121 protein-coding genes and 1 tRNA gene (2 of these 122 running past the window's edge) are annotated in these 111607 nt (G+C 44.6%); 55 read left to right on the top strand and 67 right to left on the bottom strand.

The genetic code is table 11. The features are described 5' to 3' along the window. Nucleotides 1-495, bottom strand: the 5' portion of a protein-coding gene (locus DYU05_RS08480; RefSeq protein ID WP_117382514.1) for a 1-aminocyclopropane-1-carboxylate deaminase/D-cysteine desulfhydrase. Its footprint begins 396 nt before the window's first position; the window shows 495 of its 891 coding nt (coding positions 1-495); the start codon lies at nucleotides 493-495; its stop codon lies off the left edge, out of view. A 147-nt stretch (nucleotides 496-642) separates the two neighbouring features. Between DYU05_RS08480 and DYU05_RS08475 the strand changes: the two genes are divergently transcribed. Both DYU05_RS08475 and DYU05_RS08470 read left to right on the top strand, forming a co-directional pair. Further along, complete coding sequence (locus DYU05_RS08475; RefSeq protein ID WP_117382513.1) at nucleotides 643-1680, top strand: RluA family pseudouridine synthase; 1038 nt, start codon at nucleotides 643-645, stop codon at nucleotides 1678-1680. A gap of 99 nt (nucleotides 1681-1779) precedes the next feature. Next, the gene (locus DYU05_RS08470; protein WP_117382512.1) at nucleotides 1780-2616 is read left to right on the top strand and encodes an aminotransferase class IV; all 837 of its coding nucleotides are present in this window, start codon (nucleotides 1780-1782) and stop codon (nucleotides 2614-2616) included. Nucleotides 2617-2619: 3 nt separating this feature from the next. On the opposite strand, the gene DYU05_RS08465 is transcribed toward DYU05_RS08470, so the two are convergent. From DYU05_RS08465 to DYU05_RS08445, 5 genes are all read right to left on the bottom strand, one after another. Further along, a complete protein-coding gene (locus DYU05_RS08465) occupies nucleotides 2620-2919 on the bottom strand; it encodes a type II toxin-antitoxin system RelE/ParE family toxin (protein WP_117382511.1) in 300 nt (99 codons plus the stop codon). After that, nucleotides 2903-3142 carry a hypothetical protein gene (locus DYU05_RS08460; RefSeq protein ID WP_117382510.1) on the bottom strand — a complete coding sequence of 80 codons (240 nt, stop codon included), beginning with the start codon at nucleotides 3140-3142 and terminating at the stop codon, nucleotides 2903-2905. Before DYU05_RS08460 ends, DYU05_RS08465 begins: the two co-directional genes overlap by 17 nt. A gap of 78 nt (nucleotides 3143-3220) precedes the next feature. After that, complete coding sequence (locus DYU05_RS08455) at nucleotides 3221-4012, bottom strand: DUF3050 domain-containing protein (protein ID WP_117382509.1); 792 nt, start codon at nucleotides 4010-4012, stop codon at nucleotides 3221-3223. Between the two features lie 90 nt (nucleotides 4013-4102). Further along, nucleotides 4103-5023: a methionyl-tRNA formyltransferase gene (gene fmt / locus DYU05_RS08450; protein ID WP_117382508.1), complete on the bottom strand. Its 921-nt coding sequence runs from the start codon at nucleotides 5021-5023 to the stop codon at nucleotides 4103-4105. Nucleotides 5024-5068: 45 nt separating this feature from the next. Next, nucleotides 5069-6316 (bottom strand): exo-beta-N-acetylmuramidase NamZ family protein, encoded by a 1248-nt coding sequence (locus tag DYU05_RS08445; protein WP_235853974.1) that lies wholly within the window; start codon nucleotides 6314-6316, stop codon nucleotides 5069-5071. 59 nt (nucleotides 6317-6375) lie between these two features. Here DYU05_RS08445 and DYU05_RS08440 point away from each other — a divergent pair, with 59 nt between their 5' ends. Further along, nucleotides 6376-7614 carry an ABC transporter permease gene (locus DYU05_RS08440; RefSeq protein WP_262511253.1) on the top strand — a complete coding sequence of 413 codons (1239 nt, stop codon included), beginning with the start codon at nucleotides 6376-6378 and terminating at the stop codon, nucleotides 7612-7614. 95 nt (nucleotides 7615-7709) lie between these two features. Here DYU05_RS08440 and DYU05_RS08435 read toward each other — a convergent pair whose 3' ends face one another. Then, nucleotides 7710-8801 carry a Gfo/Idh/MocA family protein gene (locus DYU05_RS08435; protein WP_117382507.1) on the bottom strand — a complete coding sequence of 364 codons (1092 nt, stop codon included), beginning with the start codon at nucleotides 8799-8801 and terminating at the stop codon, nucleotides 7710-7712. A gap of 147 nt (nucleotides 8802-8948) precedes the next feature. Between DYU05_RS08435 and DYU05_RS08430 the strand changes: the two genes are divergently transcribed. Continuing rightward, a complete protein-coding gene (locus DYU05_RS08430; protein WP_117382506.1) occupies nucleotides 8949-9524 on the top strand; it encodes a hypothetical protein in 576 nt (191 codons plus the stop codon). Nucleotides 9525-9589: 65 nt separating this feature from the next. On the opposite strand, the gene DYU05_RS08425 is transcribed toward DYU05_RS08430, so the two are convergent. Next, nucleotides 9590-10486, bottom strand: a complete 897-nt coding sequence (locus DYU05_RS08425) for an N-acetylmuramoyl-L-alanine amidase family protein (RefSeq protein WP_117382505.1) — start codon at nucleotides 10484-10486, stop codon at nucleotides 9590-9592. Between the two features lie 258 nt (nucleotides 10487-10744). Between DYU05_RS08425 and DYU05_RS08420 the strand changes: the two genes are divergently transcribed. From DYU05_RS08420 to DYU05_RS08410, 3 genes are all read left to right on the top strand, one after another. Then, nucleotides 10745-11938 carry an ROK family protein gene (locus DYU05_RS08420; RefSeq protein ID WP_117382504.1) on the top strand — a complete coding sequence of 398 codons (1194 nt, stop codon included), beginning with the start codon at nucleotides 10745-10747 and terminating at the stop codon, nucleotides 11936-11938. Between the two features lie 390 nt (nucleotides 11939-12328). Beyond that, nucleotides 12329-13060 carry an alpha/beta fold hydrolase gene (locus DYU05_RS08415; RefSeq protein WP_205771821.1) on the top strand — a complete coding sequence of 244 codons (732 nt, stop codon included), beginning with the start codon at nucleotides 12329-12331 and terminating at the stop codon, nucleotides 13058-13060. Between the two features lie 119 nt (nucleotides 13061-13179). Further along, entirely contained in the window at nucleotides 13180-13755 is a 576-nt protein-coding gene (locus DYU05_RS08410; RefSeq protein WP_117382502.1) for a YceI family protein, read from the top strand. 4 nt (nucleotides 13756-13759) lie between these two features. On the opposite strand, the gene DYU05_RS20905 is transcribed toward DYU05_RS08410, so the two are convergent. The 3 genes from DYU05_RS20905 to DYU05_RS08395 all read right to left on the bottom strand — a co-directional run bounded on the left by DYU05_RS20905 (nucleotide 13760) and on the right by DYU05_RS08395 (nucleotide 14919). Beyond that, the gene (locus DYU05_RS20905) at nucleotides 13760-14077 is read right to left on the bottom strand and encodes a hypothetical protein (RefSeq protein ID WP_133300200.1); all 318 of its coding nucleotides are present in this window, start codon (nucleotides 14075-14077) and stop codon (nucleotides 13760-13762) included. Next, nucleotides 14046-14504, bottom strand: a complete 459-nt coding sequence (locus tag DYU05_RS08400) for a DUF2147 domain-containing protein (RefSeq protein WP_165852026.1) — start codon at nucleotides 14502-14504, stop codon at nucleotides 14046-14048. Before DYU05_RS08400 ends, DYU05_RS20905 begins: the two co-directional genes overlap by 32 nt. A gap of 64 nt (nucleotides 14505-14568) precedes the next feature. Further along, entirely contained in the window at nucleotides 14569-14919 is a 351-nt protein-coding gene (locus DYU05_RS08395; protein WP_165852025.1) for a DUF2147 domain-containing protein, read from the bottom strand. A 277-nt stretch (nucleotides 14920-15196) separates the two neighbouring features. Here DYU05_RS08395 and DYU05_RS08390 point away from each other — a divergent pair, with 277 nt between their 5' ends. The 9 genes from DYU05_RS08390 to DYU05_RS08350 all read left to right on the top strand — a co-directional run bounded on the left by DYU05_RS08390 (nucleotide 15197) and on the right by DYU05_RS08350 (nucleotide 24022). After that, nucleotides 15197-17599 carry a glycoside hydrolase family 3 N-terminal domain-containing protein gene (locus DYU05_RS08390; RefSeq protein ID WP_117382995.1) on the top strand — a complete coding sequence of 801 codons (2403 nt, stop codon included), beginning with the start codon at nucleotides 15197-15199 and terminating at the stop codon, nucleotides 17597-17599. Between the two features lie 84 nt (nucleotides 17600-17683). Next, a complete protein-coding gene (locus DYU05_RS08385) occupies nucleotides 17684-18136 on the top strand; it encodes a DUF695 domain-containing protein (protein ID WP_117382498.1) in 453 nt (150 codons plus the stop codon). Between the two features lie 127 nt (nucleotides 18137-18263). Beyond that, entirely contained in the window at nucleotides 18264-19364 is a 1101-nt protein-coding gene (locus tag DYU05_RS08380; protein WP_117382497.1) for a PAS domain-containing sensor histidine kinase, read from the top strand. Between the two features lie 151 nt (nucleotides 19365-19515). Next, a complete protein-coding gene (locus DYU05_RS08375) occupies nucleotides 19516-19842 on the top strand; it encodes a hypothetical protein (RefSeq protein WP_133300199.1) in 327 nt (108 codons plus the stop codon). A 70-nt stretch (nucleotides 19843-19912) separates the two neighbouring features. Further along, nucleotides 19913-20611 carry a tRNA (5-methylaminomethyl-2-thiouridine)(34)-methyltransferase MnmD gene (gene mnmD, locus DYU05_RS08370; RefSeq protein WP_117382495.1) on the top strand — a complete coding sequence of 233 codons (699 nt, stop codon included), beginning with the start codon at nucleotides 19913-19915 and terminating at the stop codon, nucleotides 20609-20611. A 51-nt stretch (nucleotides 20612-20662) separates the two neighbouring features. Continuing rightward, on the top strand, nucleotides 20663-21466 hold the full coding sequence (mazG, locus tag DYU05_RS08365; RefSeq protein WP_117382494.1) for a nucleoside triphosphate pyrophosphohydrolase: 804 nt from the start codon (nucleotides 20663-20665) through the stop codon (nucleotides 21464-21466). 61 nt (nucleotides 21467-21527) lie between these two features. Then, complete coding sequence (locus tag DYU05_RS08360) at nucleotides 21528-21971, top strand: hypothetical protein (protein WP_117382493.1); 444 nt, start codon at nucleotides 21528-21530, stop codon at nucleotides 21969-21971. 109 nt (nucleotides 21972-22080) lie between these two features. Continuing rightward, nucleotides 22081-22635 carry an RNA polymerase sigma factor gene (locus DYU05_RS08355; RefSeq protein WP_117382492.1) on the top strand — a complete coding sequence of 185 codons (555 nt, stop codon included), beginning with the start codon at nucleotides 22081-22083 and terminating at the stop codon, nucleotides 22633-22635. Beyond that, complete coding sequence (locus DYU05_RS08350) at nucleotides 22628-24022, top strand: outer membrane beta-barrel protein (RefSeq protein WP_117382491.1); 1395 nt, start codon at nucleotides 22628-22630, stop codon at nucleotides 24020-24022. The genes DYU05_RS08355 and DYU05_RS08350 overlap by 8 nt, the downstream gene beginning before the upstream one ends. A 76-nt stretch (nucleotides 24023-24098) precedes the next feature. Here DYU05_RS08350 and DYU05_RS08345 read toward each other — a convergent pair whose 3' ends face one another. From DYU05_RS08345 to DYU05_RS21085, 4 genes are all read right to left on the bottom strand, one after another. Next, on the bottom strand, nucleotides 24099-24899 hold the full coding sequence (locus tag DYU05_RS08345) for an alpha/beta hydrolase (RefSeq protein WP_117382490.1): 801 nt from the start codon (nucleotides 24897-24899) through the stop codon (nucleotides 24099-24101). Nucleotides 24900-24973: 74 nt separating this feature from the next. Continuing rightward, nucleotides 24974-25633, bottom strand: coding sequence for an MBL fold metallo-hydrolase (locus tag DYU05_RS08340; RefSeq protein WP_117382489.1), 660 nt, complete (start codon nucleotides 25631-25633; stop codon nucleotides 24974-24976). 42 nt (nucleotides 25634-25675) lie between these two features. Further along, nucleotides 25676-26320: an HAD family hydrolase gene (locus DYU05_RS08335; RefSeq protein WP_117382488.1), complete on the bottom strand. Its 645-nt coding sequence runs from the start codon at nucleotides 26318-26320 to the stop codon at nucleotides 25676-25678. Between the two features lie 56 nt (nucleotides 26321-26376). After that, nucleotides 26377-26526, bottom strand: coding sequence for a hypothetical protein (locus DYU05_RS21085; protein WP_165852024.1), 150 nt, complete (start codon nucleotides 26524-26526; stop codon nucleotides 26377-26379). A 130-nt stretch (nucleotides 26527-26656) separates the two neighbouring features. On the opposite strand from DYU05_RS21085, the gene DYU05_RS08330 reads away from it, so the two are divergent. Both DYU05_RS08330 and DYU05_RS08325 read left to right on the top strand, forming a co-directional pair. After that, nucleotides 26657-27631 carry a ligand-gated ion channel gene (locus DYU05_RS08330; protein ID WP_117382487.1) on the top strand — a complete coding sequence of 325 codons (975 nt, stop codon included), beginning with the start codon at nucleotides 26657-26659 and terminating at the stop codon, nucleotides 27629-27631. A gap of 36 nt (nucleotides 27632-27667) precedes the next feature. Continuing rightward, complete coding sequence (locus tag DYU05_RS08325; RefSeq protein ID WP_117382486.1) at nucleotides 27668-28837, top strand: DUF3095 domain-containing protein; 1170 nt, start codon at nucleotides 27668-27670, stop codon at nucleotides 28835-28837. Nucleotides 28838-28840: 3 nt separating this feature from the next. On the opposite strand, the gene DYU05_RS08320 is transcribed toward DYU05_RS08325, so the two are convergent. Beyond that, nucleotides 28841-29368 carry a DUF892 family protein gene (locus DYU05_RS08320; RefSeq protein WP_117382485.1) on the bottom strand — a complete coding sequence of 176 codons (528 nt, stop codon included), beginning with the start codon at nucleotides 29366-29368 and terminating at the stop codon, nucleotides 28841-28843. Between the two features lie 263 nt (nucleotides 29369-29631). Here DYU05_RS08320 and DYU05_RS08315 point away from each other — a divergent pair, with 263 nt between their 5' ends. Both DYU05_RS08315 and DYU05_RS08310 read left to right on the top strand, forming a co-directional pair. Further along, nucleotides 29632-30675 (top strand): NAD(P)-dependent alcohol dehydrogenase, encoded by a 1044-nt coding sequence (locus tag DYU05_RS08315; protein WP_117382484.1) that lies wholly within the window; start codon nucleotides 29632-29634, stop codon nucleotides 30673-30675. A gap of 337 nt (nucleotides 30676-31012) precedes the next feature. Beyond that, nucleotides 31013-31573 (top strand): YdeI/OmpD-associated family protein, encoded by a 561-nt coding sequence (locus tag DYU05_RS08310; RefSeq protein WP_117382483.1) that lies wholly within the window; start codon nucleotides 31013-31015, stop codon nucleotides 31571-31573. A gap of 70 nt (nucleotides 31574-31643) precedes the next feature. Here DYU05_RS08310 and DYU05_RS08305 read toward each other — a convergent pair whose 3' ends face one another. The 7 genes from DYU05_RS08305 to DYU05_RS08275 form a co-directional block, all read right to left on the bottom strand. After that, on the bottom strand, nucleotides 31644-32003 hold the full coding sequence (locus DYU05_RS08305; protein WP_117382482.1) for a DUF1493 family protein: 360 nt from the start codon (nucleotides 32001-32003) through the stop codon (nucleotides 31644-31646). Nucleotides 32004-32075: 72 nt separating this feature from the next. Further along, nucleotides 32076-32591 (bottom strand): GNAT family N-acetyltransferase, encoded by a 516-nt coding sequence (locus DYU05_RS08300; RefSeq protein WP_117382481.1) that lies wholly within the window; start codon nucleotides 32589-32591, stop codon nucleotides 32076-32078. 30 nt (nucleotides 32592-32621) lie between these two features. Then, nucleotides 32622-32957, bottom strand: a complete 336-nt coding sequence (locus DYU05_RS08295; protein WP_117382480.1) for a cupin domain-containing protein — start codon at nucleotides 32955-32957, stop codon at nucleotides 32622-32624. A gap of 168 nt (nucleotides 32958-33125) precedes the next feature. Then, on the bottom strand, nucleotides 33126-33653 hold the full coding sequence (locus DYU05_RS08290; RefSeq protein ID WP_117382479.1) for an OmpA family protein: 528 nt from the start codon (nucleotides 33651-33653) through the stop codon (nucleotides 33126-33128). Nucleotides 33654-33756: 103 nt separating this feature from the next. Further along, on the bottom strand, nucleotides 33757-34128 hold the full coding sequence (locus DYU05_RS08285) for a response regulator transcription factor (RefSeq protein WP_117382478.1): 372 nt from the start codon (nucleotides 34126-34128) through the stop codon (nucleotides 33757-33759). Between the two features lie 167 nt (nucleotides 34129-34295). Then, a complete protein-coding gene (locus DYU05_RS08280) occupies nucleotides 34296-35381 on the bottom strand; it encodes an NAD(P)-dependent alcohol dehydrogenase (RefSeq protein ID WP_117382477.1) in 1086 nt (361 codons plus the stop codon). Nucleotides 35382-35569: 188 nt separating this feature from the next. Next, nucleotides 35570-35641 (bottom strand) — tRNA-Arg (locus DYU05_RS08275). Nucleotides 35642-35742: 101 nt separating this feature from the next. Between DYU05_RS08275 and DYU05_RS08270 the strand changes: the two genes are divergently transcribed. After that, nucleotides 35743-36597: an oxidoreductase gene (locus tag DYU05_RS08270; RefSeq protein ID WP_117382476.1), complete on the top strand. Its 855-nt coding sequence runs from the start codon at nucleotides 35743-35745 to the stop codon at nucleotides 36595-36597. A gap of 80 nt (nucleotides 36598-36677) precedes the next feature. On the opposite strand, the gene ychF is transcribed toward DYU05_RS08270, so the two are convergent. Further along, nucleotides 36678-37781, bottom strand: coding sequence for a redox-regulated ATPase YchF (ychF, locus tag DYU05_RS08265; protein WP_117382475.1), 1104 nt, complete (start codon nucleotides 37779-37781; stop codon nucleotides 36678-36680). Nucleotides 37782-37965: 184 nt separating this feature from the next. Here ychF and mgtE point away from each other — a divergent pair, with 184 nt between their 5' ends. Then, the gene (gene mgtE / locus DYU05_RS08260; protein ID WP_117382994.1) at nucleotides 37966-39336 is read left to right on the top strand and encodes a magnesium transporter; all 1371 of its coding nucleotides are present in this window, start codon (nucleotides 37966-37968) and stop codon (nucleotides 39334-39336) included. A 1-nt stretch (nucleotide 39337) separates the two neighbouring features. Here mgtE and DYU05_RS08255 read toward each other — a convergent pair whose 3' ends face one another. The 4 genes from DYU05_RS08255 to DYU05_RS08240 form a co-directional block, all read right to left on the bottom strand. Further along, nucleotides 39338-40387: a hypothetical protein gene (locus DYU05_RS08255; protein WP_117382474.1), complete on the bottom strand. Its 1050-nt coding sequence runs from the start codon at nucleotides 40385-40387 to the stop codon at nucleotides 39338-39340. Between the two features lie 187 nt (nucleotides 40388-40574). After that, nucleotides 40575-40901, bottom strand: a complete 327-nt coding sequence (locus tag DYU05_RS08250) for a DUF3276 family protein (RefSeq protein WP_117382473.1) — start codon at nucleotides 40899-40901, stop codon at nucleotides 40575-40577. Between the two features lie 138 nt (nucleotides 40902-41039). Then, entirely contained in the window at nucleotides 41040-41495 is a 456-nt protein-coding gene (locus DYU05_RS08245) for a cold-shock protein (RefSeq protein ID WP_117382472.1), read from the bottom strand. Between the two features lie 113 nt (nucleotides 41496-41608). Beyond that, complete coding sequence (locus DYU05_RS08240; RefSeq protein ID WP_117382471.1) at nucleotides 41609-43396, bottom strand: ABC transporter ATP-binding protein; 1788 nt, start codon at nucleotides 43394-43396, stop codon at nucleotides 41609-41611. 264 nt (nucleotides 43397-43660) lie between these two features. Between DYU05_RS08240 and DYU05_RS08235 the strand changes: the two genes are divergently transcribed. The 9 genes from DYU05_RS08235 to DYU05_RS08200 all read left to right on the top strand — a co-directional run bounded on the left by DYU05_RS08235 (nucleotide 43661) and on the right by DYU05_RS08200 (nucleotide 49854). Further along, complete coding sequence (locus DYU05_RS08235) at nucleotides 43661-44746, top strand: Glu/Leu/Phe/Val family dehydrogenase (protein WP_117382470.1); 1086 nt, start codon at nucleotides 43661-43663, stop codon at nucleotides 44744-44746. A gap of 39 nt (nucleotides 44747-44785) precedes the next feature. Beyond that, nucleotides 44786-45736, top strand: coding sequence for a transcription antitermination factor NusB (gene nusB / locus DYU05_RS08230; RefSeq protein ID WP_117382469.1), 951 nt, complete (start codon nucleotides 44786-44788; stop codon nucleotides 45734-45736). 15 nt (nucleotides 45737-45751) lie between these two features. Further along, nucleotides 45752-46201: a DUF1573 domain-containing protein gene (locus DYU05_RS08225; protein ID WP_117382468.1), complete on the top strand. Its 450-nt coding sequence runs from the start codon at nucleotides 45752-45754 to the stop codon at nucleotides 46199-46201. A gap of 14 nt (nucleotides 46202-46215) precedes the next feature. Beyond that, nucleotides 46216-46542, top strand: a complete 327-nt coding sequence (gene yajC / locus DYU05_RS08220) for a preprotein translocase subunit YajC (RefSeq protein ID WP_117382467.1) — start codon at nucleotides 46216-46218, stop codon at nucleotides 46540-46542. Between the two features lie 174 nt (nucleotides 46543-46716). Further along, the gene (locus DYU05_RS08215; protein ID WP_117382466.1) at nucleotides 46717-47664 is read left to right on the top strand and encodes a CdaR family protein; all 948 of its coding nucleotides are present in this window, start codon (nucleotides 46717-46719) and stop codon (nucleotides 47662-47664) included. Next, complete coding sequence (coaE, locus tag DYU05_RS08210) at nucleotides 47664-48269, top strand: dephospho-CoA kinase (RefSeq protein ID WP_117382465.1); 606 nt, start codon at nucleotides 47664-47666, stop codon at nucleotides 48267-48269. The genes DYU05_RS08215 and coaE overlap by 1 nt, the downstream gene beginning before the upstream one ends. Continuing rightward, a complete protein-coding gene (locus DYU05_RS08205; RefSeq protein ID WP_117382464.1) occupies nucleotides 48269-49207 on the top strand; it encodes an MBL fold metallo-hydrolase in 939 nt (312 codons plus the stop codon). Before coaE ends, DYU05_RS08205 begins: the two co-directional genes overlap by 1 nt. Then, on the top strand, nucleotides 49207-49368 hold the full coding sequence (locus DYU05_RS21080) for a DUF5522 domain-containing protein (protein ID WP_165852023.1): 162 nt from the start codon (nucleotides 49207-49209) through the stop codon (nucleotides 49366-49368). Before DYU05_RS08205 ends, DYU05_RS21080 begins: the two co-directional genes overlap by 1 nt. 36 nt (nucleotides 49369-49404) lie before the next feature. Beyond that, nucleotides 49405-49854: a MarR family winged helix-turn-helix transcriptional regulator gene (locus DYU05_RS08200; protein WP_117382463.1), complete on the top strand. Its 450-nt coding sequence runs from the start codon at nucleotides 49405-49407 to the stop codon at nucleotides 49852-49854. 417 nt (nucleotides 49855-50271) lie between these two features. On the opposite strand, the gene DYU05_RS08195 is transcribed toward DYU05_RS08200, so the two are convergent. Then, on the bottom strand, nucleotides 50272-50841 hold the full coding sequence (locus DYU05_RS08195; protein ID WP_117382462.1) for a phosphatase PAP2 family protein: 570 nt from the start codon (nucleotides 50839-50841) through the stop codon (nucleotides 50272-50274). A gap of 125 nt (nucleotides 50842-50966) precedes the next feature. Between DYU05_RS08195 and glmM the strand changes: the two genes are divergently transcribed. The 3 genes from glmM (at nucleotide 50967) to DYU05_RS08180 (ending at nucleotide 53897) form a co-directional block, all read left to right on the top strand. Then, nucleotides 50967-52352, top strand: coding sequence for a phosphoglucosamine mutase (gene glmM / locus DYU05_RS08190; protein ID WP_117382461.1), 1386 nt, complete (start codon nucleotides 50967-50969; stop codon nucleotides 52350-52352). A 61-nt stretch (nucleotides 52353-52413) separates the two neighbouring features. Continuing rightward, a complete protein-coding gene (locus tag DYU05_RS08185; RefSeq protein WP_117382460.1) occupies nucleotides 52414-53550 on the top strand; it encodes a cysteine desulfurase family protein in 1137 nt (378 codons plus the stop codon). A 56-nt stretch (nucleotides 53551-53606) separates the two neighbouring features. Beyond that, nucleotides 53607-53897, top strand: a complete 291-nt coding sequence (locus DYU05_RS08180) for a hypothetical protein (RefSeq protein ID WP_133300198.1) — start codon at nucleotides 53607-53609, stop codon at nucleotides 53895-53897. Between the two features lie 143 nt (nucleotides 53898-54040). Here the strand turns inward: DYU05_RS08180 and accD are convergent, their stop codons facing one another. Further along, nucleotides 54041-54916: an acetyl-CoA carboxylase, carboxyltransferase subunit beta gene (accD, locus tag DYU05_RS08175; protein ID WP_117382458.1), complete on the bottom strand. Its 876-nt coding sequence runs from the start codon at nucleotides 54914-54916 to the stop codon at nucleotides 54041-54043. Nucleotides 54917-55144: 228 nt separating this feature from the next. On the opposite strand from accD, the gene fbaA reads away from it, so the two are divergent. The 3 genes from fbaA to DYU05_RS08160 all read left to right on the top strand — a co-directional run bounded on the left by fbaA (nucleotide 55145) and on the right by DYU05_RS08160 (nucleotide 57241). Further along, nucleotides 55145-56224 (top strand): class II fructose-bisphosphate aldolase, encoded by a 1080-nt coding sequence (gene fbaA / locus DYU05_RS08170; RefSeq protein ID WP_117382457.1) that lies wholly within the window; start codon nucleotides 55145-55147, stop codon nucleotides 56222-56224. An 89-nt stretch (nucleotides 56225-56313) separates the two neighbouring features. Beyond that, nucleotides 56314-56814, top strand: a complete 501-nt coding sequence (locus DYU05_RS08165) for a low affinity iron permease family protein (protein ID WP_117382456.1) — start codon at nucleotides 56314-56316, stop codon at nucleotides 56812-56814. Further along, the gene (locus DYU05_RS08160; RefSeq protein WP_117382455.1) at nucleotides 56780-57241 is read left to right on the top strand and encodes a GNAT family N-acetyltransferase; all 462 of its coding nucleotides are present in this window, start codon (nucleotides 56780-56782) and stop codon (nucleotides 57239-57241) included. Before DYU05_RS08165 ends, DYU05_RS08160 begins: the two co-directional genes overlap by 35 nt. Here DYU05_RS08160 and DYU05_RS08155 read toward each other — a convergent pair. The 5 genes from DYU05_RS08155 to DYU05_RS08135 form a co-directional block, all read right to left on the bottom strand. Continuing rightward, a complete protein-coding gene (locus tag DYU05_RS08155; protein ID WP_117382454.1) occupies nucleotides 57238-58104 on the bottom strand; it encodes a hydroxymethylglutaryl-CoA lyase in 867 nt (288 codons plus the stop codon). The two genes, DYU05_RS08160 and DYU05_RS08155, sit on opposite strands and share 4 nt — an antisense overlap. After that, a complete protein-coding gene (locus DYU05_RS08150) occupies nucleotides 58104-59411 on the bottom strand; it encodes an NAD(P)/FAD-dependent oxidoreductase (protein WP_205771819.1) in 1308 nt (435 codons plus the stop codon). Before DYU05_RS08150 ends, DYU05_RS08155 begins: the two co-directional genes overlap by 1 nt. Before the next feature lie 101 nt (nucleotides 59412-59512). Next, nucleotides 59513-62470, bottom strand: coding sequence for a protein translocase subunit SecDF (gene secDF / locus DYU05_RS08145; protein WP_117382452.1), 2958 nt, complete (start codon nucleotides 62468-62470; stop codon nucleotides 59513-59515). A gap of 114 nt (nucleotides 62471-62584) precedes the next feature. Next, entirely contained in the window at nucleotides 62585-63067 is a 483-nt protein-coding gene (locus DYU05_RS08140; RefSeq protein ID WP_117382451.1) for a dihydrofolate reductase, read from the bottom strand. A gap of 10 nt (nucleotides 63068-63077) precedes the next feature. Beyond that, the gene (locus DYU05_RS08135) at nucleotides 63078-63899 is read right to left on the bottom strand and encodes a thymidylate synthase (RefSeq protein ID WP_117382450.1); all 822 of its coding nucleotides are present in this window, start codon (nucleotides 63897-63899) and stop codon (nucleotides 63078-63080) included. Nucleotides 63900-64044: 145 nt separating this feature from the next. Between DYU05_RS08135 and ispE the strand changes: the two genes are divergently transcribed. Continuing rightward, on the top strand, nucleotides 64045-64848 hold the full coding sequence (gene ispE / locus DYU05_RS08130; protein ID WP_117382449.1) for a 4-(cytidine 5'-diphospho)-2-C-methyl-D-erythritol kinase: 804 nt from the start codon (nucleotides 64045-64047) through the stop codon (nucleotides 64846-64848). Nucleotides 64849-64915: 67 nt separating this feature from the next. Here ispE and DYU05_RS20900 read toward each other — a convergent pair whose 3' ends face one another. The 4 genes from DYU05_RS20900 to tgt form a co-directional block, all read right to left on the bottom strand. Then, a complete protein-coding gene (locus tag DYU05_RS20900; protein WP_133300197.1) occupies nucleotides 64916-65194 on the bottom strand; it encodes a LapA family protein in 279 nt (92 codons plus the stop codon). Between the two features lie 861 nt (nucleotides 65195-66055). Beyond that, nucleotides 66056-66958 carry a DMT family transporter gene (locus DYU05_RS08125; protein WP_117382448.1) on the bottom strand — a complete coding sequence of 301 codons (903 nt, stop codon included), beginning with the start codon at nucleotides 66956-66958 and terminating at the stop codon, nucleotides 66056-66058. Next, the gene (locus tag DYU05_RS08120) at nucleotides 66958-68115 is read right to left on the bottom strand and encodes an LptF/LptG family permease (protein ID WP_235853973.1); all 1158 of its coding nucleotides are present in this window, start codon (nucleotides 68113-68115) and stop codon (nucleotides 66958-66960) included. The genes DYU05_RS08125 and DYU05_RS08120 overlap by 1 nt, the downstream gene beginning before the upstream one ends. Then, on the bottom strand, nucleotides 68073-69203 hold the full coding sequence (gene tgt / locus DYU05_RS08115) for a tRNA guanosine(34) transglycosylase Tgt (RefSeq protein ID WP_117382447.1): 1131 nt from the start codon (nucleotides 69201-69203) through the stop codon (nucleotides 68073-68075). The genes DYU05_RS08120 and tgt overlap by 43 nt, the downstream gene beginning before the upstream one ends. 179 nt (nucleotides 69204-69382) lie before the next feature. Here tgt and DYU05_RS08110 point away from each other — a divergent pair, with 179 nt between their 5' ends. The 3 genes from DYU05_RS08110 to rsmG are packed head-to-tail and all read left to right on the top strand — an operon-like array spanning nucleotide 69383 to nucleotide 71713. Next, nucleotides 69383-70501, top strand: a complete 1119-nt coding sequence (locus DYU05_RS08110; protein WP_117382446.1) for a glycosyltransferase — start codon at nucleotides 69383-69385, stop codon at nucleotides 70499-70501. Continuing rightward, on the top strand, nucleotides 70492-71097 hold the full coding sequence (locus DYU05_RS08105) for an RNA polymerase sigma factor (RefSeq protein WP_117382445.1): 606 nt from the start codon (nucleotides 70492-70494) through the stop codon (nucleotides 71095-71097). Before DYU05_RS08110 ends, DYU05_RS08105 begins: the two co-directional genes overlap by 10 nt. Further along, nucleotides 71087-71713: a 16S rRNA (guanine(527)-N(7))-methyltransferase RsmG gene (gene rsmG, locus DYU05_RS08100; RefSeq protein WP_205771818.1), complete on the top strand. Its 627-nt coding sequence runs from the start codon at nucleotides 71087-71089 to the stop codon at nucleotides 71711-71713. Before DYU05_RS08105 ends, rsmG begins: the two co-directional genes overlap by 11 nt. Before the next feature lie 8 nt (nucleotides 71714-71721). Here rsmG and DYU05_RS08095 read toward each other — a convergent pair whose 3' ends face one another. After that, nucleotides 71722-73665, bottom strand: a complete 1944-nt coding sequence (locus DYU05_RS08095) for a M56 family metallopeptidase (RefSeq protein WP_117382444.1) — start codon at nucleotides 73663-73665, stop codon at nucleotides 71722-71724. Then, on the bottom strand, nucleotides 73662-74039 hold the full coding sequence (locus DYU05_RS08090) for a BlaI/MecI/CopY family transcriptional regulator (protein ID WP_117382443.1): 378 nt from the start codon (nucleotides 74037-74039) through the stop codon (nucleotides 73662-73664). Before DYU05_RS08090 ends, DYU05_RS08095 begins: the two co-directional genes overlap by 4 nt. Before the next feature lie 153 nt (nucleotides 74040-74192). On the opposite strand from DYU05_RS08090, the gene dprA reads away from it, so the two are divergent. Further along, nucleotides 74193-75293, top strand: a complete 1101-nt coding sequence (gene dprA, locus DYU05_RS08085) for a DNA-processing protein DprA (protein WP_117382442.1) — start codon at nucleotides 74193-74195, stop codon at nucleotides 75291-75293. On the opposite strand, the gene DYU05_RS08080 is transcribed toward dprA, so the two are convergent. From DYU05_RS08080 to sppA, 6 genes are all read right to left on the bottom strand, one after another. Continuing rightward, on the bottom strand, nucleotides 75290-75766 hold the full coding sequence (locus tag DYU05_RS08080) for a SixA phosphatase family protein (protein WP_117382441.1): 477 nt from the start codon (nucleotides 75764-75766) through the stop codon (nucleotides 75290-75292). The genes dprA and DYU05_RS08080 overlap by 4 nt on opposite strands. A gap of 63 nt (nucleotides 75767-75829) precedes the next feature. Beyond that, the gene (locus tag DYU05_RS08075) at nucleotides 75830-76462 is read right to left on the bottom strand and encodes a porin family protein (RefSeq protein WP_117382440.1); all 633 of its coding nucleotides are present in this window, start codon (nucleotides 76460-76462) and stop codon (nucleotides 75830-75832) included. A 42-nt stretch (nucleotides 76463-76504) separates the two neighbouring features. Then, complete coding sequence (locus DYU05_RS08070) at nucleotides 76505-77560, bottom strand: glycosyltransferase family 9 protein (RefSeq protein ID WP_117382439.1); 1056 nt, start codon at nucleotides 77558-77560, stop codon at nucleotides 76505-76507. Next, nucleotides 77561-78058 (bottom strand): D-glycero-beta-D-manno-heptose 1-phosphate adenylyltransferase, encoded by a 498-nt coding sequence (gene rfaE2, locus DYU05_RS08065; protein WP_117382438.1) that lies wholly within the window; start codon nucleotides 78056-78058, stop codon nucleotides 77561-77563. A 101-nt stretch (nucleotides 78059-78159) separates the two neighbouring features. Continuing rightward, entirely contained in the window at nucleotides 78160-79851 is a 1692-nt protein-coding gene (locus DYU05_RS08060) for a DNA polymerase/3'-5' exonuclease PolX (protein ID WP_117382437.1), read from the bottom strand. A gap of 168 nt (nucleotides 79852-80019) precedes the next feature. Continuing rightward, a complete protein-coding gene (sppA, locus tag DYU05_RS08055; RefSeq protein ID WP_117382436.1) occupies nucleotides 80020-81810 on the bottom strand; it encodes a signal peptide peptidase SppA in 1791 nt (596 codons plus the stop codon). Between the two features lie 92 nt (nucleotides 81811-81902). On the opposite strand from sppA, the gene folK reads away from it, so the two are divergent. Both folK and DYU05_RS08045 read left to right on the top strand, forming a co-directional pair. Continuing rightward, complete coding sequence (folK, locus tag DYU05_RS08050) at nucleotides 81903-82382, top strand: 2-amino-4-hydroxy-6-hydroxymethyldihydropteridine diphosphokinase (protein WP_117382435.1); 480 nt, start codon at nucleotides 81903-81905, stop codon at nucleotides 82380-82382. Between the two features lie 22 nt (nucleotides 82383-82404). Next, entirely contained in the window at nucleotides 82405-82779 is a 375-nt protein-coding gene (locus tag DYU05_RS08045) for an Hpt domain-containing protein (protein ID WP_117382434.1), read from the top strand. A gap of 115 nt (nucleotides 82780-82894) precedes the next feature. On the opposite strand, the gene purS is transcribed toward DYU05_RS08045, so the two are convergent. The 3 genes from purS to rho form a co-directional block, all read right to left on the bottom strand. Then, on the bottom strand, nucleotides 82895-83176 hold the full coding sequence (purS, locus tag DYU05_RS08040; RefSeq protein WP_235853972.1) for a phosphoribosylformylglycinamidine synthase subunit PurS: 282 nt from the start codon (nucleotides 83174-83176) through the stop codon (nucleotides 82895-82897). Between the two features lie 13 nt (nucleotides 83177-83189). Then, nucleotides 83190-83930, bottom strand: a complete 741-nt coding sequence (pssA, locus tag DYU05_RS08035; RefSeq protein ID WP_117382432.1) for a CDP-diacylglycerol--serine O-phosphatidyltransferase — start codon at nucleotides 83928-83930, stop codon at nucleotides 83190-83192. Nucleotides 83931-84020: 90 nt separating this feature from the next. Next, nucleotides 84021-85673 (bottom strand): transcription termination factor Rho, encoded by a 1653-nt coding sequence (rho, locus tag DYU05_RS08030; RefSeq protein ID WP_117382431.1) that lies wholly within the window; start codon nucleotides 85671-85673, stop codon nucleotides 84021-84023. A 244-nt stretch (nucleotides 85674-85917) separates the two neighbouring features. On the opposite strand from rho, the gene pyrF reads away from it, so the two are divergent. Then, entirely contained in the window at nucleotides 85918-86751 is an 834-nt protein-coding gene (pyrF, locus tag DYU05_RS08025) for an orotidine-5'-phosphate decarboxylase (RefSeq protein ID WP_117382430.1), read from the top strand. 74 nt (nucleotides 86752-86825) lie between these two features. After that, nucleotides 86826-88802, top strand: coding sequence for an alpha/beta hydrolase family protein (locus DYU05_RS08020; protein ID WP_117382429.1), 1977 nt, complete (start codon nucleotides 86826-86828; stop codon nucleotides 88800-88802). A gap of 63 nt (nucleotides 88803-88865) precedes the next feature. Here the strand turns inward: DYU05_RS08020 and DYU05_RS08015 are convergent, their stop codons facing one another. After that, complete coding sequence (locus tag DYU05_RS08015) at nucleotides 88866-89426, bottom strand: pyridoxamine 5'-phosphate oxidase family protein (protein ID WP_117382428.1); 561 nt, start codon at nucleotides 89424-89426, stop codon at nucleotides 88866-88868. Nucleotides 89427-89545: 119 nt separating this feature from the next. Between DYU05_RS08015 and DYU05_RS08010 the strand changes: the two genes are divergently transcribed. Then, nucleotides 89546-90283 (top strand): hypothetical protein, encoded by a 738-nt coding sequence (locus tag DYU05_RS08010; protein WP_117382427.1) that lies wholly within the window; start codon nucleotides 89546-89548, stop codon nucleotides 90281-90283. Nucleotides 90284-90325: 42 nt separating this feature from the next. Here DYU05_RS08010 and DYU05_RS08005 read toward each other — a convergent pair whose 3' ends face one another. The 8 genes from DYU05_RS08005 to DYU05_RS07970 form a co-directional block, all read right to left on the bottom strand. Then, a complete protein-coding gene (locus DYU05_RS08005; protein WP_117382426.1) occupies nucleotides 90326-91690 on the bottom strand; it encodes an exonuclease domain-containing protein in 1365 nt (454 codons plus the stop codon). 155 nt (nucleotides 91691-91845) lie between these two features. Continuing rightward, nucleotides 91846-93687 (bottom strand): membrane protein insertase YidC, encoded by a 1842-nt coding sequence (yidC, locus tag DYU05_RS08000; protein ID WP_117382425.1) that lies wholly within the window; start codon nucleotides 93685-93687, stop codon nucleotides 91846-91848. A 25-nt stretch (nucleotides 93688-93712) separates the two neighbouring features. Next, entirely contained in the window at nucleotides 93713-95323 is a 1611-nt protein-coding gene (locus tag DYU05_RS07995) for a CTP synthase (RefSeq protein WP_117382424.1), read from the bottom strand. A gap of 176 nt (nucleotides 95324-95499) precedes the next feature. Beyond that, a complete protein-coding gene (locus DYU05_RS07990; RefSeq protein ID WP_117382423.1) occupies nucleotides 95500-96603 on the bottom strand; it encodes an acyltransferase family protein in 1104 nt (367 codons plus the stop codon). 42 nt (nucleotides 96604-96645) lie between these two features. Further along, on the bottom strand, nucleotides 96646-97962 hold the full coding sequence (locus tag DYU05_RS07985; protein ID WP_117382422.1) for a M23 family metallopeptidase: 1317 nt from the start codon (nucleotides 97960-97962) through the stop codon (nucleotides 96646-96648). A gap of 379 nt (nucleotides 97963-98341) precedes the next feature. Continuing rightward, complete coding sequence (locus tag DYU05_RS07980) at nucleotides 98342-98773, bottom strand: hypothetical protein (RefSeq protein ID WP_133300196.1); 432 nt, start codon at nucleotides 98771-98773, stop codon at nucleotides 98342-98344. Nucleotides 98774-98836: 63 nt separating this feature from the next. Beyond that, complete coding sequence (locus DYU05_RS07975) at nucleotides 98837-99724, bottom strand: dienelactone hydrolase family protein (RefSeq protein ID WP_117382420.1); 888 nt, start codon at nucleotides 99722-99724, stop codon at nucleotides 98837-98839. 262 nt (nucleotides 99725-99986) lie between these two features. After that, the gene (locus DYU05_RS07970) at nucleotides 99987-100583 is read right to left on the bottom strand and encodes a short chain dehydrogenase (RefSeq protein ID WP_117382991.1); all 597 of its coding nucleotides are present in this window, start codon (nucleotides 100581-100583) and stop codon (nucleotides 99987-99989) included. A 100-nt stretch (nucleotides 100584-100683) separates the two neighbouring features. On the opposite strand from DYU05_RS07970, the gene DYU05_RS07965 reads away from it, so the two are divergent. Next, on the top strand, nucleotides 100684-101031 hold the full coding sequence (locus DYU05_RS07965) for a winged helix-turn-helix transcriptional regulator (protein ID WP_117382990.1): 348 nt from the start codon (nucleotides 100684-100686) through the stop codon (nucleotides 101029-101031). Between the two features lie 234 nt (nucleotides 101032-101265). Here the strand turns inward: DYU05_RS07965 and DYU05_RS07960 are convergent, their stop codons facing one another. Continuing rightward, nucleotides 101266-101880 (bottom strand): deoxynucleoside kinase, encoded by a 615-nt coding sequence (locus DYU05_RS07960; protein ID WP_117382419.1) that lies wholly within the window; start codon nucleotides 101878-101880, stop codon nucleotides 101266-101268. Nucleotides 101881-101984: 104 nt separating this feature from the next. Further along, on the bottom strand, nucleotides 101985-102980 hold the full coding sequence (gene trpS / locus DYU05_RS07955) for a tryptophan--tRNA ligase (protein ID WP_117382418.1): 996 nt from the start codon (nucleotides 102978-102980) through the stop codon (nucleotides 101985-101987). A gap of 53 nt (nucleotides 102981-103033) precedes the next feature. On the opposite strand from trpS, the gene DYU05_RS07950 reads away from it, so the two are divergent. The 3 genes from DYU05_RS07950 (at nucleotide 103034) to DYU05_RS07940 (ending at nucleotide 104967) form a co-directional block, all read left to right on the top strand. Next, the gene (locus DYU05_RS07950) at nucleotides 103034-103774 is read left to right on the top strand and encodes a lysophospholipid acyltransferase family protein (protein WP_317127851.1); all 741 of its coding nucleotides are present in this window, start codon (nucleotides 103034-103036) and stop codon (nucleotides 103772-103774) included. After that, complete coding sequence (gene gatC / locus DYU05_RS07945; protein ID WP_117382416.1) at nucleotides 103749-104036, top strand: Asp-tRNA(Asn)/Glu-tRNA(Gln) amidotransferase subunit GatC; 288 nt, start codon at nucleotides 103749-103751, stop codon at nucleotides 104034-104036. Before DYU05_RS07950 ends, gatC begins: the two co-directional genes overlap by 26 nt. A 166-nt stretch (nucleotides 104037-104202) precedes the next feature. Continuing rightward, nucleotides 104203-104967 carry an ABC transporter ATP-binding protein gene (locus DYU05_RS07940; RefSeq protein WP_117382415.1) on the top strand — a complete coding sequence of 255 codons (765 nt, stop codon included), beginning with the start codon at nucleotides 104203-104205 and terminating at the stop codon, nucleotides 104965-104967. A 98-nt stretch (nucleotides 104968-105065) separates the two neighbouring features. Here DYU05_RS07940 and DYU05_RS07935 read toward each other — a convergent pair whose 3' ends face one another. The 4 genes from DYU05_RS07935 to DYU05_RS07920 form a co-directional block, all read right to left on the bottom strand. Then, nucleotides 105066-105683, bottom strand: coding sequence for a hypothetical protein (locus DYU05_RS07935; protein ID WP_117382414.1), 618 nt, complete (start codon nucleotides 105681-105683; stop codon nucleotides 105066-105068). A gap of 157 nt (nucleotides 105684-105840) precedes the next feature. Beyond that, nucleotides 105841-106827 carry a cyanophycinase gene (locus DYU05_RS07930; RefSeq protein ID WP_165852022.1) on the bottom strand — a complete coding sequence of 329 codons (987 nt, stop codon included), beginning with the start codon at nucleotides 106825-106827 and terminating at the stop codon, nucleotides 105841-105843. Between the two features lie 53 nt (nucleotides 106828-106880). Further along, nucleotides 106881-107309: a hypothetical protein gene (locus DYU05_RS07925; protein WP_133300195.1), complete on the bottom strand. Its 429-nt coding sequence runs from the start codon at nucleotides 107307-107309 to the stop codon at nucleotides 106881-106883. Nucleotides 107310-107314: 5 nt separating this feature from the next. Then, nucleotides 107315-108313, bottom strand: a complete 999-nt coding sequence (locus tag DYU05_RS07920) for a chitinase (protein ID WP_117382411.1) — start codon at nucleotides 108311-108313, stop codon at nucleotides 107315-107317. A gap of 138 nt (nucleotides 108314-108451) precedes the next feature. Here DYU05_RS07920 and DYU05_RS07915 point away from each other — a divergent pair, with 138 nt between their 5' ends. The 4 genes from DYU05_RS07915 to DYU05_RS07900 all read left to right on the top strand — a co-directional run bounded on the left by DYU05_RS07915 (nucleotide 108452) and on the right by DYU05_RS07900 (nucleotide 109875). Next, the gene (locus tag DYU05_RS07915; protein ID WP_117382410.1) at nucleotides 108452-109000 is read left to right on the top strand and encodes a cob(I)yrinic acid a,c-diamide adenosyltransferase; all 549 of its coding nucleotides are present in this window, start codon (nucleotides 108452-108454) and stop codon (nucleotides 108998-109000) included. An 84-nt stretch (nucleotides 109001-109084) separates the two neighbouring features. Beyond that, the gene (locus tag DYU05_RS07910) at nucleotides 109085-109306 is read left to right on the top strand and encodes a DUF2795 domain-containing protein (RefSeq protein ID WP_002996718.1); all 222 of its coding nucleotides are present in this window, start codon (nucleotides 109085-109087) and stop codon (nucleotides 109304-109306) included. A gap of 130 nt (nucleotides 109307-109436) precedes the next feature. Then, entirely contained in the window at nucleotides 109437-109583 is a 147-nt protein-coding gene (locus DYU05_RS07905; protein ID WP_117382409.1) for a lmo0937 family membrane protein, read from the top strand. A gap of 145 nt (nucleotides 109584-109728) precedes the next feature. Next, the gene (locus DYU05_RS07900) at nucleotides 109729-109875 is read left to right on the top strand and encodes a lmo0937 family membrane protein (protein WP_117382408.1); all 147 of its coding nucleotides are present in this window, start codon (nucleotides 109729-109731) and stop codon (nucleotides 109873-109875) included. A gap of 34 nt (nucleotides 109876-109909) precedes the next feature. Here the strand turns inward: DYU05_RS07900 and DYU05_RS07895 are convergent, their stop codons facing one another. Together DYU05_RS07895 and queA are read right to left on the bottom strand one after the other, a co-directional pair. Further along, nucleotides 109910-110605, bottom strand: coding sequence for a 2-C-methyl-D-erythritol 4-phosphate cytidylyltransferase (locus tag DYU05_RS07895; RefSeq protein WP_117382989.1), 696 nt, complete (start codon nucleotides 110603-110605; stop codon nucleotides 109910-109912). 385 nt (nucleotides 110606-110990) lie between these two features. Next, nucleotides 110991-111607: the 3' portion of a tRNA preQ1(34) S-adenosylmethionine ribosyltransferase-isomerase QueA gene (queA, locus tag DYU05_RS07890; protein ID WP_117382407.1), read on the bottom strand. Its footprint extends 433 nt past the window's final position; 617 of the gene's 1050 nt are visible here — the last part of the coding sequence; its start codon lies off the right edge, out of view; the stop codon is at nucleotides 110991-110993.

The raw sequence follows: 111607 nt of genomic DNA, 5'->3' as shown, positions 1-111607 counted from the left end.
TATGTCTGTATAATTGTCGGTAAGTTCGGCCACTAACTCGCTGCATCCTTTAGCAGCAAGAGCGGATGCACCACCTTCATCAATAAAGAATGCTTCAGCATTATCTCCAAAATACTTGCTGAACAGGGCTTGTTTGTCGCCGTAGCTGTCCCTGTCGGTAAAAATGAGCTGCATGCCGTGCAAGCGGCACATAAACAAGGTGTCGTTCTGCACGTCTTCACCGCGTACAATGCCGGTGCATTTAAAGCCGAACTTTGCGGCAGCTGCCGCGGTGGCGAGCAAGTGGTTGGAGAATGCCCCGCCAAACGTTACCAGGTGCGTTTTACCTTCGATACGTGCCTGTTGCAGTACATATTTAAGCTTGCGCCATTTGTTACCCGATATAACAGGGTGGATCATGTCGTCGCGCTTAATGAACACCCGGACGCCTTTATCCTCAAATAAGCTATCGCTGAGTTCTTGTACCGGGCTGTAAATATCTAAGCGGATATCCATAAGGACGAAAGTAGGACTTGTGTTTTACATACCCACGATTGATTTCCCAACAGAACGATAAAGTCGGTTGGATTTTGTTCTTTAACAAAGATTAGGGGAGGTAATTAGGGGTTTTTAGGTTAATGTGCTTTTACTTACTTTTGCCGGATGAGCGAAGACGAACTTCTTATTGAAAGCGACGAACAGGACCTGTACGAACACCTGCGCGTAGTAGTTGATAAGGGGCAATCGTTGCTGCGTATAGACAAGTTTTTGATGCACCGCGTTGAAAATGCCTCGCGTAACCGCATACAGAACGCCATAGATGCCGGTAACGTGCTGGTAAATGGCAAAGAAATTAAAGCAAGCTACCGTGTAAAGCCGCAGGATGTAATATCCGTTGTGCTGCCGCACCCACCCCGCGATACAGAAGTTTACCCTGAAGATATTCCGCTTAACATTGTTTACGAGGACGATGATGTGCTTATTGTGAACAAAGCGGCAGGTATGGTGGTCCACCCCGGTTATAATAACTATACCGGTACACTGGTGAACGCGCTGGTGTTCCATTTTCAGCAATTGCCTACTATGCCCGGTAACGATGGCCGGCCCGGGCTGGTACACCGGATAGATAAAGATACATCGGGCCTCTTGCTCATCAGCAAGAACGAGCGCAGCATGAGCTACCTTGCCCGCCAGTTTTATGAGCACACCATCGACCGGAAATATATTGCTTTGGTATGGGGCGACCTGGAAGAGGACGGTACCGTTACTGGCTACATAGGCCGCAGCTACAACGACCGCAGGGTGATGTCGATATATGATGATCCTGAAAAAGGAAAGTGGGCTGTAACGCACTACAAAGTGCTGGAGCGAATGGGTTATGTTACCTTAATAGAATGTAAGCTGGAAACAGGCCGCACCCACCAGATACGTGCCCATATGAAACATATTGGTCACCCGTTGTTCAGCGATGCTACCTATGGTGGCGACAAAATATTGAAGGGAACTGTGTTTAACAAGTACCGCCAGTTTGTAGATAATTGTTTCGCAATGATGCCGCGGCAGGCCCTGCACGCGCAGTCGCTGGGTTTTAAGCACCCAACAAAAAAAACACCTATATTATTTGAGGCAGCCCTACCTGATGATTTTGAATCCGTACTGGCCAAGTGGCGAAAGTATACCGACACAGAAAAGTCAACTTAGCCAGGCTTTACAGAACAAATACAGCAAACCATCGTTTAAGCCAAATACAACATCGTTCAATTAAACAATTCAATTACCTGTCTTCACGTTCAAGTTTAAATGCCACCTGTTTACATAAATTTTAATGGTGAGATACACCCGGCAGATACCCAGCTGCTTACCATAACTAACCGTGGTTTTAAGTATGGAGACGGCTTGTTTGAGAGCATGCGCCTGATGAAAGGCAAACTGCAATTTGCCGAACTGCACGCCGAGCGGCTGCAACGCGGTATGAAAGCGCTGAAAATAGACGGCTACTCGCAGGCAGACAGCTGGTTTTTAAAGGATAAAGTAGAAGAGCTTGCGCGCCGCAATAAAATAAAGCACGGCCGCATACGCCTTACCGTTTACCGGGATGCAGAAGGTTTGTATACACCCACGCAGAACAAAATGGGCTACTGCCTGGAAATGACCGGGATTGATGAGCCACGCTATTTTTTAAACGAGCGCGGGCTGATAATGGACATCTACAGCGAACTGCTTAAACCTCTTAACTTTTTATCCAACATAAAAAGCAGCAATTCGCTGCTATATGTAATGGCTGCTATGTTTAAACAGCAAAACAGGCTCGATGAGGTATTTTTGCTGAATGCATCAGGCTTTTTATGTGAAGCAGGTGCGTCCAACATATTTGTTTGGTATCAAAACCACCTGTACACCCCGGCATTAAGCGAAGGATGTGTAGAGGGAGTAATGCGGCAGGTGGTGATAAACCTGGCCAAAGAGAACAACATCCCCGTTACCGAAGCACAGATAAGCCCGGAGATATTAAACGAAGCCGACGAGGTGTTCCTGACCAACGCCACCAAAGGTATACAATGGGTTATGGGCTACGGTGTAAAACGCTACTTTAACCGTGTTAGCAAAGGGCTGATGGACGAGTTGAATAAACTTTGAGAATTAGAACTTCGTTTCTGGATTTTGCCTGGTATCGAACAGGCGCAGAACAATTATTCTCTTAGGGGTAATTCGATAAAATATTTTCAATCTGCCATGCACTACCAAACCTCTTATGTTTTTATCGTGCAGTTCTAAAGAACCTATTTCAGGGAAGACCTCAATAATATCGGCGAATCTTAGTACCAGGGATTTAAAGTTCTGTGCTGCACTAGCTCCGAAGTCACGTTTGATATAAGAAAGAATATCTGAAAAGTCCTGATCTGCCGTTTTGGTAAAGAAGACCTTAAGACCAGTTGGCATATTTAGCCTTAATTTGATCAAGGGGAATTAAGTTCTGATCGTCGTTGCTCTCGTCGTAAGCTTCCAAAATTCCCTGCTGTTGTTCTGAAGTTAGGGAAGCCCATAAACCACCTTCAGACTGTTGAGCACGACTCATCGCATTGTAGAACTGCTCAATCAGTAGTGGATCATTAATTTGATCTATAAGGGCGTGAAATTCCAATTTGAGCTCTTTGATTTTCATAGTAATAAAGTTACGATTTTAATCAAATAGAGCAATTACAAAACCATCCCAAACTTAGAACGTAATCTCAATATATCGTTAAGCAACGAGTTCAGCATCAATTTCCGCCTGTATGCCGTTCCACAAAGCTAGCCTTGCCTGTAGTGCATGTTTTACTGCCAGAGTTGCCTCTTGCCATTTTTGCTCGTCGTTGCCGCAAAGTTCAGCAGTCATTTCGTAGGCAAGGTGTGAATGGTGGTCGCCATCCACTTCAATGTGGCGCTCCAGGTAGTATAGCAAAATATCAACCTTGCCGGGTAGTTGGTTGTTCAGGCCTTTAACCATTTCTATAAACATTCCGGGGATTAAATCTTCACGGCCGAAAGTAAACACCGCGGCTTCTACGTGGCTCTGGCCGGTATTAATCACTTGAAAAGTATGGGTCATGAACTCTGCGGCAACCGGCGGTACTTCTGCATTGTTAATTGCTTCAAATACATCCGCATTCCTGCTTAACTGTTCAAAAAGCGAGGTTATACCACGGGTATTGCAATCAGCCTGCTCCATAGCCTTTAAATAAAGCTCAAAATGGCTGCTTCGTATTCCATTAGCATCTATGTCGCTTTCTTCACCGGTAACAATCTCATTGATGAGGTAACGGGTATTCGCATTGCCAACCGGCATCCATGGCACTGCGGTGCAGGTAAGTTTTTGCTGCAGCGATTTAAGCAGAGACATAAAATCCCAAACTGCAAAAACATGGTGCTGCATAAATAACTGCAGGCGCGGAAGGTTAATAATGCTGCTATAAAGCGGGTGTGCTAAAAGCTGCGCGCGTAATGGGGTGATCTCCTGTTGTAACTGTAGTATGTAAGGATTTGTAGCTGCCATAAGATGTGAATAACGGCGGCAAACTTAAAGCAAAAAAGCCGAGGCATTAATTCACTAAATGTCATTTCTTACGCAAAAATGTAATACTGTTTACGTGAGCTTTACGCCCCTCAAAAAGTCTTCCACACCCATGCGTTTTTTACCTTCCAGCTGGATATCTGTAACGCTTATGAAGCCATCCTGCGCGGCAAATTTCAAGTAGGTTTTATTATCGGTAACGTAGTTGCCGGGCTGCAGGTTATGCGTTTCGAGGTTGAAAGTGGCGTAGTATACCTTAAGTATTTTATCGTTTAACACCGTGTAAGCGGTAGGCGAGGGGCTTAACCCTCGGATAAGATTGTACACCTTTTCGGCCGGATTATCAAAGTTGATCAGGCAATCCTCTTTGAATATTTTGGGGGCATGTTTTAGTTCGATGCCATCGGCAAGCTGCGATTGCGGATGTTCGCTGTAGCGGCTGCTTTCAATTGCCTTAACGGTTTTTACCAGTAGTCCTGCGCCTTTGTTCATCAGGCGGTCGTGCAGGTCGCCTGCCGTTTCGGTGCCTGTTAGGGTCACTTTCTCGGTGAACAGGATGTCACCGGTGTCGATATCATGTTTAAGGAAGAACGTAGTTACACCGCTTTCTTTTTCGCCGTTGATGATGGCCCAGTTTATAGGGGCTGCACCGCGGTATTGCGGCAGCAGCGAAGCATGCAGGTTTATGGTGCCTTTTGACGGCATGTTCCACACCACCTCCGGCAGCATGCGAAACGCAACCACCACCTGCAGGTCGGCTTGCAGTGCCTCCAGTTCTGCCAGGAACTCAGGGTTCTTCAACTTCTCGGGTTGCAGCACTTTTAAGCCGTTCTCCTCAGCATACTGTTTAACGGCGCTCTGGTTCACTTTCTGGCCGCGGCCGGCTGGTTTGTCAGGCGCAGTTACTACTGCCACTACATCGCATCCTCCGGTAATTAAGGCATCAAGCGATGCCACTGCGAACTGGGGGGTACCCATAAAAATTATTCTCATCTGTATATTAGATAAAGCGTATTCAAAAAAACGGAACCGATGGCGCTATTTGTAAAGCAGGTACTTGGCACGCGTAGCCTTAAACTGCGATAAACCGGGTTCCCAGCTCTGGCGGATCTCCGCCTCAGTTTTACCTGCAATGATCTGTTCCTTCAGTTTTTTACTGCCGGCCAGCCTTTCGATGTAAGGAATAAAAAAGTGTTCCTTATCCGGGTAATCCTTGTAAAACTTTATCAGCCATGCTAAATTAAGCCTTCCGGTTTTCCTCAGGGTATCGGTATTGTAATCTTTTAAGCTAATGCCGTAGCAAACCTGATCTTTAAGCGGAGGATTGTCGCTTACACCCGGTATGCTCACCGGTTTAAACGAATAGCTGTATTTGCCTTTAAGCAGCGGGCTACCCACTACCTGAAACGGATCCGGAGTGCCGCGGCCAAGGCTAAGGTTGGTTCCCTCGAAAAAGCAAATATGCGGGTAAAGCAATATGGATTGTGCCGAATTCAAGTTTGGCGACGGGTTCACCGGAAGCACATACGGCGTGGCATGGGTATAGTTGGCTACTTTAAATAGCTTAAGCTTGCATTTTATAGCGCCTTTAAGCCAGCCCTCGCCGTTTATCATTTGGGCATATTCGGCTATGGTCATGCCGTGTACAACGGGTATGGGGTGCATTCCCACAAAAGAGCGGAAAGCAGTGTCAAGAATAGGCCCGTCTACAAAGTAGCCATTGGGGTTTGGCCTGTCCAGCACTACCAGTTCTATATTGTTCTCGGCACACGCTTCCATTACGTAATGAAGGGTAGATATGTAGGTGTAAAATCGGGTGCCTACGTCCTGCACGTCAAATACCATCAGGTTTATGCCTTTCAGGTCTGCAGGTGTGGGTTTAAAGTGCTTTCCGTAAAGGGATATCACCGGGAGCTTGGTGACAGGGTCGATACTATTGTCAATTGTAGCGCCGTTTGCAGCGTTTCCTCTTACGCCATGCTCAGGCCCGTAGATTTTTCTCACCGTAATGCCGAGCCTTAGCAGGCTGTCTACTACAGGTACTTTCCGCGAACCAATCACTGATGTCTGGTTGATCAGCATGCCAACATTCTTACCTTTTAGGTAGTTCAGGTACATAGATACCTGGTCAGCGGCAGGTATGGGCGCAGCAGCGGCTGTTTCTGCTTTAGCAGCAGTGTCAGCCATTGCCATCATGCCGGTTTCTGCGGCTTGAGGTGGGTTGGGGCAGCGGAAAGCCAGCGAGCAAACCAGGGCAGCCGGTAACAACAACTTTATATTCATCATAATTCAATCAGCTAAAAGACAAATTTAAAGGCAGTATGTTTAACCTTAAAAACGCATATTTGCGAAGGTACCAAAAAACATCTGCATTGAGTTTCGCGCGGTTCATATCAAGTCGTATCACCTTAAAGTCTAAGCGTACGTTCTCCAAGCTTATTGTGCGTATTGCCATTATTGGCATTATGCTGGGGTTGGGTGTTATGATACTTTCCATAGCTGTTATCCGCGGTTTTAAGCAGGAAATACGCGAAAAAGTGCGTGGCTTTGCAGGCGATATCCAGATCATCAAATCGGACCTTAATAACTCCTACGAAAACTCCTCGTTCATCCCTCCGCCGGACATGCTGAGCAGGCTAAAAGGAAACACACACATCAGGGGCATTAACGCTTTTGCTACAAAGCCGGGCATCATCAAAGCTAATGATGAGATAGAAGGTGTGGTAATGAAAGGCGTAGACAGCACCTACGACTGGGCCTATATACGCAAGGTGCTTGTAGCCGGTAAAGTGATAGATTTTAAAGACGCTACCGAGCAGATCATGATATCGCAGAAGATGGCCGACCGCCTTAAGCTGAAGGTTGGCGATGCCTTGCTGATGTACTTTGTGCAGGACCCGCCACGCAAGCGTAAATTCAAGATATCAGGTATATTTAGCATTGGGGTAGATGAGGTGGACAAAACCTTTGTAATAGGTAAACTTGACTTGGTGCGCCGGTTGAATGACTGGACAAAAGGCGAAGTTGGTGGGTATGAAGTGCGAACTGATGATTTCGACAAGATAACTGTAACGGCTGACTGGATAGACGTAAAGCTGCCTATCATACTTAAGTCGCACACATTAATAGAGAATTATCCCACCATCTTCGAATGGCTCGGCCTGCTGGATGTTAATACGGTGGTGATGTTGGTGCTGATGACGGCCGTTGCGGTGATAAATATGATATCAGCATTACTAATTATGATACTGGAGCGCACCGGAATGATAGGCATGTTTAAGGCTATGGGCGCCCGAAACTGGACCATCCAGAAGATATTCCTGTACAACGCGGCTTACCTGATAGGCTTTGGATTGCTGCTGGGCAACACACTTGGTGTGGGCCTCGGATTGTTTCAGCAGGCTACCCATTTCTTTAAGCTGGATCCGGGAAGTTACTACATGAGTTTTGTGCCTATTAAGTTCGTGTGGACAGACGTAATACTGCTTAATATAGGCACACTGTTCGTCTGCTTGTTAGTGCTTATTATCCCAAGTATGCTGGTTACTAAAATATCGCCTGTTAAGGCAATAAGATTTAAGTAGAGGTTTACCTTTTAAACTTCGGTTACGAGGTCACGTTACGCTTCATTAACACACCCCTACCCCCTCTCAAGAGGGGAAACCCACCACCTTATCTTTTAAACATTCTCCCATTTGCCGCTGTCTAAGCTGCGGTAAATGGCATCAACAACCTTCATGTCTTTCAAGCCTTCTTCACCGGGCACGCGGCTTTGTTTTTTAAGCCGTACACATGTTGCAAAATCATCCATTTGGGCCGCCTGCTGGTTTATATTGAGGATGTTCATGGGTTTATCGTTCACCTTACCATCCAGCCCGCCGTAGCCGTATGCCGGCTCCAGCTCAAATGTTCCGTGTTCTGCTTTGGCATGCAGGTAACCCCAGTCATTATTGTAGCTGCTTTTGCCGGTTGATTTTGCCCCGCCCGGGAATTTCAGCTCCCAGTAAATGGTCTCATCAACCTCTTTAAAAAAGTCCGGCCTTGTTTTCTCCTGTGTGGCTTTTACCGCTATGGGTTCTTCGCCAAGGGTATAACGGGCGCCTTGTATGGCATAAATGCCCATGTCCATTAAACCACCACCGCCTGCCAGTGCTTTTTTCAGCCTCCAGGCGTTTGGGTCGCCGCGATAAGTAAAGCCATTGCCATTGTCAATCTCCGTTACCTTTCCAAGCACCTTTTTTTGGCCGAGGCGCATCACCTCCAGGGTGTGCGGCTCAAAGTGCAGCCTGTAACCTATAGAAAGTAGACGGTTTGCTTTTTTACAGGCCGCTATCATCTCGCGGCACTCTGCAGCGTTAAGCGCCATCGGTTTTTCGCAGATAACGTGTTTACCTGCCTGCGCGGCACGTATGGTAAACTCCTTGTGCATGCTTACCGGCAACACTATGTATACAATATCTATATCGGGGTTTTTGGCTATCTCGTCAAAGTTCTGGTAGTTGTAAATATTCTTTTGAGGGATGTTGTACTTTTTGCCCCATGCTTCCGCTTTGGACGGCGTGCCGGTTACCAGTCCTGCCAGGTAGCAGTTCTTGGTTTGCTGCAGCGCAGGAGCAAGTTGCCCTCCTGCGTAACCGCCGAGGCCTACAAGGGCTATGCCCATCCGTTTATCGACAGCCAGTGCCGTTAACACAGGCGAAAGCATTACGGCGCCTGCACCAAGCGCGCTTTTTTGGATGAACCCACGACGGGTGATGTTATTGCTTTTCATATTGAGGTCTTGTAAACGGTTTACCTCAAAGTTAAATGAAAGCGACTATGAAAGAAAGGTTTAAATGAAAATAGGAACGGTTTTACGACGTGAAGTGAATTGCACACATGTTTATATTAATCATCTAAACTTTTAGCTTTACGAGTAATGACAGATATAAATCAAAAATTAGAAATCGCTTACGATTTGATGGTTGACAATCACGATGCATTTAAGGAAGAGTTGAAAACCTTGATTGCTACACCTTCAAGTATAAACGATACAAATCGCTTTGCATCTTTATTAGTTAGTTTAAAGGGGCAAGATTTTATAGAGCCGCTTCTTCAAACAATTAGTTTATCTAAAAAGGGCGATGTTTGGCTTAGTGATTTCCTATTTGCTGTTGTAGAATTAGTAGACGAAAGCCCCGAAGACCTGGAATTTATTACTCCCGAAAATCTGGTAGAAAAGTTGGGTGACTGGATATCAGGCAGCCCTGGAGAATTGGCGTGGAAAGCGGCGGGTTTGTTGAAGTTCCATCAATCCGACGCAGCTGAAAAGATACAATTGAAAAAGTTGGAAGAACACGACGACTTTTTCCTGACCTATGTAGAATGTCTATTAGGGCTCATCTGGTATAACAAAGAAAAGCACATGGACCTGGTAAAAAAAATTGCAAATGACGAGTCCAGAGATCCTGAGCTTAGACAATTTGCAGCTGATATTGAAAGGAAGTACTGTTAAGAACTGCCAGCGGCTCTGTGTTGTGCTGGTGCGGACAGATACCCGGATGTTCAGCTTGAAATCGATTACGACCCTATACTCGCCTTATACTTCTTTATCGCCCTGATAATGGATTGTACTATCTCGTTTTGCCCGGCGGCAGAATTTAGGTATTCTTCGTCATCGGGGTTGTTAATGTAGCCGGTTTCAATCAGCAGGCCGGGCATACCGCTTTGCTGTAGCACCAGTACACCTTGCTCAATTACGCCACCACTGGCGCGGCCGTCAGTCTCTTTAAACTCCGTGTTCAGCAGGTCGCCAAAACGTACGCTTTGTTTGCGGTAGCGTTGCTGGAATGCGGCCAGCACAATTGCATTCACGGCAGCATCTTCGCCGTAGCCATTATATTTTTTCTGGTAATCTTTTTCCTGGTAGATAGACGCGTTCTCGCGTATGGCCTCTAGTTGTTCCTGCTTGCGGTGAAAACCGTAAAGCAGCAGCAGCACGCCCCTGCGGGTGCCCACGCGCTGCGGCGAAGAATTGCAATGTATAGATATAAACAGGTTGGCTTTAGCTTCGTTAGCAATGTTAGCCCGGCGGTGCAGTTCTATAAACTGATCGGTGCTGCGGGTCATTACCACGTTTACGCCGGGCAACTGGTCGTTTATAGCATCGCGCAGCTTTTTGCTAATGCTTAAGGCAACGGTTTTTTCGTTGGAGTAAGCGCCATGCGCACCCGGGTCTTTACCACCGTGGCCGGCATCAATAACAATGGTTTTGAACCTGAACGAACTTGCGGAATCATCGGGCCTGCCGGCAGAAGCACTTTGCGCATGTGCGCCCTTGTGCGACAGGACAGCAATAAACAGAACAGCGCAGGCGAACAATGCAGCTTTTAACAGTTGCTTAAAAAACATGGCGCAAAGATATACGATTGTTTTAAAGGTGTATACCGGCGTTTGTACAGATTTATATATAAGCATTAACGTTTAAAATACTAAGTAACCAATAAAGCACTTACGCGCCCTTTTGTTTGATAAGACTGACAACGCCCCAACGGGTTTAAGCAGTATACCCCCCGGATCCTTAAAAGTGTTTTATAAGCGTAGATACCGATTACTGACGAATATTGCCGATTTGTACGTTTAGCCCGGCACGTTGTTGCACTTTAATGCTTTATTTATAATTTTAACCAATTAAATTGCCTCCAACTTTAATAACAGGGCGCGTAGAATATTTTAATGGAACTAAAAAGTAGTGGTGTTAAGGGTAGCTGGCTAAAAAATATGATCGTTAAACGGTTGTATTTTGATAAAGCTATGTCTTGCGCGGGTTTGAGCCAGCTTTTTGATAAAAGCATCCCTTCAATAACCAAAGCAATAAACGAGCTGATAAAAGAAGGCTTTGTTGTTGAGGAAGGTTACGCGCCTTCCAGCGGCGGGCGCAGGCCGCTGATGTATGCCATTAATGCAAAAGCGATGTACATCCTGTCCATCGCTATGGATCAGCTTTCATCGCGCCTGCAACTTATCGATCTGCAGAATAACCCCGTGGCGGATCTGCTTACGGTTGACATAAAGCTGCACAACAACAAACAGGCACTGCCTACGCTGGTAAACAGCATAAACGATTATATAGAAGCCAGCGGTATCCCCAAGAACCAGATAGCCGGCACCGGCATAGGTATGCCCGGGTTTATAAATGCCATTGAGGGCATAAACTACACCTACCTTGATGCAGGCGGCAAAAGCCTTAGCGCTTACCTTACCGAGGCAACCGGCATAAGCACTTATATTGATAACGACAGCAGTTTGATAGCCCTTGCTGAGCAAAAGTTTGGTATTGCCAAGGCGCAGCAGGAAGTAATGGTGATAAACCTGGGCTGGGGTATAGGCTTGGGGATGATCATAGACGGTAAGATCTTCCGCGGTTATAACGGTTTTGCGGGTGAGCTGAGCCACATACCCCTGTCTGACGACGGTGCTTTGTGTACCTGCGGAAAACGCGGCTGCCTGGAAGCCGAAGCATCCATGCTGGTAGTGGCCGAGCAGGCCGAAGATGGTATTAGAAAAGGCCGGGTAACCAGCCTTAAAACTACCAAGGGCAACTTTAAACAGATGGGCGATGCATTAATGGATGCCGCCAATCATGGGGACCAGTTTGCACTGGAGCTATTGTCTGACGCGGGATACAAAATAGGGAAGGCCCTGGCTATCCTCATCCACATTATGAACCCGGCCAACATTGTATTAAGCGGCCGGGGCGCTAAAGTGGGCAAAATACTGCTTGCACCCATACAACAGGCTTTGCATAAATATTGTATCCCCAGGCTGGCATCCGGTACCGAACTGCTGATATCATCCCTTGGCTTTGATGCCGAACTGATAGGCGCTGCCGTGCTGGTGATGGAGAACTTTGATAAAGAACGGGTTTAGAATTACAAAACCGTACTAACTACCGCATTTTTCTTTTTAGGTTCAGGTAACCAGCCCAGATGTGTATGCTTAAAGCTGTCTGAACAAAATACTTGTCATTAGCATTTGAGTAGGGCAGGCATTATGAATATTTAACTTTATGGCAGATTTATAAGCCACTAGTTTAAGTACATGGTGTTACACGTGACGACAAAAATCGCAGTACTTACGAAATAATACCTTCTTTTTGGCTGTAACGCATATTTGTTTGCGCTTATGGCTTATTGTGTTACATTAGGGCCTGTCTTTTAAGTTAAAGTGTTAACCAGCAATTCAATGCCCCTCAAAAAATTTCTCTCCCTTCTGCTTATCTCTCAGCTACTGCTCGTGCTTGGCTGTAAACAAAAAATTATGTACGGTAAAAATAGTAATGCAGGCAAGTACTACAACATAAATGGTATAAAGCTTTACGTTGAAGAGTACGGCACCGGTAAACCTTTGCTGATGATACACGGCAACGGCGGCGACATGAGTGCTTTTACCGATAACGTGCCCTACTTTGCAAAAAAATACCGGGTGATACTGGTAGATAGCCGCGCGCACGGGAAATCTGCAGATGCAAGCGACTCTTTAACGTTTGAACAAATGGCAGATGATTTTGCGGCCCTGCTGGATACGATGCACATACCAAAAGCACACGTACTGGGTTGGAGCGACGGCGGGATTAATGCCTTGCTAATGGCGATAAGGCACCCGGAAAAGGTGATCAGCCTGGCAGCTACAGGCGCCAACATTACACCTGATTCTACCGCGTTTGCCGGCGACCTGTGGAAGGAAAGCCAGCAACAATACAACGAGAACAAGAACACCGTTTGGAAAACGCCGGCTGAAAGAAATTCCTGGAAGATATTCTTACTGGACTGGAACCAGCCCAACATTAAACTGGAACAACTACAGCAGATAAAATGCCCGGCCCTTATAATTGCCGGCGACCACGACGTTATTGCGGATGCACATACCAGGCTGGTACAAAAGAACATTCCCGGGTCGGAGCTTTGGATAGTGAAGAACTCGAGCCATAGCACGCTGATAGAACACGCCGCCGAGTTTAACAAAAAGGTAGATCAGTTTTTCTCCAGATAGTGCTTTGTCATAGCTCATTCAAAAAAGATGTTGCAACATCTTTTTTATTTTGAATTGCGGCAACCGTATTTATCTTTGAGGCGTAAACAAAATACCAACATTAAATAGAACAAAAAGAAATGAAAAAACCTCTTATCCTTTTAGCCGCTGGTTTGCTGATGCAGACTGCTGTATTTGCCCAAAGCACCTGGAAAGTTGACAAAGCACACTCACGCGTAACCTTTACTATTACCCACTTAGCGGTATCTGACGTTGACGGATCATTCAAAGATTTTGATGCTACTATAGTAGCTGCAAAGCCGGATTTCAGCGATGCTAAAGTTAGCTTTACTGCTAACACTGCAACCGTAAACACCGACAACGAACGTCGTGACGGTCACCTGAAAAGCGCTGAGTTTTTTGACGTAGAGAAATTCCCTGCATTAACTTTCACCAGCACTTCAATTGCGCCTGCAGGTACAAACAAATACAAGTTGAAAGGTAACCTTACTTTACATGGCGTTACCAAGCCGGTAACTTTGGACATGGCTTACCGTGGTACTATCACCAACCCAATGACCAAAGCTCCTGACGCTGGTTTTAAAGTAACCGGTACTATCAAACGTAGCGACTTTGGTTTCGGCAGCAAATACGGCGCACCAATGCTGAGCGACGAGGTTGAACTTACTGCAAACGGCGAGTTCCTGAAACAATAATTTTTTAAGTGATATATTCAAAAGGCTGTTGTCCCATCCGGGCGGCAGCCTTTTTTGTTGAAGCGTTTTTGATCATCAAAATTTCCGGTCGATTGCAAAAATCTGCTGATTTTGCAGCTGACGGTCTTATGTTTTTAAATGACGTACTAACGCTATTAAAAAAGTGTGGTTTTTGCAGATTTTTGCTCATGAAAATCACCTCATTTTGGGTGCTTAAGGCAAAAGCGGGTACAAGATGCAAAAATAAATTGAGCAAAGTGCTGACACTGTTTTGCCAGTAGCAGGTCGGTTTACATCCTGTTAAACCGGATGCTTTTGCCAATAAACTTAAAGTGCCAGTACCCTTTTACGTTAAGTGACCCGTCCTTATTAATTTTTGCGCAAGAGTTATAATGCTTCCCGCTGGAGGCATCATAAATAATTCCGTTCTCCCAAGAGTCAGTATCAGCGCTGTACTCCAGGTTCTCCAGTACGTTCATCCCCAATACTTTACGGGTACGTAGGGCAGGGTTTGGGTTGTATTTGTCTGTAAAGGTATGCATGGCTTGCTCGCCTTCACCATTGTCAAACCATATTATCTTGGCCTTAAAGGCTTCGTCTTCTTTAAATATCTGTACAACAAGGTTTTTGTCCTGGCTTTGCCACTTGCCGCATATTTGGTCTGCGGCGGCTACATTGTTTGTATGGTAAACAGTACCACTGTAAAACACAAATGCTAAAAAGCTGCATAAAAGTTTATTTGCCATCATAACGTCATGTTTTTCAACCATGTTGCAATAGCAGTGCCAGTAAACTGCAGCAGTGAGTATGCGTTTACATCCGTCTAAATACCATTGTTTTACCTATAAGCTTTACATGCCAGTAACCCTTTACCTTAAGTAAGCCGTTTGTATCTAAATGTGCTGCTGCGTTCCAGTACTTACCGCTTTGCACCTCGTAGATGGTGCCGTTCTCCCACGAGTTATTACCGTTGTAAGTAAGTCCTTCCAACACGTTCAATCCTAATACTTTGCGCTCACGAAGTGCAGGGTTGGGATTTTTTTTATCGGTGATGGTTTCCATCGGTTTGTCCCTGGTAACGCCTCCCGTGAAGTAGATGATCTTGGCTTTGTAAGTGCCCTGTACGCGGTACACTTCCACTGCCAGGTTCTTTTCTGCAGACATCCATTTACCGCAAATAGCATCAGCTTTGTCAATTGATTGACAATCAGATTTAAACGAACAAAATACAAAGAGCAAAAGAATGGAGAGGTGGCGCATATGGATGTTTTTCAGCTTTTGTTAAGCTTACACAATAACGCAAATATGAGTGATTGTTTGCTAAGCTTGTCAATTTAAAGCAATGGAGCGAAAACGTTATAGTGATTTCTCTGCCCTGGAATTGTATGGCAGCTTTTGGTTTATCATATATTTGAAAAACGTAACCAATACATTATCCTTTATGAAAAGATCTGCCTGGCTGGGCCTGCCGCTACTTGCGCTTTCGTTTTCCGCATCTGCACAGCAAAAATCAAACATATACCACAAAGGCTGGGTAGACTTTAACAAAAATGGACGCATGGACATTTTTGAAGACCCGTCACAGAATATAGAAAAGCGCGTTACTGACCTGCTTAGCCAAATGACAGTTGACGAAAAGACTTGCCAAATGGCCACCCTGTATGGTTACAAAAGGGTGTTGAAAGATGAAATGCCAGTAGATCGCTGGAAAACAGAGATTTGGAAAGATGGTATAGCTAACATTGATGAGGAGCTTAATAATTTAACGTCGCATACGGATGATGCACCAACGCAATATTCTTATCCGTTCAGCAAACATGCTTCTGCTATAAATACCGTACAAAAGTGGTTTGTTGAGGAAACGCGCATGGGCATTCCTGTCGACTTTACCAATGAAGGGATACATGGCCTTAACCACGATAGGGCAACCCCGCTGCCTGCACCCATTGGTATAGGGTCCACATGGGATAAACGGCTTGTACGTCAGGCCGGTAGAACAGTTGGGCGAGAGGCAAGGGCACTGGGTTATACGAACGTTTATGCGCCAATACTTGATCCTGCACGTGATCAGCGGTGGGGGCGCGTAGTAGAATGTTACGGCGAAAACCCTTTCCTGATTGCTGAAATGGGTAAACAGATGACGCTGGGCATACAGGAGGAAGGCGCCGCATCAACTTTAAAGCACTTTGCGGTTTACAGCGTACCAAAAGGTGGGAGGGACGGCGCCGCACGTACCGATCCGCATGTGGCACCACGTGAAATGCACCAGCTGTACCTTTATCCTTTCCGCAGGGTAATACAGGAGGCACATCCAATGGGGGTAATGAGCAGCTATAACGACTGGGATGGTGTTCCAATCACCGGCAGCTACTACTTTCTTACCGAGTTGCTGAGGCAGCAGTTCGGCTTTCAGGGTTATGTAGTGTCTGACAGTGAGGCTGTTGAATACCTGTTCTCTAAACATAAAGTTGCAGGCGATTACAAGGAAGCCGTAAGGCAAGCTGTAGAAGCAGGGCTAAACGTGCGCACTAACTTCACAATGCCGCAAACCTTTATACTGCCCTTGCGGGAGCTGATAAAAGAGAATAAAATGTCCATGAAGGTTATAGACAGCCGCGTTGCGGATGTACTTAGGGTGAAGTTCAGGCTTGGCTTATTCGACAATCCCTACGTAAAGGATCCTAAAGCGGCAGACAAGCTGGTGCACACTGCCGCGGACGCGGAGATGAGCCTAAAGATGAATCGCGAAAGCATGGTATTGCTGAAAAATGAAGGTAACCTTTTACCACTTGACAAAAGCAAGCTGAAGAATATACTGGTTACAGGCCCGCTCGCTGCGGAAAGTAACTATACCATAAGCCGTTACGGTCCATCACACAATCCAATAGTTTCAGTTTTAGATGGCATCCGCAACTATGTTGGTAAGGACACGAAGGTGAACTACGTTAAAGGCTGCAATATAGTTGACGCTACCTGGCCTGAAAGCGAGATAATAGAAACGCCACTTACCGCCGCTGAACAGGCGGGGATCGATTCTGCCGTGGCACAAGCAAAGCAATCAGATGTGGTTATAGCCGTTGTGGGTGAAGATGTAGACAGGGTAGGCGAGAGCCTTTCCCGCACGAGCCTTAACTTACCGGGCCGCCAGCTTAAATTGATCCAGGCATTGCAGGCTACAGGTAAACCTGTGGTAATGGTGATGATAAATGGGCAGCCGTTGACCGTAAACTGGGAAAACAAGTATGTGCCGGCCATATTGGAGGCATGGTTCCCAAGCGTACAGAGCGGGCGTGTAGTAGCAGAAACCCTGTTTGGTGATAACAACCCCGGCGGTAAACTCAGCATAACATTCCCAAAAAGCACCGGGCAGATTGAGTTTAACTTTCCAACAAAACCCAATGCCCAAGCTGGGCAGGGTGGCGCTAACGCGTGGGGTAAAACAAGTGTAAATGGTGCGTTATATCCTTTTGGCTATGGTTTAAGTTACACAAAGTTCGAATACAGCAACCTGACGGTATCGCCGGAAAAAGGTGCTACACAAGGCGATGTTACGGTAACGGTAGATGTAACCAATACCGGGCAGCGCAAAGGCGATGATGTGGTGCAGCTTTACCTTAAAGATAACATTAGCAGCGTTACCACTTACGAGTACGACTTGCGTGGCTTTGAACGCGTTACGCTAAACCCGGGTGAAAAAAGAACCGTTACGTTTACTCTGCACCCGGACGATCTCGCTTTGCTGGATAAGAACATGAACTGGACGGTTGAACCCGGAACTTTTACAGCGATGATTGGTGCTTCATCTGCGGATATAAAGCTGAAAAAAGAATTTATAGTAGAGTAACAACTTAGAGGTGTAGCTTAACTAAGTTAACAATTAAAACAATTTTAAGTCTTAAAGCTTGTATTTCTTTAACCCCGAAGAAATATGGCAGAGCAACTTACACTGGATGATACTTGGGCAGGCGCATCCGGAACGAACGACGAAGGTGTAGCTGTTATCATCCGCTATCGCCCGTCCCTGCGAAACTTTGTTGACACCGGCCGCTACAACATCCGCATGGATATGGTTTGGACCTATGACGAGGAAGAGAGCGCTTATCTGCCCTCTCCAGGCGAAATGCAGGTGATGGAAGATGTAGAGAACGCGTTGATCGATGCATTGGAGACGGACAGGCAAGCCGTCCTTGCTTTCATCTTTACCGGTGCCGGAGAAAGGGTGTGGTCATGGTATAGTACAGGTATAAAAGAAACGGGGGAAAGGCTTAACCTGGCACTTGCAAACTTTGAAGTACTACCACTACAAATTACACAAACGGAGGACCCGGAGTGGGACGAATACTTTTCTTTTGTTGAGGAATTTGAAGATGCAGAAGATTAATCAATATTAAATATTTGTTAATTAAATCAGCGTAATTCGAAAAAATATTCTTCTTTTGTTTAATCAGAACAATTGGTTTATTCATCAAAAACAACGTACATCGTAGCCATAAACGACCATCAGTCTTATGAGAATTGAGTTAGAAGACAGGCAGGCAATGCTTGCCGCAATTATCGACTCTTCACACGACGCGATCATCAGCAAAACGCTTGCGGGTATTATCACCAGTTGGAATGGATCAGCCAAAAGGATGTTCGGCTATGATGAGTCGGAGGTTATCGGTAAGCATATTTCTATTCTTATCCCTACAGACAGGCTGAACGAAGAAAATATTATTATTTCTAATATCGCTTCAGGAAAAAAGGTAGATCACTTTGAAACCATTCGCCTGAGAAAGGACGGGTCTGAGATCAACATCTCCTTAACAATATCACCCATCAGAGATGCTACAGGGAAAATCATTGGTGCATCCAAAATCGCGCGTGATATTACAGAACAGCTGGAAATTCGAGAGAAGCTAAGGCAGTATAATGAGGAGCTGGAGAAAATAAACTCCTATAAGGATGAATTTATTGGTATGGCAAGCCACGAGCTTAAAACGCCGCTTACCAGCCTTACAGGGTACCTGCAGTTGCTGCTGCGTAATGTTCAGAATGATAAAGACAAGGTATTTGCCAGTAAAGCAGTTGCGCAGATAAGCAGGCTCACTACACTCGTCTCAGATCTGCTGGATATATCAAAAATCCAATCCGGGCAACTACCACTCAATTATGAGCTGTTTGACCTCGACGATATGATTGCCGAAACTATTGGCGATGTACAGCAAACTACATCACACGAGATTTTTTTTGAGAGGAGCGGTACACCTAAATTGCTAAATGGCGACCGCCAACGGCTCGAACAAGTGTTGATCAACTTTCTAACCAATGCTATAAAGTACTCTCCCGAAGCTAAAAAGGCTATAGTTACCAGCAGTACTCAGGGCGATGTTATCAGATTTTCGGTGAAAGATTTTGGCATCGGAATATCAAAGGATCAGCACGACCGTATTTTTTCGCGGTATTATCGTGTTCAGGATACAGGTCCGGGGTTCTCTGGGCTTGGTATAGGCTTATACATTACAGCAGGTATAGTTAGCAGGCACAATGGCAAAATAGGCTTGGAAAGCGAGCCTGGTAAGGGTTCAGAGTTTTGGGTGGAATTGCCCATTGCATCACCAGCGGCTTAGTTTATTCAGCAAATTTATTGTTCGTTACTGCTTATCACCTCTGCAATTGCAAGGTGATAAGCCGCCTTTAAGTAATATTTAAAAAATAAAATTTTTTGCAACCTATTGTTTACCGGTATCGTAATAAACGTACATATTACGTATACTCGACATGGAAGCAATGTTTTCTTCATCTATAGTAACTCCATTACTTTTCCTGGTAGTTGGTTCTGTTATCATGTACTTTATATTACAGTATGACAAACAGCAGCGTAACAAAATGAAGAAGATCCTTACGCAAACGCAGGATGTACAGCCGCTGTTTATGGCTAAAGCCATTAACAATAAAATCAAAAAGATTAAGCCGGAACTTAATGCTGCAGATCGCACCGACATTGCGAAACAACTGGATGAACTGGTAGAAAACTATGACCGTGGCCGTATTTCACTTCCCGACTACTGCCATAAACTAAACGACCTGCTTTCGATGGTAGCCTAATTGCCGCTTAAGTCTATTTTCTTCTGGATTATAAGTGTAAATTCGGTGCTTTTACACCCGGTATTCACTTATGATCACTCCTCAAAACCAGGAACATTTACAGATAGTTAGTACTGAAGATGGCTCTAAAACCATTTTTAACTCCCTAGTTGGCGAAAATTACCACTCGCGACACGGTGCTTTTCAGGAAAGTCAGCATGTTTTCTTAAGATCGGGTCTGGAGTATTTTCTAAATAAGGGCGAAAAGGTACCCGCAGCAGTAAGTGTACTGGAAGTAGGATTTGGTACAGGGCTCAACTTTCTGCTTAGTGCCGACTTTTGCGCAAATGAAGCAATTGCGCTGAGCTATACTGGTATAGAAGCCTACCCACTTTCTTTGGAAATGATTGCCGATACAGGTTACAATGCCTACGTCTCCACCCAGTTGTGGAATGAATTTTTAGATAAATATCAACAGTCACTTGTCGGGAAAACACCCATAAGCGATACATGTAACCTGGAGGTGGTTTGCACAGAACTTAATGCCTTTAATTCGGCAAACACCTACGATGTCATATACTTTGACGCATTTGCAGCAGCTAACCAACCCGAGATGTGGACTGATGAGGCCATTACCCACACGTTAAAATTTCTTAAGCCTGGCGGCGTATTTGTAACGTACGCTATAACAGGCAACCTTAAGCGCTGTATCAAAGCGCTTGGGCTCAAGGTGGAAAAGGCACCCGGCGCTCCAGGTAAACGTGAGATGCTTAGGGCAACATACCTTTAGCAGTATAAAGCTTTACTACGCAAACTACTGGTAGTTTGATACCTTTGTATTATGGCTATAACACCACCGGTAACCGCTTTAACACCTTCAGCAGCTTTTGAGCGACTGCTTACCATCATGAACGACCTGCGGGAGAATTGCCCGTGGGATAAAAAGCAAACGATGGAAAGCCTGCGACACCTTACCATCGAAGAAACGTATGAACTTTCTGACGCGATATTAGGTGGCGATATGCAGGAGATAAAAAAGGAACTGGGTGATGTTATGCTGCATCTGGTATTCTACTCGCGCATAGCTTCTGAAACTAAGGATTTTGACGTAGCTGATGTGCTGAACAGTATTTGCGACAAGCTGATAAACCGTCACCCTCATATCTACAGCGATACGGAGGTGAACGATGAACAGGATGTAAAACGCAACTGGGAGCAGATAAAGCTTAAAGAAGGAAATAAATCTGTACTGGGTGGCGTGCCGGCATCGTTGCCGGCGCTGGTAAAAGCATCCCGTATACAGGAAAAAGCCCGTGGGGTAGGTTTCGACTGGGACAACAAGCAACAGGTTTGGGATAAGGTAGAAGAGGAATTACAGGAGTTTAAAGATGAGTTTGATAAAGCGGATGAGACGCAGATTGACCGGGAAAAAGCCGAAAGTGAATTTGGTGACCTGATGTTCTCGTTGATCAACTACGCACGTTTCATCAACATAAATCCGGAAGACGCTTTGGAGAAAACCAATAGAAAATTTATCAAGCGTTTCCAGTACCTGGAAGCGAAAGCCAAAGAGCATGGCAAAGACCTTCATGAAATGAGCCTGACGGAAATGGATGTATTCTGGAACGAGGCTAAAAAAGTGTAAAAATATATTTTCGGTTGTAGCGTTTACAAAATTGCACACGTAATAACTATAACCATAGCGCATGAAAAAAAATTTTACCTACTTGTTGCCGGTTCTAATACTGGCTGTTGTATTTAGTTCAGGGTGTTTTAAAAACGCCGAATCTAATCCAACCCCTGCACCCTCAGGTACGTTTACGGGTCAGTTCCGCTTATTGCACCGTAAGCCGGGTACAACCGTTATAGATACTGTTAAAGCTAATATTCAGTTGGTACTTGAAACCGGAGTTGGTTATAAAGTTCTTGGTGATACACTTACTATTCACGCAGGCAGCAAAGGCCACTATGCTATAAATTCAAACACTATTGGCTTTCAGGATGATACCTTTCCTACTACAGGTAAACCGACCAAAACACATTTAAGCGGATACTATCAATATTATTATGACGGTACAAGCGTGTTGCAGATGGTAGCTAACAGCGCTGATACCCTTAGCTTGCAATACGATCTTAAAAAGACACCATAATTGATTAGGAGTAAGCTAGTACTATAGCTTGCTCCTAATTTTACTTCACTGTAGCGTTTGCCTTCCGTCATACGTAATGTATACAACAACTTAGCGCACTTAACACTTAATGCACTTACTCCACCGCTTTACTGAGGAAGAGATTGTCAGTAAATGCAAAACCGGCAGCCTTAAGTATCAGGAATTGCTTTATAAGCAATTCTATGGTTATGCCATGGGTATAAGTGCACGTTACAGCCTTAACCAGGATGATGCGCTTGAAGTTGTTAATGATGCATTTATAAAGGTGTTCAATAATATAAATACATACAGTTCTGATAAACCCTTTAGGGCCTGGTTGCGTACCATAGTAGTAAATACCGCGATAGACCGCAGGCGTAAAGAATTGAAGCACCAGCAAAATACGGATATAGATGACGCTATAGGCGTAGGGCATGCGGCAAACGCTATTGAGAACTTAAATGCGCAGGATATTTTAAAGCTGATGAAGCAATTGCCTCAGATACAGCTAACCATATTTAACATGTACGAAATTGATGGCTACAACCATGATGAGATAAGCAAAATACTAAATCTGCCTGCAAGCTCGTCACGGGTTTATTTAAGCCGTGCTAAAGAGAAGTTGAGGCAATTGATTACAACAGAGACACACAGCCATGGATGATCAGTTTGATAAAAAGCTAGCAAGCCGCATCAGGGAGGTGTTTGATAATTACGAACACCCCGAAGCCGATATGGCATGGGCAGAGCTGCGCAAAAAGTTCCCTGCTAAGCAGGAGGAACGTAAAGTTGCGTGGCTGTGGTGGAGCAGCGCTGCGGCCATACTGCTGATTATGCTGGGTATTGGTATTTGGGCTATAAACAAACCACATAAGGAGGATACAATAGCCATTAAACCAGCTAAGCAGGTGCCTGTTCAACTTCCTGTTGATAGTGCCACTACTATTATTAAAAAACCGTCAAGTAGTTTGGATATTAAAGGCGATGCAGATATAGCGTCAGTGACCAAAACCGGCAAAAACCACACAAATATTGATCCTTTTGGAACAGTAAAAACTTCAAGGTTGTCGTCTCCGCAAAAAGCTACAAATTTTTATCCAGTTGCTCCTGCTAAAGATGGAACTATTAACTCAGCGGCAAAAAGCAACGAGGTTGTAGCGAGTACAATACCGCTGGCAAACAACCAGGACGCGGTTGCAAAATCAAACGATATAACATCGGCAACAACGCCTGCCAGAACAGATGAACAGCAGCCTAATACGGCTGTAGCCAATCCTTCGGCGAGTGTTATAGCACAGCAGCCGGCAGCAGCTAAAACAATAAACGATCTGTTTAAAGAGGATGTGAATCTGAAAAAGCAGGCAACAGAAAAGAAGGAAGCTAAGCGTGTAAACTTCAGCGTTTATGCAGCAACTTACTTTAATTATGCAGACGGCAGTGCCAACCAGGTAAACGCGGGCGCGGGCGTTACCTCAGACATTCGCCTGAGCCGGAACTTTAAATTATCTACCGGTGTAATGCTTGCGCAGAACAGCTTGCAGTACGACAATGCGCCACCACCGGCGCCAACAAACAGGGCAGCCAGCTTTGCTGCTGCTGTTGATGCAAACGTAAAAAAAGAAAGCCTGTTTGCGGCATCCAGCACATCACCGGAGTTTGACAGGTTTAATGCAACCTTAGTTGGGCTTGATATACCATTGAACATTAAGTTCGAATTCAACCCGGCAAAAAGCAACGCCTATGTTTCTGCAGGGCTAAGCTCAGGTACATTTATTGACGAGCGCTATACTGCACGTTACACCTACCGCACAAATGGTATAGCAGGAGCGGGTATAACCAGTCAGGATCAAACCAGTACGCAAAGCTTTGGCAGTTTCTATTTTGCTAAGACAGTAAACTTTGCGCTTGGCTTTGGTACGCCGGTTGGCAAGAACAGGCTGGTGATAGAGCCGTTTTTGAAATATCCGATTGGCGGGATGGGTTCGCAGGATATCCGTTTTGGTTCGGGCGGGGTAAACCTCAAGTTCAACTTTAAGTCTTCCAAAAAATAGTCGCTTATACTTTACAGCTCTTATACAAAAAAGCCCCGTGGTATTAACACGGGGCTTACTTATGTTTAGGAGCTTGTTAATGCCCGCTAAGTTCATGTGTGTGGTACTGCACATGTTCGTGGTGCTCTATCCAGCTGGCTATGTAGCCAGCAACCTCTTCCCAGCCGTGCTCGCCGCATATCCAGTGCCCGCGGTTACTAAACTCTTTGTACTCGCTAATGCTCTCTGTGTGCGTATAAGCTTCAGCGTTGCGTTTGCAAAGTGCGGCAGGTATTATCTGGTCCATCTCTGCGCCAATAAACAGCAAGGGAACGTGTGGCTGATCAACGTCAATTTTACCTGCCTCGCCCATGCAATCGCGCAGTACGTTGCGGCTGTCGTGCGTGGCGGTACGGGTAAACGCACGCTTAGCATCTTCATCGCTCATGGTGTTGCAAAACGATGAATGAAAGCTCTCAACATCAGTGTAAAACGGTTCGTTGCCTTTAAAAGGATTTGTAATTAAAGCGCTGTTCTTAATAAAGCCCCAGTCAAATGCCAGCATGGCATTTGGCGCTACCGAACAAATGGGCACAGCAACATCTACCAGCCCTTTTGCAGCAAGCAATTGGGCAATAAGGCCGCCTACTGAGTGGCCTATAACTATTGGTGGTTCTGGTTGTGCAGTTACTACGCGTTCCATTTCATCTGCTATCGTTTGCAGATGCAGATCGCCCAAACCAGTAGGTGGGTTATCACGTAATTGTGAGGGTTCGCCCTCGTGCAGGGGCCATGCCGGAGCAAGGCAGTTGTAGCCTTTGGCAGAAAAAAATGCTATCCATTTATCCCAGCTCCTGGGATTTTGGAACATGCCGTGTATAAATATTATGGTTTTCATTGGTATAGTAGTTTATACCCTTTAAGGCATAAAAAGCATACCAAAGTCGTTACGAAGCATAATTACAATGCCATTTATAGCTCGATGCTCTCGCCGGGTTCTGTAACTTCTATAAAGTTGATATCCGATTTTGCAAAATGGTTCTTGTAATTAGCAAACCTGGATTTCACAAAGAAATGTTTGGCAAAGCCATCATGCACAGGCAGTATTTGTTTTGGTTTTACTTTGTCGCCAAAGGCTGCAATGCGCAGTTCGTTTGCGAATGGCGCCATTGTAACTAATATTAGCAGGTCAAGGTTATTGTAAGTGGTTAATTTATCTTCCATCGAGTCTGCAGGGTGCAGTATGCGGCCGTCAATCAGCAATCCTGTCATTTGGGGTATGGGGCTATCCAGCAAAGGCTCATGCACTACCGGTATGGCTTCTATCTTAAAAGGGCCGATGTCATATACACCTTCCTCCATCAGCTCAAATGCTAACCCTTCTTTTTTAAGCGCTACACCAACCTCGCTATTGGTGTAAACGGGCGCGCCGGAAAGCGCTACTATCTTTTTAAGATTAGGCAGATCAAGATGGTCTGCATGGATATGGGTTATTATAACTGCGTCAACGTCGCCAAAAGTTTCCGTTGTTACCTGTCCCTCGGCAAACGTGAAGCTACCGGGATCGCACAGGAGCTTAAATCCTTCTTTCTCGAAAACCAGGCAGGAGTGGAGGTATTTATAAATTTTCATAACGGCAGTGTTTACCACATAACCTGCCTTACTTGTAAATGTTTAAAGTATCTGCTGCAGGTCTGCAAAGTTATTTATAGTTGCCACTTGTCCGCTTTCTACTTCACCAAAGCCGTAAGACGCAAATATAAAAGGAACACCAGCTTTGGTTGCCGACTCATAGTCGCCCATGGTGTCACCCACGTAAACAGGTGCCTGCAGGTTATTGTCGTTAACAATGTCGCGGATGTTATCAGCTTTAGGGTTGCCCTTTGTGCCATAGCACTGGTGCCCTAAAAAGGACTGGTGCATGTTGTGCAGGTTCAAAAACAACTCAATGTAGCCGCTTTGGCAATTGCTGACAATATATAACTTGTAGGTTTTGCCCAGGTATTCCAGCGTCTCGGCCAGTTGCGGGTACAGCGTGCCGCCTTTCTCGTTTAGGATATGCAACTCGCTAATTGAACACAGCTTTTGCACTTCTGCACGTTGCACAGTATCCAAATAGGGGAATAGCTTTTCAAATATCTTATCGTAAGTCATCCCGGTGATAGACCGTACGCGTTCTCTGGTCATCACCTCGTGGCTCATGTAAGGTGCCTGGTTAAGGGCTGCCTGCCATGCCTGTGTTATAGTTTCGGTACTGTCCCAAAGGGTACCGTCAAGATCAAATATTATGCTGTCGTATTTATTTTTTAAGCTGTCCATTCCTGCGTTTCTTGGCCGCAAAAATAGCAGTTTATTGTTAGCAGATGCGTTAAAGATTATAAAGGCAAGCTGCCCAATCCAAAATATAACGTAGCTGCAGGCACGGCTAGTAGTAAAAATATGTGTGCTAGCTGGGTAGTGTTGGCATCGCCTTTAACAAATACACGGTACAGATCGGTTTTTAGTTTTGCTATGATAGTTGTCATGGTTGAACAATTTTAGTATTGTGATGTTTATACCTGTTCGACCAAGTTAACTGCCGAAAGGTTTAATGCTGGGAATAGATTTCAAAGCCCGTACTTACCAACCCTATGTTTATATTAGTGGAAAAAACAGATGCGTAGATTGTTAAGCCCCTACTTTATTGCTGCTGTGCTGCTATTAACGGTTATCACTTCTTTTGCTGCTCCAGCACAAAAGCAGGTACCCGATACAGTTAAGACAGGCGTTTACATCACCAGCATACACGACATCAACTTTAAAGATAAAGAGTACACCGTAAACCTGTGGCTCTGGCTTAAATACAAGAACAAGAAGTTTGACTTTGTTCATAACCTGGAAGTCCCTCAGGCAAAATCAGTAACTACATCCTTTTCCACTGTAGACTCGAGCGATAACCGCATGTTTATCATGATGAAGCTGCAATGCGTCATGAAAGATTCGTGGGTTACCGAAAATTTTCCATTCGATCATCAGCGCTTAAGGTTCTCTATTGAAAACTCGCAGTTCGATTCGAAGTCGCTTGTATTTGTCGCTGATACCAGCGGCAAGCAATTTGATCCGAAATTTACGCTCAGAGGGTGGAACGTGGACAGTATAAAGCAGTCTACCGGCATAAAAGCTTACGAAACAGCTTTTGGTGATGAAAGCCTTGCAAAACCGCATACCGAATATGGTACTTACCGGCTGCGAATGGTGATATCGCGCGATGCAATGGGCTTGTTTTGGAAGATGTTCCTGGGTATGTATGTGGCGTTTTTAATTGCTTACATGTGCTTTTACATCCATACAGATAGTATAGACTCGCGTTTTGGCCTGAGTGTTGGCGCATTGTTCGCGGTGGTAGGTAATAAATATATCATTGATGCCACCTTGCCGGAGTCTACCTCGTTTACGCTGGTAGATACGCTGCATGGCATCACCCTGCTGTTCATCCTGATGGTCATTATCAGTACGGCATACTCGTTAAGGTTGGTTAAGGAAGATAAGCTGAAGGATGCTAGGCGTTTTGATCTGCTTTGTGCCCAGGTATTGCTTGCATCGTACTTTTTACTTAACTTTTGGTTTATTTACGACGCCGTGAGGGCATAAGCCGCAGTAATCATTCACAAAATAGATTGATATATAATGTTAGATGATACCAGCCAGTTTTACACCCAGTTGCCGATGCACTCCCGGTCGTTGGGGGATCTGTTGGTATCTACCGGCTTGTTTCAGGACATACCTGCCGACTGGCACATTATCATTACGGATATAAAGGATTCTACAAGAGCGGTGTTTGAGGGTCGGCACCAGGATGTTAACCTGATAGCTACGGGTAGTATAGTATCAGTTTTAAACCTCGCATTTGCAATGGAGGTTACCGTGCCGTTCTTTTTTGGCGGCGATGGTGCAACCTTTATTGTACCGCCCGTGCTGATAGATAAAGCAATGCAGGCGCTCACGATTTTCAAGACCAATACCCGCGATAATTTTGGGCTGGAGCTGCGTACCGGCACTGTAGCTGTTAAAGACGTATACGAACACGATCACCATATTAAAATAGCCAAGTTTAGCGCTACTGATGTTTTTACTATCCCCATTATACTAGGTAATGGCCTTAATTACGCCGAACGGCTGGTAAAAGGAGACGACTACATGTTTGCTGATACCGACGGCGGAAGCGAGGAGCTTGACCTTACCGGCATGCAATGCAGGTGGGATAAAATTGCGCCGCCGCAAAACCGCGACGAGGTGATAAGCCTGCTGGTAGTAGCCAGGGACGGAGAGTCCCAGTCGGATGTTTTTAAAGAAGTAATGGATGCTATTGATACTATATATGGCTCCCCGCAGAAACGGCAGCCTATCTCTGTAGATCAGTTGAAATTTAATACCACCTTTAACAAGCTGGGTACCGAAATGCGTGTACGGATAGGCCGTATAAAATGGCTCGAGTTTTTACGTACCTGGTTGCTAAGCCTGTACGGTTACATTTACTTTGGCACCAGTAGCGGCAAGCGCTATCTTGAAAGCCTGGTGCAAATGGCCGACACGCTGGTTATTGATGGTAAGATAAACACAGTAATGTCTGGCAAGGCGAAGCAACGCGCCGAACTTGAAAAAGTGCTGGACAAGCTGGAAGCACAAGGTAAATTGGTGTACGGCATGTTCATAAGCCAGGCATCAGTAATGTCCTGCTACGTACGCGACCTTAAAGATGACCACATCCACTTTGTTGACGGTGCCGAAGGTGGGTATACGCAGGCCGCTAAAATGCTTAAAGCCAAGCTAAAAGCCTTGCCACCAATTAACCTTTAGCGGTCATCCTGTTATATACTTAGACATGATAAGCAGCAGCAATAGCCTGTCGGAGTTTGCCTCGTCATAATTCTCTTTAAGCAACTGGTTGATCTCTTTACTACGAAATCTTACAGCCGCCATTTGCAATACTTTAAAAGAGGCTGTTTCCAGGCTCTCGATGTTTTGCATATGAAAGATGATGGCCAGGTCACGCAGTTCGGCGCAGTCAAAGTTGTCCTGAACGGCTGCAAATGCATTGTCTATAAGGCCTTCCCATCCGCCGTGACTGCCGTCACCATGGCTGGTTTCTAATAAGGAGTAAATTACATCCATTCTCCGGATCTGTTTACTGATCTCGTCCTTTATCTCCAGGATAGAATTGCGCAGATCGGTAAAGTGAGCAAGGTTGGCAAGCTGCGGTAAGTTGTTTAAAACATGCTTTTTAGCAGCGTAGATGTGGTCGAGGTGGGTAATGAAGAACGATCTTAATTGTTTCGGCTCTAATTTGGATAACGGCAATGCCATTGGTTCCAACTCTTCTTTTCTCATGATTGTAACTTTAAAAAAACAGGGTATGCTACACGGGCAACCCGGACAGGCAATATATGCTGCCTTTATAGATCGGAACGGCTAATATGTGGTGCAATAGCACCGGTGCAGAGAAAGTATAACCTTACTAATGCCAATGGCTGCAAATTGTTTGTTTTATATCATTTCTGCCTATATAAGCCAGTATTGTATTAAACTGTTGAACATGATTTTATATTTGCGTAGGTTAGCCTTAACTCAGAAACTAACAACACATACTTACCATGATCGAAACAAAAGCTTACGCCGCGCAGGACGAAAAAACTCCGTTGGCACCCTGGACCTTCGAGCGCCGCGAGGTTGGCCCTCATGACGTCCAGTTTGATATTTTATATTGTGGCGTATGCCATTCAGATCTTCACCAGATTAGGAACGATTGGTTCCCGGGTATATTCCCAATGGTGCCCGGCCACGAGATTGTCGGCCGTGTAGTAAAGGTGGGCGACCACGTAAAGAACTTTAAGGTGGGTGACCTTGCCGCTACCGGTTGCATGGTAGATTCGTGCCAGATATGCGAAAACTGCAAGAACGACCTTGAGCAGTACTGCCTGGAAGGCAGCACGCAAACTTACAACAGTATGGAGCGCGATGGATCTATGCCTACTTACGGCGGCTATTCCAACACCATTGTAGTGCGCGAAGAGTTTGTGCTGCACCTTAAAGAAGGTGTAGACCTGGCTGCTGTTGCGCCGCTGCTTTGCGCGGGTATTACTACGTATTCGCCGCTAAGGCACTGGAAGGTTGGTAAAGGCCACAAATTAGCGGTGTTAGGTTTAGGTGGCCTGGGCCACATGGGCGTTAAATTTGGGGTTGCCTTTGGTGCTGAAGTTACTGTACTAAGCACATCTCCATCTAAAGAAGAGGATGCAAAAAAACTTGGCGCACACCACTTTGTGGTTACCAAAGATCCGGAGCAAATAAAAGCCGCCATGGGCACGTTTGACTTTATACTGGATACCGTGTCAGCACCGCACGACTTTAACATGTACCTGTCATTACTGCGTACCGATGGTACCATGATATGTGTAGGCGTACCGCCAGAACCTGCACAGGTAGCCGCGTTCAGCTTGTTAGCAGGACGTAAGAGCCTTGCCGGATCCGGCATCGGCGGCATAAAAGAAACCCAGGAAATGCTTGATTTCTGCGCCGAGAACAATATTGTATCTGATATTGAAATGATAGACATTAAGGACATTGAAGATGCATACAAGCGTATGGAAAAAGGCGATGTACGCTACCGTTTTGTTATTGATATGGCCACGTTGTAGTAGCTTCTATTAATAAATTTTCATGTGAAAACCCGGGCATTGCCCGGGTTTTCTTGTTTCATCGTGCCAACTCACCCCGACGTGCTTCTCCGTCGACCCTCTCTCCGCTGCGCGCAAAGAGGGTAGCAGAAAAGTTAGTTTACTCCCCTCTTTGCGAAGCAGAGAGGGGCTGGGGGTGAGTCGACTTACCATGCGCAAGGAAGGTGAAAACAACGCGCATCATTGCGACCGGTAGCGTGGCAATCTCGACATGCTTATAACGGACCTTTCTAGAGGTTGCCTCATGTCCTCGCAATAACGTAATGTGAGGAAACGACCAAACTTGTATCTTCACCTTATGGAACCTACTTTTTTTGAAACGCAGGAACAGTTTAGGGCATGGCTGGAGCAAAACCACCTGAAAGAGACAGAACTGCTGGTGGGTTTTTACAAAACCGGCAGCGGCAGACCAAGCATGACCTGGCCGCAGTCTGTAGACCAGGCGCTATGTTTTGGATGGATAGATGGTGTAAGGAAGTCGCGCAATGCAGAGAGCTACACCATAAGGTTCACACCACGTAAAGCTACAAGCATCTGGAGCGCGGTAAACATTAAGAAGGTAGAAGAACTTACCGCTAAAGGTTTAATGCAGCCCGCCGGGCTGGCTGCTTACGAAAAGCGGGAGGAAAAACGTTCTATGGTGTATGCCTACGAAAGCGGATCCAAAGAGTTTTCGAAGGCTTATGAAGAGCAATTTAAAGCAGAGGTTGCAGCCTGGGATTTCTTCCAGTCGCAGGCACCATGGTATAAAAAGGTAGCTGTTCACCGCGTGATGAGTGCCAAGCAGGAAAAAACACAGCAAAGCAGATTGAAAATCCTTATAGAGGCGAGCAAAGCAGGGAAGAGATGGGAGCAATAGGAGGAAGCCTTAAGTCCGAAGTCTTTAGTCCTGAGAACTTTTAGATGCCTTATTTCTAATCACGAAAAACTTAAATCAGTTTGCCCGTCGACAGCGCATTTTGCAGGGTAGCAATACGCAGTTTGGGCTTGTACCAGCGTTCGGCAAGTCTCTTTACCCAACGGCGCTTGTAGCCAAACACCATTTTCAGCATATTCACCTTTGCCGAGCCCGTAGGATATCCGTATTTGTACCAGGTGAATTTTGATGCGTCTACTTTAAAATGCTGGGCAAACTCATCAATAAACAGATCTATCTCAATGTCGTAAATGTCAAGGTCGAGGTCAATACTGGTGCAGGTGGACAGGCTGGCCGGGTCTATATTTTTCACCTTGTACTTTGTGCAGTACTCAATTATAAAATCTTTTAACCGGGGATGTACTTGCTCCATAATGTGCCTCTACATTTAAATAAGACGCACTTTTTTTCCGGAGGTTGCATGCAGCGCTGCAGTTTTCCAGTTTTATTTCAATTTTTTTTCCAGTTTGTACATGTTCAGCGGCTGCTTTAGTATGCCAAACCGTTCTTCGATTATTAAGGGGATAACCTCGCCGGTTTTACTATAACCGCGCCGCTCGTAGTAGTTCAGCAGTTCGGTGCGGGTGGTAATAACCGTCATTACTATAGTTGTTATATCCCAGTTAAAGGCATAGTCTTCCGCTGCTAGTAGCAGTTGTTTGCCTAGGCCACGAGCCTGAAGTTCGGGCTTCACGCTCAGCATTCCCAAATACATGCTGCCGTCACCGCGGTTTTGCAGGTATACACAGCCTGTAATGTTGCCGCTTTCATCTGTATTCTTTAGAATAACGGCAGATGGATCGTTTAGCTGCTCAACCAGGCTGTCGTGGTCTATACGCTGTCCGTCTATCAAGCCCGCTTCGGTGGTCCAGCCTTTATGAGAGCTTTCGCCACGGTAGCTGCTGTTAACTAATGTATGCAGCGCGCTGACGTCGGCTAGGGTCGCTTTAGTAATGCTCATAGGGCAAATGTAAAAAATCTGTCTAACTGCCTAAAGCGACTTGAAATCTTCCCGTACCGGGCTAAAAACATCTATCAGGCGACAGTCGGTTATAGCAAGGCCACTGTGCGGAACGTTTGGCGGTATAACAGCAAACATACCCTTGTCAAGCAGTTGTGGAACACCGTTTACGGTAAGCTGAAAGGTACCTTCCAGCACAAAAGCGCTTTGCTCGTGGATATGCTGGTGTGTGGGTACATCATAACCGGCTTTTACCTCAATAAAGTTGATGGTGTTGTTTTGCGTGTGGATGATCTTTGACATGTAACCCGGCGCGATCTCTTTTACCGGTATGTCGTCGAATTTGAAAAATATAGAAGTGTCCATTACGTTTTCAGCTGCAAGTGCCGGCAAAGCGGTACCTGTGGTTTAAACTGCAATATACGCCAGATCACTAATAGGCTGCGCCTCTTGTTCTAAAAAAACAAAGGCTGCATTGATAAGATGCAGCCTTTGTTTCGTTCCGCCGGTTGATGGCGGATATGGTACTAATGATTATTGCTTTTTTATTTCCACCCTGCGGTTTAATACGCGGCCTGCTTCACTGGTGTTGGCTGCTATCGGCTTGCTTTCACCCCAGCCTTTTACGGTAAGGTTGTCGCCGCTTATTCCACTATTAGTAAGGTATAATTTTACTGACGTAGCACGCTCTATAGAAAGCTGCATGTTGTGCTCATCGGTACCTTCCGCAGATGAATTGCCGTTAAGCACAAAGTTAGCAGTAGGGTCTTTCTTCATCTCTGTAACGGCTTTGTCCAAAATAGGGTAGGCCTCTGTTTTGAGTATGCCTGAGTTAAATTCGAACTGAATATTAGCAAAGTTATAGTTTGGAGGTGCAGGTGCCGGAGGAGGTGCAGGCGTTTCAACAGGTACGGGTTTTGGCGCCGGTGCGGGTGCCGGTACTGGTTTGGCCACCGGTGCAGGTTGTGCTGCAACAACAGGCTTTTTAGATTTGCAGGCAGGCAGCACAATTACTGCTGATAAAATTGCCGCTGCCAAAATAGATGTTCTGAATTGTTTCATTTGGTAAGGGTTTGCTGTAAAAGTATTAAAACGGCGGTATTTACGGCATATTATAAATTAATTTGCCTGCGGTAACCGTCCGAATCCTTAGTATCAGCGAAATTTATGCGGACTGCCTTTTGGTAAAGGCCCTTACTTTGTTTGTAAAATCTTCCAGGCTAAACGGTTTGGCCAGGGCATCATCTGCACCACATTCTACTTTAATCTGCTCCAAGTCAGAAGATCCGGAAACCAGCATTACCGCTATGTGGCTGAGTTCCGGCTGCGATTTTATGTAGCGGCACATAGCGTCTCCGCGTTCTTTGCCAAGGTTCAGGTCAAGTGTCACTAAAGATACGTCATGCAGAGGAAGGCTATTGCGTGCCCAATCTGTACTGTTCAGGCTAATTACTTTATAACCTTCGTCTTCTAAAAGCATGCACATCATCTCGCCTATTACCGGCTCATCCTCAATCACTAATACTTTATTGCCCATGATGTTTAGTAAGCAATTAAGAAGCCAAGAATAAATAACGGAAACTTATTTTTGCAAAAATCTTTGCACACCATAAAAGTTTGTCAACACATTCTTTTTCGAAATAGATTAACCAATAAATACCACGGATAAAAGCATGATTTCCTTTACCCGTGGCAAAAATGTTATTAACTTATTTCTTCTTCTTTTAAGGATTGCATATCAATAACATAACGGTAATGCACTTCTTTGTCCTTCATCTTATCATATGCATCGTTAATGTCTTGTATGCGTATCATTTCTGTATCGGGCGCTATTCCGTGTTCTGCGCAAAAATCAAGTACCTCCTGCGTTTCTGCAATGCTGCCGATTAACGAGCCGGCTACTGATCGCCTGTGAAAAGCTACTTCCATATTGTTAAGCGCTTTTGCATATGGCGCAAGTAAGCCCACGGTTACCAGTACTCCATCTTTCTTAAGTAAGTTAACATAGGCGTTCACCTCAAATTCATCAGGAATGGTTATCAGGATAAAGTCGAGGCTTAGTTCTTTTTTAGCAATGGCTTCTTTATCTGTAGAAACAAGTACGTCGCTTGCGCCAAAACGTATGGCATCTGATCTTTTCTCTTCATCGCGGGTAATAGCTGTCACCTCTGCACCCATGGCCTTTGCTAATTTAATTGCCATGTGACCCAAGCCTCCAACTCCTGCTACACCAACTTTGCTGCCTGCCTTAATGCCCCAGTGCTTTAGTGGCGAATAAGTAGTAACTCCAGCGCACAAGATGGGAGCTGCTGACTTTATATCAAGAGCATCAGGAATGCTCAGCACAAAAGACTCTTTAACAACAATCTTGTCTGAATAGCCGCCGAATGTATTAAAACCGCTTCCATCTGGTTTCATATAGCCATTGTAGGTTGCGGTCCAGCTTACCGGGCCTTCACAGTAGTTTTCTTCTCCGTCGGTGCATGGGTTACAATGTCCGCATGAGTCAATCATACAGCCTACACCTACAACATCGCCTACTTTATATTTGCTTACCGCGCTGCCTACCTGTACTACTTTACCTACAACCTCATGCCCGGGCACACACGGGTAAATGGTATTACCCCAGTCGTTCTTCACTTGGTGTAAATCCGAATGGCATACACCGCAGTATAACACATCTATTAACACCTCATCTTCTTTAGGCGGGGTACGTTCAAAAGCCATCGGCTTTAAACTGCTTAAAATAGAGCCTGTAGCTCCGTAGCCTTTAGCTTTTAAGTTTTCCATCTTTTGTCTTTATAGTTTATCGTAAGTAATTTAATTACTGGTTAACAGTTGTGAGCCTAGCAAGTTTTAAGCATTTCCGCTTTTGCAGAAATAAGTAACTACCGTAAGCTATTTTGCAGAGGAACTGACCAGATGGGATTTAAAGGTCAACAAAAAAGCCCTTCCTGAATAGGAAGGGCTTAGTGGTGTGCTCCCGACGAGATTCGAACTCATATCGATGGTACCGGAAACCATAATTCTATCCATTGAACTACGGGAGCAATTGCATGCAAATATATAATTTTACGTTCTATTCCTGTCAAATTTCTGACAAACCTGAACGCCTGCCGGCTGTTGATTAAACACAACAATAAAAGAGATCATGGATAATAATAACGCCCCCGTTTGGTTCGTCACTGGCTGTTCTACCGGTTTTGGCCGGGAGTTGGTAAAATTACTGCTGCAACAAAACTATAATGTGGTGATCACCGCCCGCGACACTGAGAAAATAAAAGACCTTGCCAATGGTTATAATACCTCTGCTTTAGTGCTCCCGCTGGATGTTACAAATAAGCAACAGATAGCTGATGCCGTGGAGAAAGCAACCACTACCTTCGGTAAAATAGATGTGCTGGTAAATAACGCCGGCTATGGCTACTTTACCAGTATTGAAGAAGGCGAGGAAGAAAAAATACGCGCCCAATTTGAGACCAACTTCTTTGGTTTGGTGAGTATGACACAAGCCGTGCTACCGGGTATGCGTAAACAGCGTAAAGGACACATAGTGAACTTTTCATCTATTGGCGGTTTGCGCGCGTTTGCTGCTACAGCATACTATCACGCCACCAAGTTTGCTGTAGAAGCCTTATCAGAATCGCTTTCGCAGGAGGTGGCGCCGCTTGGTATAAAGGTATTGTTGGTTGAACCGGGACCTTTCCGTACCGATTGGGCCGGAAGATCTACCGCCCGCACCGAAACGCAGCTTGACGATTACAAAGACACGGTTGGAAAACGCATGAGCGCCAGTTTAGAAGGCAGCGGCAAACAAGTGGGCGACCCTGTACGAGGTTCGCAGGCCATAATAGATGCCGTAAATTCAGAAAAGCCGCAGCTTAGATTACTGCTTGGCGAGATGGCTTACAATATGGCCAATGAGAAACTTACCATGCTGAAAGAAAATTTTGAGGCTTGGAAAGACCTGAGCATCGGGGCAGACTTCCCCGAGAACGAACGATAATAAAAAGAAGCGGGCTGTTTAAACTTAAACAGCCCGCTTTGTTTATAAATCTTATTCTTCCTTCATGGGGGGCTAGGGGGTTAAACGTTGAACCTGAAGTGCATAATGTCGCCGTCCTCAACCACGTAGGTTTTACCTTCTACAGCCATTTTGCCGTTTTCTTTAATAACGCTTTCTACACCGTTAAACTTCACAAAGTCATCATACTTGATCACCTCTGCGCGGATAAAGCCTTTCTCAAAATCGGTGTGGATAACGCCTGCAGCTTGTGGCGCCGTAAAGCCTTGTGTGATGGTCCACGCGCGCACTTCCTGCACACCTGCGGTGAAGTAGGTAGCCAGGTTAAGCAGGCGGTAGGCAGCTTTTATCAGCTGGTTCACACCAGATTCGCTCAGGCCAAGGTCTGCTAAGAACATCTGGCGGTCATCGTAAGATTCCATTTCGGCAATCTCAGCTTCTATTTGGGCAGAAATAATCAACACCTCGGCATTCTCTTCCTTAACAGCTTCGCGTACTTTCTCAACGTAAGCGTTACCTGTACTTACCGAAGCTTCGTCCACGTTACAAACGTACATTACCGGCTTTGCGGTAAGCAGCCATATATCGCTAATGTATTCTTTATCTTCCTCTGCCACCGGCGCAGTACGTGCAGATTTACCGGCAAGCAGGTGCTCGCGGTAAACCGTAAGTACTTCAAAAGCTTTCTTAGCATCTTTGTCGCCGCCGGTTTTGGCCATTTTCTCAATCTTGGAGATCTTTTTCTCTATTGAGTCAAGGTCTTTTAACTGCAGTTCGGTGTCAATGATCTCTTTATCACGAATAGGGTCTACAGAACCGTCAACGTGTATAACGTTATCATTATCAAAGCAGCGCAGCACATGTATAATGGCGTTTGTAGCACGTATGTTAGCCAGGAACTGGTTACCCAGGCCCTCGCCTTTGCTGGCCCCTTTTACAAGGCCTGCAATGTCCACTATCTCTATAGTGTTTGGCACAATGCTTTTAGGATTTACAATCTCGGTAAGCTTGGTAAGGCGCTCATCCGGTACGGTGATCACCCCCACATTTGGCTCGATAGTACAGAACGGGAAGTTGGCCGCCTGTGCTTTTGCATTTGATAAACAGTTAAAAAGTGTAGACTTGCCCACATTTGGCAGCCCTACTATACCACATTGTAAACCCATTTTTATGTTTTTGACTCAAGAAACAAGAATAAAGAACCAAGACAGTATTTTATCTTTTGACTCTTAATTCCTGACTCTTTTTGAGCGGCAAAGATAACATAAAAAAAGCCTTGTAATTTGAAAAAATAAACGACTTTTGCCTGCACAAAAACAAGGTTACACCCATGTAAACAAGAGGGCTTTTATGGACGAAATGGTTGAACAAATAGAATTGTTACTGGAGCAGGAGGATACTACGCAACTGCAGGAGTATTTAAACAACCTTAATATTTCGGACGTAGAAGAACTTATTGGCGAGATACCTGAACATGGCCCTACCATTATTGCCACCCTTTCGCTAAACCGGGCAGTAAACGTTTTCAGAATACTCGATTTCCCTACGCAGGAGCGTATTATAAAAAAACTTACCGGCCAAAAAGTAGGGGAGATACTCAATGCCTTGCCACCTGACGACCGTACATCTTTTTTTGCGGAACTGCATGGCGATGCCGTAAAGAACCTTATCCTGCACCTGTCACCAGAAGACCGTAAGGAAGCTTTAGGTCTTTTGGGCTACAAGGAGGACAGTGTCGGCCGTTTGATGACACCGGACTACATAGCCGTTAAGAAGACCTGGGATGTTACAAGGGTGCTGTCGCACATTCGTCGCTACGGTAAGAACTCGGAAACGATTGACGTTATTTATGTGATAGATGACAACGGTGTGCTGCTGGACGATATACGTATTCGGGAGATATTACTGGTAAAACCGGAAACAAAGGTAAGCGACCTTATGGATGGTCGGCTGATCTCCCTAAGCGCTGCCGACCCGCAGGAAGAAGCGATTAACGTGTTCAGGATGAATAACCGCACGGCATTGCCGGTTATTGATAGCGAAGGCATCCTGCTGGGCATAGTTACAGTGGACGACATCCTGTGGATAGCCAACGAAGAATATACTGAAGACATACAAAAGATAGGTGGTACCGAAGCATTGGACGAGCCCTACCTGGATATTAACCTTTTCACGCTCGTAAAGAAGCGCGTAGGCTGGCTTATCATCCTTTTCTTTAGCGAAATGCTTACCGCTACCGCCATGAGTTACTTTGGTGATGAAATAGAAAAAGTAGTAGTGCTTGCGTTTTTTGTTCCGCTTATTATTAGCAGTGGCGGCAACAGCGGCTCCCAGGCATCAACACTTATTATTCAAGCTATGGCTCTGGGCGAGGTTACCCTTGCAGACTGGTGGCGCGTAATGCGCCGTGAGATACTCTCCGGTCTGATGCTGGGTGTTACGCTCGGTATAATAGGCTTTCTGCGGATAGCCGCCTGGAGCATGTTCAGCGATATCTATGGTCCGCATTGGCTATTGGTAGGATTTACAGTCGGTTTCTCGCTTGTAGGCGTCGTGCTTTGGGGCTCGCTGGCAGGGTCTATGCTTCCTTTACTGCTCAAAAAACTCGGTGCCGACCCTGCAACATCTTCCGCGCCTTTTGTAGCTACGTTGGTAGATGTTACAGGGCTGATTATTTACTTCACTGTTGCCGTTGTGTTCATGAAAGGCGTGCTCCTGTAACTTACAGGTTAAAAGCATCGGAAATATCTGTATGGGTATATTTGTGCAGGTTAATAGTTGGGAACACCCGCCTCACGCGCAACGTGCCGGAGTTAAAAAAGTCCGCACTTTCCCGCCATTCAGGCTGCCTTGCCGCACCGTTCGCTTCCGGATCGCCCATGGCTAAAACCGCGTTAGCACGGTGGATTAGTTCGCCTGCAACCTCTACTATTATGGCATCGTTCTTAGGCATACGGTCAACCTGCTGCAAAAATCCGCTACAACTCATCAAAAACTGGTGCGAGTACAATCCTAACAGGCAGCGCGCCATGGGTGTAGCAGGGATTATATCCCATGGCAAGTGCTGGTTAAAGGTTTCTACCTTGCGCCTAAAACCAGGGTACACCTGGTTGGTGTCGTGTATCAGCATGGCATAATCAAATTGCCAGCGCAGCGGCGCCTCGTACAATGCAGTAAGTTCCCAGGCATTGTGCTTGCTAAAGGCATGGTCTACGCCGTTTATTGTTTTATCCTCATCTGTAGTAGCACCGTTCACCACTACCTTAATACGTGCAGGTTCAATGCCTTCGGCTAGGAGTTCTTCTAATAGCTTCGGCACGGTATGCTCGTAAAAAGGAAGACAGGACGCTATAACATATATAATCTCGCTGTTACTTTCAGTAGGTTCATTTGGTACCAGGCAAAGTTTATGCGGTGATTCCGGATCACCGCAATAATAACCTACGGGTATATCGCAGAAGGATTGCTGCCAAACAGAACTCGGAATAAACTTATTGCCGGCACCCACAAAAGCAAAGGCTTTGTCGGCGGGTACAGTGCCATAATCGTACGGCTGCCAGTAACCTTCGTTAGGGTGGCTGTGGCCGGTAATGCGGCCATCCGGCTGCAAGGTCATGTTGGCTATAGGCGTTACAATAAAACCTTCACGTGTTTCACTGTAGCGGCAAAATAAGTGTTGCGTACCTATCAGCTTTTGCATGTCAATGCCGGCATCAGGGTATTTACTAAATTGTACAAGGTCTTTTCCGTTCGGGGTATCAGTATGTATCATCAGCAGGGCCGGTAGTTTGTGGTTTTAAGAAAGACAGAGTAATTTATGCTGCGGCTAAAAAGAATAACCTATAAAAGCTAAAAAGGTGAATTTGTTTGCGTACTAACGGCAAAATACCTTAAACAAAAATACCCGCCTTTGCAGCCGGGTATTCATGTTGTAATATTAAGGTCTAAATTAGGGTTACCTATATTTCGAATGAGAAGTCTTCGTCAGCTTTACTTACTTCAGATGCTTCGCTAAACTCGTAACGTTTCTCTACCACTTCCTGGTGGTCTTTTATATAATCAACAGTGTGTTTCAGGCCTTCTGCAAACTTTTCAAAATCTTCTTTATACAAGAATATCTTGTGCTTTATAAATACACCGTCCTCTAAACGTTTTTTGCTTTCGGTAATGGTCACATAGTAGTCGTTCGAGCGGGTTGCCTTCACGTCAAAAAAATAAGTTCTCTTCCCGGCTCTAACCTTCTTGGAGTAAACTTCCTCACGTTCTCTGTTGTCAAATTCTCCCATAAATATGTGCTGTAATTAGTTTTGGTTGGGATAAATATAAATAAAAATTTAAACTGCAACTATTTATTGTAACAATATTGAATCGTTGCAACTAAAAACACATGTTATTTATGGGACAGACAGGCTTATGAAAAGCAGCTATTTAACTGTCTTTTTTACTTTTACTGCAGTGGGGCCTTTTTGGCCCTGTTCTATTTCAAAGGTTACCTTGTCATTTTCACGAATTTGTTCTGTTAAAGCGTTAACATGAACAAAAATGCTTTCCTGCGTTTGCAAATCTCTGATAAAACCAAATCCTTTGGAGTCGTTAAAGAATGCAACCGTTCCATTACGAACAATTTCTTCTTCAACATGCTCCTGCTTAGGCACAGCTATCTGTATATCATCTGCAGATACTTTCTTGCGTAAAGAAAGATCTTGCGGTACAGACGTAAGGTTGCCGTTCGCGTCAACATAAGCCATCATGTCCTCTAAACCCTTACCTTTTGCAGCGTTGGTTTTGCGGTCTTCAGCTTTTTCTTTTTTCTCCTGCTGTTTTTTTAACTTTTTCTTTTCTCGTTCTTTTTTATTGAATGTTTCGGAAGATGTACCCATATATGCGTTTATTGTTATTGAATTATTACCAGTTCGTGTAAATTTAAGAAATAAAATCCCCTAAATGAAAAGATGTTGCTTGACAAATTAATTTGAGGCGAGTATTAGTTGCTTTATGCCTTCTCTTCTTCCTCCAGTAACTGCTTTTCATACAGCTCAAAGTAAGCAGTTTTCAGCTCCATCAACTCGGTGTGGGTGCCCTGTTCAATTATCTCGCCATTGTCTATTACCAAAATCTTGTCGGCATTTTTAATGGTCGATATTCGGTGCGATATAATAATGCTGGTTTTGCCCTGCATTATACGGCCCAGGTTGCTCAGGATCTCCTCCTCGGTGCGTGTGTCCACAGCTGATAGGCAATCATCAAATATCAGTACCTGCGGCTGCTTTGCAATAGCCCGCGCAATACTTACCCTTTGTTTTTGCCCGCCTGATAGGGTAACGCCGCGTTCTCCTATCAGCGTTTCAAACCCCTGTTCCAGCTCTATAATATTGTTGTAAACCGCGGCATCTTTAGCAGCTTGCTCTACCCGCGGCATATCCAGCACATCGGCACTAAAGGCAATGTTGTGCGATATTTTATCAGAAAACAAGAATACCTCCTGTGGTACAAAACCAATTTGAGAGCGATAGCTCTCCAGGTTAATACCTTTAAGTGGCTGTCCGTCTATCAATATGCTGCCTTCGGTAGTATCGTACATGCGCATAATAAGGTTGGCAACTGTGGACTTTCCTGACCCTGTGCGACCAATTATTGCTACCATCTCGCCAGGGTTGGCTATAAATGATACCTGTTTAAGGGCTTTTATGCCGGTGTCCGGATATACAAAGGAAACGTTCTTAAACTCGATGCTGCCTTGCAAACGAAGCGGAGCAGTGTTTGGCGATTGTATCTCCGGCTCCTCGTGTAAAAACTCGTTTATGCGTTTTTGCGATGCCGCAGCGCGTTGCACAAGCGAGGTTACCCAACCTAAAGATATAACCGGGAAGGCTAGCATGTTGAGGTAAACAATAAATTCGGCAATGTTGCCGGCGGTGATATTGCCTTTCATTACTTCAACACCCCCAACATACATGGTAAGTACGCCACTGAGGCCTATTAATAATACCATGGAAGGGAAGAACATGGCCTGCACCTTTACCATAGCCATGCTTTGTGTTTTATATTCCTCGCTTTCGTCCGCAAATTTGCTGCGTACAAAGGCCTCGCGTACGTATGATTTTATTACCCTTATACCTGAAAAGTTCTCCTGCACAAAGCTGGATAATGCGGAGAGTCGCTTTTGTATCTGTTCACTGCGGTATTCTATAACGGTATTCACATAAAAAATGATCACCGCCAGGATAGGCAGCGGCAATATGGAAAATACAGCCAGCCTTAAGTTTACGGTTACCATGGCGTATATGACTAATACGAAAAGCACCACTGTGTTGATGCTGTACATAATGCCGGGCCCCAGGTACATGCGCACACGGCTTACATCTTCGGTAACGCGGTTCATGAGGTCACCGGTATTGTGGCGGCGGTAGAAAGCAAGCGAAAGCTTTTGATAATGTTCGTAGATCTCGTTCTTCATATCATACTCGATATGGCGCGACATCAGGATAATAGTTTGCCGCATAAAAAAGAGGAACAAGCCCCTTAGCAATGCCAATATCAGTACCAGCAGACCAAACATCAATAAGCTGGAGCCAAATATATCATAGATCATGCTCTGCCTGTCAAACCCGGCAAACAGGTGATAGGTACTGATGTTTTCGGTCACCAGGTCAAATGCGACCCTTACCACTTGTGCAGGCAGTACAGCAAAAATGTTGGAGATGATAACGAACAATATGCCCGGTACCAGCCGCCAGCGGTATTTGTAAAAGAATTTATTTAGGTACGCTAGTTCTTTCATGAATTATCCAGGTCCGGGTTACCGGATAGCTGAGCATCCGGCAAGACAAAGATCAAAAGTATAAAAAGTTAATAGGGGATGGATGCATAATGTTTTAAAGCAGTGATAAAGCCTTGCTATTTTACAATTGCGTCGCATTTAAGTTGCTTGCATAGGGCTAATCTGCGAGGGCCTTTAAGGCGGATGTACACTTTACACTTGCCACTTCAAAAAAAACACTACTTTTGCAGTCGCAATAACGTTTTATCACTACCGTCCCAGATAATGCCTGTTCCACACAACGCCGATAGTATTTTCAACCAGTTAGAATCTCTGGGGCATAAAAAAGTTGTGTTTTGCAGCGACCCGGACACCGGCCTTAGGGCAATCATCGCTATTCATGATACCACACTTGGCCCGGCGCTTGGCGGTACCCGTATGTGGGCCTATAAAACCGAGAAAGAAGCCTTGCAGGATGTTCTTCGGTTAAGCAAAAGCATGACGTATAAGTCGGCTATAGCAGGCTTAAACCTTGGTGGCGGCAAAGCCGTGATCATAGGCGATTCCCGTAAGGACAAAACAGAGGCATTGTTGCGCAAGTTTGGCCGTTTTATCAAGAACCTTAACGGAGAGTTTATTACTGCTGAGGACGTGGGTACCAACCCGCGCGATATGGAGTACATCCGTATGGAAACACAGCATGTAACCGGTGTGCCCGAGACCATGGGCGGCAGCGGTGACCCTGCACCCATTGCTGCAATGGGCGTTTTTATGGGAATGAAAGCTTGTTTAAAGGAGCTTTACGGTAACGATCATATTACCGGCCGCTCTGTTATTGTGCAGGGTATAGGCCACGTAGGTGAGCACCTGGTAAAGCTGCTGCGCGATGAAAACGCTAAGGTGTACGTAAGCGACATAAACGATGAGCGTAGGCGCCAGGTGTCAAAAAAGTATGGTGCCGAAGCAGTTTCTAACAACACCATATTTGATATTAACGCCGACATTTACGCCCCTTGCGCTCTGGGATCAACAATAAACACGCAGACCATAGGCAAGCTGCAATGCGCCATTATAGCCGGCTCGGCAAATAACCAACTGCAGGATGAAACCCTGCACGGCCAGATGCTGCTGGATAAAGGTATCCTCTTTGCGCCGGATTATGTGATTAACGCGGGAGGCATTATTAATTGCTATTCTGAACTGATGGGGTACAATAAAAAGCGCACCCTGCAGTTAACAGAAAATATTTACGAGGCAACCCGTAATGTTTTAAAACTTTCTAAAGCAGAAAGCATTTCTACCATAACGGCTGCTAACAAAATTGCCGAAAAACGTATTGCCGATATTAAAAAAGTAAAGTCAACCTATTAAATTATCATTTGGGCACAGGCCCCTAATCGTTCTTATAAAATGCTAAACAGAAGGCACCTCCGGGTAAAAGTTCTACAGTCCTTGTACGCGTACCACCAGTCCGACTCGCGCGACATTAAACACCACGAAAAGCAGCTCCTGAGCAGCATAGACCAGGTTTTTGAAATGTACATATGGATGCTTACCCTTATCAGCAATGTGGTGAATTACGCCAGTATAGATGCTGAAGAAAGGGCCAACAAGCATCTGCCTACCAAAGAAGACCTTAACGCCAACACCAAGATCCTTACTAACCGTTTTATAGTATCTCTTAGTCAGAATCAAGAGTACCTGGCTGCCGTAAAAAAATACAAAGTAGATTTTTCTTTTGATCCGGAGCTGGATAAATCCCTGTTCATTACCCTGAAGAATTCTCCTGAATATGCTGAATACCTTGCTAAAACTGACGACACCATCAGCACGGATAAAGATATTATAAAATTCATCTTCAAAAAAGTTATCCTGAAATCATCACTTGCGGAACAGGTTTTCGAAGATAAATTCATCTACTGGCCGGTGGACAGGGAAGTACTGCAGGCGTTGATCGCCAAAACATTCAAGAACTTTGCTTCGGAAAACCCGGCAGAGAACCAACTGGCCGAAATCAGCGGCAATTGGGCAGACGACCGTGAATTTGTGTTAAACCTGTACGCACAAACCATCCGTTACGACAGTCAGTACCAGCAACTTATTGCCGAAAAGACCCAGAACTGGGAACCTGACCGTATTGCCATGATGGATACATTATTAATGAAGATGGCAATTGTAGAATTTATTAATTTTACATCGATACCGGTGAAGGTTACTATCAACGAGTACCTGGAGATATCAAAAGAATTCAGCACGCCTAAGAGCAACTCGTTCATTAACGGTATACTGGACAAAATACTTGCCGAACTTAAAGCCGAAAATAAGGTGAAGAAGATTGGCAGGGGATTGATTGAAGAATAAAATATAACCTATAAAATGAGAAAGCTATTATTATGTACAGTTGTTGCAGGCTTGTTCATATCAGCCTGTAACTCCAATGGTCAGAGTACTACAGCGGTAACCGCCGATGCAGGTACACCTACAGTTGCAGGCACTACCAGCGCTACCAACGCGCCGGTAATGAAGTTTGAAAAAGAGACGCACGACTTTGGCAAAATAAAAGCTGGTGATAAGGTGACGTATGAGTTTAAGTTTACGAACACCGGTAAAACCCCTCTCATTATTAAAGATGCAGTAGCCACATGCGGCTGCACCAAGCCCGAGTGGCCAACCGCGCCGATACAGCCCGGTGCCGAAGGCGCTGTGAAAGTTACCTTTAGCAGCGTTGGTAAAATGGGCTTGCAGGACAAGCAAATAACCGTTACCGCCAATACCAACCCTGCCCAAAACATGGTGCACCTTATTGGCGAAGTAACCGCACATTAATTTAAAACTATAAAATGACAGCAACTATCTTATTACAGGCCGGCGGCGGCTTTGGCTCCCAGCAATTAATCATGTTCGGGTTAATTGCAGTGGTGTTCTACTTTTTTATGATACGGCCGCAGATGAAAAAGCAAAAAGACCAGAAGAAATACGTAGAAGAGCTTAAAAAAGGCGATAAGGTAGTAACCACTTCGGGCATGCACGGCAGGTTATATGAAATTGGCGACACTACTTTCCTGATAGAGGTTGAGAACGGCGCCAGGTTACGTTTCAATAAATCTGCTATCTCTTTAGAAGAATCTAAAGCCCTTAACACCCCACAGGCAGTTACTAAAGCTTAATACAGAGCTTGAAGCTAAAGCTATATTAGCAAACATAACACGGAAAAGCTTAAGGTCAACTGGTGAATTATTACCCTGGCCTTAAGCTTTTTGTTTTCTGGTGAAGCATGACGCTAGAAAATTGTAATTTTACTCCCACTTTAAGCTTTCCGCTTTCTGCTTTAAGCATCCAAAATGGCAATCATCAAACTATCGGCAATAGAACGCAGGCGCTTACAGGCCTTCGTTACGTGCCTGGTTTTTGCCGTACTGGCCTGGCTGTTTACAGCGTTATCTAACCCTTACAAGTTTACGGTAAAGCAGCCGCTCACGTTCAGGAACTCGCCGCAAAAACGGGCTTTTCACCCTTTGCAGCCCGATACGGTGAACGCTATAGTACAGGGTACCGGCTGGCAAATGCTGTTCTCTAAATGGACCGACACGCGCAAGGAGGTTAATGTAGACCTGCAATCGCTGGACACTAAAAACTTTATTGTACTAAGCAGCCAGCTTAAGCAAATCAACGCTAAGAAAGACCCTGACCGGGAAATGGTTGGCTTTAGTCCGGATACCTTGTTCTTCGACTTTTCTAACCGATCTGTAAAACGGGTACCTGTGCAGGCGGTTACATCCTTGCAGTTCGAGCGGCAGTTTGCACAATCGGGCGTGATGACCATTAAACCGGCTTACGTAAAAATAAGCGGTCCCGCGGAGGTGCTTGCCCGGATAAACTTTTGGAAGACGGATTCACTAAAGTTGACCGACCTTAACGAAAGCGTTAACAGGCGTATATCATTAAAGCGCTCTAACGAGGGTAACCTGGATGTAGAGCCTAAAGCCGTTTCTATTAACATACCCGTGGATGAGTTTACCGAAAAGACGATAGAGGTGCCCGTTAAGCTCATCAACAACCGCAATTTTTATGACGTAAAGGTTTTTCCGCAGAAGATAAAGATAATTTTTACCACATCATTGCGCGACTATCCGGACATGAACGAAGATGACTTTGAAGCCGTTGCCGACCTCGACCTTTGGTCGCGTCAGGGTTACACTACGCTTCCGGTTAAGATAACCAACATGCCGTCATACAGTAAAATAGTGAAGATGGTGCCGCAGAATGTTGATTTCATTGTTAAAAAGTAATGTTTAAAGTAGGTATCACTGGCAACATAGGCAGCGGTAAAACAACCGTGTGCAAAGTATTTGAAGTATTAGGTATACCGGTATTTTATGCTGATGATGCGGCTAAAAACGTGATGGTGACAGACGAGATCCTCATCAACGGCATTAAGGAAACCTTTGGTGATCAGTCTTATTTTGCTGACGGCACGCTTAACCGCAAGCATATAGCAGGCATTGTTTTTAACGATGAAGCGGAGCTGGTAAAGCTGAACAAGTTGGTGCATCCGGCCACCTTCAGGGCTTTTGATGTTTGGTTGACACAGTTTGAAGGTAACCAAAAGGTGCCTTATATACTCAAAGAAGCTGCATTGCTGTTTGAGAGTGACTCTTATAAAATGTGCGATCGGTCGGTGGTAGTAACTGCACCCCTGCAAACCCGTGTGAAGCGTGTAATGGCACGCGACAACATCACCCAACAAGATGTTGAAAGCCGCAATGCGAAGCAGCTGACAGAAGAACAAAAGCTGCAGCTGGCGAACGATAACATTATAAACGACGATACGCAACTGGTAATCCCGCAGGTACTCAGGCTGCATGAATTATATCTATCCCTTTCTCAAGCTTAATGATCTTAGAAGACTTTTTACAGTTTGACGGCAATGGTTTGTATTGCCGGTACGGCGACTTTTATTTAGACCCGCTGCAACCCGTCGCCAACGCCGTGATTTCGCATGCCCATGCCGACCATGCCGTTAGCGGCAATACCAACGTGTATGCCACTGCGGCTACCATTGCTTTTATGCAGCTGCGTTATGGTAAAAATGCCGGCAAGCAATTAATTACACAGCCTTACAGTAAAGTGTTCGACGTGCGCGGTGTGGAGGTGAGTTTCATCCCGGCAGGGCATATCCCCGGCTCGGCCCAGGTTTTAATGGAATACCAGGGCACTCGTTACCTGTACACCGGCGACTACAAATTGCAGCCAGACAATACGTGCGAGCCAATGGAGTTTGTACAGGCTGATGTCCTGATCACCGAAACTACTTTTGCCGACCAGAACACCACACATCCTGATCCGGTAGAAGAAATAAAAAAGCTGAACGATATTAAGGTGAATGTCTTGCTTGGCGCATATGGGCTGGGAAAGAGCCAGCGCCTTATCAGGATGATAAATGACTATGCGCCGCAAAAGAAAGTGCTGGTGCACCATAAGGTTATGCCTATAAACAATGTTTACAAGTCACTTGGTTATAATTTGGGCGCTCACCAGTTGTATAACCGTAAGCTGATGAAAACGCAGGAAGAGTGGGTGTACATTGTGCCGCCCTTTACCTTCGACAGCTACATACGTGCTACAGGCGTAAAGCGCCTGTTTGCCTCCGGTTGGAAAAACCTGCAGGTAAATACGCAGGATACGCTCTTTATATCAGACCATGTGGACTGGAACGATATTATTACCACCATTAATAACGTTCAGCCGAAGCAGATCTGGACGCTGCATGGCGACGGGCGGCAGCTAAAAGAACACTTTGTCGACAGTATATTTGTGAAAATATTGAATTGATGCTGCAGGAAAATATAGATTATTACATCAACGCCGACGGCAACTACGTATTCACTAAAGAATACCATTTAAAGCGTGGCTATTGCTGTAAAAACAAATGCCTGCATTGCCCGTGGAACTATGGGCGGGAACAAAAGAGTAAGCAAACAAAAGATAAATAGATATATTTGCATACCAATCAACACGTTGCCAATTAAATGGGGATAGAGGAAGATATAAAAAGTACCAATTTTGAAGATAGCTACCATAAAATGGTCATCAACCTGTCGTATACCTACGGCTGGATGAACAACTTTACCCGTAGCCACTTCGAAAAGCACAACCTTACACAGCAGCAGTTTAACATCCTGCGCATTTTACGTGGCCAATACCCCAAACCGGCCACTGTAAACCTGCTAAAGGAACGCATGATAGACAAGATGTCTGATGCATCGCGTATTGTAGACCGCCTGGTACAAAAGGGCTTGGTATCGCGCTGTACCAACACCAAGGATCGTCGCGCTGTAGATATCCGCATCAGCGACGAAGGGCTGAAGATCCTTTCTGTGATGGATGGCGAATTTAAAGCGAAAGACATCTTTAAAGCTAATCTTACCGAAGAAGAAGCCGAACAATTAAGTAATTTGCTGGATAAATTAAGGGGATAGAGCCTGCTCTTTCGCTCCTTGTTCTTCCGCTGCGTCATTGCGAGGAACGAAGCAATCTCTTGATAAAACGGGTCGCCGTAAGCATGTCGGGAGATTGCCGCGCTATCGCTCGCAATGACGAAACTCAAACCCTCTTTGCGCGCAGCGGAGAGAGGGTCGACACGCGTTACCGATGTCGGGGTGAGTTGTTATTAGTGCTTATAAGGAATGATTATGCTATATGATTATCAGCGGATGTTCATTTCTTAGAATGAACTAACGCGAGCACCTAGATTAGCAAAACAACTATTAACTACGCGTCATTGCGAGGAACGAAGCAATCTCTCGATAGAAAGGTCGTCGCAATGACGAAACATCCAACCCTCTTTGCGCGCAGCGGAGAGAGGGTCGGCGGCGAAGCACGTCGGGGTGAGTAAACTACGCTACAAAACCAGGTGTCAGCTTCCTGAAACCAAGCACAAACAACCATCCCACCAAAGCTCCATACAGGGCACCGGCAGTTACATCAACCGGGAAGTGCACGCCTACATAAACCTGCGCGAAACAAATAATTGCGGCCCATATAATTGCAGCTATACCAACCCATTTCCATCTGCGGTAGAATATAAGGCACAGGAAAGTGGCCATGGCAAAATGGTCGGTAGCATGTGTAGAGGGAAAGCTGTAGCCTAGTCCGCAGGGTACGCGGCTTATCACCGTTTTGGATGTTACCTCATCACGGCAGGGGCGCAGCCGCATTACCTGCTTTTTAACAAGACTGGCGCTGGTAAAATCGGCAAAGCCCACGGCAAGGCAAAGCATCGCCACTAAAATAAGCCCTTGTTTTTTGTAGCGGCAAATGCTGAAGACGATAATGAACAGGTACAGCGGAATCCAAAATCTTGGGTTGCGCATCCACGGCATTATCCAGTCAAAAAACGGGTTAGTAAGCGTGTGATTAACAAAGTAGAATAAATGCCTGTCGAGGTTTAAAATGAAATCGGGCATTGTTTTTTGATGAATGCTGAGGTTTACGGCTCAAATATAGTTAATATCTCAAACCTTAAAAGTACTTCAATTTTACAGTGCCGTCTTTTAAAATTGTTATTTTTGCGGCCTAAACAAAGGAAGTTTTGACGCTGATTAAATCAATTTCGGGAATACGCGGCACCATTGGCGGCGCGGTAGGTGAAGGTTTAACGCCTTTGGATATTGTTAAGTTCACATCGGCATTTGGCAGTTGGGCCGTAAAAAACTCCGGTAAAAAAAAGATCGTGATCGGTCGTGATGCACGTCTTTCAGGCGAAATGGTGAACAACCTGGTGATAGGAACTTTGCAGGGTTTGGGTATTGATGTAATTGATCTGGGCCTTTCCACCACTCCAACCGTGGAGGTTGCCGTTCCGGATGAGGATGCTGCCGGCGGTATCATCCTTACCGCAAGCCACAACCCAAAACAGTGGAACGCCCTTAAGCTGCTTAACCACACCGGCGAGTTCATAAGCGACGCTGATGGTAAAGAAGTATTGGAGATTGCCGAAACAAGCGATTTTAAGTATGCCGACGTAAATGATTTAGGCAAACTTGTGAAGGACGACAGCTACCTTCAAAAACATATTGATAAGATACTGGCTTTGCCATTGGTAGATAAGGAAGCTATTGCAGCTGCCAATTTCAGCATTGTTATAGATTGCGTAAACTCAACCGGCGGACTTTTCGTGCCGGCGTTGTTAAAAGCACTTGGTGTACAAACCGTTTATGAGCTGTTTTGCGAGCCCGACGGTAACTTTCCGCATAACCCCGAGCCACTGCCCGAGAACCTTGTAGCCCTTTCGCAGGAAGTGGTGAAGAAAAGAGCGCACTTGGGCATTGCTGTGGACCCTGATGTAGACCGCCTGGCTTTCGTGAACGAAGATGGCAGCATGTTTGGCGAAGAATACACGCTGGTTGCTGTTGCCGATTATGTTTTGAAGAATATTAAAGGTAACACGGTTTCTAACCTTTCATCAACACGTGCTTTGCGCGATGTAACTGAAAAGGCTGGCGGCGAATACCACGCTGCAGCAGTAGGAGAGGTGAACGTCGTTAATAAAATGAAAGAAGTTAACGCTGTAATCGGCGGTGAAGGCAATGGCGGCGTGATATTGCCTGAATTGCATTACGGGCGCGATGCGCTTGCCGGTATAGCCTTGTTCCTTACCCACCTGGCCAAGTTTGGTAAGCCGGTATCAATTCTCAGGAGCACGTACCCGGGCTACTTCATCTCAAAAAATAAAATTACGCTTACGCCAGAGATGGACATAGACGCGTTGCTGCTAAAGGTTGAAGAGAAATACAGCAAGCAGCCCCATACAACCATTGATGGCCTTAAGATAGAATTTGACAAGGAATGGGTACATTTGCGCCGTTCTAACACGGAGCCTATCATCCGTATCTACTCCGAAGCAAATTCAGAAACGGTTGCAGATAACCTGGCCCAAAAGATCATTGGAGATATAAAGGAAATACTTAATTTATAATTTGAAGCGTGGCTACGGCAATTAACAGCCGCTCATTGCTTACTATTTACTACTAACTACCATGCGCGTATACTTTGATAATGCCGCCACAACGGCCCTCGATCCTGAAGTTTTAAAGGAAATGTACAAAGTGATGGAAACCCAGTTTGGTAATCCGTCATCAATACATGCTCATGGCCGCGAGGTGCGTACCGTTATCGAGCGTTCGCGCAAAACAATAGCTAACCTGCTGCATACATCACCTGCAGAAATCTTTTTTACCAGCGGTGGCACCGAAGCAGATAACACAGCTATACGCTGCGGTATTGTAGATCATAAGCTCACTCATGCTATCACCACCAGGCTGGAGCACCATGCTGTGCTGCATACCTTGCAGGCGATGGAAAAGGCAGGCGTTATAAAGCTGAGCTTTGCAGATATAGACAACAAAGGCAATGTAGATTATGATCATCTTGAAACATTGCTGAAAAATAATGAACGGAGCTTTGTTTCGCTGATGCACGCGAACAACGAGTTAGGTACGATAACTGACCTTGACCGCGTAGGTGACATTTGCGAGGCTTATAACGCCATATTTCATAGTGATACGGTACAAACTGTCGGGCACTATCGGCATGACCTCACAAAGCTTAAATTGCACTTTATGGTATGTGCTGCCCACAAGCTGCATGGTCCTAAAGGCGTTGGCTTTTTGCATGTGAACCACAAAGTGAAGATAAACCCCATGATCTATGGCGGATCTCAGGAGCGTAACATGCGTGGCGGTACCGAAAATGTTTACGGCATAGCGGGATTAGCAAAAGCGCTTGAGCTGGCTTATGCCGAAATGGATGCGCACCAGGCCTATATACAGGATTTAAAAAGCTACATGATGGCCAAACTGCAGCAGGAAGTACCCGGTGTAACCTTCAACGGGGAAACGGATCCGTCTAAAAGCTTGTATACAGTACTGAACACTTCGTTCCCTGAAATGGAGATGGCCGATATGCTATTGTTCAACCTGGACATTGCCGGTATTTCGGCATCAGGTGGTAGCGCGTGCAGTTCCGGTACAGACATTGGTTCACATGTGCTCACAGCTATAGGTGCTAACCCTAACCGTCCGTCAGTGCGTTTCTCGTTCTCTAAATACAACACTAAGGACGAGGTTGATTATACGGTAGCCAAGCTAAAGGATATCTGCTTGGTGAGCGCTTAGTTTCTCGTTGGCATTGTTTTTGGGTGATGTTAAGCAACAATTTAAAACTAAACATCATGGAAAACTACGAAAACAGCCCGGAATACAATCCAAACTATAACCCCAACGAAACACCTGAAGAACGCCAGTCGGAAAATGAAGGTACAGGCTACGGGCAGCAGACCGAACAAGAGCAGCAGCAGGGAGGCAACGATGCTTCTTACAGCGAGCAAAATGATGTAACACCACCGGATGCTCACGAGTTTCCGAGTGAAGGTGTAGCTACCAAAACAGATTTTGTTAGCCGTCCGCATGGTCGTACTACCGGCCGTATGGTAGGCCACGAGCCCGGCACCGAAGGCATATAATTTCGCGAAAACACTTAACTAAAGAAGAGGGTATCTGCCAAAATGGAGATACCCTCTTCTTTTTATCGTACAAAATCCTTTTTATGCCTGTGACTTAGAAAAAGTGTGGTTTTTGCAGGTTTTGGATCACCTGCAAAAACAGCTTATCCAACCGGAGGTGCCGGAGCTGGTGCCGGTACGGCCAGCATTTTCAGGAACGATGCCAGCTTTTCTTTCATTTCCCTGCGGTCTACTATAAAGTCCAGGAAGCCGTGCTCCTGTACAAACTCTGCAGTCTGGAATCCTTTAGGCAGGTCTTTCTTAATTGTTTCTTTAATAACCCTTGGTCCCGCAAAGCCAATTAATGCGCCCGGTTCAGCTATATTAATATCGCCCAACATGGCATAAGATGCTGTAACACCGCCTGTTGTAGGGTCAGTTAGTAATGATATGTAAGGTACCTTAGCCTGTGCAAGTAATGCCAGCTTAGCCGATGTTTTAGCCATTTGCATCAACGAGAAAGCAGCCTCCATCATCCTGGCACCACCTGATTTGGAGATCATCAGGAAGGGTATCTTATTGGCAATGCTGTAATCAATTGATCTGGCGATCTTTTCACCCACTACTGAACCCATCGATCCACCTATAAAGTTAAAATCCATACAGGCTATAACAAGGTCCTGGCCGTTCATTTTACCTGTAGCAGAGCGTATTGCATCTTTTAACCCGGTTTTACGTTTAGTCTCGGTAAGGCGGTCAGTATACTTCTTAGTGTCGGTAAACTCAAGCGGGTCGCCTGATACCAGGTCGCCAAACAGTTCGGTAAACTGGTTGTCGTCAAATAATATCGAAAAATATTCTTTAGAGCCTATACGGATATGAAAGCCGCAGTAGTGGCAAACGTACTGGTTTTCAACCTGCTCTGAGTAATGTAAGGGTTTTTTACAGTTGGGGCACTTATTCCAGATGCCATCGGGGGCCTCTTTCTTTTCCTCTGTAGTGGTAATGATGCCTTTTATTTCGCGCTTAAACCAAGCCATATCTTATCTGTTCTTTCAGGTATGCAAAGAAACAAAAAAAGCTTGGAAAAGTTGGTTGAGGCATCAAGAAGTTAAACGGCGATTAAGTGCATTAGCACATTTGCCCGCTAAGTCTATAGGTTGTATCTGTGTTTCAGCATAATCTCTACAAGTTTTATCAACTTTTTCAACCTAAATGCCTTAAATCTCATATGGAAGTGATAAATTCGGGGCCAAACAAAAAAGTTAATGGATCTGAAAAATTATAAAGGTGTACTGCACGGCGATCAGGTGCAGGCCCTGTTCGAAGCCGCTAAAGAGCATCAGTTTGCCTTGCCGGCTGTTAACGTTATCGGCACCAATTCAATTAATGCCGTAATGGAAACCGCTAAGGCTGTTAATTCGCCTGTTATTATCCAGTTATCACATGGCGGCGCGCAGTTTTATGCGGGCAAATCACTTGATAACTCAGCACTTCAGGCATGTATCTTAGGCGCTGTTTCGGCTGCTAAACACGTACACCTATTGGCAGAACACTACGGTGTTGCCGTTATTTTACATACAGACCATGCCGCTAAAAAGCTGCTTCCGTGGATAGACGGGCTGCTTGAGCACGGCGAAAAGTTCTATGCCGAAACAGGCAAACCGCTGTTCTCATCACACATGCTGGATCTATCTGAAGAGCCTATCGAAGAAAACATCGAAATATCTGCTAAGTACCTGGAGCGGATGTCAAAAATGAACATGACCGTCGAAATTGAACTTGGTGTAACCGGTGGTGAAGAAGACGGTGTTGACAACAGTGACGTAGACAGCTCTCGCTTATATACTCAGCCTGAAGAGGTTGCATACGCTTACGAGGAACTTTCTAAGGTTTCTCCGCGCTTTACCATTGCTGCTGCTTTTGGTAACGTACATGGCGTTTACAAACCAGGCAATGTTAAATTACAGCCGGTTATTTTGCACAATTCACAGGAATTCCTTAAAAATAAACACAGCCTTTCTGCCGCCAAGCCAATTAACTTTGTATTCCATGGTGGTTCTGGCTCAAGCCAGGAAGAAATAAGAGAAGCTATCTCTTACGGTGCCATCAAAATGAACATTGATACAGATATGCAATGGGCTTTCTGGGAAGGTATTAAAGATTACTACCAGGCTAAAGAAGGTTATTTACAGTCGCAGATTGGCAGCCCTGATGGTGATGACTCTCCAAACAAGAAATATTACGATCCGCGTGTATGGTTGCGTAAGGGCGAGGAAACGTTTGTTAAACGTTTAACAAGCGCTTTTGCCGACCTGAACTGCCTGGATGTAAACAGCAAGCTGTAACCACAATATAGCTCTAAAGAATAAAACCGCCTTTGTTTAAGAACATTGGCGGTTTTTTTTCGTTAAAGTTTTAAATTTATTTGAAGATCATGGCTCGTAAGAAGAGTAATCTATTTGAGAAATTTGCAAACTGGGCAACTGTTGCAACCGGTAGTTCCAGCGCTTTTATAATGGCGGCGTTAGTAATAATTGTTTGGATAATTACCGGGCCGTTATTTAAGTATTCTGACACCTGGCAGCTGGTAATTAACACAGGTACAACAATTGTTACCTTCCTGATGGTGTTTCTGATTCAAAAGTCGCAGAATAAAGACTCGAAGGCGGTGCACCTTAAACTTAACGAACTACTGGCATCTCACCAGGGGGCTAGTAATCGTATGGTGAATATAGAAGACCTTACTGAGCAGGAGCTGGATCAACTGAATAAATTTTACATCAAATTATCTAATTTAGCCGAGCAGGAAGATGATATTACCTGTACGCATTCTATAGATGCTGCAGAGGAAAATCACAACATTAAACAAACCGGTTACCAATCAAAAGCTCATTATCAGAATGCCCTCAAAAGTAGAAGTAAGAAAAGTAAATGATCCGGCCGAGCTGGAAAAAGTGTTTGCCATCAGGCGGGAAGTGTTTGTAGGTGAACAGAATTGTCCGCCCGAATTAGAATGGGAGTTTGAAGATGAATCCACGCACTTTTTAGCTACGGTGGATGATGAGCCAGCAGGCGCATCCCGCTGGAGAAAAACAGATAAAGGATATAAATTGGAACGCTTTGCTGTCCTGAAAAAGTTTAGGGGCGCAGGGGTAGGACAGGCGCTTGTCCGCACGGTATTGGACGACCTTCCTGCAGATGCCGACTATGTTTACCTGCATGCACAGGTAGATGCCGCTACATTGTACGCGCGCTTCGGCTTCGAGAAGGTAGGCGAGATGTTTGAAGAAGCCGGCATACAGCACTATAAAATGATCAAGCCGTCATCTGTTCGCGAGAAACTTAAAGAGGAACTGCATTAATCTTTCACAAACACCTTTTCCGAAAACTCCATAGCTTCGGCAAGTTTATCCAAATCAAGCCCCAGGTCAATGTTTTGGTGCAGCAGGTAAGCTATAAGGTTCTCTGTTGCAATGTTTCCTGTAAGCTCGTCTTTAGCCATGGGGCAACCCCCGTAACCTTTTAAAGCCGCGTCAAACCTGGTACATCCGCTTTCGTAGGCAGCAGCTACTTTTTCCTGCCAGGTGTCCGGGGTAGAGTGAAGGTGCAACCCAAAGCCAGTTATATCTGACAGTTCTGTTAGCTTAGGATAAATTGCAGTTATTTGCTCTGGTGTAGCAATGCCTACAGTATCTGAAAGAGCAATGTGTCCGATTCCTTCTTCAATCATTTTTTGCGCCCAGTATTGTACAATACCGGTGTTCCATTCATCGCCATAAGGGTTACCAAACCCCATAGAAAGGTAGATAAGCAACTCTTTATTATTAGTTCTGCAAAGCTCGTTTATCCGCTTTACCGTATCAAAAGCATCTGTTATAGATGTATTCGCGTTGCGCTGCTGAAAGCTCTCAGAGATCGAGAACGGATAGCCCAGGTAAGTAATAGCCTCATGCTTTGACGCATCCTCCGCGCCACGGTCATTGGCAACAATGGCCAGTAGCTTAGATTTGGTATTACCAAGATCGAGTTTAGCGAGTACATCTGCTGTATCCCGCATTTGAGGGATAGCTTTTGGTGATACAAAGCTGCCGAAATCAATAGTGTCAAAACCAACCTGCAGCAACAGGTTAATGTACTCGATTTTTACCTCGGTTGGTACAAAATGAGAAAGCCCCTGCATTGCATCGCGGGGGCATTCTGTAATCCTTATCGTTTCCTGTATCATTAATCTGCCTGGGCTACCTGTGTGTCTTTGTTAACGAGTTGTTCTGGTTCAAACTTGCGTATAATAAGCCTGCTGCCGCCATTATAACTCATATAACTGGCTACCCAGTTTATGAATACAATTATCTTGTTACGGCCACCCATAAGCGATATTAAATGCACAAACATCCATATCAGCCATGCAAAAAATCCCTGGAACTTAATTTTACCCAAATCTGCAATAGCTTTGTTACGGCCAATGGTAGCTAATGAACCTTTATCATTGTACTTAAATGGCTCGGTAGGTTCACCTTTAATTAATCTATTAATGTTCTTACCGGTAAGTTCGCCCATTTGTATCGCAACCTGTGCCACACCCGGGTGTCCCTTAGGTGTTTCCGGTGTAATCATAGCGGCAACGTCGCCTATGGCAAATATGTTTTCTGATCCCGCAACGCGGCAAATGTTATCTATACGTATGCGGTTACCGCGCTCTATTGATGCTTTGTCTACACCTTCAGGTACCACACCCATTACACCCGCAGACCAGATAACGTTGCGCGTGGGTATACTTCTACCATCCTCAAACTTAATTTCATGTCCATCGTAGCTTTGTACTTTAACGTTCAGCAGTACATCTACACCCATTTTGGTAAGGTAGCCTTCAGCAGCTTTGGAACCCTCGTCTGAAAATGGCCCCAGTACTTTCGGAAGGAAGTCTACCAGGTAAACCTTCATCTCTTCTTTAGCCAATTCCGGGTAGTCCTTATTTAGTACGTGATTGCGTAACTCCGCTAACGATCCTGCGAGCTCTACACCGGTCGGTCCTGCACCCACCAGTACGAATGTCAGGTACGGTGCTCGTTCTTCCTTGGAGGGCTTTAAAATAGCCTCCTCTAGGTTTTGCAGCACCATGTACCTTAAGTTTAACGCCTCAGGTATAGATTTCATCGGCATTGAATATTTTTCAATATCCTTGTTGCCGAAAAAGTTGGTGGTAGATCCGGTAGCTATCACTAGATAGTCGTAAGGAATAGGGCCTATATCGGTATGTACCACATTGGCAGCAGAATCAATACTGGTCACTTCTGCAATACGAAATCTAAGGTTTTTTTGACCTTCGAAATTTTTCCTGAGTGAAAAAGCGATAGATTCTGCCTCAAGGCTGCCCGTTGCCACCTGATACAACAAAGGCTGAAATGTATGATAGTTGTGCTTATCAAGCAATATGACCTCTACGGGTTTGTCTGCCAGCTGTTTCACTACTTCTATACCGCCGAAACCACCGCCTATAACTACTACTGTAGGGAATTTTGATAGATCGCTCATAATATTCTTAACAGTTTTATAATATTTTAAACTGCACTCTATTCTGAAAACAAAAAAGGCTCCAAATGTTCTTTGGAGCCTTCATTTAATTAAATTAATTTTTACTTAAGGTCTTTTTTCCCAAAGTCAATGATAACTGGTGTTGCTACACAAATAGAAGAGTAGGTTCCGAAAATAACACCGATTAACAATGCGAACGAGAAACCGCGGATAACGTCGCCACCGAAGGCAAACAGTACAACCAATATCATCACCACAGTTAAAGCAGTAATAATTGTACGGCTCAATGTATTATTGATAGCGTGGTTGATCACCTCTTTAGGGTCATCAGTTTTTGCATGATGCAGGTCAAGGAACTCACGGATACGGTCAAATACTACTACAGTATCGTTAATAGAGTAACCAATTACCGTTAGCAACGCTGCTATAAAGGCCTGATCGATATCCAGTGAGAAAGGAAGTACATCCTTAAACAAAGAGAAGAACGACAGTACCAATAAAGAGTCATGTGCAGTAGCAATCATTGCACCCAAGCTGAACTGCCATTTGCGGAACCTGATCAAAATGTAAGCAGATATCACAATAATAGCGATAATGATGGTCCACTTTGCAGATGATTTCACCTCGTTGGCTATAGTTGCCTCTACCTTTTGGTGGCTTAATATATTGGCTGCCGTAATGGCAGTAGCAGGTTTGCTGTTTAAAGAGCTTATCAAAGCAGCTTGTACCTTTTCGTCAGCACCCGGCGTATTGTCAGTAATCAGGTAGTTGGTGTTAATGCTTATTTTGTCCTGTCCATAAGTTTTAACTTCGGTACCGCGACCCAACGTTGCATCGATAGCGTCATGAACCTGTTCTGTATTTACTTTGTTCGGGAACTTAACAATGTAAGTACGGCCACCACCAAAGTCTACACCATAGTTAAAGCCTTGGGTAAACATGGAGATCAAGCCCGCGATAATGAATATACCGGAGAAAGCATAAAACTTAAAGCGGTTTTTCACAAAGCCGTAGTTAGCATTTTTAAAGGTGTGTGAACTCCATGGGTTTGAAAACTTGATATCCCAGCCTTTTTCAAGCATGAATTCAAATATTAACCTGGAGATTAGTAGTGAACAGAACAAGGTGGTTATGATACCGATCATCAACGTGGTTGCGAAACCCTGGATTGGGCCTGAACCGAAGATGAACAGGATTAAACCCGTAAGGAAAGTACTAATGTTGGCATCAAGAATTGACGGAAGCGCGTGTTTAAAACCATCGGCAATTGCAATGCGAATAGATTTGCCTAAACCAAGCTCTTCGCGAACTCGCTCGTAAACCAAAACGTTCGCATCAACCGCCACACCCAATATCAGGATGATACCTGCTATACCAGGCAGTGTTAATACTGCACGTATACTTACCAGTACACCCATCAGGAAGAATACGTTAACCAATACCGCAACTACCGCGACGGTACCTGCACGGTTGTAGTAAGCGATCATGAAGATCAGGATCACCACTAAACCTAATACGCATGATAATAAACCAGCATTGATAGCTTCCTGACCCAGTGACGGACCTACAACTTCTTCGCCGATGATGCGCGCAGGAGCAGGCAAGCGGCCGGCCTTTAGCACGTTGGCTAAGTCTTTAGTATCTTCAACCTTAAAGTTACCTGAAATAGATGATACACCGCCCGATATCTCGTTCTGTACAGTAGGGGCAGAGTAAACATTGTCGTCAAGTACAATGGCTATAGCTCTTTTATTTGCACCTGCAGAAGCTTCTGCAGTGATGTTCTTCCATTTTTGAGCGCCCTGAGAGTTCATATTCATGATAACCTCATAGCCGCCTTTAGTTGGGTCAACGTCGCTACGTGCGTCGTTGATAACATCTCCTGTTAATACCGGGCCATTTTGCGCGCCGGCAAGTTTTATAGCGTACAGCTCAAATACCTTCGAATTTTCTACCGGTTTTACACTCCAAAGAAACTTCAAGTTTTGAGGAATGATGGCTTTCACTTCGGCACTGCGCAGGTAGCCGTTAACTTTAGCAGTGTCTTTTTGAGCAACACGGCCAACCATTGGGCCCGGGTAAGGCTGTCCCTGTCCATTTGCGTCCTGGCCATACATTGGAGCCATTACAGAGAACAAAGGGTTTTGAGCAGCTAATTGAGCTTTATTGTTTAAAGAAGATGAATCTTTAGACGTGTTGTTCTTTAGCTTAGCCAGCAAAGAGTTTGCAGAGTCTTTTGCTGATTTAGGTGCTGCTTCAGCAGTTTTTGCTTTAGTAGTATCAGCAGATTTGCTTTTTGCAGCCAGAACACTGTTAATGTTGTTCAGCAGGCCGAAAATTTCGGTATTGTCGTAAGTTTGATAGAACTCAAGTTTTGCAGAACCCGACAATAGCTTACGAACACGATCCGGTTCTTTAACACCAGGAAGTTCGATAAGGATGCGGTTAGTGCTTTTCTGTAGCTGTATGTTTGGCTGGGTAACACCAAACTGGTCGATACGGGTATGCAATACAGTATATGACTGCTGAACTGCTACAGTGGCCTGATCTTTCAGGTAAGTTTCAACCTCGCTGTTAGAAGCATTATACTTCAGGTGGTCTTGGTTGTTGCTGTTAGCGAAAATAGAAGCTAGTTTGCCATTTGGAGATATCTTCTCGTAAGCATCAACAAAAAGGGTGATGTAGTCTTTCTGAGTAGTTACCGCATTCTTCTCTGCTTCAACAAGCGCTTGCTTAAATGCAGGATCCTGGTTGTTGTTTGCCAATGACTGTACCAATTCGCGCAGAGAGATCTGCATGGTAACGTTCATGCCGCCTTTAAGGTCGAGACCAAGGGCTAACTCCCTGTCAAGGCAGTACTGGTAGGTGTGGCCAAGTAGTGGATACACCGGTTGAGTAGACATGGAATCAAGATAGGCTTTTTCCTTCTCAGTATTGCCCTTCGCGTATTCTTTTGCATTGTTCTCAACTTTATTGGCCACCCACGTGAACGACAGTTGGTACAAGCACACCACTGCCAGCAGAATGGCGAAAAATTTAATAACCCCTTTACCTTGCATTTCGAATTAGTATGTAAATAATTAGTTTATAAGCTTTCTGAAATAAGACGGCAAATCTAATAAAATTTCACAAGCATGAAATTTTTAATTGAAACAATATAATGGCTGTTTTTGTTACCGGCGATCCAGCTGGATAAAGGAGTAAGGGTGCGGATTTTTCTCGTCAGCACTAAAGTTTTCTCTGCTGGTCTCGGTCCATTGAGTATAGTCAATTTCTGGGAAAAAGGTGTCAGCCTCAAACGCCTGGTGAACAATGGTAAGATAGATCCGGTCTGTTTTATCCATTGCCTGGCGGTATATCTCTGCACCACCTCCTATGAACACTTCATCTTCCCCTTTGCACAGGGCGATGCCTTCATCTATAGATTTTACCACCTCGCATCCCGGGATTTCGATGTCCTGTCGGGTTACAATGATGTTGCGCCGCTTCGGGAGCGGTTTGCCAACAGACTCGTAAGTTTTACGGCCCATGATAATACTACGACCTGATGTTACTTCTTTGAAGTGTTTGAGGTCATTTGGCATGTGCCATAACAACTGGTTGTTTTTGCCAATAGCATGGTTCTCGGCAATAGCCACAACAATAGAGATGATCATGTTTGTTCAGTTAAACAGCAACGGCTGCTTTGATGTGCGGATGCGGGTCGTAGTTTTCCAGGGTGAAATCTTCAAACTTAAAACTGAAAATATCCTTAACCTCCGGGTTTATCTTCATCGTAGGTAACGGCCTGGGGTCGCGGCTTAATTGCAGTTGTGCTTGCTCCAGGTGGTTGTTGTAAATATGCGCGTCGCCAAAGGTGTGTATAAAGTCGCCGCATTCCAGATCACATACCTGAGCCATCATCATGGTAAGCAGTGCATACGAAGCAATGTTAAACGGCACACCCAGGAAAATGTCCGCGCTACGCTGGTAAAGTTGGCACGATAACTTACCGCGCGTTTCGCCTTTGGATTCATCTGCCGGTGCTACATAAAACTGGAACAAGCTATGGCAGGGCGGGAGCGCCATTTGGTTCACGTCGGCCACATTCCATGCCGACACCATAATCCTACGCGAGTCGGGATTGTTCTTCAGGGTATTTACCACCTGGGTTATCTGGTCTATGTGGCCGCCATCAGGTTTTGGCCAGGAGCGCCATTGGTAGCCATACACGGGCCCTAGGTTGCCGTCAGCATCAGCCCACTCGTCCCAAATGCGCACGCCGTTATCTTTAAGATATTTAATGTTGGTGTCTCCGCTTAAAAACCATATCAGTTCATGGATGATGGATTTCAAGTGGAGCTTTTTGGTGGTCACCATCGGAAAGCCTTCTTTCAGGTCGAAACGCATCTGGTATCCAAAAACGCTTAAGGTGCCCGTTCCGGTGCGATCGTGCTTTTGCGCACCGTTCTCCATCACATGCCGCATCAGGTCGAGGTATTGTTTCATGTTCTACTTGTAAAGTTTTGAAGAGGCATATGCCGGTTGTTGTTAAGATCTGCTTTTAGCCGGCTAGTCAGTTACAAAGAAAAATAATCTAATTTTGGTATCCTACCGATGTGCAAAAATACATGCAGGTGTTAATTGATTTCTGATGATTGTATTTCCGAACGCTAAGATAAACATAGGACTAAATATTACGGAACGCCGCCCGGATGGCTACCACAACCTGGAGACTATTTTTTACCCCATCAAAATAAACGATGTGCTGGAGGTTATAGAAAGTGATGCATTAAGCTTTCAATCCAGCGGGCTGGAGATACCCGGGAGTGAGGATGATAATCTTTGTCTGAGAGGCTATCAATTGCTCAAGAGAGATTTTAAACTGCCACCCGTTGCTATACACCTGCACAAAAATATTCCGATAGGGGCGGGGCTTGGCGGAGGGTCTTCTGACGCTGCCTTTTTCATCAAGCTGATGAACGAAAAATTTCGATTGGGTTTAACAGCCGATCAGATGATGGACTATGCCAGAGTGCTCGGAGCAGACTGTGCTTTTTTCATCAACAACCAACCGGTATTTGCTTTCGAGAAAGGCGACGAGTTCGAGAGCATAAAACTAGACCTCTCGGGCTACAAAATAGTGCTGGTGATGCCAGATGCTCATGTATCCACCGCAGAGGCCTACAGGGGTGTTAAACCAACGTTTGTTAAAGAGACTTTGTACGATCTTATACAAATGCCTGTAGCGCAGTGGAAACGCCATATTCGTAACGACTTTGAGGCGCATATCTTCAACAACCACCCGGTTATCCGTGGCGTAAAAGCATCGCTGTACGAGCGTGGCGCATTATACGCCAGTATGAGCGGCTCTGGAGCATCGGTATTTGGCATATTTGAAACCCTGCCAGATTTAAGTACTCTGGAAGAAACTTGCCGGGTATTTTACAACGTGTAGTTAAAGCTTCTGTAAAGAGCTTGGTATCTTTATTGCAATTTCTCCGGATTGAAACTCAGAAATTGTTTTAATTGATGTAGTCGCGATCTTCGTCACTTAGTGTACGGGGATCTTCTGGGTGTGGGGTGTCCTTGTCATAACCTATGTGGTTGTACTTCTTCCTTCCCGGACGGCCGACAAGGTAGCCGAGCACGAACCCCACTGCAAGTACAACCAGCATCATGGAAACCTTGGAAATGTAAAGCGTAGAGAATAGAACCGTGAATCTGACGGGGTCAAGATTTTGCATGAAAATGATCGTTAGTAAAATTGCGATGACAAGTATGATGATGGTCTTAATGCGCATGGTTTGTTCCTCTGATTATTGCTGTCTCTAAGATGCACTTTTAAAACATCAATGTAAAGCCGCGGTTTTCCATCAGTCTACTTTATTAAAGATGCAGCTTTCTTTTTCCTGTCTTTCCCAATCGTTATCGGCTGCTTGCAATGTCAGAATTTTCTTGGTCTTGAATTTTAAGGCTTGATAGATTTTTTATTGGCTTTAAAGACGACTTTTCTATGAAGACGTAATGTTCCTTCGTTAGACGTCTCATTAATTCTCCTGGCAACATCAATCGGATTTCAGCTCTCCCGATTCTTCTGCGTGTATACATCTGCCGGTACTTATCAAATTAATTGCATTCTGGTAAAACGAGTTCGGTACACTTTGGTCGAAGCAATTACTTACTCCATGCAAATTTATTTTTACGTTATATAATTAATCTTAAATAACTGATTTGTAAATCACTATCTGGTAAAATTTTTGTTAAACGAGGTTAATGCTAAATATTTTAGTATTCCATGAAATAACTTAAATTGTTTTCGTTGAAATTTAAGTTTATTTAAAGTTTATAAAATGTTGATTTTCAAATCTATAAACGATATAAATAAACGCAAAATTTGACTTTACTTTATTATTTAAGCATCTAAATTTGAAGATAATAGTAAATGATTCATTACGACGGCGACAGTTGTGTCAGTACACTTAGAAAATCCTTGATATTGCGCCTGTTCGCTCGAAGTTTGCGAATGGTAAGATTATAGTGGCCGAAAATGAAAGTGTCTTATAGGGCTTTAAAATGGCTTATAGCCTATAACTGAAATGCGTCCCCTACCCCAGAGAAGGTAGATGAAAACATCAAATTTTAAAGACTAATTTAAACAGATCTTACCTAACCCGGCGTTTAGCAACCTGCTTTTGGGCGAATGGAAAAAGGAAGATAGTGGAAAGAATGATGAGCGCACCTGACCAAAAACCAAGCGTCATTTTATTCATATCGCCAAATAAAATAAAGGCCATAATAATGCCATAAACTGGTTCGAGGTTGGTGATAAGCGCCACACGAAATGCAGAAAGTTCCCGCATTACAGACACGCCTGCAACGTAAGCTAGAGATGTACAAACGGTGCCAAGCAGCACCAGGTAGCCGATGTCAGCTGCTTTAGGGATGATAAATCCGGCTGTTCCAAGAGTGATGAAAAGGTATATTGTGATCCAAACGAAAGCCCCGGAAAGCTCGTAAAAAGCAATAACGGGTGCCTCGTAGTGTTTAACAAATCGCGAGTTAATGATGGCGAAAAGTGCTGCAAGTACTGCGCTGGTAAGCCCTGCTATGATGCCCTTAGTGTAATGAGATTCAAATTTGAAAATAAGTACAATGCCGGTAATTATTAAGACGCCGGCGATGATCTCCATTTTTGAGATCGGTTTTTTATTGATCAGCGGCTCAAAAATTGCCGTGAAAAGTGTGATAGATGAGAGGCAAACCAGCGTTACCGGAACGGTAGAAAGCTTGATAGATGCGAAGAAAAGTATCCAATGACCACCTACTAAAGCGCCGGTCAGCCACATTTTTCCTGCATTTTTCACACTTATTTTGATCGGCTTTTTTGCCAAAATGAAGTAGAAAAACAGCGAAAAAGCGGCAATCGCAACCCTGTACCAAACCAAATTTACTGCCGATATGGTAATAAGCTGGCCAAGAATCCCGGTAAATCCCCATACAAAAACGGTAAAATGAAGGATGACGAGGTTCTTATTTAAGGCTGCCGGGGCGGTTTGCTGGGGCATTATTTAGGTGCTTTTACGAGTAATATCCAGCCTAAAATCCCGAAAACTATGTTGGGGATAAGCACTGCAATAAGCGGTTCGAAGCCGCCTTTTACGGCAAAGACAAGGGCAAATCTGTTTACAACAATGTACACGAAACAGATAAAAATGCCAATGCCGAGCGGCAGTCCAACGCCTCCACGGACCTTCCGGGAGGATATAGCGACGCCGATAACGGCGAGTACAAAGGAGGATAATGGCTCAACAAAACGGCGGTATTTTTCAAATTGCATGTCTATTAAAGCACCTGTTCCGCGTATCTTTTCTTTGTCGATAAGCTTGTTCAGTTCGCTTAATGGCATGCCGCCATACACGTTGCTATTAACGTTATCATGCACCTCAAAGTCTATCGGGCGCATGTCTAAAACGGTGTCAATAAGCGGTCCGTTACTGATGAATTTTTCCTTTAAACCGTCAATATAACGGATGGAAGGCGTGTTGATTTTCCACCTTGTTTTCACAGAATCGAAGGTAATACTGGGCGCTGTTAAACGCATTTTCATCTCGTCCCCGTCAAATTTTTCCAGCATAAACTGGTATCCGGTGTGCACCTGAGGGTCGTAAGATTGCAGAAAAACAAAGGTGTTTTTGTCTAACTGGATGTGAACTTCGGCCTTGGTAGGGTCATCTCCGTTGAAGAAATAAGCACTTTCAAAGTCTACTTTCAGCTTATTTGTATACGGAATTACAAAGATATTGGCCAATATGGACACCACAAATATGACCGTTGCGGAGAAAAAATAAGGTCTTAAGAAGCGGTAGAAGCTGGCTTTACTAGTGAGTATCGGCACAATTTCTGTCTGATTGGCCATCTTTGCAGTAAAGAATATAACTGATAGAAAGTTAATCAGCGGCGACAACATCATTAGGTAAAAAGGGATAAACCCGGCGTAATACTTAAAAATGATCTCGTTTAAAGGCGCATTTTTACTCAGAAAGTTGTCCAGGTGTTCAGATATATCAAAAACAACTGATATGGCCAGAAAGATGCCCAGCGTAAACACAAACGTGCCCAGGTACTTATTAATAATGTACCAGTCAATCGTTTTTAAGTATCTGCTTAAGAGTTTCTTCATTACAAGCGTTGCGCCAGGCGGGTAACCATGGTGTTTTTCCATTGGTAAAACTCCCCGGCTATAATTTTATTGCGCGCTTCTTTCACTAACCACAAGTAAAAGTGGAGGTTATGAAGGGTGGCTATTTGCGCACCAAGCATTTCGCCGCTATGTATAAGGTGCCGCAAATAAGCCTTGGTGTATACCTTATCGGCAAACAGATCGCTTTCAGCGTCAATAGGAGAGAAGTCGTTTTTCCACTTCTCGTTCTTAATATTAATGATTCCGTTGCTGGTAAAAAGCATGCCGTTACGGGCATTACGGGTAGGCATCACGCAATCGAACATGTCTATCCCCAGCGCAATATTCTCCAGGATGTTTACGGGAGTTCCTACGCCCATCAGGTAACGCGGTTTATCCTGGGGTAATATATCGCATACAACCTCCGTCATGGCGTACATTTCTTCAGCTGGTTCGCCTACAGAAAGGCCGCCGATGGCGTTGCCTTCTCGCCCGAAAGAAGCAATGACCTCCGCTGATTTTACCCGCAGATCTTTGTATACCGACCCCTGTACAATCGGGAAAAGTGTCTGGTTGTACCCGTACTTCGGCTCAGTCGCGTCAAACCTGTCGCAGCAGCGTTTAAGCCAGCGGTGGGTCATCTCAATAGAGCGTTTCGCGTAGTTATAATCGCATGGGTAAGGGGTACATTCATCAAAGGCCATAATAATATCTGCGCCAATAATGCGCTGGATATCCATTACGTTTTCGGGTGTGAACAGGTGTTTTGAGCCATCCACATGTGAGCGAAATGTAACTCCTTCTTCCTTGATTTTACGCACCTCGGTAAGCGAATACACCTGGTACCCGCCACTGTCGGTAAGTATCGGGCCTTCCCAACCATTAAATTTATGAAGCCCACCCGAGCTTTCCAGCGTGTTCAGGCCAGGGCGCAAGTATAAATGATAGGTATTTCCGAGTATGATCTGTGCTTCTATATCCTCTTTCAGCTCACGCTGGTGCACGGCCTTTACGGTACCGGCAGTGCCAACGGGCATGAAAATAGGGGTTTGTATAACGCCGTGATCTGTAACAAGCTCGCCCGCGCGGGCTTTAGATAACGGGTCTTGTGCGTGTAAAGTAAATTCCATTATAAGTGTACAAAATTACGAATTTTTGATGCCATTATTATAAGGTTTAAAGAGTGTTATCATAAAAGGGACGTACAGGTTACCCATTATAAGATGCCTTCAGTGCCTTAAAACCTTCCAACTTTACCGCGTACATCTCGTGCTTTTTTCACAAATTTGCACCTTATTATAAAGGGGTTTTGGAAGCTTATATTCAAGAGGCACTGTTCGTTCTGTTTCAGCTATGTTTTATTGTTCAGCTGTATTACCTTGTTGGTAACCACAGCCGCCTAGCCGGCTACACCCCTTTACAGGAGCTTCCTAAAGTCGACATCCCAATATCGGTAGTGATCAGCGCCCGTAACGAGTCGCGCAACCTTACCGAAAACCTGCCTTATATTCTCCAGCAGAATTATCCTGATTTTGAAGTTGTGGTAGTGAACGACCGGTCTACCGATGGGTCAGATGAGGTACTGCAAGACATACAAAGAGAGTTTCCGCACCTTAAAATAGTAACCATTACCGAGCACGAACGCTATAAAACCGGTAAGAAGTTTGCCCTAACTTTAGGTATAAAGGCAGCCAAAAACGAGCACCTCTTATTTACTGATGCGGATTGTAAGCCGGCCACCCTGCATTGGATCACCCGTATGGCCGCCAACTTTACCACCCAGGCGCAAATAGTACTAGGCTACTCGCCCTATTACCGTACCCGAAGTTTTTTAAATGCCTTCGTACGTTTTGAGACATTAAAAACGGCTATCAACTATTTGTCCATGGCGCTCGGCGGCGATCCGTACATGGGGATAGGCAGAAACCTTGGTTATACTAAAACCCTGTTTTTCGCTTCCAAAGGCTTTGCTGCGCATATGCACCTTATGTCTGGCGATGATGATTTGTTTGTGAATCAAAATGCCACAGCCAATAATACCATTATAGAAATACACCCCGATACTTTTACTTACACGCCGGCTAAAGAGACTTTTGGGGAATGGTTTACCCAAAAAAAGCGGCACATGGGGGTGGGTAAGGAGTACAGGAACCGCCACCGCCGTATGTTAAGCTTTGATGCTGTTACCGGATTCCTGTTTTACACCTTATTTGTGCTGTGCATTGTATTTAGTTTTGAACCATTGCTTGCTTTAGGTATGCTGGCTTTCAGAATGGTATTACAATTGCTGTTATACAATAAGGTATTTAAGAAGCTTGGCGCGCCCGACATGCTATGGTCACTGCCGTTTTTTGACCTGATATACTATATTTACCTTAACGTATTTGGACTGATAGGGACTTTTATAAAACCTGGCCGATGGAAGTAAACCAAAATTTTACCGAGAACGCAAAGAATGATTTTCACCTGGTGGTGAAGGCAAGGGCGGGCAGCCAGAAAGCGTATGCCGACCTGATGCACCGCTATAAGGATTCTATCTACTTTATGGTTTTGAAAATGGTAAACAACAAAGAGGACGCAATGGACCTTACTGTTGAAACTTTTGCTAAAGCATTTGAAAAGCTGGACAAATACCAACCGGAATTTGCCTTTAGCACCTGGTTGTTTAGGGTTGCTACCAATAACTGTATAGATTTCATCAGGAAGAAAAAGCTTAATACGCAATCTATACACGGGATGATTGATGAGGAGGGCGAAGAAAAACCACTGCAAATTAAGGCAGATACACTTAACCCGGAAGAATCGTCCATTAAAAAGCAGCAAACCGAAGAGCTAAAACTGCTTATAGAAAGTTTACCACCGCGCTACCGAAACCTGATAACCCTGCGCTACTTTGATGAACTGTCTTACGAAGAAATAGCCCAGCAATTAGATTTGCCCCTTGGTACGGTAAAGGCGCAGCTGTTTAGGGCGCGGTATTTACTTGGTAACATCATCAACAGATATAATAAGGATGACATCTGACCTGATCCTGAAGTACTTTCCGGATATTACACCAGCTCAGCAAGAACAATTTGCACGTTTGCAGGAACTTTATACGTTTTGGAACAACCAGATAAATGTAATATCCCGCAAAGATATTGACCTGCTATACGAGCGCCACATACTTCACTCATTAGGGATAGCCAAAGTTATGAGCTTTTTGCCGGGCGAAACCGTACTGGATGTTGGCACCGGCGGAGGATTCCCTGGCATTCCGCTTGCTATTTTATTCCCGAAAACGCAGTTTCACCTGGTAGACTCTATAGGTAAAAAGATAAAAGTGGTTAACGAAGTTGCAGCAGCGTTGAGCCTTACTAATGTTAAAGCTACCCATCAGCGAGCCGAAGAGATAAAGCAAAGATTTGATTTTGTAGTATCGCGGGCGGTTACCCAATTAAAAGATTTTTACCCGTGGGTGAAGGGGAAATTCAACAAAGAAAGCAAGAATACGCTACCCAATGGGATATTGTATTTAAAAGGGGGGGACCTGAAGCAAGAAATTGCCGAGTCGGGTTTAGCCGTTCAGCAATTCTACCTCAGCCAATATTTTGCCGAGGAGTTTTTTGAGACCAAGCAGGTCATCTATGTAAAAGGGTAGTATTTATATTAGTTGTTTTGCGGTGGTACAATTCTAACAGTATCAATTTTTGTCTTAACAACTGGCCTGATATTAATTGATTTTACCTGAGCAACGCGGGGTTCCTTTAGCTGCAGCTTTATCGTATTGTTAGTTTTTGCAGGCTCATCCTTTACCAGTTGTACCGAATCTACATCAATAGAAATAGCCGGTACTAACTTTAACATCGTAATTTCCTTTGCAGGCTTTACTTTGTGCGCTTTTGCAGGAACAGGTGGCGGAGGTGGCGGGATACTACCTGGTTTATCCGGAACTACAATTGGGGGAGGTATACGGATAAGCTTAGGAGCTGTCTTACCTACCTTTTTTGGTGCTTTAGCAGGTGGCGCTGGTGGTGGCGGAAGGGGAACCATTTTCCTGTATTGTTCATCAGTCATTCCCATTATTTGAGCTTGCCCGGCAAAATCAGGCGAGTTTAGAGTTTTGCTGTCAACGGAGGAGACAAAATTGCCACCCAGGATATCAAATATCACTTCCATTTTATAGGTGCCAGGTTTGGCGGTTATTTTACCCGGGAATTTAGGAAGTGCGTTAACGAGTAGATTGTCAAACTGGCCACCTGCTTTCTTGAGCAATTGTACGTTGCTGATCTTACCGGCAGATGTAACATTAAAACTAACCAATGCATTGCCTCTTTCTTCATTTACCAATGCCGTTTTTGGATACTTTATCGCACGGGATAAAAACACATGAACATCAGCAAACCCGTCTTTAACCTCAATTGGGGGAGGGGGAATGGGTCGTTTGTATTTGGGTGTATCGGTATTAATACCCTCTTTAATTACCATTGGCACCTGCATTTTTGTTTTGCTGTCCACATCTATCACCTCAACAGTAAGGCCGCGCATTTTTTTTATATACGCAATATCTTTTTGAGTAACACTTTTTGCTAAGAACATCTTTTTTACACCGCCTTCCGTAAACGAAAGATTGTCAGAGTAGGCCGTTAAGTTGTTCTTTTTGTCGGTGATTTTAAAGTACTTCACCAGCTCAGGCTTTTCTTTAGCCACGTTTTTTGGTGCCAGATCTATAAACGCGTAATCTTTACTGAACACGAGTGTAGATGTGCACAGCATACCCGCGCAAAGCGGTACTGCCAGCAGGTACTTTAGCCTAGCTAAGTTGCCTGATCGTTTTTGGTTTAACATGATTATCCTCTTTTTTAATAGGTTATAATTGAAGAATGAGTGCGCTATGGGAGCGCCCTGCACCCCGTAAGCATTATTCACCAGGAAGGATGAATAGCTTATGGCATCCTGTTCGTAGGCGGCGGTTTGCTCGTCGGCAATGTACTCATGCACCGTACGCAGGCTGCGCTGCACCAGGTAAATGAGTGGGTTAAACCAGTTGATCACTTTTAAAAGCTCAATAAAAATGATATCAGCCGAATGCTTTTGTTTAATGTGCACCAGCTCATGGGCTATAATGGTTTCGGCTCTGGGCAAATCGTCGCCAATGAACAGGTAGTTGAAAAAAGAAAAGGCGGTGTTTGATCCCTTTAGTCGTACCATGGTGTACTTATCAGCATACCTGGACTTGTTACCTCGTGTTAAAGCGGATAGCTTGTACAGCCGATATAGGAGTATACACAGCGCTATAACAACGCCGATTATATAGATACCTAATAGCGTTGTCTCTATTGAAAACGTTACTTCCGGTGTTTTCGGAACACTTGCGTGTGGCATTACTTTAGGTGCAGGAATGTAAACCAGCGGCGATAATTGTATCTGCTCTACAGGTTTTTTAAGCATGCTTAGCTGTGTAAGTGGCAACGTGAAAGCCAGCACACAGCTAAAAAGCAGGTAAATACGCCCAAGCATATAATGTGTCTCGTTGTTCAGGAACAAGCAGTAGCACAAATAAAATACCCCCAGGTAAATATTTGCTTCAATAAGGTAGTGCAGCCAGCTCATTGTTTTTTGTTTTTCAGGTTATTGAGTAGTTCTGTTAGTTCGTCAAGTTCTTTTACGCCGAGATTCTTCTCATCAGCAATAAAGGATACGAGGCTTTTGTAGGAGTCGCTGAAGTAGTTTTTCATCAGCTTATCAAAAGTGAATTTCTTGTATTCGTCTTCGCTTATCACGGGGAAGTACACATGTGAGTTGCCGTAGGCTTTATGGTCCACAAAGCCTTTGCCTTCCAGTACCCTTACTACTGTGGAAACAGTGTTATAAGCAGGTTTTGGATCGGGTAATTGTTCCAGAATATCCTTTACAATACCTTCCTGTAATTGCCACAATATCTGCATTATCTGTTCTTCAGCCTTGGTGAGTTCCTTTATCTTCATAGTAAACTATTTTTGTAGTTAGGCTAAGGTAAAACTATTTTAATAGTTTGCAAACTATTTTTGTAGTTAAGTTGAAATATTTTTTTGCAAGTATTTAGAGCTGATTTTGCTAATTATTTTAGGATTTTACTATTTTAGTGCACCAAAACAGCCATGTCGTTACATCACCAAATAGCTTTAACATTCCTTGATAACATAGGTCCAGTACTCGCACGATCAATGGTGCGGCAGTTTGGCAGTGCCGAGCAGGTGTTCAGGCTTTCTAAAAACGCACTTACAAAAACGCCGGGCGTAGGTCAAAAGCGACTGGAGCAAACCGATTTTGATCAGGCGCTGCGCCGGGCAGAACAGGAGATGTATTTCATAGAGAAGAATAATATAGACGTGTTGTTTTTTAATGATGTACGCTATCCTAAACGGCTAAAGAATTGTAATGACGCGCCTTTACTCTTATACAGCAAAGGAAACGCGAACTTCAATATGCAAAGGGTGGTGAGCATAGTGGGTACCCGGAACGCTACAGACTATGGCCGCAGTTTGTGCCGTCAATTGGTAGAAGAGCTAAAGGAGTATAATGTGCTGGTGGTAAGTGGCCTGGCTCATGGGATAGATGTGGCTGCACATAAGGAATGCGTGAAGATGAATGTACCTACCGTAGGTGTTTTTGCCCATGGTTTAGACCGGTTATACCCGAGCCAGAACCGCCCGACTGCTGAAAAGATGCTGGAGAACGGAGGTTTGCTTACCGAATATCCATCGGGTACACGGCCTGACCGGGAGAAGTTCCCGGCAAGAAATCGTGTTGTGGCCGGTATGGCTGACGCGACAATAGTTGTGGAAGCGGGCCTAAAAGGCGGTGCATTAATCACTGCTGAAATTGCAAATAGCTACGACCGCGATGTGTTTGCTTTTCCGGGCAGGTTAGGGGATGAGTATTCCGAGGGATGCAATTTCCTGATCAGGCACAACAAAGCATCGTTGCTAACCTGTATGGCCGACCTTGCTTACAGCATGGGATGGGAAAAGAACAGCGATGCGAAACCATCAACAGATCAGTTAATACTACCTATTGATCTGTCTGCCGATGAGTTTGCGGTATATACCATCATCCGCGAACACAAAGCACCACTTGCAATTGATGACCTGAGCATAAAAACCAACATGCCCACCAGCCAGTTAGCTATGACGTTGCTGGATATGGAACTACAAGGTTTTATTCGGTCGCTGCCGGGTAAAACCTACTGCGTTAATTAAAGCTTGGGGTTGTCATAGTAAGTAAGCTTGCCGGTGTTTTCATCAACTTCCTGCCAGCTTTCTGCATCAAACTCAATTAATGCTACCGTACCCGGCGGTACGTCTTTAATGGCGCCACTTAAAGTATAAAGCATCTGCTCTACCGCGGGGTTGTGTCCCACAAGGGCTATAAAGTCATGTTCATCTGGCAATCCGTTGATCAATCGTAACAACGTACGGTCTCCTGCTTCATAAATTTCTTTAATTATGGTTGCGGGGTTTAGCTTTAAAATTTCGGTAAAAATATTAGCCGTCGTATGTGTGCGTAGCGCCGGGCTGGTCACCAGTAGTTGCGGGACAATGCCCTTTTCCTGCAGATGTTGCGCCATTGTGGTAGCGCCGTTAACACCTTTTTCAGTAAGCGGGCGTTCAAAATCTGTGTAGCCGGATTCGTGAGTGGCTTTGGCATGGCGTATCAGCAATAGTTTTTTCATAACGTATAAATAAAAAAGAGGAACAGTTGCTGCCCCTCTTTTGATTTAATGCTGGTGATATTTTTAGAAAGAATAACCTAAGCCGATGCCGAAAACACCATTCTTTATTTTAAAGTCGCCACCTCCTGTAGCTGCCTCCGGCAGGATATTGGTGAGGCCCAGGTCATAATTAAAGTGAATAGCTATTCCTTTTTTAAGCTGTAACCCGCCAATAAATTGTACACCGTAATCAGCACGTTTAACGTTATCAGGGCCATCTCCAAATTTTAGATCTTCTTTGGTGTCTGTGCCTTCTGATAAAACTCTTCCGCTTGCAGCAAAACCCATTGCGGCATAAGGGCCTGCACCCAAGTAAATATCACCTATAATAACGGGTGCATGATAAACCAGCGTAACTGGAACTTCTATGTAGTGTAGCTTAACCGTGGTAGAGGAATTTAGGCCGTCTGCCTCTTTTCCGCCCTTGCCACTATAGTATATACCTGGCTGAACAGAAAGTTTTCCCACCTTTAAATCTGCAAAAAAGCCAGCGTTGAAAGCAACCAGATTACCCGTTGAGCCAGATGCATCAAAGCTTTTGCTGGATGCAGATAATGATGCCAGATTTAATCCTCCGCGTATACCTAATTTAGCCGATTGTGCGAACGTGAAAAGCGACGCCGATATAAGCGCCACGCTTAGTAGAATTTTTTTCATGTGATTTGGTTTTATGTTGAGCAAAATTACGTAAAAGTGTTCTTATTGCTCAATGGTTGGGAAAGAGTAGTCGTCGATGTACTTGCTGATTTTGGCTATGACCATAGCTGGTTGGATGCCATGCAGGCAAGCGTAATCTTTTCTGAAACATGGCTTTTGCCCGTAGGTGGAGCAAGGCTGACACTCGATATTGGTGAAGATCATATCGTCTTCAGATTGCCCAAAGCCTTTAAAACCTAAGTAAGGGTGTGTTGCTCCCCATATTGAGACAACCGGTACGCCCTCGAGGGATGCCAGGTGCATACCCGCCGAATCCATGCTTAACATAACGTCAAGCTGCCTGATGAGCAGTTGTTGCTTGGCAATAGATAAACGGCCCACCAGGGAAACTACGTTAGGGTACTTATCTGCCCATTCTTTGCATATCTCAGCTTCGAGCGGAGTGCCACCAAAAAGATAAATAGTTATTTCATGCTGCGACAAGGAACTTATCACCTCCTCCATTAACTCGAAAGGATATATTTTACCACGGTGCTGCGCGAAAGGCGCCACGCCCACCCAGGGTTTAGTTTTGTCGCCGGTGACGGCTGTCACATCCTGATCCCGTATGATTTCTGGCCTGATCCGCTCGTGATGTAACACTACGTTCAGCCCCAGCTTACGAAAAACATCTGCATAGCGTTCTGTTGTTAACTGCTGCTGAACCCTTACCTTGTTTGGGAAACGTGTGAGCAGTTTTTTGCCCTTTCTGCCTTTATCAATAAACTGGTAGGGCAGGCCTGACAGCCTAAATAATATCCGCAAGGCACGGGAGCGCAGGTTATTATGCAGGTCGGCGAGCGCATGGTAGTTATCGCTGTTCTTTAAAAAATTGAAAAGCTGGTATAGCCCGGCAGCTCCCTTGTAACTGTTGTTGAGGTCTACCGGTATGAAAGTTAACCGCTCTATACCTTCAAACAAGCCGCCGAATGCCGGCCGAGATACAAAGCTTATGTGCACATCCGGGTTTTGCGCCAGCACTGCTTTTACCACAGGTACCGTCATGGCTACATCACCTAATGCAGAGAACCGGAATACAAGGATATGCTGTTGAGCCACTTAACCCGCTTTAATACGTTCTATTATGGAAGTTGATGAGTAGCCATCCACCAAACTTATGGTTTTTACCTCGCCACCATTTGCCAGTACTTCTTTTGCCCCGGCTATGTTGTCTATAGTATAGTCTGCGCCTTTTACAAGTATATCGGGCATCAGGTTAACAATCAGATCACGGGGGGTGTCGTCTTCGAATATGGTTATTCCATCTACAAAAAACAGAGCGGCCAGTAATGCTGCACGGTTATTTTGATCGTTTACCGGACGGCTTTCTCCTTTCAAACGTTTTACCGAAGCATCGGAGTTCAAGCCAATTACCAGCTTGTCGCCCAGATCTGCCGCTTTGGCCATGTAGGTGATATGACCGAGATGCAACAAATCGAACACGCCATTGGTAAAAACTACCTTTTTGCCGTCCGCTTTCCAGGTTTGAATCCTTTTGGCCAAGGCATTTGCGTCGGTAATTTTGTGCAATAGCGTTTGTTCCAGGTTTTGGCTCATTTGTCAATTAAGTAAGTGTATTTTGTTGGCGTTCCCTGCGGGCGGGCTTTGCGCTTATACGCCTGCAAGCCTTATCCACAAGCCGGTATCCGCTGCAATCCCTAACGCGAAACTGCTGCGCCTGCCTTTTTCTTTGCAAACACTTTTGTTATCTCATCCAAAGATAAGGCATTCATGCACATTTCGCGGCTCAATCCGCCTTTGCGGGCAACATTCACACCAAATTCCATGTCGTGGAAGCCGGAGTTTCGATGCGCATCTGGGTTTATTGAAAGCATAACACCTTTGTTGAGCGCATATTGATGCCAGCGCCAGTCTAGGTCCAACCGTAAAGGGTTTGAGTTAATTTCTATTACAACTCCGTTTGCGGCACATGCATCAATCACTTTGGCATAGTCAATATCATAACCTTTTCTACTCAGCAGCAGCCTGCCGGTGGGGTGGCCCAGAATGGTAGTATATGGGTTTTCTATTGCTTTTATCAATCGGGCAGTCGCCTTTTCCTCACTCATCTTCAGATTGGAGTGTATCGAGGCAACTATGAAATCGAAGCGATGCAGTATTTCATCCGGGTAATCTAATGAACCATCGTTCAGGATGTCAGACTCGATACCTTTGAAGATTTGAAAACCGTCAAGTTTTCTATTAAGATGATCAATTTCTTCGTGCTGCTGCAATACCCGCTCAATACTTAATCCTTTTGCGTAAAAGGCACTTTTGCTGTGATCGCTTATCCCCAAATACTCCAGCTTTAATTCGTCCCGGCAGTAAATGGCCATTTCTTCCAGCGTGTTTACGCCATCGCTCCAGGTACTATGGTTGTGCATCGTTCCCTTAAGGTCGTGCAGGGTGATGAGGGTAGGTAATGCATCATTATTAGCCTTATCTATAAAGGTGTCACCTTCACGTAGCTCCGGCTGCATCCAGCTCAGGTTTGCCTTTTGGTAAATCAATTCTTCACTTGATGGCAGCTCAAGATCGTTGCTGATGCGTTTCATCACAGCATCAACATGCTCGTCGTTCCCGGTGCTGATGAAGAGTTGCTTGTAATAGTCGGCTTTTTGTACACAGATGATATCAACCAATAAACCGTTGCTCAGTTCGCCACCAATGTGGTTCCCATTAAGTGATACATTCTTCAGAATATTTGATTGCGCCAGCGCATCAAAGGCAACTTGCTGGTTAATACTGCCTACAACAATTACCAGCTCAGATATGATCTCATTCAACCGGCGGAACTCGCCTGCAAAATGCTTTAGTGCGTCTGGGAAAACTCCTTTTATTTCGTCCATTAGCAACGTCGCTTCCGCTTCTACCTGGGCGTACAAAAACTTGCCGTTTCCGGCCATCCGGAATTCAATCACCTTACGGATCTCTTCCTGTGTTTTCAGCCCAAATCCTTTGGCTTCTACAAGCCGGTTTTCGTTACAAGCGTAGTAAAGTTCACCAATGTTCTCTATGCCTAACTCTTTCCAAATAATGGCAACCTTTTTAGGCCCAATCCCCTTAATGCCCATCATTTCTACAATACCCTCAGGTGTTTGGCTGATAAGATCCTGCAGGTCGGTTATGGATCCTGTTTCAAGCAACTCGCATATTTTGGTGGCCGTGCTTTTGCCAATGCCGTCTATTTTAGAAAGCTCGTCCAATGTTTTACCTGCTACCGGGTAGGGTAGTTTATCTACCTTAAAAGCAGCATTTGCCAGTGATTTTATTTTAAAGGGATTCTCGTCATGCAATTCCATTAATTGCGAAAGCAAACGGAGCGTACGGGCGACAGGCTTATTTTCCATAATTGGTTATCAGCAAAAGTACAAAAGCAAATAGAAGTTGTACCATCATTTAACAACTGCTATACACAGGTGTTTTACCGGACGGTGCTTACCAACAAAAAAAGCTGCCCAAGGCAGCTTTTTTAAATAGTTATTAAAATCTTATTAGAAGGTACTCTTAAACCTCATCTATTTAATAACTACGTTGTATGGTAACCGTGCCTGTGGTGTGCGCATCATTTGCGTTACGCCTTTTATCTGCTCGTAATATTTGTAGTTTTCGCCAAGCTCTGCTTTCACGAAATGCACTTTTACATGTGTAGAAAAACCGTCGCCAAACTGTTTAAATATGCTCTTCTGCTCAGGATAGTTTACCAGTTTATAGTCGCTTATTCCCGCTTTCTTTGCAGCAGCATTAACAGCGTCGCTGATGTTTCCTAAACGATCAACCAGGCCAATCTTCAATGCCTGTTCGCCTGTCCAAACGCGGCCCTGGCCAATAGAGTTGATGTACTCCTGTGTTTTATGGCGACCATTGGCCACAGCTTTGGTGAAAGTGTCGTAACCGTGGTTCACGCTTTTTTGCAGCAGCGCGCGCTCTTCGGGAGAGAGTGGACGACTTACATCGCCCAAGTCGGCGTATTTGCCGGTCTTCACGCCATCAAAAGTTACTCCCAGTTTATCATTAAAGAACTTTTGCATATTAGGCAATACAGCGAAGATGCCTATGGAACCCGTAATAGTATTTGGTTCGGCAATTATAGAGTCGGCTGCGCAGGCAATGTAATACCCGCCTGATGCCGCAACATCGCCCATAGATACAATAACCGGCTTTACTTTCTTAGTAAGCATTACTTCACGCCAGATCACGTCCGATGCTAATGAACTGCCGCCCGGAGAATTAACCCTCAATACCACGGCTTTAACCTTATCATCTGTACGTGCTTTGCGAATAGCCTTTGATAAATTTTCAGAACCAATGGTATTGTCGTCGCCATCACCGCCGTTGATCTCGCCGGATGCGTAAACAACAGCTATCTTGTCGCCCGATGATGATTTTTTATCATCGTCGTCGTCACGTTTGGGTGCAGTTTTGGCGTATTCGCCAATTTCAATACTTTTTAAATTGTCCTTCTGTTTAGTATCAGTGCGCTCTTTAAGGTCGCTCAATATCTCGTCCTTATACTTCAAGCCGTCCACCAGTTTGTATTTAAGCGCGTCAGCAGGCTCCTGTATTACGCCATTGTTAGCGTAGTTGAATAAAGAATCTTTACCAATATGGCGGTATTTACTAATTCCGGAAAGGAAATGATCATACATTGACCCTAAATAGGAGGTAACCTGCAGGCGGTTAGCGTCACTCATTTTTGTTAAAAAGAATGGCTCAACCGCGCTTTTGTAAGTCCCCACTTTTATAATTTGTGCTTCAATGCCCAGTTTATCAAGCGCGCCTTTTAAAAAGGTAACTTCTGAACTAAAGCCCCTAAATTCAAATATCCCGTTTGGGTTAACGTAAACCTTATCTGCTACAGATGCCAGGTAGTAAAATCCCTGAGTATATATCTCTGAATAAGCTATTACAAATTTGCCGGAACGTTTAAAATCAATAAGCGCGTTGCGGATCTCTTCGGTAGTAGCCTGGCCGGATAGCATATAGCTTTCGTCCAGGAAGATGCCCTTGATATCGTCGTCGCTCTTGGCTTTTTTAATACTTGCCAGTATATCGTTTAAGCCAGGTGTCTTGTCACTGTCGAAACCCAGAAAGCCAAGTCCTGAAAACGGGTTATTGGGTGTACGTTCGGCAATAGCCCTGTCCAGTTTGATGTGTAGAATAGAATTAGAAGCTACTTCAGGAGCTTTATCAGATCCGGCTGATGCTATAATGCCACCAATAATAACCACGAATAACACTGCCAGGATTATTGTTGATATAACGATGCCGGTAATTGTGGCGAGTACGTATTTAAAGAATTGTTTCATTAACTGCTATAAATCATTTATCTATGCAAACTTACTAAAATAGGTGGTGCTACTTTAAGTTAAGAGCTACTTGTGTAATAATTGTTACAACAATGATTGATGTTTTTTTACTGTTGGGTACCAACCTTGGCGACCGCCACTTGTTTTTGCAGGAGGCAATTCGGCTGATAACACAACAAATAGCGCCTGTAGTAAAAAGTTCGTCGGTTTACGAGACGCAATCCTGGGGAAAGACGGATGAGCCGGATTACCTAAACCAGGTGATTGTATTACAAACTATTTTACCACCAGCAGAGGTGTTAACGCGGATATTGAATATAGAACAGCAAATGGGGCGGAAACGGATGGTGAAATGGGGAGCAAGGACAATAGATATCGATATCCTTTTTTACGGTAATGAGGTGATTAATAACCCCAACCTTATTATCCCTCATCCGCAGCTGCAAAACCGGCGGTTTACGTTAGAGCCATTGGCAGAGATAGCGCCGTACCTTATTCATCCTGTACTTAATAAAAATATTTTAGCACTCAAAAGTTCTCTAAAGGATAGCTTGATAGTAAAAAAGTTATAATTTTGAATGATAAACCTGTACAATGACCGATTTACCAGCTCAAGACCTTGATCTTGCCTTTTTGTATGAGATAGCCGATGGAAGCGACGACTTTATTGTTGACTCGATAGGCATGTTCCTTGACCAGACACCGCAGTTACTTAGCGCTATAGAAGGTGCCATAAACAGCCAGGACTGGCAGACAGCGGCGCAGTCTGCACATAAATTGAAACCAAACCTGGGCTTTTTTGGAATGCCATGGAGCCAGGAAACCATACAACAAGTGGAGATTGCCTGCAAGATGGGAGCAGAAAACCCGGCTGAGATTACAGAAAAATTTAATGCTGTAAAAACGATGGTGAACAACAACCTGGTAGAGCTGGAGAAAATTAAAAAAGAAAAAGAAGCAAACCTTTAAGCTAACACAAGCGGAAAGCTTAAAATATAAAGTTAGTATAACAGAAAAGGCAACCATATCGGTTGCCTTTTCTGTTTATATAATATCTTTCTCTGGCCTCTAGCTCTCGGCTTACTTAAGCTACTTCTTCCAATTTAAAGCTGTAGCTTTCCATTATGAGGTTGGCTAAAAGGTTTTTACAAGCCTGGTCTACTTTTGCACTTGCAGCTTCGGTGCTGTCAGCTTCAATTTCAAGAGAAATGTGTTTGCCTATGCGTACGTTCTGGATTTCAGATAAACCCAGGTTTTTCATGCTGCCGGTAACGGCTTTGCCCTGAGGGTCTAATATTTCTTTTTTCGGCATTACATCTATTTCGGCCAGGAACTTTTTCATCAGCGGGAATGTGTGTTTTAACAAAGTATGTAGTTTGCTAGCTTTGTTTGTGCGAGCTGCTCATCATACCTTCGTTTGCAAATTTAAGTTGAATTAACGACAAGGTGATATACATAACGATAACCACCGGAACTGCCGCAAATTTAAAAAATAGTATGAGTATTGCCGAGAACAGCAGTAATAAATAGCGGTAAAAGTTTTTGTTAAAATCGCTGTTTTTGAATTTGAGCGACATAAGCGGAATTTCGGCAACCAAAAGAGTGCACATTAGCGCTATAAAACAAACCAGCACATATGGGTTTAAAATATAACGGGCAAAACCCTCGTATTGCTGTAATATTAATGGGAATGATGCTATTAATATAGCATTAGCAGGGGTAGGGAGGCCAATAAAACTGTCTGCCTGCCGCGTATCAGTGTTGAATTTGGCTAACCTGAGCATAGAAAAAACCGCCAGCAGGAACGCCAGATAATTAAAGTACTCACTAAAGCCCGGGACTTGCGGTGCACGCAGTAACAGCTCGTATACAATTGCTGATGGCAATACGCCGAAGCTCACCATGTCTGACAGGGAATCGAGATCCTTACCGATGCACGACTGCGAGTTTAAAACCCGGCTTGCAAAACCATCAAAAAAATCAAATATAGCTGCCAGGAAAATGGCATAAGCCGCTATAACCAGGTTATCCTGGAAGGCAAAAACAATGCCCACACATCCGCTAAACAGGTTTGCGCATGTTATGGCATTAGGAAGATGTTTTTTAACCCGCCTCTTCATATTGGTTATGAAGGTATCAATATTTTTGGAAATAACATGGAGTTATAAGTTAACCTTGTGCTAAATTATAACTCCATATACCTAATTATATTATGAGTTCATCGAGATCAAAAACTCTTCGTTGGTTTTTGTGCCACGTATTTGCGCCTGTAAAAACTCCATACTTTCCTGAGAATTCATATCGGCAAGGTGGTTACGCAGTATCCAGATACGTTGCAAGGTCTCACGATCTAACAGCAAATCATCGCGACGGGTGCTTGATGCGGTAATATCGATAGCCGGGAAAATACGTTTGTTAGACAGTTTGCGATCCAACTGAAGCTCCATATTACCGGTACCTTTAAATTCTTCAAAGATAACTTCGTCCATTTTAGAGCCGGTCTCCGTAAGTGCAGTAGCGATAATGGTAAGTGAGCCGCCATCTTCAATGTTACGTGCCGCACCAAAGAAACGTTTAGGTTTATGCAATGCGTTTGCATCCACACCACCTGATAATATTTTACCTGAAGCAGGGGCTACCGTATTGTAAGCACGTGCTAAACGGGTAATCGAGTCGAGCAGGATAACCACGTCATGGCCGCATTCTACCATGCGTTTTGCTTTTTCCAACACGATGTTGGCTATCTTAACGTGGCGTTCGGCCGGTTCATCAAATGTAGATGAAACCACTTCGGCGCGTACGCTGCGTGCCATATCGGTAACCTCTTCGGGGCGTTCGTCTATCAGTAATATAATCAGGTATACTTCAGGGTGGTTTTTAGCTATTGCGTTTGCCACATCCTTCAACAACATGGTTTTACCTGTTTTTGGCTGTGCTACAATTAAACCGCGCTGACCTTTACCTATAGGAGAGAAAAGGTCCATGATGCGGGTGGAATAATTGTTCGCGTCAGTAAACAACGACAATTTCTCCGAAGGGAAAAGCGGTGTTAAGTGATCAAACGGAACCCGATCGCGCACTTCTGCAGGTATACGGCCGTTAATGGCTTCTACACGTACCAGTGGGAAATACTTTTCACCTTCTTTCGGCGGGCGTATGCTGCCACGAACTGTATCGCCGGTTTTTAAACCAAAAAGTTTTATCTGCGACTGCGATACGTAAATATCATCAGGAGAGGTTAGGTAATTATAATCTGAAGAGCGAAGGAAGCCGTAGCCATCAGGCATAATTTCCAGTACGCCTTCATTTACTATCACATTATCAAAATCAAGGTTGATTGCAGGTTCCTGCGATTTTTGCTGATTTTGGTTGTTGTTGTTATTATTATTTGCACGGCGATCAAATTTCTGCGGCCGTGCTGCAGGTTGTTCCGGCGTAGTGATCTGGTTCTCGTCAGCTTGCTCGGTAACCGGAGCAGGGGTTTCCTTTACCGTACCAGGTTGTTCGCCGGTAGGTTGCGGCTGATCGTCAGCTTCGTTAAACTGGTCGTTTGTATCTTTTAAAGGCACCTCCTGGCGCTTTTCTATCTTAGTAGTGCTTTTTACGCTGCGTGTACGTTTGCGCGGCTTGTCATCTTCTTCTGCGGTAGAAGTCTCAGGTTCAGGAGATGAGGTTTTTGGTGTATAGTTATTGTCAACAGTACTCTGTTGCTGGCGCGCTACCTCAATCAGGTTTTGCTGATCGTTTATGGCAGTTATTAGCTGGGCTTTTCTAAGCTCATCAGCTTCAGCAATACCTAAACTTTTAGCAATTTCGCGCAACTCAGAAACGAGTTTGTCGTTCAATTCGATTGTATCAGACATGATATGAATTATAGTTCAAAAGGATTTTAGTTGAAAGATGGTCAACCCTTATTCACAATATTTAAGCCAGCAAGTATCAGCAATAAGTGACGTGGGATAAAAATTGTTTCTTTAGTGCAAGAAGCTGCAAGGGAAAACAGTGCAATTTTAATGAAATTATCTTTAAATGCAAATTTATTAATAAATTAACATTACTAGCATATTTTTTAGTTTTTTTGGTGCGAATTACTCAAGTCTGACACTTATGCTATCCAGAGAGAAATTAATCGATCAAATTAAGTTAAAACGATCCTTTTTATGCGTAGGCCTGGATACAGATGTAGATAAAATTCCCGATTTTTTAAAAAGTTATCCCGATCCGGTGTTGGAATTCAACAGAAGGATCATTGACGCAACACAGGACCTTTGTATCGCATATAAACCCAACGCTGCTTTTTATGAAGCAATGGGAATAAAAGGACTGCAAAGCCTAATTGATACTTATAAATACCTGCCTAAGGATTGCTTAAGCATAATAGACGCTAAGCGTGGCGATATTGGCAACACTTCAGATAATTACGCGAAAGCTTTTTTTAATGAAGAAACCACAGGAATGGGGTTTGATGCAATCACCGTAACCCCGTACATGGGCAATGATAGTGTTACACCATACTTAAAGTACGATGGCAAATGGGTGATCATCCTCGCGCTTACATCTTCTGTTGGTAGTAAAGATTTTCAATATCTGGAGACAGGGAACGGCTTCCTGTATGAAACAGTGATACAAAAAGCTAATACCTGGGCCGGCGCAGACAGGCTGATGTTTGTGGTTGGCGCCACCAAAAGCACCGAATTCACCAACATTCGCAAATACGCGCCGGACAATTTCCTGTTGGTGCCTGGTGTTGGTGCACAGGGTGGAAGTCTGGAAGAAGTATGTAAATATGGGATGACACCCGATTGCGGGTTAATAGTAAATGCCTCCCGTTCCATCATATACGCCAGCAACGGCGAGGACTTTGCAGAAGCTGCTCGTGCGGAAGCGCTAAGTTTGCAAAAGCAAATGGAAGCTGAATTGCAAAAAGCCGGGATCATATAAATTGATGTAAAATCCGCATCATCTTGCTTTTTGTATTGACAATTGTTTAAATTACAAACAAATCCATTGTCGATATGAAAAGAACTATACTTGCATTGCTGCTAGCTGTTTTAGCAGTTCCGGCCTTTTCTCAAACGCCTTCGAAAACTTTCAAAACAAGCGATTTTTACAAAATACCTGCTTTAAGCAGTGCTGAGATATCGCCGGATGGCAAGTGGGTTGCTTATAGCGTGTCTACGGTGGATACTGCTAAAGACAAGCGGGTATCTCATCTTTGGATGCAAAGCTGGGACGGCAAACAATCCATACAGCTTACCCACGGTGCCGAACCTGCATCGCGGCCTAAGTGGAGCCCGGATGGCATGTACATCTCATTCCTTTCATCCCGTGAATCTAAGAACGGCTCGCAATTATGGCTGATGGACAGGCGCGGTGGGGAAGCCAAAAAGGTTACCGACATAAAAGGTGATCTGGGCTCTTACGAGTGGAGTCATGACGGAAAAAAGCTGGTAATGGTGATTCAGGATCCTGAAAACAACGGCAAGGATGCGCCGAAAACGCCTAAGCCAATTGTTATAGACCGTTATCACTTTAAACAGGATTACGAGGGGTACCTTGAAAACCTGCATACCCACCTGTATATCTTTAATATCGAGACCAAAAAGCTGGACACGCTTACAAAAGGCAAGTTTGATGAATCGTCCCCATTGTGGTCACCTGACGGAAAAAGCATTGTATTTGTAAGCAACAGGGATGCCGACCCCGACCGCAGCGAGAATACGGATATATTTACCATTGAAGCACGCGCCGGCGGTAACGTAAAACAGCTAACCACCTGGAAAGGGCATGATGTTAGCCCGCGATGGAGCCCGGACGGTAAATACATAGCTTACTTGCGCCAGGATAGCGAAGGTTATAACATGTATGATGAGAATATTTTGTGCCTGATGAATGCTGATGGCAGCGATAATAAACTGCTTAGTAAAGAAATTGACCGGCCGGCGGCAAGCCCCGAGTGGAGCAAGGACGGCAAAAGCATAGCCTTTTTGGTAGACGATGACCGCGAACGTTATGCCGCTGTTTACAACCTGCAGAGCAGAAAGATAAGCGTAATGCAGAGCACCCGTGGCAAAATAAACCTGGACGACGTCATCGCGCACTCTGCAGGAAATTGGCTGGTAAGCGTTAGTACGCCGCGTATGCCCTTTGAATTGTATGCACTGGAGGGTAATAAATTGAGAAGGTTAACCCACCATCAGCAGGAATGGTCAAAAGATGTACAATTTGCGCAGGCAATGCCTTTTCAGTCCACCAGTAAAGATGGTACTAAGGTATCGGGCATTTTGTACCGCCAGGATAGTACAAGCACTAAAAAGCTTCCGTTCATATTGTTTATACATGGCGGCCCTGTTGGACAGGACGATTACGGGTTTGACGCTACTTCCCAGGCGCTTGCAGCGGCCGGGTATGCAGTGGCTTCCGTTAATTACAGAGGCAGCTCGGGCAGGGGTATTGAGTATACCCGTGCTATAAACGCAGATTGGGGAAACAAAGAGGTGATTGACCTGCAGGGTGCTGTGGACGAGTTAGTAAAACGCGGCATTGCCGATCCTGATAAATTGGGTGTAGGCGGTTGGAGTTATGGCGGTATTCTAACCGATTTCATGATTGCTTCAGACACGCGCTTTAAAGCAGCGGCAAGTGGCGCAGGCAGCGCATTGCAAGTCGCTAATTATGGTATTGATCAGTATGTATTACAATACGATAACGAGTTAGGGCAACCATGGAAGAACCCCGATGTTTACACCAAAATATCATACCCGTTCTATCATGCAGACAGGATAAAAACGCCTGTGCTGTTCATGTCGGGCTTAAAAGACTTTAATGTACCAACTGCAGGCAGCGAGCACATGTACCAGGCACTAAAGTCGTTGGGGATAGATGCAGAGCTGATACTTTACCCTAACCAGTTCCACGGGATCAGCACCCCAAGTTACCAGGTAGACAGGGTAGACCGCTACATAAAGTGGTTTGATAAATATCTTAAATAGTCTTAACGCAAAAAAGAGGTTAGTTTAAAACTAACCTCTTTTTCATTTGGGCCTTTACAGTTCTTAGCTTTCGCTGATCTGTGTATCGTCAGTCACTTCTAACTTGCCTTCTATCGAGTCGTCAAGTGTTTTTCCTACAGCTGCACCAACAAGCTGCTTGGCAAATGCTACTGCATTACCATGCTTGTTGTCCCAATAATAACCTTGTGTGGGCGATACTTTTATTACGGTGATACGCGGGTCGTCTTCCCCCTCGGTAAACCACGTTTTCAAAATTGGTTCCCAAAGTTCTTTAATTTTCTCTTTGTCGGTACTGATTTCGGCTATTCCATAAATCATCAGGAAATCAGAATATTTTGATCCCTGGAACAACAGCTGTACCATTGGGTCGGTATCAATCTCCATGTTTTTGTGGCTGTCGTTCGCGCTTAGGAACCACAGGTCGCCGTTGTCGTCAATCTTTTGTGGCGACATAGGGCGGGTTGAAAACGGAAGGCCGGTTTTTATGTTGCTGCAAAAAAAGCAGCTAACGCCTTCGGCCATTTCCTTTATTTTTTTGAAAGCATCGTTGCCTTCAAGGTTCTCGAAATTATCTTCAGGTTGTTGCTGATTAATACTGTCCATGGTATCTTATATTTATAGGTAAATGATAAGATATTAACCGTCTGGAAAATTTTTTGTTTTGAAGTTGCTTCAATAACAACTACTACCATAGCGAGTAATAGCAGTTTGCTTTTTTGGCTATGGTTTTAATTAACTTGCTGGGGCAACTCCATTACATGAACGGCAAGACAAGTAAGATATCAGGGCGTACTACTACTTTACGTTTATTTGTGCTGACAGCGTTTATGGTCCTGCTGTTAGCTTGTGATAGAAATATCATAGGTTTATATGGACATCAAATGAATCGACCCGGTCCAAATCTGTCTTTCATCGACCTTGGGTCCGATAGTACCGTCGGCTATTACACCTTCAGCGACATCACGGGTAGCGGACAGGTTTGCGGCAGGTGGCGGCTGAAAAATGATACAGTTCAATTAATTGCTGATTTGCGTAAAGCAGTGATCGACACGATGCAAATGATCAAACTTGTTGAGGGCGGGTACGGGAAGGATAGTGTCAAGGTAACCATTCGGGACCAAAATGATTCTCCTGTGACAGGGGTTTCGTTGCGCATGAATGGGAATGATCCGGTAGTGTATACCGATGTTTTAGGTAATGCGACTTTTGCTGCAATGAAGGTAAATACTGTAGAGATCGGTTACCTAGGATTCGGCAAACGTGTATTTGAAGTAAACGCAGGGACTAATGCGTATTTGATTACAATGAATTTCGCTCTTTTGCCGCCATTGAACCTTACCGAACTCAAATTACCTCTTGCGCTCATAAAAAAAGGGCGTACCCTGTACCTCATTGTAGGTGATACCTTATCCAAAAACGACGTATTTAAAAAGTTAAAGCCCAGGCGATCTTTGTTATAGCGAATGACCTTAACTGTGTCAAAGAACATATCGTCAAAATACTTACGCAAACACCATCTTCCGTTCCGGGAAGCGCGAAGCATAGCCTGTAACCATATTTTTGATATAATCGTTACCAGGATAGGGGGTAAGGTGGTTCTTCAACTGTTGAATGTTATCAGCATCAAAATAGTGCGATATATATCCCATTCCGTAGAAACGCCCTTTTTCTATCAATATACAACTGTGTTCATCGCTGGTTCGGCCTTCATCACGTATGGCGAAGGTAGGCAGGGCATGTTTCAGCTCATCTATCGCCGCGGTTACTTTAGTGTTGTATTCATCTGGCGTTTCGTGGCCTTCGCAGGCACAGGAGTTTACGTTATTACCCAGGCACGGAGCGTCGTTCTTTTGTATGAAGCACAACTTTGGGCACAGGCTATAGGTCTCCACCAGTGTGGTAAGGAGGTTATGGCCTTCCACTAACGAATTGCATGCGTAAACAGACGGCATATGCTTGCGGTGCTTGTCTACGGCAAGCCTGATGTATCCGCGCTGGTCTTCGTAAGCATACAAGCCGTAGGTATTCTCGAACCGCTTAAGCGAGCGGTTGTACTTAGGCCAAAGCCGTTTTATTTCTACAGCTTCCATCACAAAAGCAATTAACTCTGTGCCGCATACCTGGTGGCTGATATTGTAAATGTTCTTCAGGAATTCCTGCCTTTGCTGCCCGGGGTTATTGCCGGTAAAATGGCTGCATACCCGTTTTTTGATGTTTTTGGCCTTGCCTACATACACTACCTTGCCTTTTTGGTCGTGAAAGTAGTAAACGCCTGGCGACTGCGGCAAACGCTCAATATCCGCTTTGGATAAGTTAGCAGGCAGCACCTGCTCTTTGGAGTTTTGCTTTAATGCCTGTCCAATGTGGTTGTTTGCATCTGTTTTAAGCAGTAAGCTAAAGAGTTCTGCAGTGGCTGCTGCATCTCCCATGGCCCGGTGACGGCTGTTGTTTTGTATACCCAAATGGCTGCAAAGCTTTCCAAGGCTATAAGATAGTAAGCCCGGCATTATCTTACGGCCCAGCCTTACCGTGCACAGCTTGTTACAGTTGAGTTCGTAGCCGGCAGCGTTTAGGTGGTACCTTAGAAAGGAGTAATCGAAATTGACGTTATGCGCTACAAAAATGTGTCCTTTAAGCAGGTGGAATATTTCGTGTGCTACATCTTCAAAGGAAGGGGCACCCTGTACCATTTCATTGGTAATACCGGTAAGCGCCCGTATGTAAACGGGAATGTCGCGTTGCGGATTTACCAAAGTCTCAAAACGACGGATTACTTTTTTACCATCATGTATGCAAATAGCTATTTCCGTTATGCCGTTTGCGCTGGCATGTCCCCCCGTAGTCTCAATATCCACAATAGCGTACATAAATCAAATGTAACTATTTGCTAATTATATTAGTTAATAAAATGTTGAAAAAGTTTCGGATGTTGATAAGAGGAAAGTACACATCTTGCAGTTTTCAACAAAAAGCCCAATAGTTTACTATCGGGCTTTGCTATTTATTTAATTTAAGATTACACTTATTTCTTCTTCGCCTGCACCTGCTGTTGCTGGCGCATCATTTCTTCAAGTTTTGCGCTGAAGCCCGACTTCTTTTTGGCGTCTTCAGGTTTCTTTTTGTTTTCCTGTATTTGTGCATGTATCTTCTTATCATCTACCATAAACTTGATAAGATACTGTTGTAAGAAGGTGAACATATTAGCAAGGAAGTAATAATAGTTCAAACCTGCAGGATAGCTGTTAAGCGTAACCAGGAACACCAGCGGGGTAATGTAACCAATATACTTCATCTGCCCGGTAGCTCCGGATATCTGGTTGTTGAAGTAGGTGTAAATAAGTGTGGAGATGGTCATCAGCAAACACATTAAACTAATGTGGCTAACGCCCATAATTGGTGAAAAGCTAATCACCGCATCATAGGTGGACAGGTCATGCATCCAAAGGAAACTTTGACCCCTGAGCTCAAATAAGCTCGGGAAAAAGCGGAAGAACGCAATCACTATCGGCATCTGTATCACCAAAGGCAAACATCCGCCTAACGGGTTTACACCAGCTTTTTTGTAAAGCTTAAGATATTCCTGCTGCAGCAGGGTAGGGTTGTCTTCACCAACTTTAGCTTTTATCTCATCCATTTCCGGCTTAATAACCCTCATCTTCGCCATAGACAGGTATGACTTGTAGGTAAGCGGTGAAAGCACAAGTTTTAGTATCACGGTAAGTATCAGGATGATAATACCATAATTCATGTTAAAGTTATTCAGAAAGTTAAAGATAGGCAGGGTAGCAAACTGGTTGATGTATTTAAGCGGTCCCCAGCCCAGGTTAACTATCTTCTGCAGATCGTAACCCTGATCTTTTAGTATAGAATACCTATTTGGTCCGAAATAAAACTCCAGCGGTACAGCACCCAGCGAGTTGCGGTTGAAAGCTATATCAGCTTTCATCTGCTTAACATCAGTAGTGTCGTTAATGTCGGTGGTCACTGCCAGGTTAGACTTGCTGATAGTTACGCCTTCTTTGGCAATAAGGGCGCTTGAAAAGAAATGCTGCTTAAAAGCTATCCACTGTAGTTTTTGGTCGTTTATAGCTTTGGTGTCGTCCTTGGTTTCGCTCAAATAATCTACGCTGTTTTCTGTGTTTTTAAAGTAAACGGTAGAATAAGTACGCTCCATTTTGATGTCGCGCTCCTGTTTGTGCAGGCTGGCAGCCCAGCTTAAGTTTATGGTACCACTGTTGGCAATCACCTGATCTAAACCCACAGGTTTAATAGTAAAGCCTACTTTAAAACCGGTGCCCTTAAGGCTGTAAACATAATCGATATACTGCGTTGGGCTGTAGCTTAAACGCATAGTAAGCGATGCAGAATCGCTGCCTGCAACTTTTAAGCTGGTTGTACTTGGCTTAAAGTAAAGGCTGTTGGTGTTGATAGCTTTACCTGCGGCGCTAAAAGTTAAGCCAAACGCGTTATTGTCACCACTGAATAGAATAAGTGGTTTTTTGTCATACGTTTTGTAGTTCTTAAGTTCTGCCGAGTAAACGTTACCGCCTTTGGTTGATAGTTTTATGCTGATATCGTTGTTTTCCAGCGTTATCATGCTGTCTTTACCAACGGTAGCTGCGCCGAAAGGAGCTTTAAGTACTGCAGAATCAACCACGCCTTGTGCTGTTGCAGAAGTATCTGCTTTGGCCGACTGTGCTGCGTTGGCCGCAGTTTTAGTTTTTATATAGCCTTTCTTTATCGAATCCTGGTGAGCAATTTCCTGGTTCTTTTTAAGTTCGGCTTCTGATGGTTTCATCCACCAAACGCCAACTACCATTATCACCATGATCAGGAATAATCCTGTAAATGTATTTTTGTCCATTATTTGTGTATCGTACTAATATCCTTTAGTTCTTGCGGGCATAAGCCAGCGAAGCGGCGACAAAGTTAATAAAAAGTGGGTGCGGATTAGCAACTGTTGATTTTAATTCGGGGTGGAACTGGGCGCCTACAAAATACGGGTGGTTTTTAAGCTCTACAACCTCAACAAGCCCATTATCAGGGTTAATGCCTGATGGTGTTAAGCCTGCCGCTTCGTAGTCCTTCAGGTAAGTATTATTAAATTCGTAACGATGGCGGTGGCGCTCGCTGATGCGGCTTTTACCATATATAGCTGCTGCTTTACTGCCCTTTTTAAGTTCGCAAGGGTAAGCGCCAAGGCGCATTGTACCACCTTTCGCAGTAATCCCTTTCTGATCTTCCATCATGTCGATAACCGGGTGCGGGGTATCAGCATTCATTTCGGTACTGCTGGCGCCTTCAAGATTAAGCACGTGGCGGCCAAACTCTACAACTGCGCACTGCATGCCCAGGCATATACCAAAGAATGGAATGTTATTCTCGCGTACGTAACGTATAGCTTCTATTTTGCCCTCGAAACCGCGCTCACCAAAACCAGGAGCAACCAACACGCCGTGAAGGCCTCTAAGCTTGTCTACTGCGTTCTCAACAGTAAGTTGTTCCGATGGTATATATTGTACCTTAACCTTGCACTCGTTTTTAGCACCGGCGTGTATGAAAGCCTCTATAATAGACTTATATGCATCGGGAAGTTCTACATACTTACCCACCAGGCCTATGCGCACCTCGGATGTAGGGTTCTTTAGACGGCCTAGGAAATCTTTCCAGCTTTCCAGATCAGGTTCGTTCTTGGCAGGCAGCTTTAGTTTTGCAAGTACGGTTTTATCCAGTTGTTCTTTCAGCATCAGCAATGGTACATCGTATATGGTAGATGCATCCATCGATTCGATTACCGCATTGATGTTTACGTTACAAAAAAGTGCGATTTTTTTTCTGATGTCGGCATTTATGTGGTGCTCGGTGCGGCAAACCAGTATATCCGGCTGTATACCGTATTCCAGAAGCATCTTTACCGAGTGCTGGGTAGGTTTGGTTTTTAACTCGCCTGCTGCAGCCAGGAAGGGGATAAGCGTAAGATGGATCACTAAAGCATTGCTTGGGCCGGCTTCCCATTTAAACTGACGCACAGCCTCTACAAACGGCAGCGACTCAATATCGCCCACGGTCCCACCTATTTCGGTGATCACGATATCATAATCGCCGCTTTCGCCTAGGATACGCATGTTGCGTTTGATCTCGTCGGTAATGTGCGGTACTACCTGTACCGTTTTTCCAAGGAATGCACCTTCGCGTTCGCGGTTGATAACGTTCTGGTAAATACGGCCGGTAGTAATGTTGTTAGACTGTGAAGTTGGCGTGTTCAGAAAACGCTCGTAATGGCCAAGATCAAGGTCGGTCTCGGCACCGTCTTCGGTAACATAGCATTCGCCATGCTCGTAAGGGTTAAGCGTTCCGGGGTCAACGTTGATGTAGGGGTCGAATTTTTGAATGGTTACCCGGTAGCCGCGGGCTTGTAAAAGTTTAGCTAATGAGGCCGAAATAATGCCTTTTCCTAATGACGATGTAACGCCGCCCGTAACAAAGATGTATTTGGTCATGATCTTTTTTGAATCAAATGGCCGGGCTTTTACCCCTTAGCCAAATGTTTGTGTACGGGATACAAAAGTAAGAAAATTTGCGGGCTTTGGGCTACCTATTTACAATTGTTGAAAAGGGGAGTGTTGTTGAAAGGGAAGTATGGTAAAGTTGAAACACCTGTAATTCTGAATACCAGCTACATGCCACTGTCCTGCGTGGCGTTTACTACTTTGAATTTGTTTTTCAATTTCAGAAAGTACCTTTCAAAACCATAATAGGAGATCACCGGCACTACTATAATCCACACGAGATTAAACGGCCACGAGACCACGTACAGAGATAACCTGGCATCGCCGGAGGTGAATAGTTGCTGCCAGATATAGATACTGTAGGATAATACGCCAATAAATGACAGCCATTTAAGGTTAAGAAAACGATAGAACACGTTGCCTGACGGAACAATGTTGGTAACCACTATATAGGCTGTAAGCAGCGAAATGATGCCATTGGTCAGAATTGCTTTTACCGAGTAAAAGTCATCAAACCGGAGCCAAACTATCAGCACCAGCGCTACCAGGTTGCCCGGCACTTTTGTTGTTTGCAGCCAGCTTTGATCCAGCACCTTACGGAATACCAACAAGGCCAGCAGGCATCCGGTAGCTATAGACTGGAACTTGATAAAGTAGTGGGTGATAAAATAAGGCAAGCCGCTGTTTATTGATGGAAAAACCTCTTGCAAGGCACATACTACAGGCAGGCCAAACACAATAAACAGCACACAGTAGTAAAACACCTTGCGATTGATCTTTAGGATGATAGGGAAAAGAATGTAGAACTGCTCCTCTACAGACAACGACCAGTAGTGACCCGTAAACCAGGAGAAGTCATGCGAACGGAAGTAACTGAAGTTCATGAGATAGGCCGCTGCACCGGCGAACTGAAACCATTTAATACTAAGCTGAAAGATCAGGTTAAGTACAAGCATCACGAGCAGGTACAGATAAGCAATCGGGAATATCCGGAGGACCCTACGGGTGTAGAACTTTGTTAACCGTAAGCCGCCTGTAGCATCTTGCTCTCTCAAACAAAGCGAGGTGATCAGAAAGCCGCTTAGCACAAAAAAGATGTTCACCCCTAACGAGCCGTTAAAAAGCATGGACATCCATTCATTACCCCCAAGATGAAGGTGCGCAACCACAACCATGATGATGGATATGCCCCGCAAGCCATTTAATGATGGGTAATGGCTTTTTAGTATAGCATCAGAAGGAAGGAATACGGCTTTGTCCGGTTTGGGCATACCCTCAAATATAGGTAAATTCTATTTTGAGGCAGATGGTTACTACTCTGCTATCCAGCCCGTGTCGCCGTTGCTTTTCACTAGTAAATAGTTGCGGTAGGTAGCCAGCAAATTAACTTTTTCACCTGCAGCAAGCACTTTCTTGCTGGCCGCAGAGGCCCTATCTGGCGTGTTGTACAATGGCTGATCTGCCTTTAGCGTTAGGCTACGGATGTTATCCGTGGCGGTGACACTCCTGCTGCTGATATAACCATGTTGCCCATCGGGCAGGCTTACCTTATACCAACTGTCTGTTGCGGCTTCAACAGTCATTGCGGTGTTCTGGGTAAACGTACTTACAGCAAGGCCCTTTTCCGACGGGATGTTGTACAGTTTTGCAGTTCTGGCTGCAATGCGTACAGTGTCACTTAGATTTTTTAAGGATGCAGATATAGCTGCAGGTTCCTTTACTTCCCTGTTTACAAAAGGCAGTGGGTCGATAGCGCCGCCATTAGTATAAATACCAAAGTGCAGGTGAGGCGGCGTAGTGCGCGCGTTCCCTGTATTGCCAACAAGCCCAAGCGTGTCGCCGATGGATACGGTCTGGCCGGGTTTGGCTATCTGCACATCCAGGTGGGCGTAATAAAGGGTGTAATCTTCATTGTCTGGATGCATGAACACTACGTTACCGCCCAGCTTATTTGCTGTTACGCTGGTTACCGTGCCGTTTGCTGCCGCAATGGCCGGGGTATGCTTCGGTGCAAAAATATCAACACCTTCATGCTTTCTGCCGCCTTCGTCGCGCCCGTCGCCCCAGAAACTGCCTATATGCGGCTTGCCCGATGCCGATACCGGGAAGCTTAATGATGGCCCTGTGGTTATTGTTAAGGTATATTCGCCGCTGCGCAACAGTTCGGGCTGAAGGCGTAGGATGTACTTGCCGCTTTCCTTTACTTCAAACTCCATTACCGCGCCTGTGGTATCTGCTGATGCAGCTAGTTTAGGTGCAGCCGGCAGGTTCTCGCTAAACAGATCCAGGTAGATGTTGAAATTGCTTATCGGCTTTTTGGTGATGCTGATGCGCAGCTTCTGCCCTCGCCTGGCATCAAAGCGCAGGGCTGTGCCGCTTGCCCTTTCATCCGGGAAGTAGCCGGTTTCTTTGTACGGTATATTGATGTTTAGCGGATTGGCTATTGTTTGCCCCGCTTGTTTAAGCCAGGCAGCACCCAGCGCCGAGTTACTAAGCCCGGCATCTTTGAGCTTTTGCGCGTAAGCGTCATGCGGTGACAGCTTTTGGAATATGGCCAGCGGACCACGTTTGGAGCAGGAAGCCATAATGGCTGAAAGAAGTACTAATATGAGGAGTTGACGTAGTGACATACAGGTAACTTATAATGATAATACCTGTTCACCACACTAAAGGTTTTATCGATCCTAAATCATCGGGAAGGTAAACTCGTCTGGTAGAGCTGAAAGTTGTTGATTACGATTGACGCAGCTGTTGATTGTCATCGAGGGCACTTGATTTGGCAGGTTTTCAGGGAACTCTAACGACAGATTGTTTGCCATGCACTTATCAACAATTTGTTCTGCTATTAATGCAGCGTCAGTAAGGTTTAACTTGCTTTTATATATGTCACCTAACAGGTCCGTCCGATTAGTAAAGTTTGATTCAAGGAATCTGCACTGAGCTAAATCGTTGTCCGGCGTACTATAATTGTTAAAAGTATTTGAATTATGAGTATCAATTCTTCTCTGCTTAGCTTTTTGTAAGTTTATAAAAGTAATAGTTGGTGCCCAGCATTAACACAATAATGCTGCTTAGCCATAAATAATAACCGGCTTCAAATGACACTATTGTTCCCATAACTCCACTTTCAGATCCAAGTATATTTTTCCAGCTCAGAAAGCTAAGTGCCAGCAAGAAGGCGGCAATAGATGTTACTATAGTAAAACGAAAGTTCTTGAAAAGACCAACTATGGTTAATACCGCTAACGGATTAGCCAGCCAGATACAAAATTCCTGAAGACCACCACCCAAAATTGCTAAAGCACCCATTCCAAAATAATCGATTGAAGAAATACGATGAATGCTCACGTAATCTATCGTTATCGCATCGAAGAATAAAGAAATTAGAAATAAAATAATGCTTGTTCCTACAACAAGCAATCGTAATTTATGAGTGGTCAATGTTGCAGGGTATGCGTAATTAATGATCTTATATACTGGTATTGAAAAAATGGCGGTATATAACTATCCTAAATTTGCCTTAAAAAAATCTATTGTTCTCTGCCATGCGAGTTCTGCGGCTGCTTTGTCGTAACGCGGAGTGGTATCGTTATGAAAACCGTGGTTCACATTCTCGTAAATAAACGCCTGGTACTTTTTGTTGTTAGCTTTTAGCGCTGCCTCGTAAGCCGGCCAACCTGCGGTAATGCGGTTATCCAGCGAGGCGTAGTGCAGCATTAATGGGGCATGTATCTTTGGTACGTCGGCAGCATCGGGCTGTGCACCGTAGAATGGTACAGCAGCTGCAAGCCCGGGCACGCGTACGGCCATCATGTTGGCTATACCCCCGCCAAAGCAAAAGCCGACCACACCCACTTTGCCGTTACAATCCTTATGGTTGCGCAGGTACTCATACGCTGCTATAAAGTCTTCTTCCATTTCGGCCTTGTTGCGCTGGCTTTGCAGCTCACGGCCTTTGTCGTCATTACCGGGGTAACCGCCCAGCGGGGTTAATGCATCCGGCGCAAGCGAAATAAAACCCGCAAGTGCTGCGCGCCTGCCTACATCCTCAATGTAAGGGTTAAGGCCGCGGTTTTCGTGCACCACAATAATGCCGCCCAGCTTCTTTTTATTGCCGGCAGGCTCAGAAAGTAAACCCTTTATTGTACCGCCTCCCTTAGGTGAAGGATAGTTAATGTAACCCGAAGTGAGGCGCGGGTCATCAGCCTTTACCTGTATGTTGCCTTCGTATTTCGGCATTAAAAAGCTCATGAGCGATGTTACAGTAAGCCCGCCAACGGCATACATGCCCAGCTTCTCTACAAACGATCGGCGGTTAATGCGGTCGTGCGCGTAATCGTCATACAGATCAAACACTTCCTGGCTGATGTCTTCTTTCTTAAGGTGGTCCATAATGGCAAATGGTTTTATGTAAATGTAAGGATTGAGGCGATATGTTTATCCCGCACCGAAAAGTAAATCGACAACTTATTGTTGTCTCTGTTATCGACGTATCTGGTTTAGCAACTGTAAACATCGTGGTTAGAAACAAAGCAATCTCCGACAGATAACAAGGTACTGTTATGCCGGAGATTGCCCCTGTTATCGCCTGCAATGAGGCGTGAGAAACGATCAGATTTGAGAAAGCAATGGCGCTTATACGGCGTAAAATCCTCTACAATACAAAATATACCTGGCCGGTTTGCGCGCCAAGCACGCTCTTGACATAAGCCTGTGTTACACGCTGCATAGTTACCGGCGTTTGGCCCGGGAAAAATGGAAAATAAGCCGGTGATTCTTCCACCACGGTTGGCGCTACGGTGTTTATACGCACACCATTCTCCAGTTCTATGGCTGCACCTTTTACAAACCCGTTAACTGCAGCGTTTACTGCACTCAGATTTGCGCCCAGCACAATCGGGTCTTCGGCAAGCGAGCCTGAGGTAAGGGTGAACGATCCTTTAGGATTGATGAAATGCTGGCCAATTAATACCAGGTTTACCTGCCCCATTAGCTTGCTCTCTACACCTATGCGAAAATCAGCATCTTTCATGCTGGTAAGCGGACCAAAATGGCCGTCGCCGCTAACATTTATCAGGGCATCAAACTGGCCTGCCTGCTTGTACAGATTTTCAATTGAATCAGGCGAGGATATATCTACCTGGAGGTCGCCGCTTTTTGAACCTACTTTAATTACTTCGTGATCGTTTTGCAAGGCTGCTGTTACATGTTTGCCAATGGTGCCACTCGCACCAACAATAATTATCTTCATGATTATTTTTTTTACAATATTACGGCAATACTGTACATTTGTCAAGTAATGGCATATCTGTCTAGTATTGACAGTTTGGTTACTAATGTTAATTATCAGCATGTTAGTTAAAGAAAAAATTGAAAATAAAATAACGCCGGTTTGCGAATGCCCCATAACTGCGGCAATAGACATTGTTGGCGGCAAGTGGAAGCCCGTGATTATTTGGGTATTAATATCAGGCCCTAAACGGTTTGGGGAGCTTCATAAAACCATATCGGGGATAGCCTTGAAGGTATTGTCGAGGCATTTGAAAGAGCTGGAGGCCGATGGTATTATAACCCGTAAAGTTTTTGCTGAGGTACCACCCAGGGTAGAATATACGTTGACTGAAAAGGGCAGCTCGCTTAATGATATGATGGAGCTTTTTGCCGATTGGGGCAGGAAGAATATCCCGGGTACTAAATAGGCGATGTAAGTCGTCAAAAATAGCCCATAGCACTTATACCTATTCACTGCAAATTTATTTTCAAATAGCAATAAAACAGGCTTGCAAAACCAGCTAAAAAAGTGTGGAAATTAAAGGTGTTTATAAGCTCTACGCTGCAGAAACGGACTTTTTAGATGAAAATTTGCAGGTAAAGCAACGTTCAAAAACAAGTGTTCAACTTGCACCGGTACAAAAAAAGCTGAACACTTTTGGCTAAAACAGGCCGTGTATCTCGCGTTCTATGGCTTGTATAATGGTGGCCATATCTTCGGTATTGTTGGCAAAGTCAAGGTTGTCTTTGTCCAGCACCAGCAGCTTGCCCAGCTTGTAATTCTTAATCCATTTATCATACTTCTCGTTCAGTTTAGAGAGGTAATCTATCCGGATGCCAATCTCGTACTCGCGGCCGCGGCGCTGTATGTTGTTCACAAGCGTTGGTACCGAGGCTTTTAGGTAAACCAGCAAGTCGGGCGGTTTAATAAACTCGGTAATGTTGTTAAACATGCTCTCATAGTTCTCATAATCCCGAGTGGTCATGAGTCCCATATCGTGCAGGTTCTCAGCAAAGATGTACGCATCTTCGTATATAGTGCGGTCCTGTATTATGTTGCGCCCGCTTTTTTGTATTTCAACTATCTGGCGATAGCGGCTGTTAAGGAAAAATATTTGCAGGTTAAAGCTCCAGCGTTTCATTTCGCTGTAGAAGTCTTCCAGGTAAGGGTTGTTGTCAACCGCCTCATACAAAGGGTCCCAGCCATAATTTTTGGCCAGTATTTCGGTAAGGGTGGTTTTACCGGCGCCTATATTTCCTACGATAGCTATGTGCATAAAATAATTTCGTCTGAACTCGGATTTGTCGAATTTAATAAATTAGCTGAATTATAGGTATCTCGATCTAAAATTCTTTGATTTGTCAATTCAGGTTCACTCTATTAAAAGTTCCTGAACCCGATGATCTCTCTTACCTCGCGGATGGTCTTTTGAGCGCTTTCACGCGCCTTTGCTGCACCATAACGGGCAACCTGGCGCAGGTAAGGTGCATCATTAGCTATGTCGTTTATCTTCTCGCGGATAGGCGCAGTGGCTATGATCATGTCTTCAGCAAGCTGCTTTTTCAAGTCGCCATAGCGGATGGACATGTTGTTATACAGGCTGTCGAAGTGCGTATAGGTATCCGGAGCCGACACTACCTTCATCAGGTCGAACAGGTTTTGAATCTCCTGCGGTTTAGCCTGGTTCTCTTCGGTAGGGCCACTGTCGGTAACCGCGCGCATCACTTTTTTTCGGATGGCCTCGGGCGTGTCCGCCAGGAATATAGCATTACCTTCGCCCTCGCTTTTACCCATTTTACCTTTTCCATCAAGTCCGGGTATTTTCACTAGGTTCTCGCTGAAGGTGAATGCGTAAGGCTCAGGAAAATATTCTTTATTGTATAACCTGTTAAAACGGTTACCGAAAGTGCGGGCCATCTCCAGGTGCTGCTCCTGATCTTTACCTACAGGAACCTTAGTTGCTTTGTGAATGATAATGTCTGCCGCCATTAGTACAGGGTAGGTGAGTAGCCCTGCATTTACGTTGTCCGGGTTGGCACGCACTTTATCTTTAAAAGATGTGCTGCGTTCCAGTTCGCCCAAGTAGGCATTCATGTTAAGGTACAGGTAAAGTTCTGCAATTTCAGGGACGTCACTTTGTACGTATATGGTAGCTTTCTCAGGATCTATACCTGCGGCAAGATATTCTACCAACACTTGTTTTACAGCGCCATGCAGGTTTGCGGGTGTAGGGTGAGTAGTTAGCGAGTGCAAATCGGCGATAAAAAAATAGCATTTATATTCGTCCTGCATTTTTACGAAGTTCTGAATAGCTCCGTAATAGTTTCCTAAATGCAGGTTCCCGGTAGATCTTATGCCGCTAACAACAGTTTCCATATAAGGGGCGAAAGTAAGTATTTTTTATATTTTTGACGCGGATGAAAATGATAATGAAGAAAGCACACACCTACCTATACCGTGGAAGTGTGGCGTTTTTTTTCTTCTTATTATGGCCTTTGCTCTATTACTTTTCTCGAAAGCCGGAGCGTTACAAACACATGAATGTAATACGCCGGATTTGGGGTTTCCTAAGCTCCGCCGTTGTAGGGATATTATACGCCTTTGACGTAGAGCAACCAATTGACTGGAGTCGCACTTACATTATTTGTCCCAATCACACTTCAAATCTGGATATTACAGCAATGAGCCTGTTGGTAAAGAATAACTGCTGTTTTATGGGCAAAGAAGAGTTGGTGAATGGTTTGGTAACCGGCTTGTTCTTTCGAACCGTTGATATCCCTGTTAACCGCGAAAGTAAAATGGCTTCATTCCGTGCATTTAAGCAGGTGATGGAACGACTGGAAAAAGGGATGACGGCCATCATTTTTCCCGAAGCAACCATACCCGACAATTTCCCGCCAAGCCTGCACGAATTTAAGAACGGGCCGTTCCGTATGGCAATTGAACTTAAAATCCCAATTATACCAGTAACTTCGCTGGATACATGGGAGGTTTTATGGGACGATGGTTTAAAATTTGGTTCGCGGCCGGGAGTTTGCCATATATTTGTACATAAGCCGATTGAGACGGCGCACCTTACTATTGATGATGCTGATAACCTGCGCGATACTGTTTACGGGTTGATCAGCAATAAACTAAACGAGCATGACCATAGACGAACAAACGGTTGATAAGATAGCTCACCTGGCCCGCCTTGAACTTGGGGCACAGGAGAAGCAGGACATGATTGCCGATATGAATAAAATATTAGGCTTTATGGACAAGTTGAACGAGGTGGACACCACCGGTGTGGAACCCCTGATTTACATGACCGATGAACCCAACACTCTACGGGAAGACGTAATAAAGCAGGAAATTACGACAGCCGAAGCACTATCGAATGCTCCCGACCACGATGGCAGCCATTTCCTGGTAGCTAAAGTTATTAAATAAGTGGACTAAGAGTCAGGGGTTAAGAATCAAGAATCGAAATAAGTTTTGAGAGTTGATTTTTTTCTTGATCCCTTAATTGCATCCCTTGATTTAGACAGTGCCTCTCTAATCTTTTAAAAAGCTTGTAACATTTCTTACTACCTTACTGTCAAAGCAAGAAAAACGGATGATACCATTAGCTAAAACAAAGGAAGCCCCGCTTATTACCATAAACGATGTTGGCCGTAAGTACGTAATTGGCACTGAGGTGATACATGCGATAAAATCTGTATCACTTACGATTAACAAGGGCGAATTTGTTGCTTTAATGGGCCCATCAGGTTCTGGTAAATCTACCCTAATGAACATCCTTGGATGTTTAGATACGCCAACTAAGGGCGAATACATCCTTAACGGTATCAACGTAAGCCACATGACAGATAATGAACTTGCAGAGGTTCGAAATACCGAGATCGGTTTCGTGTTCCAAACCTTTAATCTTTTACCCCGTAACAGCGCTTTAGATAATGTTGCATTGCCACTGGTATATGCCGGGATAAGCAAAGAAAAGCGAAATCAGCGAGCAAAAGCTGCTTTGGAGAATGTGGGATTAGGGCACCGAACAGATCACCGCCCTAATGAGCTTTCGGGAGGTCAGCGGCAGCGTGTGGCTGTTGCCCGCGCGCTTATCAATGATCCATCAATCATCCTTGCCGACGAACCAACAGGCAACCTGGACACCAAAACCTCTATCGAGATCATGGGCCTTTTGGAAGATATCCACGCAAAAGGGAACACCATTATCCTGGTAACACACGAGGAAGATATTGCTTTGCACGCTCACCGAATCGTGCGTATGCGTGATGGGTTGGTAGAGAATGATTATGTGAACACCAACATCCAGACTGTACGCGAACACAGCGAAGCTGTAGGGATTAATCTCGATAAATAATATTTATTTTTTTAACGGACGTACCAGAACAGTCATTGTTTCGTCGTTGACGAGGTGTCTGCGTTCCACTATTTTTAGCGGAATAATATCACGAACACTTAACAGAGCGAGGATAACTTGCTTACGAACTCGGCCATGTAAATGGCCCTGTCGGGAGTTATTGGTTTTTTGTTGCCGATTACAAGCGTGTGGTTTACTATCTCTATCACAAAATCATCATCACGTATATCCATCACTGCATTGCGGAAGTGCCTGTCCATACAACTGATGGCCTTCTCACGGTCATTAACCAGTACATAAAAGGTATCGCTAAATACTTTGTCTTCCTTAAAGTCGAGCTCGAGAGGATGAATAAGTTCGCCAATTTTATCTACTAAGGTCTCAGGGCGGATCTTCACTCGGCCAAAATCATGTTTAAGATAAGCCAGTGCCCAGGTCTGGTACTCATAGTGGTCAGTTATATGGTTTTGATGCGCCTTTTTGGTGTGCGTATCAATAAACAGGATGTAGCAGTCGCTCTTGCCGTTTTTAATGACGTACGAACCTAATACATTGTAAGAATGGTATTGGTTAAATGCCTCAAAATCTTCCAGATGAAAGTTGATATGCCCTGTTAGATGCATATTAAAAGCAGCGCATAGTTCCTCGTAAGTATTTTGGAAGTTTGTAACAGTGTCTTCAGAAAGCCCGGTGGTGTCAAATAAAAAGCTGCTCATAAATGAATTGCCTATTGCCGTATGTTTGTGATTCAGACATTAAGACCGCACGAAAGCCTATTTGTAACAAGCAATGCGTTTTTTATTCGATTCTAATTTTGCCAGGCTCCTTTAATCTCAGCAATGTTAAGCATCACTAATATAGGGCTGAATTGATTTACTCCAGGTTTGTAGTTATTAGCTTACCGCCTTCAACCCACCACCACTGCCAGGTACCACCCTTTGCTTTGCTCTCATCAAAGCTGTTTACATCAAAACTGCCGGAACCTTCAGGCGTAGCCTGTATTTGGTACACCTTTATAGCGCGATGTTCTCTGTTCCACACCAGCGCGGTATTTGGCTTACAAACTTCGGCTGGGTTTGAAAGGTCTGTTATAAGAAAGTAAGCTTTACTGCTGCCAACTACAATGGCTTGCCCGTTTTCGTCTATACAAACGGCTGTACGTTCATCTGCTGCAATCCCCTTGGCTGCAATATGCCAGTCTTGTAGTATGCGGCTTAAAAATGCTACATGCCTGCCTTGTCTGCTGCGTGTAAGATAATGCTGATCTGTAATAACATCTTGCAGATAAGGTGCTGTTAAGAAGTCATGCTTGTATAACGTTAACAACCTGTTGTAAGGATTAGCTAGGGCAGAATCCGAAGTGAGGCTTGCAAGCTCTCCGCTATAGTAAATACCACCAAGTATGGCGCAGCCAGCGCTCGTACCCCCTACCGGGACACGTTTGGTATTAAGCAGGTAATTAATTGCATCCATGGTTTTAGTACCACGCCAGTACTTCATGTAGTTACTTTGGTCGCCACCAGCTATAAAAAGCATCTCCGCGTTGCGGATGACAGTGGCTATGGTGTCGTTGTTAGCAATATCTCTGGAGTTGATGTTAAGGGTTTGTACAGAATTTACTTCACCAAGTTCGTATAAGTAGGGGTTGTATGCACTTGTGCCTGATGCACGCAGCACAACTACATCGCCGCCGCCGCTTCGTGCTATCATCCATTTAAATGCTTCGTCCACATCTTTTCCGCCGCCCATCATTACTATACCTCCATGGGTAGGGGTAACCGCATCTGTAGTGTCACCAATAAAGCCGAGCCGAGCAGAAAGCAGGGTTTGCGAAGGCTGTGAAAAGGCTGGTAGAGCCAAGCTGCACAATAACAGCAGAACACAAAATCGTAGTAAACTTAAATTTGGATGGTTCATTTGAGCTTTAATTCAAACAGAAGGCGTTTACGCTTTCCGTCGTTATACCAAATGTACAACTGCTTACTAAAATTTAAACGTTGGAAACTTAGTAAAGGCCTAAAGCTAGCTTTAAACACAGCAGGTAAACCTTGCATTACCGATAACGTTGCTCTTAACCCATGCTCATCCTCAACGTACATGCTCACCAAGCAGTCATGGCATGGGGCATCAGCTACATAACGTACTTTAAGTGTGTCAATAGCAGTGATGTTTTTCTTTGCAAGTGTAAGCGGGGCTGGAGCCAACAGGCCTTCATCATACCTGGCAACCACTTTCTTGTTTACATAAACTTGCCAATAGTCTGTAGTATCAGCCATTGTATTGGCGGCACCGGTAAGGCAAAAACCAATTAGCAGCATTGTGACACTTAGCCGGTTTAACATGATAACTAGTATTGGTAAGGGGCCATCGTAGCGCAACTGCATACACAGTTGGGATCGTTAGCGCCAAGCTTTTTCAGAAAGAACTGGTAAAAACCGATCCGATCATTCATGCTGAAGTTATCTTCGCCCTTATTGCATTCCAAAGCGCCGTTCACAATAACTATCGTCATACCGAAGCCTGGCTTGCGACCAGCAGCTTTGTCTTTGGCGTTTGGCTGCCATCTGCCGGTCATTACATCATGTGCCGAGGGCTTGTGTGTTTCGGGTGTCATCCAAAAGTATATAGCCGTTTTAAAAGCTACAACAGGGTCTGTTTCTACCAACCCGGGATTGTCCAGCAATATCTTTTTATTTCCAAAGATACAGTCTGAAGCATAGCCGTAGTTACCATTGTAGCTTATCTGCATCGGTCCACGGCCATAGTATTTCTGACCCCTAACAGGCGGGTATTCATCGCTGTCGCTTACATATTGCAGGTTGGTATTGTCCTCGTGTAACTGCATCAGCCCGTCGGTATAAGTTCCATTCATTCCGTGGCGTGTCTCGTGCGCGATTTGGGCAAAAAAAGCTGCGAGTTCACGTTTGTTAGCCATAACGTCTCCTGCTGTGCAAAACCCGCCGTAATCTATTGTGTAAGTACTGTCAGGCTTTTCTTTAGCCCATTCTTCGTTCCAGTCGCCGTCCTGCCTTACAACAGAATCTTTACCAGTACGTTTATCTGTGCGGATAAATTGATAGACCGACACCGCGCGGCGGGTAACTTTAACCTTTATGTTGGCCAGATCGTCTACTGCCTTTATAAAAGCCTGATAGGTGTAAAACTTGTTTCGTTGAGGAAAGAGAGCATTAAACTGCTGCTCCGACAAAAACTTATTGAAAGATGCGACTTTCTTAGGGGAGGCTGCGTTAACACCGTGAGCACCTTTATTATAATTACTGCACTTAAAGCTAAAAAGGGGAATAGCTAATAGGCAAACTATGGTAAATCTTGCTGCAGATATCATTTTCTGTTAGTTATATATCAAATATCCAACACGAATAAAGCAAAAAAGTTGGTATTGATGATATGCGTTCATGTAAGAAACGATATAACCACCCAAATAATTCGTTCAAACAAAATAAATAATGAAATTAGTAACCAGATGAAGATATATACAAAAACCGGCGATAGTGGCCAAACATCTCTGATAGGGGGCACCAGGGTTGCTAAACACCACCTTCGTATTGAAAGCTACGGGACAGTTGACGAGTTGAACAGTTGGATAGGCCTAATTCGAGATCAGTCCATTGCAGGGCATCATCAGGATGTGTTAAAGCAAATACAAGATAGGCTATTTACAATAGGAGCTTCCCTCGCGTCAGATCCGGAACGTTCCAAGATGGTTATTCCTGATCTTTACGATACGGATGTCGACTTGCTTGAACATGAAATGGATTCCATGAACGAAAACCTTCCCGAACTTAAGCACTTTATTTTACCCGGCGGAAGCAACGTTGTATCTTACTGCCACCTTGCCCGTTGTGTGTGCCGCCGGGCAGAGCGGATTACAGTTCACCTGGCGGAAGAAAGCAAAGTGGATGAGAAGGTTATAAAGTACCTGAACAGGTTAAGTGACTATCTTTTTACGCTTGCCCGAAAGGTAGGGGCTGATGCTCAAATAGCTGAAAATCAGTGGCTACCCCGGGTGTGAAAAAATTACAAAAAAATAGTAAAATTCAATTTAAAAATATTATACTTTTGCGAAAAAGGAAATTTTACCAATTAAAATAAAAACATGTATTGGACACTTGAACTAGCATCACACCTGGAAGATGCACCATGGCCGGCAACCAAAGACGAATTAATAGATTACGCTATCCGTTCCGGCGCGCCGGTTGAGGTTATTGAAAACCTGCAGGCCCTGGAAGATGATGGTGAACCATATGAGAATATAGAAGAGATATGGCCTGATTACCCTACAAAGGACGACTTCTTTTTCAACGAAGACGAATATTAAATATCCTCTTTAGATATTAAAGCCCTGGTAACCACCGGGGCTTTGTTGTTTTAAGTTGTTTTGGAATGATTTTGGTTATAGCCGAACATACATTTAGTTATAATTAACACAACTTAAAACACACAACACTATGAGAGGCTTATTGTACATCATCGCGGTCATCCTGATTATTGGATGGGCATTTGGATTCTTCTACGGCAACGCTGGCAGCTTAATCCACATTTTACTGGTAATTGCTATTATAGCATTAATCTTAGGGGTGATCAGAAGGGCTTGATAATTCACCTGGTACAACATTGCCAGGTTACAACATAAAAGAAGGCTGCAGATATCTGCAGCCTTCTTTTTTATCTGTTTTTGGAATGATTTTGGTATTGGTGCATTATAATTAACTGAAACTTTTACTTAAAACACACAACACTATGAGAGGCTTATTGTACATAATCGCAGTTATCCTGGTTATCGGATGGATTTTTGGTTTTTTCTTTAACCATGCAGGCAACCTGATCCACATTTTATTGGTGATAGCTATTATCGCCTTGATTTTAGGCGTTATCAGAAGAGCCTGATCAGTAACAATATTTTAAGAATTAGCCATCGGAACTACGCCGGTGGTTTTTTGTTTATAAGCGCCTCTGCGATGGTAATGTCCTCAGGGAAAGTGATTTTAAAATTGGTGTAACTGCCCGCTACAAGCTTTATTTCAGCTCCTGAGCATTCTACAACAGATGCATCATCAGTGAATCGGGTATTGTAAGGCTGTGTGTATGCCGCTCTTAATAAATCTGATTTAAAGGTTTGCGGAGTTTGTACCAGGTAGATGCTCTCACGGTCAATGCTTGCTGATGTTGTGCCGCTTGCATGCCTCACCGAGTCCCTGCTTTTCACCGCAACTACGGCGGTCCCGTAAGTTTCTGCGCACAAATATGCTTTGTCTATAGCTGTTTTACTTACCAGTGGCCTTACCGCATCGTGTACAGCAATTAGCACATTTTTATCGGTAATCTGGTCAATTGCATTCTTTACAGAGTGGAAGCGGGTTTCGCCACCTGCAATTAATGTGTGTTTTACAGCAAAGTTGTGCACATTGCATAGTTCTGTCCACAGTCCATGGTAGTCTGCATGCAGCACTAATATAATCTCCGGTGAATAGCCGCTCGCTACAAATGCCTCTATGGTGTACATCATTATAGGCCGGCCATGCAGCGGTATAAACTGTTTAGGCAAAGCCGACTGCATGCGGGTGCCGGAACCGCCTGCTACAATCACCGCGTAAGCTTTAGATATGGGTTGAGACATGTTTTGACCAGTACCTAAACCGGTACTTTGTGCACCAAAGATAATAACGTTTTTGATTTTAGCCCTGCTGCTTAAATAGCCCAAAGTGTTCAAAAGTGTTCAGCTTTTTTTGTGAAGACGCAATTTGAACACTGTTTACGCCAAGAAAATTTACGTTGAAAAAAGCCTTAAAATAGCACTGAAATGCAGGTTTTAAGCTTAAAATGTATGCAGCTACCTTCAAAAACCGCAGCAATTTGAAGAGCTAAATACAATTTTATTTGCAGGTAATAGGGTAAATTACAGGTTAAAAAGACAGGTGCTAAACGTGCAAAAAAAAAGCGGCTGACTTTTATAAGTCAGCCGCTTTATATCTCGGTCAATTAATGTTCCGGAGGATGAAAAATTAGATGATCAGCATGGCATCACCGTAGCTGTAAAAACGGTACTTTTCTTTAACCGCAACTTCGTAAGCGTTCATGATATGCTCATAACCGCCAAATGCGCTTACCATCATCAACAGGGTCGACTCAGGCGTGTGGAAGTTGGTTACCATGCTATTAGCTATGCTGAACTCGTACGGCGGGAAAATGAACTTGCTGGTCCAGTCGTTAACAGACTTTAGTGTCTTATTAGCAGATACCGCAGATTCAATGGTCCTCATAGAAGTGGTGCCCACTGCACATATACGGCTTTTGCGTTCAATACCGCGGTTAACAATATCAGCTTGCTTTGGCTCGATGATGATCTGCTCAGAATCCATCTTGTGTTTGGTAAGGTCTTCTACCTCAACCGGGCGGAAGGTACCTAAACCAACGTGCAGGGTAACCTCAGCAAATTCAACGCCCTTAAGTTCAAGGCGTTTCATTAGTTCGCGGCTAAAGTGCAGCCCGGCAGTAGGTGCTGCAACAGCGCCTTCGTGCTTGGCGAAAATGGTTTGATAACGCTCTTTATCTTCGGCGGTAGCTTTACGTTTAATGTATTTTGGAAGCGGTGTTTCGCCCAGAATCTCCACATTGCGGC

The sequence above is a fragment of the Mucilaginibacter terrenus genome (genome assembly GCF_003432065.1).
Taxonomy (GTDB): Bacteria; Bacteroidota; Bacteroidia; order Sphingobacteriales; family Sphingobacteriaceae; genus Mucilaginibacter; species Mucilaginibacter terrenus.
This window is presented reverse-complemented; position numbering and strand designations above follow the sequence as displayed.

Excerpts from the sequence above, each read along its gene's own strand:
- DYU05_RS08475 (WP_117382513.1), top strand. The coding sequence starts at position 643 with ATGAGCGAAGACGAACTTCTTATTGAAAGCGACGAACAGGACCTGTAC.
- DYU05_RS08470 (WP_117382512.1), top strand. The coding sequence starts at position 1,780 with ATGCCACCTGTTTACATAAATTTTAATGGTGAGATACACCCGGCAGAT.
- DYU05_RS08465 (WP_117382511.1), bottom strand. The coding sequence starts at position 2,919 with ATGCCAACTGGTCTTAAGGTCTTCTTTACCAAAACGGCAGATCAGGAC.
- DYU05_RS08460 (WP_117382510.1), bottom strand. The coding sequence starts at position 3,142 with ATGAAAATCAAAGAGCTCAAATTGGAATTTCACGCCCTTATAGATCAA.
- DYU05_RS08455 (WP_117382509.1), bottom strand. The coding sequence starts at position 4,012 with ATGGCAGCTACAAATCCTTACATACTACAGTTACAACAGGAGATCACC.
- fmt (WP_117382508.1), bottom strand. The coding sequence starts at position 5,023 with ATGAGAATAATTTTTATGGGTACCCCCCAGTTCGCAGTGGCATCGCTT.
- DYU05_RS08445 (WP_235853974.1), bottom strand. The coding sequence starts at position 6,316 with ATGATGAATATAAAGTTGTTGTTACCGGCTGCCCTGGTTTGCTCGCTG.
- DYU05_RS08435 (WP_117382507.1), bottom strand. The coding sequence starts at position 8,801 with ATGAAAAGCAATAACATCACCCGTCGTGGGTTCATCCAAAAAAGCGCG.
- DYU05_RS08430 (WP_117382506.1), top strand. The coding sequence starts at position 8,949 with ATGACAGATATAAATCAAAAATTAGAAATCGCTTACGATTTGATGGTT.
- DYU05_RS08425 (WP_117382505.1), bottom strand. The coding sequence starts at position 10,486 with ATGCTTATATATAAATCTGTACAAACGCCGGTATACACCTTTAAAACA.
- DYU05_RS08420 (WP_117382504.1), top strand. The coding sequence starts at position 10,745 with ATGGAACTAAAAAGTAGTGGTGTTAAGGGTAGCTGGCTAAAAAATATG.
- DYU05_RS08415 (WP_205771821.1), top strand. The coding sequence starts at position 12,329 with ATGTACGGTAAAAATAGTAATGCAGGCAAGTACTACAACATAAATGGT.
- DYU05_RS08410 (WP_117382502.1), top strand. The coding sequence starts at position 13,180 with ATGAAAAAACCTCTTATCCTTTTAGCCGCTGGTTTGCTGATGCAGACT.
- DYU05_RS08400 (WP_165852026.1), bottom strand. The coding sequence starts at position 14,504 with ATGATGGCAAATAAACTTTTATGCAGCTTTTTAGCATTTGTGTTTTAC.
- DYU05_RS08395 (WP_165852025.1), bottom strand. The coding sequence starts at position 14,919 with ATGTCTGCAGAAAAGAACCTGGCAGTGGAAGTGTACCGCGTACAGGGC.
- DYU05_RS08390 (WP_117382995.1), top strand. The coding sequence starts at position 15,197 with ATGAAAAGATCTGCCTGGCTGGGCCTGCCGCTACTTGCGCTTTCGTTT.
- DYU05_RS08385 (WP_117382498.1), top strand. The coding sequence starts at position 17,684 with ATGGCAGAGCAACTTACACTGGATGATACTTGGGCAGGCGCATCCGGA.
- DYU05_RS08380 (WP_117382497.1), top strand. The coding sequence starts at position 18,264 with ATGAGAATTGAGTTAGAAGACAGGCAGGCAATGCTTGCCGCAATTATC.
- DYU05_RS08375 (WP_133300199.1), top strand. The coding sequence starts at position 19,516 with ATGGAAGCAATGTTTTCTTCATCTATAGTAACTCCATTACTTTTCCTG.
- mnmD (WP_117382495.1), top strand. The coding sequence starts at position 19,913 with ATGATCACTCCTCAAAACCAGGAACATTTACAGATAGTTAGTACTGAA.
- mazG (WP_117382494.1), top strand. The coding sequence starts at position 20,663 with ATGGCTATAACACCACCGGTAACCGCTTTAACACCTTCAGCAGCTTTT.
- DYU05_RS08360 (WP_117382493.1), top strand. The coding sequence starts at position 21,528 with ATGAAAAAAAATTTTACCTACTTGTTGCCGGTTCTAATACTGGCTGTT.
- DYU05_RS08355 (WP_117382492.1), top strand. The coding sequence starts at position 22,081 with ATGCACTTACTCCACCGCTTTACTGAGGAAGAGATTGTCAGTAAATGC.
- DYU05_RS08350 (WP_117382491.1), top strand. The coding sequence starts at position 22,628 with ATGGATGATCAGTTTGATAAAAAGCTAGCAAGCCGCATCAGGGAGGTG.
- DYU05_RS08345 (WP_117382490.1), bottom strand. The coding sequence starts at position 24,899 with ATGAAAACCATAATATTTATACACGGCATGTTCCAAAATCCCAGGAGC.
- DYU05_RS08340 (WP_117382489.1), bottom strand. The coding sequence starts at position 25,633 with ATGAAAATTTATAAATACCTCCACTCCTGCCTGGTTTTCGAGAAAGAA.
- DYU05_RS08335 (WP_117382488.1), bottom strand. The coding sequence starts at position 26,320 with ATGGACAGCTTAAAAAATAAATACGACAGCATAATATTTGATCTTGAC.
- DYU05_RS21085 (WP_165852024.1), bottom strand. The coding sequence starts at position 26,526 with ATGACAACTATCATAGCAAAACTAAAAACCGATCTGTACCGTGTATTT.
- DYU05_RS08330 (WP_117382487.1), top strand. The coding sequence starts at position 26,657 with ATGCGTAGATTGTTAAGCCCCTACTTTATTGCTGCTGTGCTGCTATTA.
- DYU05_RS08325 (WP_117382486.1), top strand. The coding sequence starts at position 27,668 with ATGTTAGATGATACCAGCCAGTTTTACACCCAGTTGCCGATGCACTCC.
- DYU05_RS08320 (WP_117382485.1), bottom strand. The coding sequence starts at position 29,368 with ATGAGAAAAGAAGAGTTGGAACCAATGGCATTGCCGTTATCCAAATTA.
- DYU05_RS08315 (WP_117382484.1), top strand. The coding sequence starts at position 29,632 with ATGATCGAAACAAAAGCTTACGCCGCGCAGGACGAAAAAACTCCGTTG.
- DYU05_RS08310 (WP_117382483.1), top strand. The coding sequence starts at position 31,013 with ATGGAACCTACTTTTTTTGAAACGCAGGAACAGTTTAGGGCATGGCTG.
- DYU05_RS08305 (WP_117382482.1), bottom strand. The coding sequence starts at position 32,003 with ATGGAGCAAGTACATCCCCGGTTAAAAGATTTTATAATTGAGTACTGC.
- DYU05_RS08300 (WP_117382481.1), bottom strand. The coding sequence starts at position 32,591 with ATGAGCATTACTAAAGCGACCCTAGCCGACGTCAGCGCGCTGCATACA.
- DYU05_RS08295 (WP_117382480.1), bottom strand. The coding sequence starts at position 32,957 with ATGGACACTTCTATATTTTTCAAATTCGACGACATACCGGTAAAAGAG.
- DYU05_RS08290 (WP_117382479.1), bottom strand. The coding sequence starts at position 33,653 with ATGAAACAATTCAGAACATCTATTTTGGCAGCGGCAATTTTATCAGCA.
- DYU05_RS08285 (WP_117382478.1), bottom strand. The coding sequence starts at position 34,128 with ATGGGCAATAAAGTATTAGTGATTGAGGATGAGCCGGTAATAGGCGAG.
- DYU05_RS08280 (WP_117382477.1), bottom strand. The coding sequence starts at position 35,381 with ATGGAAAACTTAAAAGCTAAAGGCTACGGAGCTACAGGCTCTATTTTA.
- DYU05_RS08270 (WP_117382476.1), top strand. The coding sequence starts at position 35,743 with ATGGATAATAATAACGCCCCCGTTTGGTTCGTCACTGGCTGTTCTACC.
- ychF (WP_117382475.1), bottom strand. The coding sequence starts at position 37,781 with ATGGGTTTACAATGTGGTATAGTAGGGCTGCCAAATGTGGGCAAGTCT.
- mgtE (WP_117382994.1), top strand. The coding sequence starts at position 37,966 with ATGGACGAAATGGTTGAACAAATAGAATTGTTACTGGAGCAGGAGGAT.
- DYU05_RS08255 (WP_117382474.1), bottom strand. The coding sequence starts at position 40,387 with ATGATACATACTGATACCCCGAACGGAAAAGACCTTGTACAATTTAGT.
- DYU05_RS08250 (WP_117382473.1), bottom strand. The coding sequence starts at position 40,901 with ATGGGAGAATTTGACAACAGAGAACGTGAGGAAGTTTACTCCAAGAAG.
- DYU05_RS08245 (WP_117382472.1), bottom strand. The coding sequence starts at position 41,495 with ATGGGTACATCTTCCGAAACATTCAATAAAAAAGAACGAGAAAAGAAA.
- DYU05_RS08240 (WP_117382471.1), bottom strand. The coding sequence starts at position 43,396 with ATGAAAGAACTAGCGTACCTAAATAAATTCTTTTACAAATACCGCTGG.
- DYU05_RS08235 (WP_117382470.1), top strand. The coding sequence starts at position 43,661 with ATGCCTGTTCCACACAACGCCGATAGTATTTTCAACCAGTTAGAATCT.
- nusB (WP_117382469.1), top strand. The coding sequence starts at position 44,786 with ATGCTAAACAGAAGGCACCTCCGGGTAAAAGTTCTACAGTCCTTGTAC.
- DYU05_RS08225 (WP_117382468.1), top strand. The coding sequence starts at position 45,752 with ATGAGAAAGCTATTATTATGTACAGTTGTTGCAGGCTTGTTCATATCA.
- yajC (WP_117382467.1), top strand. The coding sequence starts at position 46,216 with ATGACAGCAACTATCTTATTACAGGCCGGCGGCGGCTTTGGCTCCCAG.
- DYU05_RS08215 (WP_117382466.1), top strand. The coding sequence starts at position 46,717 with ATGGCAATCATCAAACTATCGGCAATAGAACGCAGGCGCTTACAGGCC.
- coaE (WP_117382465.1), top strand. The coding sequence starts at position 47,664 with ATGTTTAAAGTAGGTATCACTGGCAACATAGGCAGCGGTAAAACAACC.
- DYU05_RS08205 (WP_117382464.1), top strand. The coding sequence starts at position 48,269 with ATGATCTTAGAAGACTTTTTACAGTTTGACGGCAATGGTTTGTATTGC.
- DYU05_RS21080 (WP_165852023.1), top strand. The coding sequence starts at position 49,207 with ATGCTGCAGGAAAATATAGATTATTACATCAACGCCGACGGCAACTAC.
- DYU05_RS08200 (WP_117382463.1), top strand. The coding sequence starts at position 49,405 with ATGGGGATAGAGGAAGATATAAAAAGTACCAATTTTGAAGATAGCTAC.
- DYU05_RS08195 (WP_117382462.1), bottom strand. The coding sequence starts at position 50,841 with ATGCCCGATTTCATTTTAAACCTCGACAGGCATTTATTCTACTTTGTT.
- DYU05_RS08185 (WP_117382460.1), top strand. The coding sequence starts at position 52,414 with ATGCGCGTATACTTTGATAATGCCGCCACAACGGCCCTCGATCCTGAA.
- DYU05_RS08180 (WP_133300198.1), top strand. The coding sequence starts at position 53,607 with ATGGAAAACTACGAAAACAGCCCGGAATACAATCCAAACTATAACCCC.
- accD (WP_117382458.1), bottom strand. The coding sequence starts at position 54,916 with ATGGCTTGGTTTAAGCGCGAAATAAAAGGCATCATTACCACTACAGAG.
- fbaA (WP_117382457.1), top strand. The coding sequence starts at position 55,145 with ATGGATCTGAAAAATTATAAAGGTGTACTGCACGGCGATCAGGTGCAG.
- DYU05_RS08165 (WP_117382456.1), top strand. The coding sequence starts at position 56,314 with ATGGCTCGTAAGAAGAGTAATCTATTTGAGAAATTTGCAAACTGGGCA.
- DYU05_RS08160 (WP_117382455.1), top strand. The coding sequence starts at position 56,780 with ATGCCCTCAAAAGTAGAAGTAAGAAAAGTAAATGATCCGGCCGAGCTG.
- DYU05_RS08155 (WP_117382454.1), bottom strand. The coding sequence starts at position 58,104 with ATGATACAGGAAACGATAAGGATTACAGAATGCCCCCGCGATGCAATG.
- DYU05_RS08150 (WP_205771819.1), bottom strand. The coding sequence starts at position 59,411 with ATGAGCGATCTATCAAAATTCCCTACAGTAGTAGTTATAGGCGGTGGT.
- secDF (WP_117382452.1), bottom strand. The coding sequence starts at position 62,470 with ATGCAAGGTAAAGGGGTTATTAAATTTTTCGCCATTCTGCTGGCAGTG.
- DYU05_RS08140 (WP_117382451.1), bottom strand. The coding sequence starts at position 63,067 with ATGATCATCTCTATTGTTGTGGCTATTGCCGAGAACCATGCTATTGGC.
- DYU05_RS08135 (WP_117382450.1), bottom strand. The coding sequence starts at position 63,899 with ATGAAACAATACCTCGACCTGATGCGGCATGTGATGGAGAACGGTGCG.
- ispE (WP_117382449.1), top strand. The coding sequence starts at position 64,045 with ATGATTGTATTTCCGAACGCTAAGATAAACATAGGACTAAATATTACG.
- DYU05_RS20900 (WP_133300197.1), bottom strand. The coding sequence starts at position 65,194 with ATGCGCATTAAGACCATCATCATACTTGTCATCGCAATTTTACTAACG.
- DYU05_RS08125 (WP_117382448.1), bottom strand. The coding sequence starts at position 66,958 with ATGCCCCAGCAAACCGCCCCGGCAGCCTTAAATAAGAACCTCGTCATC.
- DYU05_RS08120 (WP_235853973.1), bottom strand. The coding sequence starts at position 68,115 with ATGGAAAAACACCATGGTTACCCGCCTGGCGCAACGCTTGTAATGAAG.
- tgt (WP_117382447.1), bottom strand. The coding sequence starts at position 69,203 with ATGGAATTTACTTTACACGCACAAGACCCGTTATCTAAAGCCCGCGCG.
- DYU05_RS08105 (WP_117382445.1), top strand. The coding sequence starts at position 70,492 with ATGGAAGTAAACCAAAATTTTACCGAGAACGCAAAGAATGATTTTCAC.
- rsmG (WP_205771818.1), top strand. The coding sequence starts at position 71,087 with ATGACATCTGACCTGATCCTGAAGTACTTTCCGGATATTACACCAGCT.
- DYU05_RS08095 (WP_117382444.1), bottom strand. The coding sequence starts at position 73,665 with ATGAGCTGGCTGCACTACCTTATTGAAGCAAATATTTACCTGGGGGTA.
- DYU05_RS08090 (WP_117382443.1), bottom strand. The coding sequence starts at position 74,039 with ATGAAGATAAAGGAACTCACCAAGGCTGAAGAACAGATAATGCAGATA.
- dprA (WP_117382442.1), top strand. The coding sequence starts at position 74,193 with ATGTCGTTACATCACCAAATAGCTTTAACATTCCTTGATAACATAGGT.
- DYU05_RS08080 (WP_117382441.1), bottom strand. The coding sequence starts at position 75,766 with ATGAAAAAACTATTGCTGATACGCCATGCCAAAGCCACTCACGAATCC.
- DYU05_RS08075 (WP_117382440.1), bottom strand. The coding sequence starts at position 76,462 with ATGAAAAAAATTCTACTAAGCGTGGCGCTTATATCGGCGTCGCTTTTC.
- rfaE2 (WP_117382438.1), bottom strand. The coding sequence starts at position 78,058 with ATGAGCCAAAACCTGGAACAAACGCTATTGCACAAAATTACCGACGCA.
- DYU05_RS08060 (WP_117382437.1), bottom strand. The coding sequence starts at position 79,851 with ATGGAAAATAAGCCTGTCGCCCGTACGCTCCGTTTGCTTTCGCAATTA.
- sppA (WP_117382436.1), bottom strand. The coding sequence starts at position 81,810 with ATGAAACAATTCTTTAAATACGTACTCGCCACAATTACCGGCATCGTT.
- folK (WP_117382435.1), top strand. The coding sequence starts at position 81,903 with ATGATTGATGTTTTTTTACTGTTGGGTACCAACCTTGGCGACCGCCAC.
- DYU05_RS08045 (WP_117382434.1), top strand. The coding sequence starts at position 82,405 with ATGACCGATTTACCAGCTCAAGACCTTGATCTTGCCTTTTTGTATGAG.
- pssA (WP_117382432.1), bottom strand. The coding sequence starts at position 83,930 with ATGAAGAGGCGGGTTAAAAAACATCTTCCTAATGCCATAACATGCGCA.
- rho (WP_117382431.1), bottom strand. The coding sequence starts at position 85,673 with ATGTCTGATACAATCGAATTGAACGACAAACTCGTTTCTGAGTTGCGC.
- pyrF (WP_117382430.1), top strand. The coding sequence starts at position 85,918 with ATGCTATCCAGAGAGAAATTAATCGATCAAATTAAGTTAAAACGATCC.
- DYU05_RS08020 (WP_117382429.1), top strand. The coding sequence starts at position 86,826 with ATGAAAAGAACTATACTTGCATTGCTGCTAGCTGTTTTAGCAGTTCCG.
- DYU05_RS08015 (WP_117382428.1), bottom strand. The coding sequence starts at position 89,426 with ATGGACAGTATTAATCAGCAACAACCTGAAGATAATTTCGAGAACCTT.
- DYU05_RS08010 (WP_117382427.1), top strand. The coding sequence starts at position 89,546 with ATGGTTTTAATTAACTTGCTGGGGCAACTCCATTACATGAACGGCAAG.
- DYU05_RS08005 (WP_117382426.1), bottom strand. The coding sequence starts at position 91,690 with ATGTACGCTATTGTGGATATTGAGACTACGGGGGGACATGCCAGCGCA.
- yidC (WP_117382425.1), bottom strand. The coding sequence starts at position 93,687 with ATGGACAAAAATACATTTACAGGATTATTCCTGATCATGGTGATAATG.
- DYU05_RS07995 (WP_117382424.1), bottom strand. The coding sequence starts at position 95,323 with ATGACCAAATACATCTTTGTTACGGGCGGCGTTACATCGTCATTAGGA.
- DYU05_RS07990 (WP_117382423.1), bottom strand. The coding sequence starts at position 96,603 with ATGCCCAAACCGGACAAAGCCGTATTCCTTCCTTCTGATGCTATACTA.
- DYU05_RS07985 (WP_117382422.1), bottom strand. The coding sequence starts at position 97,962 with ATGTCACTACGTCAACTCCTCATATTAGTACTTCTTTCAGCCATTATG.
- DYU05_RS07975 (WP_117382420.1), bottom strand. The coding sequence starts at position 99,724 with ATGGACCACCTTAAGAAAGAAGACATCAGCCAGGAAGTGTTTGATCTG.
- DYU05_RS07970 (WP_117382991.1), bottom strand. The coding sequence starts at position 100,583 with ATGAAGATAATTATTGTTGGTGCGAGTGGCACCATTGGCAAACATGTA.
- DYU05_RS07965 (WP_117382990.1), top strand. The coding sequence starts at position 100,684 with ATGTTAGTTAAAGAAAAAATTGAAAATAAAATAACGCCGGTTTGCGAA.
- DYU05_RS07960 (WP_117382419.1), bottom strand. The coding sequence starts at position 101,880 with ATGCACATAGCTATCGTAGGAAATATAGGCGCCGGTAAAACCACCCTT.
- trpS (WP_117382418.1), bottom strand. The coding sequence starts at position 102,980 with ATGGAAACTGTTGTTAGCGGCATAAGATCTACCGGGAACCTGCATTTA.
- DYU05_RS07950 (WP_317127851.1), top strand. The coding sequence starts at position 103,034 with ATGAAGAAAGCACACACCTACCTATACCGTGGAAGTGTGGCGTTTTTT.
- gatC (WP_117382416.1), top strand. The coding sequence starts at position 103,749 with ATGACCATAGACGAACAAACGGTTGATAAGATAGCTCACCTGGCCCGC.
- DYU05_RS07940 (WP_117382415.1), top strand. The coding sequence starts at position 104,203 with ATGATACCATTAGCTAAAACAAAGGAAGCCCCGCTTATTACCATAAAC.
- DYU05_RS07935 (WP_117382414.1), bottom strand. The coding sequence starts at position 105,683 with ATGAGCAGCTTTTTATTTGACACCACCGGGCTTTCTGAAGACACTGTT.
- DYU05_RS07925 (WP_133300195.1), bottom strand. The coding sequence starts at position 107,309 with ATGTTAAACCGGCTAAGTGTCACAATGCTGCTAATTGGTTTTTGCCTT.
- DYU05_RS07920 (WP_117382411.1), bottom strand. The coding sequence starts at position 108,313 with ATGATATCTGCAGCAAGATTTACCATAGTTTGCCTATTAGCTATTCCC.
- DYU05_RS07915 (WP_117382410.1), top strand. The coding sequence starts at position 108,452 with ATGAAGATATATACAAAAACCGGCGATAGTGGCCAAACATCTCTGATA.
- DYU05_RS07910 (WP_002996718.1), top strand. The coding sequence starts at position 109,085 with ATGTATTGGACACTTGAACTAGCATCACACCTGGAAGATGCACCATGG.
- DYU05_RS07905 (WP_117382409.1), top strand. The coding sequence starts at position 109,437 with ATGAGAGGCTTATTGTACATCATCGCGGTCATCCTGATTATTGGATGG.
- DYU05_RS07900 (WP_117382408.1), top strand. The coding sequence starts at position 109,729 with ATGAGAGGCTTATTGTACATAATCGCAGTTATCCTGGTTATCGGATGG.
- DYU05_RS07895 (WP_117382989.1), bottom strand. The coding sequence starts at position 110,605 with ATGTCTCAACCCATATCTAAAGCTTACGCGGTGATTGTAGCAGGCGGT.